Annotated in this window: 92 protein-coding genes and 1 tRNA gene; 51 read left to right on the forward strand and 42 right to left on the reverse strand. The window is 73.5% G+C overall.

Annotation, left to right across the window (positions count from 1 at the left end):
- Positions 1-104: 104 nt before the first annotated feature.
- The 3 genes from V6U88_RS24435 to V6U88_RS24445 are packed head-to-tail and all read left to right on the forward strand — an operon-like array spanning position 105 to position 1526.
- On the forward strand, positions 105-464 hold the full coding sequence (locus V6U88_RS24435; protein WP_334456489.1) for a hypothetical protein: 360 nt from the start codon (positions 105-107) through the stop codon (positions 462-464).
- Positions 465-517: 53 nt separating this feature from the next.
- Positions 518-955: a GNAT family N-acetyltransferase gene (locus V6U88_RS24440; protein WP_334456491.1), complete on the forward strand. Its 438-nt coding sequence runs from the start codon at positions 518-520 to the stop codon at positions 953-955.
- A 58-nt stretch (positions 956-1013) separates the two neighbouring features.
- Positions 1014-1526, forward strand: a complete 513-nt coding sequence (locus V6U88_RS24445; protein WP_334456621.1) for a DUF1877 family protein — start codon at positions 1014-1016, stop codon at positions 1524-1526.
- A 161-nt stretch (positions 1527-1687) separates the two neighbouring features.
- Here V6U88_RS24445 and V6U88_RS24450 read toward each other — a convergent pair whose 3' ends face one another.
- Complete coding sequence (locus V6U88_RS24450) at positions 1688-2632, reverse strand: aminoglycoside phosphotransferase family protein (RefSeq protein WP_334456493.1); 945 nt, start codon at positions 2630-2632, stop codon at positions 1688-1690.
- Positions 2633-2769: 137 nt separating this feature from the next.
- On the opposite strand from V6U88_RS24450, the gene V6U88_RS24455 reads away from it, so the two are divergent.
- Both V6U88_RS24455 and V6U88_RS24460 read left to right on the forward strand, forming a co-directional pair.
- The gene (locus tag V6U88_RS24455) at positions 2770-2913 is read left to right on the forward strand and encodes a hypothetical protein (protein WP_334456495.1); all 144 of its coding nucleotides are present in this window, start codon (positions 2770-2772) and stop codon (positions 2911-2913) included.
- A gap of 405 nt (positions 2914-3318) precedes the next feature.
- The gene (locus tag V6U88_RS24460) at positions 3319-4011 is read left to right on the forward strand and encodes a TMEM175 family protein (protein ID WP_334456496.1); all 693 of its coding nucleotides are present in this window, start codon (positions 3319-3321) and stop codon (positions 4009-4011) included.
- A gap of 31 nt (positions 4012-4042) precedes the next feature.
- Here the strand turns inward: V6U88_RS24460 and V6U88_RS24465 are convergent, their stop codons facing one another.
- The 3 genes from V6U88_RS24465 to V6U88_RS24475 all read right to left on the reverse strand — a co-directional run bounded on the left by V6U88_RS24465 (position 4043) and on the right by V6U88_RS24475 (position 6613).
- Complete coding sequence (locus V6U88_RS24465; RefSeq protein ID WP_334456498.1) at positions 4043-4702, reverse strand: transposase domain-containing protein; 660 nt, start codon at positions 4700-4702, stop codon at positions 4043-4045.
- Between the two features lie 194 nt (positions 4703-4896).
- Entirely contained in the window at positions 4897-5592 is a 696-nt protein-coding gene (locus tag V6U88_RS24470) for a class I SAM-dependent methyltransferase (RefSeq protein ID WP_334456500.1), read from the reverse strand.
- Positions 5593-5851: 259 nt separating this feature from the next.
- Complete coding sequence (locus V6U88_RS24475) at positions 5852-6613, reverse strand: FadR/GntR family transcriptional regulator (RefSeq protein WP_334456501.1); 762 nt, start codon at positions 6611-6613, stop codon at positions 5852-5854.
- 187 nt (positions 6614-6800) lie between these two features.
- Here V6U88_RS24475 and V6U88_RS24480 point away from each other — a divergent pair, with 187 nt between their 5' ends.
- The 14 genes from V6U88_RS24480 to V6U88_RS24545 all read left to right on the forward strand — a co-directional run bounded on the left by V6U88_RS24480 (position 6801) and on the right by V6U88_RS24545 (position 20590).
- Positions 6801-8039, forward strand: a complete 1239-nt coding sequence (locus tag V6U88_RS24480) for an ABC transporter substrate-binding protein (protein WP_334456503.1) — start codon at positions 6801-6803, stop codon at positions 8037-8039.
- A 77-nt stretch (positions 8040-8116) separates the two neighbouring features.
- Entirely contained in the window at positions 8117-9061 is a 945-nt protein-coding gene (locus V6U88_RS24485) for a carbohydrate ABC transporter permease (protein ID WP_334456504.1), read from the forward strand.
- Positions 9058-9873 carry a carbohydrate ABC transporter permease gene (locus V6U88_RS24490; protein ID WP_210774651.1) on the forward strand — a complete coding sequence of 272 codons (816 nt, stop codon included), beginning with the start codon at positions 9058-9060 and terminating at the stop codon, positions 9871-9873. Before V6U88_RS24485 ends, V6U88_RS24490 begins: the two co-directional genes overlap by 4 nt.
- A gap of 7 nt (positions 9874-9880) precedes the next feature.
- Positions 9881-11029: a galactonate dehydratase gene (gene dgoD / locus V6U88_RS24495; protein ID WP_334456505.1), complete on the forward strand. Its 1149-nt coding sequence runs from the start codon at positions 9881-9883 to the stop codon at positions 11027-11029.
- Positions 11030-11031: 2 nt separating this feature from the next.
- Positions 11032-11670 (forward strand): bifunctional 4-hydroxy-2-oxoglutarate aldolase/2-dehydro-3-deoxy-phosphogluconate aldolase, encoded by a 639-nt coding sequence (locus tag V6U88_RS24500; protein WP_334456506.1) that lies wholly within the window; start codon positions 11032-11034, stop codon positions 11668-11670.
- On the forward strand, positions 11667-12620 hold the full coding sequence (locus V6U88_RS24505) for a sugar kinase (RefSeq protein ID WP_334456507.1): 954 nt from the start codon (positions 11667-11669) through the stop codon (positions 12618-12620). Before V6U88_RS24500 ends, V6U88_RS24505 begins: the two co-directional genes overlap by 4 nt.
- A 23-nt stretch (positions 12621-12643) precedes the next feature.
- On the forward strand, positions 12644-13873 hold the full coding sequence (manD, locus tag V6U88_RS24510) for a D-mannonate dehydratase ManD (protein ID WP_334456508.1): 1230 nt from the start codon (positions 12644-12646) through the stop codon (positions 13871-13873).
- Entirely contained in the window at positions 13863-14435 is a 573-nt protein-coding gene (locus V6U88_RS24515) for a gluconokinase (RefSeq protein ID WP_334456509.1), read from the forward strand. Before manD ends, V6U88_RS24515 begins: the two co-directional genes overlap by 11 nt.
- Positions 14436-14595: 160 nt before the next feature.
- The gene (locus tag V6U88_RS24520) at positions 14596-15528 is read left to right on the forward strand and encodes an STM4015 family protein (protein WP_334456510.1); all 933 of its coding nucleotides are present in this window, start codon (positions 14596-14598) and stop codon (positions 15526-15528) included.
- A 6-nt stretch (positions 15529-15534) separates the two neighbouring features.
- Positions 15535-16482, forward strand: coding sequence for an STM4015 family protein (locus tag V6U88_RS24525; RefSeq protein WP_334456511.1), 948 nt, complete (start codon positions 15535-15537; stop codon positions 16480-16482).
- Position 16483: 1 nt separating this feature from the next.
- Entirely contained in the window at positions 16484-17584 is a 1101-nt protein-coding gene (locus tag V6U88_RS24530) for an STM4014 family protein (protein ID WP_334456512.1), read from the forward strand.
- Positions 17572-18375 (forward strand): STM4013/SEN3800 family hydrolase, encoded by an 804-nt coding sequence (locus tag V6U88_RS24535; protein WP_334456513.1) that lies wholly within the window; start codon positions 17572-17574, stop codon positions 18373-18375. The genes V6U88_RS24530 and V6U88_RS24535 overlap by 13 nt, the downstream gene beginning before the upstream one ends.
- Positions 18372-19697, forward strand: coding sequence for an STM4012 family radical SAM protein (locus V6U88_RS24540; RefSeq protein WP_334456514.1), 1326 nt, complete (start codon positions 18372-18374; stop codon positions 19695-19697). Before V6U88_RS24535 ends, V6U88_RS24540 begins: the two co-directional genes overlap by 4 nt.
- Positions 19694-20590 (forward strand): STM4011 family radical SAM protein, encoded by an 897-nt coding sequence (locus V6U88_RS24545; RefSeq protein WP_334456515.1) that lies wholly within the window; start codon positions 19694-19696, stop codon positions 20588-20590. Before V6U88_RS24540 ends, V6U88_RS24545 begins: the two co-directional genes overlap by 4 nt.
- An 87-nt stretch (positions 20591-20677) precedes the next feature.
- On the opposite strand, the gene V6U88_RS24550 is transcribed toward V6U88_RS24545, so the two are convergent.
- The 9 genes from V6U88_RS24550 to V6U88_RS24590 form a co-directional block, all read right to left on the reverse strand.
- Entirely contained in the window at positions 20678-23428 is a 2751-nt protein-coding gene (locus V6U88_RS24550) for a helix-turn-helix transcriptional regulator (RefSeq protein ID WP_334456516.1), read from the reverse strand.
- 161 nt (positions 23429-23589) lie between these two features.
- A complete protein-coding gene (locus V6U88_RS24555) occupies positions 23590-24516 on the reverse strand; it encodes an alpha/beta hydrolase family protein (protein WP_442934687.1) in 927 nt (308 codons plus the stop codon).
- 191 nt (positions 24517-24707) lie between these two features.
- Positions 24708-25424, reverse strand: a complete 717-nt coding sequence (locus V6U88_RS24560; protein WP_334456518.1) for a class I SAM-dependent methyltransferase — start codon at positions 25422-25424, stop codon at positions 24708-24710.
- Positions 25421-26086, reverse strand: a complete 666-nt coding sequence (locus tag V6U88_RS24565) for a DUF2238 domain-containing protein (RefSeq protein ID WP_334456519.1) — start codon at positions 26084-26086, stop codon at positions 25421-25423. Before V6U88_RS24565 ends, V6U88_RS24560 begins: the two co-directional genes overlap by 4 nt.
- Positions 26087-26182: 96 nt before the next feature.
- Positions 26183-27214, reverse strand: coding sequence for a LacI family DNA-binding transcriptional regulator (locus V6U88_RS24570; RefSeq protein WP_334456520.1), 1032 nt, complete (start codon positions 27212-27214; stop codon positions 26183-26185).
- 34 nt (positions 27215-27248) lie between these two features.
- Positions 27249-28271, reverse strand: coding sequence for an ABC transporter permease (locus V6U88_RS24575; RefSeq protein WP_334456521.1), 1023 nt, complete (start codon positions 28269-28271; stop codon positions 27249-27251).
- Complete coding sequence (locus V6U88_RS24580) at positions 28268-29242, reverse strand: ABC transporter permease (RefSeq protein ID WP_334456522.1); 975 nt, start codon at positions 29240-29242, stop codon at positions 28268-28270. Before V6U88_RS24580 ends, V6U88_RS24575 begins: the two co-directional genes overlap by 4 nt.
- Positions 29229-30773 carry a sugar ABC transporter ATP-binding protein gene (locus V6U88_RS24585; protein ID WP_334456524.1) on the reverse strand — a complete coding sequence of 515 codons (1545 nt, stop codon included), beginning with the start codon at positions 30771-30773 and terminating at the stop codon, positions 29229-29231. The genes V6U88_RS24580 and V6U88_RS24585 overlap by 14 nt, the downstream gene beginning before the upstream one ends.
- An 80-nt stretch (positions 30774-30853) precedes the next feature.
- Entirely contained in the window at positions 30854-31930 is a 1077-nt protein-coding gene (locus tag V6U88_RS24590; RefSeq protein ID WP_334456525.1) for an ABC transporter substrate-binding protein, read from the reverse strand.
- Positions 31931-32210: 280 nt separating this feature from the next.
- Between V6U88_RS24590 and V6U88_RS24595 the strand changes: the two genes are divergently transcribed.
- A complete protein-coding gene (locus V6U88_RS24595; protein WP_334456526.1) occupies positions 32211-34568 on the forward strand; it encodes an AbfB domain-containing protein in 2358 nt (785 codons plus the stop codon).
- A gap of 110 nt (positions 34569-34678) precedes the next feature.
- Here V6U88_RS24595 and V6U88_RS24600 read toward each other — a convergent pair whose 3' ends face one another.
- Together V6U88_RS24600 and V6U88_RS24605 are read right to left on the reverse strand one after the other, a co-directional pair.
- The gene (locus tag V6U88_RS24600; RefSeq protein WP_334456527.1) at positions 34679-36271 is read right to left on the reverse strand and encodes an MFS transporter; all 1593 of its coding nucleotides are present in this window, start codon (positions 36269-36271) and stop codon (positions 34679-34681) included.
- Positions 36272-36353: 82 nt separating this feature from the next.
- Positions 36354-37052: an SDR family oxidoreductase gene (locus tag V6U88_RS24605; protein WP_334456529.1), complete on the reverse strand. Its 699-nt coding sequence runs from the start codon at positions 37050-37052 to the stop codon at positions 36354-36356.
- A 117-nt stretch (positions 37053-37169) separates the two neighbouring features.
- Here V6U88_RS24605 and V6U88_RS24610 point away from each other — a divergent pair, with 117 nt between their 5' ends.
- Complete coding sequence (locus V6U88_RS24610; protein ID WP_334456531.1) at positions 37170-37649, forward strand: winged helix-turn-helix transcriptional regulator; 480 nt, start codon at positions 37170-37172, stop codon at positions 37647-37649.
- A gap of 51 nt (positions 37650-37700) precedes the next feature.
- Here the strand turns inward: V6U88_RS24610 and V6U88_RS24615 are convergent, their stop codons facing one another.
- Positions 37701-40694, reverse strand: a complete 2994-nt coding sequence (locus tag V6U88_RS24615; protein ID WP_334456533.1) for an ATP-binding protein — start codon at positions 40692-40694, stop codon at positions 37701-37703.
- Between the two features lie 387 nt (positions 40695-41081).
- Between V6U88_RS24615 and V6U88_RS24620 the strand changes: the two genes are divergently transcribed.
- Together V6U88_RS24620 and V6U88_RS24625 are read left to right on the forward strand one after the other, a co-directional pair.
- The gene (locus tag V6U88_RS24620; RefSeq protein ID WP_334456535.1) at positions 41082-41285 is read left to right on the forward strand and encodes a hypothetical protein; all 204 of its coding nucleotides are present in this window, start codon (positions 41082-41084) and stop codon (positions 41283-41285) included.
- 68 nt (positions 41286-41353) lie between these two features.
- Complete coding sequence (locus V6U88_RS24625; RefSeq protein WP_334456537.1) at positions 41354-41809, forward strand: VOC family protein; 456 nt, start codon at positions 41354-41356, stop codon at positions 41807-41809.
- Positions 41810-41855: 46 nt separating this feature from the next.
- Here V6U88_RS24625 and V6U88_RS24630 read toward each other — a convergent pair whose 3' ends face one another.
- Positions 41856-42410 carry an alpha-ketoglutarate-dependent dioxygenase AlkB gene (locus V6U88_RS24630; RefSeq protein WP_334456622.1) on the reverse strand — a complete coding sequence of 185 codons (555 nt, stop codon included), beginning with the start codon at positions 42408-42410 and terminating at the stop codon, positions 41856-41858.
- 68 nt (positions 42411-42478) lie between these two features.
- On the opposite strand from V6U88_RS24630, the gene V6U88_RS24635 reads away from it, so the two are divergent.
- The 3 genes from V6U88_RS24635 (at position 42479) to V6U88_RS24645 (ending at position 46276) form a co-directional block, all read left to right on the forward strand.
- Positions 42479-42576 (forward strand) — tRNA-Gly (locus V6U88_RS24635).
- Positions 42577-43170: 594 nt separating this feature from the next.
- The gene (locus V6U88_RS24640) at positions 43171-44712 is read left to right on the forward strand and encodes a TROVE domain-containing protein (RefSeq protein WP_334456539.1); all 1542 of its coding nucleotides are present in this window, start codon (positions 43171-43173) and stop codon (positions 44710-44712) included.
- Positions 44713-45142: 430 nt separating this feature from the next.
- Positions 45143-46276 (forward strand): carboxylate-amine ligase, encoded by a 1134-nt coding sequence (locus V6U88_RS24645; protein WP_334456541.1) that lies wholly within the window; start codon positions 45143-45145, stop codon positions 46274-46276.
- Between the two features lie 24 nt (positions 46277-46300).
- Here V6U88_RS24645 and V6U88_RS24650 read toward each other — a convergent pair whose 3' ends face one another.
- From V6U88_RS24650 to V6U88_RS24670, 5 genes are all read right to left on the reverse strand, one after another.
- The gene (locus V6U88_RS24650) at positions 46301-46561 is read right to left on the reverse strand and encodes a hypothetical protein (protein WP_334456543.1); all 261 of its coding nucleotides are present in this window, start codon (positions 46559-46561) and stop codon (positions 46301-46303) included.
- A 53-nt stretch (positions 46562-46614) separates the two neighbouring features.
- Complete coding sequence (locus V6U88_RS24655; protein ID WP_334456545.1) at positions 46615-47205, reverse strand: hypothetical protein; 591 nt, start codon at positions 47203-47205, stop codon at positions 46615-46617.
- A 146-nt stretch (positions 47206-47351) separates the two neighbouring features.
- Complete coding sequence (locus V6U88_RS24660; RefSeq protein ID WP_334456547.1) at positions 47352-49136, reverse strand: N-acetylglutaminylglutamine amidotransferase; 1785 nt, start codon at positions 49134-49136, stop codon at positions 47352-47354.
- Between the two features lie 155 nt (positions 49137-49291).
- Positions 49292-50443, reverse strand: a complete 1152-nt coding sequence (hflX, locus tag V6U88_RS24665; RefSeq protein ID WP_334456549.1) for a GTPase HflX — start codon at positions 50441-50443, stop codon at positions 49292-49294.
- A 247-nt stretch (positions 50444-50690) separates the two neighbouring features.
- Positions 50691-51569 carry an alpha/beta fold hydrolase gene (locus V6U88_RS24670; protein ID WP_334456551.1) on the reverse strand — a complete coding sequence of 293 codons (879 nt, stop codon included), beginning with the start codon at positions 51567-51569 and terminating at the stop codon, positions 50691-50693.
- A 162-nt stretch (positions 51570-51731) separates the two neighbouring features.
- Between V6U88_RS24670 and V6U88_RS24675 the strand changes: the two genes are divergently transcribed.
- The 5 genes from V6U88_RS24675 (at position 51732) to V6U88_RS24695 (ending at position 58372) form a co-directional block, all read left to right on the forward strand.
- A complete protein-coding gene (locus V6U88_RS24675) occupies positions 51732-55064 on the forward strand; it encodes a BTAD domain-containing putative transcriptional regulator (protein ID WP_334456553.1) in 3333 nt (1110 codons plus the stop codon).
- Positions 55065-55157: 93 nt separating this feature from the next.
- Entirely contained in the window at positions 55158-55478 is a 321-nt protein-coding gene (locus tag V6U88_RS24680) for a hypothetical protein (RefSeq protein WP_334456555.1), read from the forward strand.
- The gene (locus V6U88_RS24685) at positions 55472-55762 is read left to right on the forward strand and encodes a hypothetical protein (protein WP_334456557.1); all 291 of its coding nucleotides are present in this window, start codon (positions 55472-55474) and stop codon (positions 55760-55762) included. The genes V6U88_RS24680 and V6U88_RS24685 overlap by 7 nt, the downstream gene beginning before the upstream one ends.
- Positions 55763-56196: 434 nt before the next feature.
- Positions 56197-57183: an SRPBCC family protein gene (locus tag V6U88_RS24690; protein WP_334456559.1), complete on the forward strand. Its 987-nt coding sequence runs from the start codon at positions 56197-56199 to the stop codon at positions 57181-57183.
- 13 nt (positions 57184-57196) lie between these two features.
- On the forward strand, positions 57197-58372 hold the full coding sequence (locus tag V6U88_RS24695; protein ID WP_334456561.1) for a zinc-dependent alcohol dehydrogenase: 1176 nt from the start codon (positions 57197-57199) through the stop codon (positions 58370-58372).
- A gap of 75 nt (positions 58373-58447) precedes the next feature.
- On the opposite strand, the gene V6U88_RS24700 is transcribed toward V6U88_RS24695, so the two are convergent.
- Positions 58448-60670, reverse strand: coding sequence for a molybdopterin-dependent oxidoreductase (locus V6U88_RS24700; RefSeq protein WP_334456562.1), 2223 nt, complete (start codon positions 60668-60670; stop codon positions 58448-58450).
- A gap of 322 nt (positions 60671-60992) precedes the next feature.
- On the opposite strand from V6U88_RS24700, the gene V6U88_RS24705 reads away from it, so the two are divergent.
- The 4 genes from V6U88_RS24705 (at position 60993) to V6U88_RS24720 (ending at position 66797) form a co-directional block, all read left to right on the forward strand.
- Positions 60993-62009, forward strand: a complete 1017-nt coding sequence (locus tag V6U88_RS24705; RefSeq protein ID WP_334456564.1) for a GGDEF domain-containing protein — start codon at positions 60993-60995, stop codon at positions 62007-62009.
- Between the two features lie 159 nt (positions 62010-62168).
- Positions 62169-63707, forward strand: a complete 1539-nt coding sequence (locus V6U88_RS24710; RefSeq protein ID WP_334456566.1) for a ricin-type beta-trefoil lectin domain protein — start codon at positions 62169-62171, stop codon at positions 63705-63707.
- An 83-nt stretch (positions 63708-63790) separates the two neighbouring features.
- Positions 63791-65050, forward strand: coding sequence for a family 16 glycosylhydrolase (locus V6U88_RS24715; protein WP_334456568.1), 1260 nt, complete (start codon positions 63791-63793; stop codon positions 65048-65050).
- A 100-nt stretch (positions 65051-65150) separates the two neighbouring features.
- Positions 65151-66797: a beta-1,3-glucanase family protein gene (locus V6U88_RS24720; protein ID WP_334456570.1), complete on the forward strand. Its 1647-nt coding sequence runs from the start codon at positions 65151-65153 to the stop codon at positions 66795-66797.
- Between the two features lie 109 nt (positions 66798-66906).
- On the opposite strand, the gene V6U88_RS24725 is transcribed toward V6U88_RS24720, so the two are convergent.
- Together V6U88_RS24725 and V6U88_RS24730 are read right to left on the reverse strand one after the other, a co-directional pair.
- Positions 66907-67389, reverse strand: a complete 483-nt coding sequence (locus V6U88_RS24725) for an SRPBCC family protein (protein ID WP_334456572.1) — start codon at positions 67387-67389, stop codon at positions 66907-66909.
- Entirely contained in the window at positions 67386-67748 is a 363-nt protein-coding gene (locus V6U88_RS24730) for an ArsR/SmtB family transcription factor (RefSeq protein WP_334456574.1), read from the reverse strand. Before V6U88_RS24730 ends, V6U88_RS24725 begins: the two co-directional genes overlap by 4 nt.
- A 275-nt stretch (positions 67749-68023) precedes the next feature.
- Here V6U88_RS24730 and V6U88_RS24735 point away from each other — a divergent pair, with 275 nt between their 5' ends.
- The gene (locus tag V6U88_RS24735; RefSeq protein WP_334456576.1) at positions 68024-69361 is read left to right on the forward strand and encodes a serine hydrolase domain-containing protein; all 1338 of its coding nucleotides are present in this window, start codon (positions 68024-68026) and stop codon (positions 69359-69361) included.
- Positions 69362-69412: 51 nt separating this feature from the next.
- On the opposite strand, the gene V6U88_RS24740 is transcribed toward V6U88_RS24735, so the two are convergent.
- The gene (locus tag V6U88_RS24740) at positions 69413-70156 is read right to left on the reverse strand and encodes a YqjF family protein (RefSeq protein ID WP_334456577.1); all 744 of its coding nucleotides are present in this window, start codon (positions 70154-70156) and stop codon (positions 69413-69415) included.
- A gap of 156 nt (positions 70157-70312) precedes the next feature.
- Here V6U88_RS24740 and V6U88_RS24745 point away from each other — a divergent pair, with 156 nt between their 5' ends.
- The 4 genes from V6U88_RS24745 to V6U88_RS24760 are packed head-to-tail and all read left to right on the forward strand — an operon-like array spanning position 70313 to position 73582.
- Entirely contained in the window at positions 70313-71242 is a 930-nt protein-coding gene (locus V6U88_RS24745) for a hypothetical protein (RefSeq protein WP_334456578.1), read from the forward strand.
- Entirely contained in the window at positions 71239-71694 is a 456-nt protein-coding gene (locus tag V6U88_RS24750) for an ABA4-like family protein (protein ID WP_334456579.1), read from the forward strand. The genes V6U88_RS24745 and V6U88_RS24750 overlap by 4 nt, the downstream gene beginning before the upstream one ends.
- Before the next feature lie 5 nt (positions 71695-71699).
- Positions 71700-72959, forward strand: coding sequence for a sensor histidine kinase (locus V6U88_RS24755; protein WP_334456581.1), 1260 nt, complete (start codon positions 71700-71702; stop codon positions 72957-72959).
- Complete coding sequence (locus tag V6U88_RS24760; protein WP_334456583.1) at positions 72956-73582, forward strand: response regulator transcription factor; 627 nt, start codon at positions 72956-72958, stop codon at positions 73580-73582. Before V6U88_RS24755 ends, V6U88_RS24760 begins: the two co-directional genes overlap by 4 nt.
- Before the next feature lie 18 nt (positions 73583-73600).
- Here V6U88_RS24760 and V6U88_RS24765 read toward each other — a convergent pair whose 3' ends face one another.
- From V6U88_RS24765 to V6U88_RS24820, 12 genes are all read right to left on the reverse strand, one after another.
- Positions 73601-73837: a preprotein translocase YidC gene (locus tag V6U88_RS24765; RefSeq protein WP_334456585.1), complete on the reverse strand. Its 237-nt coding sequence runs from the start codon at positions 73835-73837 to the stop codon at positions 73601-73603.
- Positions 73838-73946: 109 nt separating this feature from the next.
- The gene (locus V6U88_RS24770; protein ID WP_334456587.1) at positions 73947-74474 is read right to left on the reverse strand and encodes a hypothetical protein; all 528 of its coding nucleotides are present in this window, start codon (positions 74472-74474) and stop codon (positions 73947-73949) included.
- A gap of 14 nt (positions 74475-74488) precedes the next feature.
- Positions 74489-75283 (reverse strand): hypothetical protein, encoded by a 795-nt coding sequence (locus V6U88_RS24775; RefSeq protein WP_334456588.1) that lies wholly within the window; start codon positions 75281-75283, stop codon positions 74489-74491.
- Positions 75280-76536, reverse strand: coding sequence for an MCE family protein (locus V6U88_RS24780; protein ID WP_334456589.1), 1257 nt, complete (start codon positions 76534-76536; stop codon positions 75280-75282). Before V6U88_RS24780 ends, V6U88_RS24775 begins: the two co-directional genes overlap by 4 nt.
- Entirely contained in the window at positions 76533-77945 is a 1413-nt protein-coding gene (locus tag V6U88_RS24785) for an MCE family protein (RefSeq protein WP_334456590.1), read from the reverse strand. Before V6U88_RS24785 ends, V6U88_RS24780 begins: the two co-directional genes overlap by 4 nt.
- Entirely contained in the window at positions 77942-79189 is a 1248-nt protein-coding gene (locus V6U88_RS24790) for an MCE family protein (protein ID WP_334456592.1), read from the reverse strand. Before V6U88_RS24790 ends, V6U88_RS24785 begins: the two co-directional genes overlap by 4 nt.
- On the reverse strand, positions 79189-80172 hold the full coding sequence (locus V6U88_RS24795) for an MCE family protein (protein ID WP_334456593.1): 984 nt from the start codon (positions 80170-80172) through the stop codon (positions 79189-79191). The genes V6U88_RS24790 and V6U88_RS24795 overlap by 1 nt, the downstream gene beginning before the upstream one ends.
- The gene (locus tag V6U88_RS24800; protein WP_334456595.1) at positions 80169-81203 is read right to left on the reverse strand and encodes an MCE family protein; all 1035 of its coding nucleotides are present in this window, start codon (positions 81201-81203) and stop codon (positions 80169-80171) included. Before V6U88_RS24800 ends, V6U88_RS24795 begins: the two co-directional genes overlap by 4 nt.
- On the reverse strand, positions 81200-82483 hold the full coding sequence (locus V6U88_RS24805; RefSeq protein WP_334456597.1) for an MCE family protein: 1284 nt from the start codon (positions 82481-82483) through the stop codon (positions 81200-81202). The genes V6U88_RS24800 and V6U88_RS24805 overlap by 4 nt, the downstream gene beginning before the upstream one ends.
- A 2-nt stretch (positions 82484-82485) precedes the next feature.
- Entirely contained in the window at positions 82486-83289 is an 804-nt protein-coding gene (locus V6U88_RS24810) for an MlaE family ABC transporter permease (RefSeq protein WP_334456598.1), read from the reverse strand.
- Between the two features lies 1 nt (position 83290).
- A complete protein-coding gene (locus tag V6U88_RS24815) occupies positions 83291-84061 on the reverse strand; it encodes an MlaE family ABC transporter permease (protein ID WP_334456600.1) in 771 nt (256 codons plus the stop codon).
- Positions 84058-85074 carry an ABC transporter ATP-binding protein gene (locus V6U88_RS24820; protein WP_334456601.1) on the reverse strand — a complete coding sequence of 339 codons (1017 nt, stop codon included), beginning with the start codon at positions 85072-85074 and terminating at the stop codon, positions 84058-84060. Before V6U88_RS24820 ends, V6U88_RS24815 begins: the two co-directional genes overlap by 4 nt.
- 161 nt (positions 85075-85235) lie before the next feature.
- Between V6U88_RS24820 and shbA the strand changes: the two genes are divergently transcribed.
- From shbA to V6U88_RS24855, 7 genes are all read left to right on the forward strand, one after another.
- Positions 85236-85814, forward strand: a complete 579-nt coding sequence (gene shbA / locus V6U88_RS24825) for an RNA polymerase sigma factor ShbA (RefSeq protein ID WP_334456603.1) — start codon at positions 85236-85238, stop codon at positions 85812-85814.
- Positions 85811-86689, forward strand: a complete 879-nt coding sequence (locus V6U88_RS24830) for a hypothetical protein (RefSeq protein ID WP_334456604.1) — start codon at positions 85811-85813, stop codon at positions 86687-86689. Before shbA ends, V6U88_RS24830 begins: the two co-directional genes overlap by 4 nt.
- A 440-nt stretch (positions 86690-87129) precedes the next feature.
- Positions 87130-88308, forward strand: coding sequence for a sensor histidine kinase (locus tag V6U88_RS24835; RefSeq protein ID WP_334456605.1), 1179 nt, complete (start codon positions 87130-87132; stop codon positions 88306-88308).
- The gene (locus V6U88_RS24840; RefSeq protein ID WP_334456607.1) at positions 88308-88769 is read left to right on the forward strand and encodes a roadblock/LC7 domain-containing protein; all 462 of its coding nucleotides are present in this window, start codon (positions 88308-88310) and stop codon (positions 88767-88769) included. Before V6U88_RS24835 ends, V6U88_RS24840 begins: the two co-directional genes overlap by 1 nt.
- A 27-nt stretch (positions 88770-88796) precedes the next feature.
- Positions 88797-89141 (forward strand): DUF742 domain-containing protein, encoded by a 345-nt coding sequence (locus V6U88_RS24845; protein WP_238452096.1) that lies wholly within the window; start codon positions 88797-88799, stop codon positions 89139-89141.
- Positions 89119-89706, forward strand: a complete 588-nt coding sequence (locus V6U88_RS24850) for a GTP-binding protein (RefSeq protein ID WP_334456609.1) — start codon at positions 89119-89121, stop codon at positions 89704-89706. Before V6U88_RS24845 ends, V6U88_RS24850 begins: the two co-directional genes overlap by 23 nt.
- Positions 89707-89731: 25 nt before the next feature.
- On the forward strand, positions 89732-90973 hold the full coding sequence (locus V6U88_RS24855; RefSeq protein ID WP_334456611.1) for a styrene monooxygenase/indole monooxygenase family protein: 1242 nt from the start codon (positions 89732-89734) through the stop codon (positions 90971-90973).
- A 120-nt stretch (positions 90974-91093) separates the two neighbouring features.
- On the opposite strand, the gene V6U88_RS24860 is transcribed toward V6U88_RS24855, so the two are convergent.
- Positions 91094-91480 carry a DUF2267 domain-containing protein gene (locus V6U88_RS24860; RefSeq protein WP_334456612.1) on the reverse strand — a complete coding sequence of 129 codons (387 nt, stop codon included), beginning with the start codon at positions 91478-91480 and terminating at the stop codon, positions 91094-91096.
- A 429-nt stretch (positions 91481-91909) separates the two neighbouring features.
- Between V6U88_RS24860 and V6U88_RS24865 the strand changes: the two genes are divergently transcribed.
- Positions 91910-92350 (forward strand): hypothetical protein, encoded by a 441-nt coding sequence (locus V6U88_RS24865; protein ID WP_334456623.1) that lies wholly within the window; start codon positions 91910-91912, stop codon positions 92348-92350.
- Positions 92347-92781: a hypothetical protein gene (locus V6U88_RS24870; RefSeq protein ID WP_334456614.1), complete on the forward strand. Its 435-nt coding sequence runs from the start codon at positions 92347-92349 to the stop codon at positions 92779-92781. Before V6U88_RS24865 ends, V6U88_RS24870 begins: the two co-directional genes overlap by 4 nt.
- A 30-nt stretch (positions 92782-92811) precedes the next feature.
- Here the strand turns inward: V6U88_RS24870 and V6U88_RS24875 are convergent, their stop codons facing one another.
- The gene (locus V6U88_RS24875) at positions 92812-93318 is read right to left on the reverse strand and encodes an ATP-binding protein (protein ID WP_334456615.1); all 507 of its coding nucleotides are present in this window, start codon (positions 93316-93318) and stop codon (positions 92812-92814) included.
- Positions 93319-93387: 69 nt separating this feature from the next.
- Positions 93388-94143, reverse strand: a complete 756-nt coding sequence (locus V6U88_RS24880; protein ID WP_334456616.1) for an alpha/beta fold hydrolase — start codon at positions 94141-94143, stop codon at positions 93388-93390.
- A gap of 68 nt (positions 94144-94211) precedes the next feature.
- Here V6U88_RS24880 and V6U88_RS24885 point away from each other — a divergent pair, with 68 nt between their 5' ends.
- The gene (locus V6U88_RS24885) at positions 94212-97292 is read left to right on the forward strand and encodes a BTAD domain-containing putative transcriptional regulator (RefSeq protein WP_334456617.1); all 3081 of its coding nucleotides are present in this window, start codon (positions 94212-94214) and stop codon (positions 97290-97292) included.
- Here V6U88_RS24885 and V6U88_RS24890 read toward each other — a convergent pair.
- On the reverse strand, positions 97258-97860 hold the full coding sequence (locus tag V6U88_RS24890) for a dihydrofolate reductase family protein (RefSeq protein ID WP_334456618.1): 603 nt from the start codon (positions 97858-97860) through the stop codon (positions 97258-97260). The two genes, V6U88_RS24885 and V6U88_RS24890, sit on opposite strands and share 35 nt — an antisense overlap.
- 129 nt (positions 97861-97989) lie before the next feature.
- On the opposite strand from V6U88_RS24890, the gene V6U88_RS24895 reads away from it, so the two are divergent.
- Entirely contained in the window at positions 97990-98706 is a 717-nt protein-coding gene (locus tag V6U88_RS24895) for an alpha/beta hydrolase (protein ID WP_334456619.1), read from the forward strand.
- Positions 98707-98817: the final 111 nt, after the last annotated feature.

Below are 98817 nucleotides of genomic sequence, written 5' to 3' on the forward strand. Positions count from 1 at the left end.
CCTCCCAGCGCGGGCCTTCACCCCCGCCCTGAAGGGCGGAGCACTGGCCCGCATCCCGGTAGCGCGGCCTTTCCGCGCGGCCGCCGCTCGGGCATCCTGGGGTGATGGGAGAGGTGCTACCGATGCCCGGCTTCGGTGACCTGTTCACCGATCTGCGGGGTGACGAGCGGACGATGCGGGTCAGCTACCACCCGGAGCGCGGAGCGGTGGTGCTGTCCCTGTGGAGCGGGGCGGTCTGCCGGGGCTCCTTCCGGCTGGCCACCGACGAGGTGTGCCGGCTGCGGGCCCTGCTCGCCGCGATCGACGCGGACGCGGCGCCCCCGGCCGCCGGGTCGGGCGGCGCGACGGCCGCCGTCGAGGGCGAGGCCGCGGCGGAGGCCACCGAGGTCATCCAGACCGGCGACATCTCGGGTACGACCCAGCGCGCGGCGCTGCCGGTCGTGCCCGCGCCGAGGGTCGCCTAGGTGCGCGTTGACGTACCGGATCCGCCGGTGACTCGACCGGCTCAGGGGGCGAAGTGACCGCAGGTCGTGCGTTGCTGCACATCCGCCAGTTCCGCTGGCGCGACTACGACGACGTCGCCGCGCTGTGGGCCGCGGCGGGGCGGGACGTGCTGCCGCGTGCGGAACTGACGGCCAAGCTCACCCGGGACCCGCAGCTGTTCCTGGTCGCGGAGACCGGCCAGGCGGTGGCGGGCGTGGTGCTGGGCACCTACGACGGGCGCCGCGGGTGGATCCTGCGCCTGGCCGTCGACCCTGCCCACCGCCGGCGGGGCATCGCCACCCTGCTGGTCGGTGAGCTCGAGAAGCGGTTCGCCGCGCTGGGGTGTCCGCGGGTCAACCTCCTGGTCATGCCGGAGAACCTGGCCGGGCTCCGGTTCTGGCAGGCACTCGGGTACCTACCCCAGCCCGACGTGCTGTGTACCAAGCCGATGGGCGACACCGCGAATTCGTAGCCGGCTCGGTGAGGTCCCACCGATGTCGGACCCCGTGCCTACGCTGCCGCCCGTGAGCATGAACGGGAACTGGCTGCGGGTGACCCCGGCCGAGCTGGCGCGCGCGAAGGACGACCTGACCTGGGCCTACGACTTCGCCCAGGCGGCCATGGACGACGAGAGCGAGCGCGTCGGCGGCACCGACAAGGCGTGGCACGCCCTCGATTTCCTGCTCGACCGGCACGGCGTCGAGCTGCCGATCGTGTACGGGGCCGAGGCGTTCGTCGAGACGCCGGACGCGGAGTCCGAGGACGACCTCACGGAGGATCCGGCGCACGACTGGGGTTACGGGCCGCCCCGCTACCTCACCCCACCGCAGGTGGCCGAGGCCGCCGCGACGCTCGGTCACCTCACCGAGGACGACCTGAGCGGCGACGTCGACCAGGGCGAGCTGGCGCGGGCCCGCATCTACCCCGAGGTCTGGGACCGGCCCGACCAGCTGTCGTGGGTGACGCACCACCTGCCGTACGCGCAGCGGTTCTTCGCGGCGGCGGCGCGCGAGGGGGACGCCGTCATCTGCTGGCTCGACTAGGTGTTCTGTCGATCATGTGAGCCAGGCCAGTTCGCCTCTGCGGGCATAGGTCCGGACGGCCGTGGGAGCATATCCCCTGGTCTGCCCGGGGTTTCCTTCTAGTACTCCAGCCGGGGATCGTGATCATGGCTGGACGAGGACGTGCCTCGGTGTAACAACTGTCATGGGCGAGGCTTAGTGATAGCGCTGCCCGTGTATTCAGAGAAGATCTCGCCGAGTACGCGCTGCGCGTTTGCGAATTCTTCCGCGTCCTCGGGATCTTCGAATGTGTAGGAGCAGGTAGCGAGCGTTTTCCAGAGGGCCCAGCCACGCCCGCGTGCCCACGTCGCATCATCCACCGACAGCTGCTTGCGGAATGCCTGCCGGCCGTCAGCGGTCAGCAACGTCCAGGCAATCGCCAGATCGCAGGCCGGGTCACCGACGCCGCATGTCCCGAAGTCGATGACGGCCGCCAGCTGGCCGTCAGCAAGTAGAAGGTTTCCCTGGGCGATGTCCCCATGGAACCAGCGGTCTACACCGTCCCAGCGGGCGTCGAGTGCACTCGCCCAGATCTCGCGAACCAGCTCGGCATCGACGTGGCCGCCCAACTCCGCGAGCGCACCCTCGACTTTCTTGTCGTAGGTGCGCAGGGCGCCGCCCCGGAACCAGTTGTGGATACCCGGCTGCGGACCATCAGCGGCGTCGACGCTCCGCAAGGCCGCCAGGAACTCGGCCAGGTCGAGCGCGAATCGCACCGGGTCGGCGATGCGGTCCACGCTCGCAGGCTCGCCGTCGAGCCACCGGTAGATCGACCACGGATAGGGGTAGCCCGCACCTGGCTTGCCTTTCGCCAGTGGGGCTGGGATGGGCAGCGGCAGCCGAGCGGCGAGGGCCGGGAGCCACCGATGTTCCTTGTCGACCGCCAAGGCGTACTCGGCAGCGCTGGGCAGACGCACCAGCCTCTCGGGGCCGAGGTGGAAGGTCCAGTTGTCCCAGCCGCCGTTGGCTACCGGCTCAACCGGGAGGTCGGCCAACTGCGGGAACTGGCCGGCGACGAGCCGATGCACCTGTTCCGCGTCGACGGTGATGCGCTGCGGCCGGGGACCGAGATCCGGGATATCACTCACTGAGCCGTCCTCGTCTGACCATCGAGGTTGAGCGCGATGTGGTGCACGGGCGGAGGCAGCCCACGTCGATCATGGACGGTTGTGTGGACTGACCATGACGCAGTGGTGGCTGCCGGATACAGGGCAGACGCCCAGCGATGGCGGGCCACCTGTTCAACAAGCTGATCATCGAACCCGCCCGCCGGCACACCGACCCCCTGCTCTGGTCGATCCGCCGACGCCGACACCAAGCCCGCGCCATGAACAGCGACTACGCCCGAAAAGCACTCATCGAGCTGTGATCACAATGCCCGGCTGGAGTACTAGGCGCAACGCCGTTCAGTTAGGGCGGCGGCCGGCGTGTCAACGGTTGTCTGAGACGTAAAGCAGCGGAGTTCCGAGGGTGATCACTCTAAGACGCCCTGACACCTGGAGCTCCGCTGGCAGATCAGATTGCCATATCCCGGTCGGTGACGGTAGCCGCAGGGGTGTTCGCGCCGGGCCATCTGGGCGAGCTGACCCGGCTGGTGCCGTTCGAGATGGTCGATGATGTCCTGACCGCGACCGGGCGTACGCAGTCACGAGGGCTGGTGGGCAGGTCGGAGCGTTGGCAGTTGGCCAACCGGTGCTCACTGACCAAGCGCCATGACCGCAAACTTCAGGGTGTTGGATGACACGCCGCTCGGCGCCGCGCCCAGCGACGGTTCGTGTCCCAGTATGGGGCGGTGGCAGAACCTGCTCGTGGATTAGCAAGGTCAACGACGTTCGGTGCGGAACGCAATCCCGCGCGGCTCGTCGCCTTCAGCGATGCGGTCTTCGCCATCTCCATCACCCTGCTCGTTCTGGAGATCAGCCCGCCGGAGGACACCCGGCACCTGGCCCACGGCCTCGCCACGCTGTGGCCGTCCTACCTGGCGTACGCCCTCACCTTCCTTCTCATCGGGCAGGTGTGGGCCAACCACCACGTCATGTTCGATCACCTTCGCGGCACCGACTGGGTGGTGCTGTTGCTCAACACCCTGCTGCTGATGACCATCGCGTTCCTGCCATTCGCCGCTTCCGTTCTGGCCGCCGCGTTCCGGGACGGACACGGGCAGCGGACTGCCGTGGTCTTCTACGGGTTCGCGCTCGGGCTGGCAGCCTCTCTGTTCAACGCGATCTGGGGGTACGCGAGCCGTCGTTGCCGGCTGCTCAGCACCACCGTCGATCCCGCCGCTGCGCGAGCCATCGGCCGTCGCTTTCGGCTCGCTCCCCTCTGGATCGCCGCCGGAATCCTGCTGGGCGCCCTGCTCCCCGTCCTCGGCGTGGCCGTGATCACCGCGTTGATCCCCTTCTACTGGCTCCCGATCCGGGGCGAGATCGCCAGGGCGAAGCGTCCGCGCGGCGGCGGTCGGGAGTGACCCCCGAGGAAGCGTGCCGGCGGGGCCCTGGTCAGTGTTGCCGCCAGCGGAAGCCGGGAAGACCATCACCCGACTCGGCCGGAGCAGTAGACCGGTAGCTCGACGGGTGCCCCTCGGCAGCCGTTGACCAAGGCACCAGGTCGGCCAGGATCGCGCCGACGACACGGCTCAGGGCGGGCGCCCTCAGTCCGAGTCCTCGGCGGATGCGTGGTCCGGGTCGCGCGAGATGGGCTGGTCGGTCGGGTAGAGGGCACTCAACCGCATCTGGGGGTAGCCGGAACTTCCGTTGGTGCAGCGGTGTTTGGTGTATCTGCTGGTGTTGTCCGGCGAGTCCGCCACGACCAGGGTGGTGCCGTCGACCACGGGTCAGCAGCAGCCCTCGCCACCGCACCTGCGCAGCGGCCGTGGCGGCCGGCCCGCGCAGCAGGTCGAACATCGCCCGCATCGGTTGCGGCCCGAGTCGTTGCCGGGCCTGGCGTAACGCGCTGCCGCTGGGCGAGGCGACCGGCATACCGTGCAGGCCGCTGGTCAGCTTCGACCACGCCTGCCGATACCGGACCTCGGTGAACAGACACGCCGCCAGCAGCAGGTACATCACGACCCGCGCCGGCAGCAGCCGTATCCGCGACTGGGTACGCCCGGTCGCGGCCAGGACTTCATCGACCATCTCGAACGGCACCAGACGGGTCAACTCACCAACGTGTCCCGGCGCGAACACCCCCGCGGCTACCGTCACCGTCTGAGTTATGGCAATCTGAGCAGCCAGCGGAGCTCCCGTATCGAGGACGTCTTAGACTGGCCAACCTCTATACCAGAGCTCCGCTGCTTCATGTCCCAGGCACGCCTTGACAGCCCAACCAACCGCCTAGCTGAACGGCGTTGGTACTAGGCGGACTCGAGGACGAAGAAGAGGAAACACATGAAGGACCCGGATTCCAGGTCGGGTGGAAGCAACTCCGCAGGAGTGTCCGGAGAAGGGGGCGGTTCGCTGATCGTCACGATGCGGAACCCAGCAGCAGCAAAAGCATCTGCCATGGCGTGCAGCGGCCGGTGCCAGAAGGTCAGCCACACAGTCTGGCCGTCCAGGATGTAGTCCTCGGAGTACTTCGTAAGCGCAAAGTAGTCGGCCTTGGGATACTCGATCGCATAGGCGGCGGGGTGGTTGACCGAGACCATCAGGCGACCGCCTGGCTTCAGCACGCGACGCAGCTCGGCGAGGGGGCCGGACCAGTCCTCCAGGTAGTGCAGGACCAGGGATGCGACGACGTCATCGAACTCGGCGTCCGCGAACGGCAGCGGCGCGCTCAGGTCCGCCACGTGCAAGTCGGCGTCTTCACCCAGCCTCTGGCGGGCCAGGCCGACCATGGCCGCACTCACGTCGAAGCCGGTGACCACGGCTCCCTTGGCGCGCAGCGCAGCTGACAACGGGCCTGAACCGCACCCCACGTCGAGGATCCGGCGGCCCGAGACGTTGCCGGCGAGGCGAAGCATCGCGGGTCGCTCGTAGTAGGCGTTGAAGAGGCCGGACTCGTTCTCCGCCGAGTAGGCGTTCGCGAAGTTGTCGTAGTCGGTGGTTGTCACCGTTACCCCATTCCCACGGGAAGCGAGGGTGCATCCCTACCAAAGCCGCGTGGGTGCGACAAACAAGCACCCGGCTCGTGCGCGTGGGCCAGGATCCGATCCCACGTCCCGTCCACCGCCGCAACCGTTCATGGCAGGTTTCCACGGCGATAGCGTTCGGGCAAGTCCCGTCACGGCGCCCCGGTCCGGAGCTTCCACAAAATTCCGTCCTATTCGCTGGGTCATAGCCCGGCGATACGGACGCCACGGCTCAGCGGAGTCAGCCCTGGCCGGGCTCGCCGGTCTGCTCCCACATCGACTTCATCTCGTCGAACGCCTGCTCCATGATTCGCACCATGGCGTCCCGTGCCCGCTCGCCGTCCCGTCGCTGGATCGCCTGGGCGACGTCGGCGTGCAGTTGCAGAGCCTGCTCGTCCGGGTGGTGCGGCATCAGGTGGTAGTGGTGCCGGCCGGTGAGCACCTCGGCGACCAGTTCCTGGAGTTTCACGAACATCTCGTTGCCGGAGGCGACCAGCACCCGCCGGTGGAACTCGATGTCCAGGCTGAGAAAGCGCTCCTCGTCACCGGCCTTCCCGGCGGCCCACATCTTGGCGGCGAGCCCGACCAGTTCGCTCGCCTCGTCGTGGTCGACGCGGCCGGCGGCCAGCCATGCGGCATGCGGCTCGACAGCGGTCCGCAGTTCGGTGATCGAGCGCATCTGCGCCATGCGGCCGGCCGAGGCGAGCCGCCAGCGGATGACCTGCGGATCGAAGACGTTCCAGGCTTCCGCCGGGCGGATCATCACCCCGACCCGGCGGCGGGTCTCGACGAATCCCATGGACGCGAGCACCCGCAGGACCTCGCGGATCACTGAGCGGGAGACCGCGTACCGCTCGACCAGGTCGTCGATGTTGAGGACGGATCCGGCGGCCACCTCGCCACCGCAGATGGCGGTGCCGAGGTGGTCGAGAACGCGGGCGTGCAGCCCAGCCTCGGCAGGGGCGGGCGGGATGGGTGCGACCCCTGGGGAGGACTGATCCACGGTTTGGAGCATATCAGTTGGAGATCACCTCTTGAATAAGTCAGCTTTTTGGGCCTAGCATCCCGTCGTTAAGCGGACGTTACAACGATGTGGCGCTCCTCCCCCGGGCGGCGGCCACCACACAGAAGGAGAGATGGACGTGCGGCGTCGATCGATAATCGGAACTTCTCTGGCCGTGGTTGCCGCCATGGGCCTGAGCGCGTGCGGCGGCGGTGAGGACAGCGGCGCCACCAAGACGGTCCGGGTGACCCTGGCCAACCACGTGTGGACGGAGAACATCAAGAAGGCCCTGCCCGAGTTCGAGAAGCAGACCGGGCTCAAGGTCGAGCTCACCCAGCTCGGCGAGGACCAGCTCTCCGACCAGTACAACGTCAAGCTGAACGCCGGCTCCAGCGACATCGACGTGATGATGTACCGCCCCCTGCAGGAGGGGAAGCTGTTCGCCAAGAACAAGTACCTCGCCGACCTGTCCGACGAGGTCAAGTCCAACAAGGACTGGGACTTCAGCGACTTCCAGGCCGGCCCGGTGCAGGCCACCTCGTACGAGGGCAAGCCGGTCGGAGTTCCGATCATCACCGAGCAGGAGGTCCTGTACTACCGCAAGGACCTGCTGGCCAAGGCCGGCCTGACCGCCCCGCCGAAGACGCTCGACGAACTCAAGGCGGCGGCCACGAAGATCAAGGCGGCCGATCCGAGCGTCGCCGGCTTCGTCGCCCGTACCGGCAAGTCGCCGGCGGTCACCCAGTTCTCCAGCTTCCTCTACAGCTTCGGCGGTGACTTCGTCGACAGCAGCGGCAAGGCCTCCGTCAACACCGAGCAGGCCAAGCAGGCATACGCGTACTACGGCGGGCTCATCAAGGAACAAGGCCCGGCGAACGTCAGCACCGACATGAGCTGGCCGGAGGCGATGGCCATCTTCACCCAGGGCAAGGCCGCCTTCTACACCGAGGCCAACTCGCTCTACAAGAACGCCACCGACCCGGCCAAGTCGAAGGTCGCCGACACCGTCGGCTTCGCGCCGTTCCCGGCCGGCCCCGCCGGGTCGAAGCCCTACAACATCCCCTCCTGGGCGCTGGGCGTCAGCGACGGCTCGAAGAACCAGAGCAACGCCTGGAAGTTCGTCGAGTGGGCGACCGGCAAGGAGCAGACGCTCGCGCAGCAGAAGGCCGGCGTGCCGAGCGCGCGTACCTCGGTGTGGGCCAACCCGGAGGGCACCGCGTCCTACCCGAAGGACCTCGTCGAGGCCATCGCGGCCAGCACCAAGGACGGCGTCGGTCACGACCGCCCGCTGGTCAACAAGGTCGCCCAGGCCCGGGAGATCGTCGGCCAGCCGATCGTCGACGCCATCGCCGGCAAGGACGCGGCGGCCGCGGCCGAGACCGCCAACACGGCGTTCCAGAAGTTCCTGGACGACGAGGCCAAGTAAGCCGAGCGCGGGGTGGCGGCGCCGTCCGGCTCCGCCACCCCACTCCCCCCGCCCGGCCCGCCCACCCCGGAGATCTCATGGCAACAGTCACCACCCGCACCAGACCCCACGACGCCTCCGCCACGCCCGACACGCCCGGCTGGGCCCGCTGGGCCAACGACCATCGCAAGTGGCTCTTCGCGGCGCCCGCCATGGTGTTCGTCGCCGCGCTGATCATCTTCCCGCTGGCCTGGACCGGCTATCTGAGCCTGACCGACGCCGAGGGCTCGGTGCGGGCCGAGTCGGAGTTCGTGGGCTTCCAGAACTACGTCGAGGTGCTCTCGGACACCGACCGGTTCTGGCCCGCCGTCGGGCGTACCGCCGCGTTCACCGTCGTCGCGCTGCTGTTCGAGGTCGTCCTCGGCATGGCTGTCGCGCTGCTGCTGTGGCGGCCGTTCCGGGGCCAGAAGTGGGTCCGGGTCGCCATCCTGATGCCGTTGGTCGCCACCCCGGTCGCGGTCGGCATGATGTGGCGGCTCATCTTCGACCCGAACATCGGTATGGCCAACCAGGTGCTCGGCTGGTTCGGCATCGGACCCCAGCCGTGGCTCGCCGGCCAGCACTCGGCGCTGCCCACGACGATCTTCATCGACGTGTGGCAGTGGACGCCGATGGTCGTGCTGATCCTGCTCGCGGGCCTGACCTCGCTCTCCGACGAGCCCCAGGAGGCCGCGCGCATCGACGGCGCCAGCAGCTGGCAGCGGTTCCGGCACGTCACCCTGCCGCTGGTGATGCCCACCGTGATCGTCGCGATCCTGCTGCGCGGCATCGACGCGCTGAAGACCTTCGACATCCTCTACGCCACCAAGGGCCGCGGCGGCGGCTCGTTCCACGAGGTCGAGACGCTCAACGTGTACGCCTACGGCCTGAGCTTCGACTACAACGAGTACGGCATCTCATCGACGGTCCTCATCATCTTCTTCCTGATCATCATCGGGTCGATGTGGGCCCTGACGTCCCGCAGGAAGGAGGCGCAGCGATGAAGGCCCGCTCCGCCTACCGGATCTTCCGCTTCGTGGCGCTCGCCGTCGTGGTGATCGCGCTGCTCGCACCGCTGTTCTGGATGATCGCCGCGTCGTTCAAGACCAACGTCGACATCTACGACACGGGCAAGGCGGTCGTCTTCTCGCCCACCGTGGACAACTACGCCAACGTCCTGAAGCAGGCGAACTACGTCCAGTTCATCGGCAACAGCCTCTGGGTGGCCTTCGCGGCCACCGCGCTCTCCCTGCTGCTCGGCGTGCCGGCGGCCTACTCGATGAGCCGCTTCAACATGCGCAAGTCGGCGCTGGTGGTGCTCATGGCGCGGGTCATCCCCGGTGTCTCGCTGCTGGTGCCCTGGTACTACGTCTTCTCCAACCTGCAGATGGTCGGCGGGTTCGGCGTGCTCGTCCTCAGCCACATGTTCGTGTCGCTGCCGCTGGTGGTCTACATCATGATGGGCTACTTCGACGGCCTCCCCCTCGAACTCGAGGAGGCGGCGCTCGTGGACGGGCTGACCCACATCGGCGCGTTCCGCCGGATCACGCTGCCGCTCTCGGTGCCGGGCGTGGCCACCGCCGGCATCCTGTCCTTCATCTTCTCCTGGAACAACTTCATGTTCGCCCTGGTGCTCTCCGGCGCCGACACCAAGACCCTGCCCGTCGCGATCTTCGACTTCGTCGGCTACGCCAGCATCGACTGGGGCGGCCTGATGGCGGCGGCCACCGTCGTCACCCTGCCGATCATGCTGATCGCCCTGTTCGTGCAGAAGTACGTCGTCTCCGGGCTCACCGCCGGCGCGACGAAGGGCTGAGGACACCATGACGACAATCGCCCGCATCGAGACGTTCCTCGTCGCCCCCCGCTGGCTCTTCGTCCGCGTCGAGACCGAATCCGGGATCGTCGGCTGGGGCGAGGCGACCTGCGAGGGGCGCTCCGAAACCGTCCGGGCCGCCGTCGAGCAGCTCGGTGAACTCCTGATCGGCCGGGACGCGCTGCGGATCGAGGACCACTGGCAGGTCATGACCAAGGGCTCGTTCTACCGGGGCGGCCCGATCCTGGCCAGCGCCGTGGCCGGCCTCGACCAGGCGCTCTGGGACATCGCCGGCAAGCGGTACGGGGCACCGGTGCACCAACTGCTCGGTGGGCCCGTCCGCGACCGGATCCGGGTCTACGGCTGGGTCGGCGGCGACGAGCCGAACGAGGTCCGCGACCACATCGCCGCGCAGGTGGCGGCGGGCCTGACCGCCGTCAAGATGAACGCCTCCGGGCGGATGAGCCCCATCGCGTCGGTCGCCGAACTGGACGCGGTCGTCCAGCGGGTGGCCGCCGCCCGCGAGGTGCTCGGCGACGAGCGCGACGTCGCCGTCGACTTCCACGGCCGGTTCACCCTCGCCAACGCCCGCCGCGTCGCACCGCTGCTGGAGCCGTACCGGCCGCTGTTCCTCGAGGAGCCGGTCGTGCCGGAGAACTCCCACCTCATCGGCGACTTCGTCCGGTCCACCACCACCCCGGTGTCGACCGGCGAACGGCTCTACAGCCGGCAGGAGTTCCTGCCCGTCTTCCAGGCCGGCATCGCGGTCGCCCAACCGGACCTCTCGCACGCCGGCGGCATCACCGAGGTACGCAAGATCGCCGCGCTCGCCGAGGTCTACGACGTGCAGCTCGCCCCGCACTGCCCGCTCGGGCCGATCGCCCTGGCGGCCTGCCTGCAGGTCGGCTTCGCCACGCCCAACTTCCTGATCCAGGAACAGAGCATCGGCATCCACTACAACCTCGGCGCCGAGGTGCTCGACTACTGCCTGGACAAGACGCCGCTGACCTTCGTCGACGGACACGTCGAGCGGCTCACCGCGCCGGGGCTGGGCATCGAGATCGACGAGCAGGCGGTACGCGCGGCCGACAAGCGCGGCCACGCCTGGCGCAGCCCGATGTGGCGGCACCGCGACGGCTCCTACGCGGAATGGTGACCATGACCCTCGACCTGACCACCGAACTCGCCGCGGCCCGCGTCCTGGCGGTCATCCGCGGCACCGACACCGCCGCCGCGGTCGCCACCGGCCTCGCACTGCTGGAAGAGGGCGTCCGCGTCGTCGAGGTGGCCCTCACGACGCCGGACGCGCCGCACGCGATCGAGGCCATCCGCTCGGCCGCGCCCGCCGAAGCGCTGGTCGGCGCGGGAACGGTGCTGACCGCCGCCGACGTCGCCGACGTGATCGCCGCCGGCGCGCAGTTCATCGTCACCCCGGCCGTCGTCGAGTCGATCCCCGAGGCGGTGCGCCGCGGACTACCGGTCGCCGCCGGGGCGCTCACCCCGACCGAGGCGTACACGGCCGCGCGGATGGGGGCGTCCGCCGTCAAGCTCTTCCCGGCGTCCCTCGGCGGCCCGGCGTACCTGAAGGCGTTGCGCGACCCGTTCCCGGACATCGCGTTCGTCGCGGTCGGCGGGGTGGGCCTGGCCGAGATGCCCGCCTATCTGAGCGCCGGGGCGATCGCCGTCGGCGTCGGCGGCCCGCTGGTCGGGGACGCCGCCTCCGGCGGCGACCTCGACGGGCTGCGCCACCGGGCGCGGGCCTACCTGGCGGCGGCCGCCCGCCAGCCGGCCTCATGACCGCGGTCGACCTACTCACCTTCGGCGAGGCGCTGGTGTCGCTGCGGGCGCCCGGCCCGCTGGCCGCCGGGGGTGCGCTGACCATGCACCTGGCCGGGGCGGAGTCCAACGTCGCGATCGGTCTGGCCCGGCTCGGGCACCGGGTCGCCTGGGTGGGCCGGGTCAGCGACGACGAGCTGGGCGAGTACGTGCTGCGGCAGTTGCGCGCCGAGGGCGTCGGCGTGGACGACGTGACCAGGGATCCCGACCGGCCCGCCGGTCTGCTGTTCCTGGAACGGCGCACCGCCGACCTGACCCGGGTGCGATACCACCGGACGGGCTCGGCCGGATCGGCCCTGCGCGTGGCAGACCTGCGCAGGCCGATCGGCGACGGTGCCCGGGTCCTGCACCTGACCGGGATCACCCCGGCACTGTCCGACAGCGCCCGCGAGGCCACCCGGTGGGCGGCCGAGACCGGCTCCCGGTCCGGGATGCTCGTCAGCCTCGACGTCAACCACCGGAGCCGGCTCTGGACGCGGGAAGCCGCCCGTGCCGTGCTGGCCCCGTTGGCCGCCCACGCGTCGGTCGTCATCGCCTCCGCCGACGAGCTGGACCTCGTCGGCGAACCGGGGTGGGACGAGTCCGCGGTGGTGGCGGGCCTGCTGGCGCGCGGAGTGGAGACCGTACTGGTCAAGCTGGGCGCCGACGGCGCCCGGGCGTACACCCGCGACGGCGTGCGGCAGGTCGCGGCCGTACGCGTGACCGCGGTGGACACCGTCGGCGCGGGCGACGCGTTCACCGCCGGCTACCTCTCCGGGCACCTCGACGGACTCGACCTGGCCGGCCGCCTGCGGCGCGCGGTGACCCTCGGCGCCTTCGCCGTCGCCGGTCACGGCGACTGGGAGGGGCTGCCCCGCCGCGACGAACTGTCCCTTCTCGACGGCCACGAGACCGGAAACACCCTTCGCTGAGCACCACCTGAGAAAGGCACCCCGTGAAGATTGTCGCAGCGGACGTCATCGTCACCAGCCCCGACCGCAACTTCGTCACCCTGAAGATCACCACAGACGACGGGCTCACCGGCCTGGGCGACGGCACCCTCAACGGGCGGGAACTGGCGGTCGCCTCGTACCTGGCCGACCACGTCGTCCCGCTGCTGATCGGGCGGGACCCGCACCGCATCGAGGACACCTGGCAGTTCCTGTACCGCTCGGCGTACTGGCGGCGCGGACCGGTGACCATGGCGGCGATCGCGGCCGTCGACGTCGCGCTCTGGGACATCAAGGCGAAGGCCGCCGGAATGCCCCTCTACCAGTTGCTCGGTGGCGCGTCGCGGACCGGCGTCATGGCGTACGGGCACGCCTCCGGGCGGGACATCCCCGAGCTGTTCGACTCGATCCGCAACCACCTCGAGCTCGGCTACCGGTCGATCCGGGTGCAGACCTCCGTGCCGGGGATCAACGCCGTCTACGGGGTCGCCGCGCAGCCCAGCCCGGACGGCAAGCGGTACGACTACGAACCGGCGCAGCGCACCCCGCTGCCGGCCGAGGAGGACTGGGACACCCGGTCCTACCTGCGCCACCTCCCCGGCGTCTTCGAGGCGGTACGCAACGAGTTCGGCCCGGAACTGCCGCTGCTGCACGACGGCCATCACCGGATGACCCCGATCCAGGCCGCCCGGCTCGGCAAGGACCTCGAACCGTACGACCTGTTCTGGCTGGAGGACTGCACCCCGGCGGAGAACCAGGAGGCGCTGCGGCTGGTCCGCCAGCACACCACCACGCCGCTGGCCATCGGCGAGGTCTTCAACACGGTCTGGGACTACCAGACGCTCATCCGGGAACAGCTCATCGACTACGTACGGTCCGCCGTCACCCACACCGGGGGCATCACGGCCATGCGCAAGCTCCTCGACTTCGCCGCGCAGTACCAGATCAAGTCCGGTATCCACGGTCCGACGGACATCTCACCGGTCGGCATGGCGGCCGCGCTCCACCTCGACCTCGCCATCCACAACTTCGGCATCCAGGAGTACATGCCGCACGGGCCCCTGACCAACGAGGTGTTCCGGCAGTCGTTCAGCTTCGCCGACGGCTACCTGCACCCCGGGGAGCAGCCGGGTCTCGGCGTGGAGTTCGACGAGCAGGCCGCCGCACGGTTCCCGTACACACCGGCCTACCTGCCGTTCAACCGGCTCAAGGACGGCACCGTCCATGACTGGTGACCGGCGTCCCGCCCACGGCAACCCGCGGCCGACCCGGCACGTCGTCGTGATGGGCGTGTCCGGTGCCGGCAAGACGACCGTGGCCAGGGGAATCAGCGAGCTGACCGGGCTGACGTTCGCCGAGGCGGACGAGTTCCACTCCGAGGCCAACGTGGCGCGGATGCGCTCCGGCGTACCGCTGGACGACGCGGCCCGCTGGCCCTGGCTGCGCGACCTCGCCGCGTGGATGGCCGCCCGCCATGCCGAAGGAGTGTCGACGGTGCTGGCCTGCTCCGCGCTGAAGCGGTCCTACCGGGACCTGCTGCGGCAGGGGCCGCCGGACCTGGACTTCGTCCACCTCGACGGGCCGGCGCAGGTGATCCGGGAGCGGATGTCCCGGCGCGCGGGGCACTACATGCCGGCGAGCCTGCTGGACTCCCAGATGGCGATCCTGGAGCCGCTGCGCCCGGACGAGTCCGGCGTGGTCCTCGACGTCTCGCTGCCTCCGGACGAGCTCGTCACGGCGGCGGTCGCCCGGCTCGGCTTCGCCAGCACCGGAGCGCCTGTCCCGCAGCTCGGGTAGGTGGGTCGGGCGCCGCGCCGGTAGCGGAGCAGGGCGAGGCCGGTCCGTCCACACCGGATCTGTGGGGGTAGCGCGCGCCGATCCGCCCGGTGCTGATCATCGTGTCGGTCGGGCCTGTTACGGTCGCGCCGCCGTTGCCGCAGTCGGACCGGAGGTTGGTGTGATCCACTCCCACGCGTCGTCGTTCGCCGGGTTGCCGGTGGTGCCGTTCACCCCGGGGATGACCCTGCCGGAGGATCCGTCGGCGGTGGCGTGGCGGCTGCAGGTCGAGGACTTCGAGGCGGAACCCGAGGAGTTCGCCGACCTGGTCCGGGCCCTGCGCGACGAGGTGCCGGCCGAGGCGGTCCGGGCCCTGGTGATCGGTGAGTGGGGTACGGCGTACGAGCGCGCGCTCCCGGTCGACCTGCTGGTCGAGGCGGCCGCGCAGTGGACCGGGCTGCGGGCGGTCTTCCTCGCCGACCTGGTCAGCGAGGAGTGTGAGATCTCCTGGCTGACCCACGGCGACATCACCCCGCTGCTGGCGGCGTACCCGTCGCTGGAGGTGCTGCGGGTGCGCGGCGCGCAGGGGCTGCGGCTGGACCCGATCCGGCACACCGGGCTGCGGGAGCTGGTCGTCGAGTCCGGCGGGCTGCCCGGGGCGGCGTCCCGGGCGGTCGGCGGGTGCGAGCTGCCGGCGCTGGCTCGGCTGGACCTGTGGCTCGGCCGCGCGGATTACGGCGGCGACTCGACCGTCGAGGACCTGACGCCGGTGCTGGCCGGCGACAACCTGCCGGGGCTGCGGCACCTGGCGCTCTGCAACGCCGAGATCGCCGATCCGGTGGCCGCGGCGCTCGCCACCGCGCCGGTCGTGCCGCGGCTGGAGGTGCTCGACCTGTCGATGGGGGTGCTCACCGACGAGGGCGCCGAGGCGTTGCTGACCGGCCGGCCCCTGACCCACCTGCGCCGCCTGGACCTGCACCACCACTACCTGTCCGAGCAGTGCCGGGAGCGTGTCGTCGCGGCCCTGCCCGGCGTCCGGGTCGACGTCTCCGACCCGCAGACCGTCGAGGAGTACCGCGGCCGGCACTACCGCTACACCGCGGTCGGAGAGTGAGCGAGGATGACCTTCAGTTCCCACGCGCGTACGTTCGCCGGCCGTCCGGTCGTCGACGTCCCCGCCGACGGCCCACTGCCCGAGGTGCCGGGCCCGGTGTCGTGGCGGTTCTCGTACTGGCACTTCGACGAGACGGCGGAGTACAAGCTCTCCGAGGAGTTCCGGGCGGCCTTCGACCGGTTCGTCGCCCAGGCCGGGCCGTCCGTGGAGTCGCTGGTCATCGGCGCGTGGGGCTACGCGGCGTTCAACCACGCCCCCGTCGCGCAGCTCTGTGAGCTGGCGTCGCGCCTGCCCGCGCTGCGGGCCCTGTTCCTCGGCGACATGACCAGTGAGGAGTGTGAGGTCTCCTGGATGAAGGTGGGTGACGTCAGCCCCCTGCTGGCGGCCTACCCGGCGCTGGAGGTGCTGCGGGTGCGCGGCGGCGACGACATCGACTTCTCCCCCGTCCGGCACGGGCGGCTGCGGGAGCTGGCGGTGGAGAGCGGCGGCCTGCCCCGGAAGTTCGTCGCCGCGGTGCTCGACTCCGACCTGCCCGCCCTCACCGACCTGGAACTGTGGCTCGGCACCCCGGACTACGGCGGCGACACGAGCGTGGCGGACCTGGAGCCGCTGCTGGCCGGCGAGCGGTTCCCGCGGCTGCGCCGGCTGGGGCTGCGCAACGCGGAGATCGCCGACGACCTGGCGGCGGCGCTGGCGGCGGCGCCGGTGCTGGCGCGGCTGGAACGCCTCGACCTGTCCCTGGGCACGCTCGGCGACGCCGGGGCCGCGGCGCTGCTCGCCGGCGGGTCACTGGCCCATCTGGCGGAGCTGGACCTGCACCACCACTACCTCTCCGACGAGACGGCCGCGTCGGTGGCCGCCGCGCTGCCGGGCGTCCGGGTGGACACCTCCGAGGCGCAGGAGCCCGACGAGTACGACGGCGAGAGCTACCAGTACACGGCGGTGTCGGAGTGACATGCGACTGACCGTGGTGGGCAACCCCGACAACCGACGGGTCGCCCTGTTCACCGGGGCGCTGCTCGCCGCCGGCCTGCCGCGACCCACGGTGCTGCCCTGGGTCGACGTGCTGACCGGGGCGGCGCCCCCGGCGGCGGGCACCCTGGTGCGGGTGGACTCGCCCGGCGAGGACCCGGAGGTGGACCGGCTGCTGCGCGGCGCCGCCGTCCCGGCCCGGCACGGCGAGCTGATCGGCCTCGCCGACACGTACGCCGGGCTGGTGGACGCCCTGGGCCGGGTGGCGGCGGGCGGCGCCACCCTGCTCAACCCGCCGCAGGACGTCGCGGTGCTCTGCGACAAGCGGCGCTGCCACGCCCTGCTCTCGGCCGCCGGCGTCCCCGTGCCGGCCGCGCTGCCCCCGGTGCACGGATACGCGGGGCTGCGGGCGGCGATGACGGCCGCCGGCTGGAGCCGGGTGTTCGTCAAGCCCGCGCACGGCTCGTCCGCCGCCGGGGTGATCGCCCTCGCCGTCGGCCCTCGGGGCGTACAGGCGGTCACCACCGTCGAGGCGACGCCCGACGGGCTGTTCAACTCGCTGCGCCTGCGCCACTACCGCGACGAGGCGGAGATCGCCGGGATCGTCGACCGGCTCGCCCCGGACGGGCTGCACGTGGAGCGGTGGCTGCCCAAGGCCGGGCTGCGCGACCGGGTGGTCGACCTGCGGGTGGTGGTGGTCGCCGGGCGGCCCACCCACGCCGTGGTCCGCGCCGCCCGGGGACCGCTGACCAACCTGCACCTGGGCAACGCGCGCGGTGACCTGGGCGAGCTGCGGGCGGCGGCCGGGGCGGCGGCGTGGTCGGCGGCGATGGAGACCTGCGAGCGGGTCGCCGCGTGCTTCCCCGCCTCGCTGCACGTCGGCGTGGACCTGATGTTCCTGGTCGGCTGGCGCCGGCACGCCGTCGCCGAGGTCAACGCGTTCGGGGACCTGCTGCCCGGGGTGCTGGCCGGCGGGCGGGACACCTACGCCGAGCAGGTGCACGCGCTGACCGGCGGCCGGTGGGACCGGTGGCGGGCGGCAGCCGGCCCGGTGGCGCGGGAGGTGGCCCGGTGCGGGGTCTGATCGGCAGGCACGACCTGCTCCTGGTCACCCTCGACACGCTGCGCCACGACGTGGCCGCCGAGCTGGCGGCGACGGGGCGTACCCCGACCCTCGCCCGGGTGTTGCCGGGGGGACGGTGGGAACGGCGGCACTCCCCCGCCAGCTTCACCTACGCCGCGCACCACGCCTTCTTCGCCGGGTTCCTGCCCACGCCGACCGGCCCGGGCCGGCACGAGCGGCTGTACGCGGCGGCGTTCCCCGGCAGCGAGACCGCCGGCGCCGACACCTGGGTGTTCGACGCCCCCGACCTGCCGACCGCCCTCGCCGACGTCGGCTACCACACGCTCTGCCTCGGCGGAGTGGGGTTCTTCAACCGGCGCAGCCCGCTCGGCGCGGTGCTGCCCGGCCTGTTCGCCGAGGCGCACTGGGAGCCGGAGTTCGGGGTCACCTCCCCGACCTGCCTGGACGCCCAGCTCGACCGGCTGGCCGAGGTGCTGCCCGGTGTGCCGGCGCGGCAGCCGTTGTTCACCTTCCTCAACGTCGCCGCGCTGCACCAGCCCAACCGCCATCACCTGCCCGGCGCCGAGGCCGACGACCTGGCCAGCCACGCCGCCGCCCTGGAGTACGTCGACGGGCGGATCGGACGGCTGTTCGCCCTGCTCACCGGGCGGGGCCGGCCGGTGTTCACGATCATCTGCTCCGATCACGGCACCGCCTACGGCGAGGACGGCCACACCGGCCACCGGATCGGCCACGACGTGGTGTGGACCGTCCCGTACGCCCACTTCACCCTGCACCCGGGAGAATGGTGACCAGCACCGATGCGAGCCTCGACGGCTCGCCGTACCAGCAGTACCTGTACGCGTACCCGCACAAGACGTCCTACCGGGCGCTGCGGCCCCGGCCGTTGCTGGCCGACGTGTGGCGGGCCGAGCCGCGCGACGCGCTCTTCCTCTACCTGCACGTGCCGTTCTGCGAGATGCGTTGCGGCTTCTGCAACCTGTTCACCCGCGCCAACGCCCCGGAGGAACAGGTCAGCGCCTACCTGCGGCAGCTGCGCCGGCAGGCCGAGCAGGTCGCCGACGCGCTCGGCGACGACGCCGGGTACGCCCGGGCGGCGTTCGGCGGTGGCACCCCCACGTACCTCACCGCCGACGAGCTGACCGAGCTGTTCGACATCGCCACCGGCACGGTGGGTGCCCGGCTGCCCGGCGTACCCCTGTCGGTGGAGACCTCGCCGGCCACCGCGACCCCGGACCGGCTCGCGGTGCTGGCCGCGCACGGCGCCACCCGGGTGAGCATCGGGGTGCAGAGTTTCCTCGACGCGGAGGCCCGCGCCGCCGGCCGCCCGCAGCGCCGCACGGAGGTGGAGACCGCACTCGCCGCGATCCGGGACGCCCGGATCCCGGTGCTCAACATCGACCTGATCTACGGCATCGACGGGCAGACCGCCGACACCTGGCGGACCAGCCTCGACGCGGCGCTGGCCTGGCGGCCCGAGGAGCTCTACCTCTACCCGCTGTACGTCCGGCCGCTCACCGGGCTGGGACGCCGGGCGCACGGGCGCGCCGACTGGGACGCCCAGCGGCTCGCCCTCTACGAACAGGCGGTGCAGACGCTCGGCGCGGCCGGGTACCGGCAGGAGTCCATGCGGCAGTTCCGCCGCGCCGACGCGCCGGTCCCCGACGGCCCGGACTACTGCTGCCAGGACGACGGCATGGTCGGCCTGGGCTGCGGCGCCCGCTCCTACACCACCTCGCTGCACTACTCCTTCGACTACGCGGTCAGCGTGTCGCAGGTGCGCGCGGTGCTCGACGACTACCTGGCCCGGCCGGCCGAGGACTTCCGGCACGCGGAGTTCGGGTACCGCCTCGACGACACCGAGCAGCGCCGGCGGTGGCTGCTCAAGTCGCTGCTGCGCGCCGACGGCGTCGACCCGGTCGCCTACCGGGCGCGCTTCGGCCGCCCACCCGTCGACGACTTCCCTCAGCTGGGGATGCTCGTCGAGCGCGGCTGGGCCGACGGCGGCGGGTCACGGCTCACGCCGGCCGGCCTGGCCCGCTCCGACGCCGTCGGCCCCTGGCTGAGCTCCGCCGAGGTCCGCGCGGCGATGACCGGGTACGTGCCCCGGTGAACCTGGAGATCCTCTACCGCGGGCCCCTGGCCAGCTGCAACTACGACTGCCCGTACTGCCCGTTCGCCAAGCGGCACGACCCGCCGGAGCTGCTCCGGGAGGACCGGGCCGCGCTGGCGCGGTTCACCGACTGGGTGACGTCGACCCGCGACCTGCGGCTGTCGGTACTGTTCACGCCCTGGGGCGAGGGGCTGACCCGCCGCTGGTACCGGGAGACGATGGTGGCGCTGTCCCACCTGCCGCACGTGGACCGGGTGGTCATCCAGACCAACCTCGCCACCCGCGTCGACTGGCTGGCCGACGCCGACGCCCGCTCCGCCGCGCTCTGGACGACGTACCACCCGGGGCAGGTGACCCGGGAGCGGTTCCTGGCCCGCTGCGCCCGCCTGTCGGAGCTGGGCATCCGGTACTCGGTCGGGGTGGTCGGCCTGCCGGAACACCTCGACGAGGCGCGGGCGCTGCGCGCCGCCCTCCCCGCCGAGGTCTACCTGTGGGTGAACGCCGCCGAGGGACGGCGATACCCCGCCGCCGAGGAGGCGACCTGGACGGAGCTGGACCCGCACTTCGGGTACAGCGTCCGGCCGCATCTGTCGCTGGGCCGGCCCTGCCACGCCGGCGAGTCGGCCATCTCCGTGCTCGGCGACGGCACGGTACGCCGCTGCCACTTCGTCCCCGCCCCGATCGGCAACCTGTACGACGGGTCGTGGCGGGCCGCCCTGCGGCCCCGGCCGTGCGTCAACGCGATCTGCGACTGCCACATCGGGTACGTCCACCTGAAGCCGCTCGGGCTGCGCGACGTCTTCGCCGGCGGACTGCTGGAACGCATCCCGGCCGCCTGGCCACCGGTACGCCCACCCGCGCCGACCGCCGTTGTGTCGCCACCTCCGGCCTGACCGGACGCGCGCGTGATCGGCGTGGACGTCTGGCGTCGGTGACAGCACCGGCCGTCGGGGTGCCGCCACGCCCACCGGCCGGCGGGGTCACGAGAGGGCGCGGGCCAGCTCGGTCCGGGAGCGGATGCCGAGCCGGTGGAAGATGTTGCGCAGGTGGTGGTCGACCGTCCGGGTGGAGAGGAACATCCGGGCGGCGATCTCCCGGTTGGTGGCCCCCTCGGCGACCAGTTGGGCGATCCGTAGCTGCTGTCCGGTCAGCAGTCGCGCCGCCGACCGGTCCGGCGCGCCGACCGACTCCCCGGCCGCCCGCAGCTCGGCGGCCGCCTGCTCCGCCCAGGTGGTCGCGCCGATCAGGGTGAACGTCTCCCGGGCCTCGTGCAGGTACTCCCGGGCGGCGCGGGGCCGGCGGCTGCGGCGCAGCTCCCGGCCGAGCAGCAACCCGGTGCGAGCCCGTTCGAAGGCGCCGGCGTCCGCCGGGTGCAGCCGCAGGGCGGCCCGGAACTCCCGCTCGGCCTCGGCGCTGCCCCGGGGCGCGAGCAGCGCGTGGCAGCGCGCGGAGAGGGCGCGGCGCGACGGGCTCGCCGTGCTGCTGGCCCAGCGGTCGAAGACGGCGAGCGCGGCGCAGGCCGCCGGCCGGTCCGCGCCGCCGGCGGCGGCCTCGACCAGGTACGGGGTGGCCATCACCTGCACCAGCACCTGCCCCCGGCCGGTGCCCGGGCGGGCCAACGCGGTCAGCCGCGCCGCCGCGGCGGCGTGCCGGCCGTCGGCCAGGTCGAGTACGGCCAGCGCCCACTGGGCGAGGGCGCGCGGCCGGCTGTGCCCGCCCGGATCCTCGCCGATCTCGCGGATCCGTCGCAGGCTGGTGTCCCGGTCGGCGCGGACCGCGGCCAGCACCGCGAGCATGCCCAGGTGCACCCCGGCCCAGTTGTGCTGGCCTGTGTCCCGGGCGACCCGTAGTCCCTCCCGTGAGGTGTCGGCCGCCGTGTCGTGCCGACCCAGCCAGTACTCGGCGGCCGCCCGCAGCTCCAGCGCGCGCGGCAGGGCGCACCGCTCGTCCCGATCGTGGGCCAGCTCGACGGCGCGCTGGGCGAGCCGGTGCGCCGCGCCGTCCACCGCCACCAGCAGGCCGGCCGCCGCCGCGCAGCTCAGGGCCGCCGGGGTGAGCGCCGGGCCGGCGAGTTGTCCACCGAGGACGACCGCGCGGCGCAGCGCCGGGCCGGCCCGCTCGTGATCGCCCCGCAGGGTCGCCCCGACTCCGGTGACGTAGGCGCTGAGCAGCTCGGTCGCCGGCGGGTCGTCGGGGCGGCGCAGCGGCTCCGCCCGCCGGGCCACCTCGGCGTAGCGGTACTGGTCGCCGGAGTAGCAGACCGCCTCGCCGGCCCGGACCAGCGCGCCGAGGGCGAGCGTGCGGTCGGTGTCCGCCAGGGTGTCCGCGGCGGCCAGCAGCGCGGTCAGCGCGGACCGGGCCGGACCGGCGCGCAGGTCCAGCTCCCCCCGCAGCAGCTCGGCCGGGCCGGTCACGGTGGGCGCGACGACGGCGGGCAGGCTGCCCAGCAGTACGCGGGCCCGATGCGACCGGCCTGCCGACCAGGCGTACCGCGCGGCGGTCACCAGTCGGGCCGCGGCGCGGGTCGGGTCGTCGCTGAGTTCGGCGGCGCGTTGCAGCGCCGCGGAGGCGGCGTCCCCGCTCCCGCCGTCGATGGCGGCCTGTTCCAGCTCCGCCGCCAGGACCGGGTCGGGGCCCTCGGCGGCGGCGGCGAGGTGCGCGGCCCGGCGCAGCCGCTGCCCGGGACGGTCGAGCACCCCGGCGAGCAGCAGGTGCGCGGCGCGCCGCTCGGCCAGCGGGGCGGCGCCGCGCACCATGGCGCGGGCCAGCGGCTGCGGGAAGGTGACCCGGGGCCCCTCGACGCGGAGCAGGCCGGCGAGTTCGGCCGGCGCGAGGGCCTCGACGGTGGCACCGGCGGCCCGCGCCGCCCGGACCAGGGTGCCCGGCTCCCCCTCCTCGTCGAGCGCGGCGAGCAGCAGAACCCGCCGGGCCGCGGCCGGCAACCGCTCCAGCCGGGCCCGGTAGGCACGGCCCAGTCCGCCGTCGGCCGGAGGCGCCGTGGGCGCCGGCTCCTCGCCCCGGCACTGGCCGGGGGTGAGCACCCCGGCGAGGTCGACCAGGGCCTGCGGGTTGCCCCCGGCGACCGCGCCGAGCACCGCCGCCACCGACGGCGCGACCGGCTGCCCGGGCAGCCGGTCGGCGAGCAGCGCGGCACCGTCGCGGTCGTCGAGTGGGCGGAGCCGGTGGTGGGGTACGCCACCGACCGGGGCGTCCGCCGCCGTGGTGAGCAGGACCGCGACCCGCAGGGGGCGCAGGCGCCGGGCGACGAACGCCAGCACCTCGGTGGTCGCCTGGTCACCCCGGTCGACGTCGTCCATGGTGCACAGCACGGGGCGGTCCCGGGCCGCGGCGGCGAGCAGCCCCAGCACGGCCATGGACAGGGCCAGCCGCCGGTGGGCGGGGCAGCCCCCGCCGGCCAACGCGTGCCGCAGCACCCGCCGGTGCTGGGCGGGGAGGACCCGGGCCCGGTCCAGCACCGGCTCCAGCAGGCGTTGCAGTCCCGCGTACGGCAGCGCCGCCTCCTCCGCCAGCCCCGTCGCCGCCAGGAGGGTGCACCCCTCGGCGTGCCGGTGCGCGTACTCGATCAGGGCGGTGCGGCCGGAGCCGGGCTCGCCCTGCAGCAGCAGCGCTCCCCCGCCGCCGGGCAGGTCGTCCAGCAGGCGCCGGATGGCGGCGCATTCGTCGTCCCGGCCCCGCAGCACGGTTATTTGCACTGGTGATGCAGTAACCATCCATCGAGTGTCACGTATCGGCAACCCGTTGGAAAGAGTCGGCGGCTCCACGCCCTTCCGGCCGGGTTTGTCGACAGTGGTAGTGCGCCTTCCGAGACCGGGCGGTCGGACGGGCCGGACGGGCGGGGCGGCCGCCGAGGTGGCGGCCGCCCCGAGGAGCGTCAGGCGCTCGGGCAGGTGTTGCGGTACTCCTCGATCGCCAGGCCGCTCGGGCCAGGGCAGAGGAACTGCTCGTAGCGGGTGTCGTTGTCGACGAACCGCTTCAACCAGGCCACCATCTGCCGCGCGGTGGGCGTGTTCACCGACTGCGGGAAGAAGTGGCTCGCCCCGTTGAGCTCCAGGTACGCCTTCTCCGACGAGGCCGGGATGCTGCTGTAGAACGGCTCCGAGTGCGACGAGACCGGCGCGACGGTGTCGCTCTCGCCGCCGACGATCAGCGTCGGCACCCGTACATCGGACCAGGTCTTGTCCGTATTCCACGGTGCCAGCGGCACCGCGGCCTGAAGCGACGGCCGGGCGACGGCGGCTTCGAGGCTGCCCCCGCCGCCCATCGAGTGCCCCGAGACGGCGAGCCGGGTGCCGTCGATCCGGCCCCGCACCGAACTGCGCTGCACCAGATAGTCGAGCGCGGCGAGCAGTTGCCGGCCGCGGCTGTCCGGCTGGTCGAAGCGGCTGTTGGTCTCGATGCCGATCACCACGAACCCGTGCGAGGCGATCCGGGGGCCCAGCCAGCTGATGCTGGACCAGGCGGCGGTGTAGCCGGGCGAGATGGCGACGGCCCCGAAGGTGCCCTCGCTGGTGCTGGTCGGGTAGTAGATGACTCCCCCACCGAAGCCGGTCACGCTGAACGACGAGACGCTCTGCGACGCGGTGGCGAAGGGACCGCGGCTGGCCTCCAGGAGCGCAACGGTCGGGACGGGACCACGCTCGTACGGGTTCTCGGCGGCCTGGGCGGCCGGCGACGCGGCCAGGCCACCGACCGTGGCCAGGACGGCCGCGACGGCCAGGGCGGCGGCGCGGACGGCGGAACGGGGACGGGTGGTGTTGGTTGGTGATGACACGTCGGGCACTCCCTGCGGTCGGGGCATATCGACGTGGATCAGTGTTCGGCGGCGTGGGCGGCCCCCGCATCGGTGAAATCACCAGTCCCCCGGGCGGCGGTGACGCCGGCCCCACTGGACGGTCGTGCCCGTGCGGCGTCATCGGCAGCGGCGCGTCGAGCGCCTCGGCGGCGGCGTGCCCGCTTCGGTCGCTTGTCGCCCGCCGGACGACGACGCGGTCAGCGCTCCTCGGCGTAGTGGGAGTGGACCGCCGGTTGGCCGGTGTAGTTGGGGCCCGCGCGGTCGTCGGCGCCAAGGAAACGGTACGGGAGGCGGACCTCGCGGCGACCGGTGCGGCTGATCCGGCGGCGGCGGGAATCGTAGGTGAAGCCGGCGGCGACCAGCAGCGTGGTGAGGCGTCGCCCGGCGGGGCGCCCGTCGGCGAGCCGGATGCTGGACAGGTCCAGGTCGGCCACGAACCGGCCCTCGGGCGTCAACCAGTCGGCGGCGCGGGCCAGGACGGCGAGCTTGTCCCCGACGTAGTGCAGTCCGTGCAGGCAGGTGACCAGGTCGAACGGCCGGTCCGGCGCCCAGGTGGCGACGGAGGCGCAGACCAGCCGCAGGTTCGCCGGCGGTGTCGGCACCGGGTCGAACGCGTCCACGAGGTCGACCCCGACGAGGGCGGTACGCCCGGCCACCCCCATCCCACGCAGCTGCCCGGCCGCCTGGATCAGGGCCCGGCCCGTACCGCAGCAGAGGTCCAGCCAGCCGGCGGTGGCGGCGCCGGCGAGCCGGTCGGTGAGCACGTCGACGGGGTTGAAGCCCAGCTCACGGGCGTAGCTGTTGACCCCGGCGAGCTGCCGTTCGCGGTTCATGGCGTTGTTGGCCACCACCGCCGAGCGTTCCAGCGCCGCGGTGCTCAGCAGTGCGACGCCCGGCCGGCGATCGATCCTCACGCGCTCATCCTGGGCTGGTCGGGCCCCACCGACGAGCGCCGGGGATCGACGGGCGGCGGCGGGAGCTGTCGGTCGTGCAGGCGGCTCAGCAGGGCCAGGGCGGTGACCGCGCCGAGCAGCGCCAGGAACATGTCCCACTGGGTGTCCCAGACGTCGCCCTGGGTGGCGAGGAAGTCGTCGGCGGCCGCGCCCGCGGCGAGCGCCGACCACCACTCGAACATCTCGAACAGGGCGCTGAAGGCCAGGCAGGCGCAGACCACGAGCGGTGCCAGCCACCGGCTGCCCCGCAGCGGCGACCGGCGGACGAGGATCTCCCGGACCAGGATGGCCGGTACGAAGCCCTGCGCGAAGTGGCCGAGCCGGTCGTACGGGTTGCGGGACAGGTCGAACACGTCCCGCGCCCAGTTGCCCACCGGGGTACGCGCGTAGGTGTGGTGGCCGCCGACGATGAGGATCGTCGCGTGCACCGCGAGCAGGCAGCACAGCAGGGTGGTGAGCGGGAAGCGACGCCAGGTGAGCAGCAGCACGGGGATGGCGACGATCACCCACACCGTCTCCAGCAGCCAGGTCAGCCGGTCGTACGGTCGGATGCCGGAGAGGACCAGCGCGACGAGGACGAGGCCCAGCAGTGCCGGCGGGAGGAGGGCACGGGCTCGGGTCACCGGCGTCCGCCTGTTCGTGAAAGGGCGGCCGGTCGCCGTCCGGGACGCCGACGATAGCAGCGCCCTCGTCGACCCCGGGTCGCGCTGACCGGTGCGTCAGCCGGCGTCGGTGTCGTCGCGCGTCCCACCGGTGCTCTCCCTGACCGCGAGCCGGAACGGCAGGTGCAGGTCCGCCGGGGGTGCCAGCGGCGCCCCCTCGATCAGCGCGACCAGCCGCTGGACGGCGAACCGTCCGATGTGCTCCTTGTCCGGGGCGATGGTGGTCAGGGTGGGCGTGCTGAAGCGACCCTCCTCGATGTCGTCGATGCCCGCCACCGCGATGTCCACCGGCACCCGGCGGCCCGCCTCACCGATGGCCCGGATGGCGCCGATCGCGACGAGGTCGTTGTAGCCGAAGACGGCGTCCGGGGGCGGGTCGAGGGCGAGCAGGTGGCGCATGGCGAGCAGTCCGTCCCGGCGGCCGAACTGCTCGGTGGCCACCACCAGCCGCGCGTCGACCGGCAGCCCGGCCGCCGTCAGCGCCTCCTGGTAGCCGCGCAGCCGCAGGTGTGCCGACTGCCGGTCCTGCCCGTCCCCGGCGCCGATGAAGGCGATCCGGCGCCGGCCGAGAGCGAGCAGGTGCTCGACCACGGCGCGGCTGGCGGCGACGTTGTCGATCGCGATGTGGTCGTGGGGCACGTCGTAGACGCCCTCGCCGATCAGCACGAGCGGGACGGTGCCGGTACGGGCGAGCACGTCGTCGCGGGTGATGCGGACCGGGCTGAAGATCAGGCCGTCGATGATGTGGCGGCGGGAGCCGTCCAGCAGCATCAGCTCCAGGTCGCGGTCCGCGCCGCTGCTCTCCATCACCAGCGTGTAGCCGAGGCCGGCCGCCTCCCGGATCGCCGCGTCGGCCAGTTCGGCGAAGTACGGGTTGTTCAGCTCCGGGATGGCCAGGGCGATGATGCCGGTACGCCCGCGGCGCAGGTGGCGGGCGCTGAGGTTGGGGGTGTAGCCCAGCTCGTCGATCGCCTGCTGCACCCGGCGCCGGGTCTGTTCGCCGACCGGCCGGTAGCCGTTGACGACGTTGGAGACGGTGGCCAGGGACACCCCGGCCCGCTGGGCGATGTCCTTCAGGCTGACGCCCACGTACCACCTGCCTCGGCCGGACGGGTCACGGCCGTCACCGTAGCCGTCGCACCTTGCTGAGGTACGTCTGGGTGACCACCACGACCAGCAGGAACACCCCGCTCACCACGGACTGGATCGACGAGGTGAGGTTGCCGATCTGGTTGATCACGTTCTGGATCACGCCGAGCAGCAGCACCCCGCACAGCGTCCCACTGACGCTGCCGGCGCCACCGATGAGCAGCGTTCCCCCGATGACGACCGCGGCGATCGCGTCCAGTTCCATGCCGACGCCGAGGATGGTGACCCCGGACCCGAGCCGGGCGGCGTTGAGGACCCCGGCGAATCCGGCCAGAAGCGCGCTGAGCACGTAGGTCAGCGTCTTCAGCCGGGCGACCGGCAGCCCCATCAGCCCGGCGGCCTCCTCGTTGCCGCCGAGGGCGAAGACGGCCTGGCCGTACCGGCTGCGTTGCAGCAGCACGGCCGCGGCGACGCAGAGCAGCACGGCCAGGTACACCGGCCAGCCGATGCCGAAGAGGGTGCCCCGGCCGACGTCGAGCAGCACGGAGTCGCGGGGCACCAGGTACGTCCGGGCGCCCTCGTCGGTCACGGCGAGGAGCAGGCCACGGGCGCCCAACAGGCTGGCCAGCGTGACGATGAAGGGGGCCAGCCCGGCCCGGGCGATGACCAGCCCGTTGAGCAGGCCGATGGCGCCGCAGACGGCGAGCGGCAGCAGGACCGCCGGCAGCGCGCCCCACTGGCTGGCCCAGGCGGCGAGCACCCCGCCGAGGGCGAAGACCGATCCCACGGAGAGGTCGATCCCACCGCCGATGATCACGAAGGTCATGCCGAGCGCGACGATGGCCAGCGTCGACGACTGGATGGCGATGCCGGCGAGGTTGCCGGCGGTGGCGAACGACTCGAAGAGCAGCGCCGCGACGGCGCTGGCGAGCAGCAGCACGGCCAGGGCGCCGTGCCGCTGCGCCAGCGCGGCGATCCGCTCGGTCCCGGCGACCCGGGAGGTGGGCAGCTGCGCCGTGTCGCCGGTCGCGACGTGGGCCGTGGTGCCGGTGGTCATCGCGTCCTCCGTTGCTGGGCGACGTAGACGGCGATCAGGATGATGACGGCCTGCACCATCTGCGCCGTGGAGTCGGGCAGGTCGTGCTTGATCAGGGTGGCCCGGAGCAGCTGCATGAGCAGCGCGCCGGCGACCGTGCCGAGCACCCGGACCCGGCCGCCGGAGAGCGGCGTACCCCCGACGACGACCGCGGTGATCGCGGACAGCTCGATCAGGTTGCCGATGGCCGACGGGTCGCTGGCGGTGAGTCGGGCGGTGGCGAGGACCCCGGCCAGGGCGGCGAAGACCCCGCTGAGCACGTAGGTGACGACGAGGACCCGGCGGACCGGCAGCCCGGCCAGCTGGGCGGCGGCCCGGTTGCCGCCGATGGCGACGAGCTGCCGGCCGTACGTGGTGCGGTGCACGGTGAATCCGATCAGGACGGCCAGCACGACGGCGACCCAGGCGACCACGGGCAGCCCGAGGAGTTCGTCGGTGCCGAGGGCGAGCAGGTCCGGGTTGCGGATCTGCTTGAGCTGGCCGTCGGCGATGACCAGGGCCAGGCCCCGCCCGGCGACCAGCAGGGCGAGCGTGGCGACGATCGGTTGCAGGCCGACCACGGCGACGAGGGTGCCGTTGAGCACGCCGGCCGCCGCCCCGGCCAGCAGGGCCATGGCGACCGCGGGCCACAGCCCGAAGCCGAGGTACAGCGGCAGGACGGCGGCGGCCAGGGCCATCACCGAGCCGACCGACAGGTCGATGCCCTCGCTGCCGATGACCAGGGCGATGCCGAGCGCCACGATCACCACCGGGGCCACCTGCACCAGTTGCGTGCGGAGGTTGGCCAGCTCCAGGAAGTTGTCGGTGAAGACGGCGTTGAACAGCAGCAGCGCGCCGACGGCGACGTACACCCCGACGTCGCGGACCCGGCGGGTGAGCGCGGCCCGGTCGGGCGCGGTACGCGCGGCGACGCTGCGTTCAGCGGTGCTCATCGGCGGCCTCCTCCGGCGCGGCCAGGGTGGCCAGGATGGCCGGTTCGGAGACCTCGTCACCGGCCAGCTCGCCGACCACGGCGCCGGCCCGCAGCACCACCACCCGGTCGGCGCCCTCCACGAGTTCCTCCAGGTCGGAGGAGATGAGGACGACGCCCAGGCCGTCGCGGGCCAGCTCACCGACGAGCCGCTGCACCTCCGCCTTGGCGCCGACATCGATGCCCCGGGTGGGTTCGTCGAGCAGCAGCAGGCGGGGGTTGAGGCACAGCCAGCGCGCCAGCAGCACCTTCTGCTGGTTGCCGCCGGAGAGGTCACCGACCCGCTGCTCCGGGCTGGCCGCCCGGATGCGCAGCCGGGTCATGAACGTCTCGACGATCCGGTCCTGTCGGGCCCGGGAGACCACCCCGGCGCGGGCCAGCCGCGGCATGGCGGCCAGCACGATGTTCTCGCGTACGGACAGCTCGGGGATGATGCCCTCGGCCTTGCGGTCCTCGGGCAGCAGCGCCACGCCGGCGCGCAGCGCGCGCCGGGGGGTGGGCCGGCGCAGCCGCCGTCCGGCGACGGTCACCGTGCCCGCGTCCAGCGGCAGCGCCCCGACGATCGCCTTGGCGGTCTCGGAGCGGCCGGAGCCGAGCAGTCCACCGAGGCCGGTGACCTCGCCGGGCCGGACGGTGAAGGAGACGTCGTGCAGCAGGTGCCGCTTGCGCAGCCCCGCCACGCGCAGCACCGGTTCGCCGTCGCGGGCGGCGTGGTCGCCGGTGAAGCCCGTCACGCCGTCGCGGCGGACCTCGGCCAGGTCCCGGCCCAGCATGGCCGAGACGAGCCGGAGGCGGTCGAGGCCGGCCAGCGCCCCGGTGTGCACGACCCGGCCGTCGCGCAGCACGGTCACCCGATCGCAGAGCTGGTAGAGCTCGTCGAGACGGTGACTGACGTAGACCACCGCGATGCCCCGGGCGCTGAGCCGGCGGACCAGCCCGAACAGCGTCTGCACCTCGCGCGGCTCCAGCGAGGAGGTCGGCTCGTCCATGACGAGCACCTTCGCGTCGACGGCGACGGCGCGGGCGAGGGCGACCATCTGCTGCGCGCCCAGGCTCATCGACCGCAGCGGCCGGGTCACGTCGACGTCGACGCCGTACCGGGCGAGCACCTCGGTCGCCTCCCGGTTCATCCGGCCGACGTCGAGGAGGCCGAACCGGCGGGGCTCCCGCCCCAGGAAGAGGTTGCGGGCGATGCTCAGCAGCGGGATGAGGTTGACCTCCTGGTAGATGGTCGAGATGCCGGCGCGCTGGGCGTCCAGCGGCCGACCGAAGGTGACCGGCCCGCCCCGGTAGCGGATCTCGCCGGAGTCGGCCTGGTAGACGCCGGTGATCACCTTGATCAGGGTGGACTTGCCGGCGCCGTTCTCGCCGACCAGGGCGTGCACCTCGCCGGGCGCGACGCTCAGGCTCACGCCGTCCAGGGCGCGGACGCCGCGGAAGTGTTTGCTGACGTCGCGCACCTCGAGCACGGGTGCGGCGTCGGTCTCGGTCATGTCGGTGGCCCCTCTGCGACGGTGACGGAGCGGGTGCCGGCGCTCCGGCGCGTGGGCGCGCCGGAGCGCCGGTCGGTGCGTCAGTACGCGCCGGCCAACGACTCCCGGGCGTTGGCGGAGTCGTACTCGCGGTCGGAGATGATGACGTTCTCGGGAATCGCGGTGCCGGCGTAGAAGTCCTGGGCGGTCTTGAAGGCCAGCGGACCGAAGCGCGGGTTGGACTCGATGACGGCGTTGATCGTGCCGTCGACGATCGCCTGGACGGCGTTGCGGGTCCCGTCGATCGAGACGATCTTGACGTCCTTGCCGGGGTTCTTGCCGGCCGACCGCAGGGCGGTCACCGCGCCGAGCGCCATCTCGTCGTTCTCGGCGTAGACCGCGGTGATGTCGGGGTTGCTGGAGATGAGCTGCTCCATGACGGCCTGGCCCTTGTCACGGGCGAACTCGCCGGTCTGCTGGGCGGCGATCTGCAGCCCGGGCGCCTTCGCCTTCACCTGCTCGACGAAGCCGTTGGTCCGGTCGGTGGTGACGTTGTTGCCGGACGAGCCGAGCAGGATGGCCACCTTGCCGGTCCCGCCGGTCACCTTGATCATCGCGTCGGCCGCCCGCTTGCCCTGCTCGACGAAGTTGGAGCCGAGGAAGGCCAGGTAGTCCTTGCAGGGCGCGGCGTTGATCTTGCGGTCGATGGTGAGCACCGGGACCTTCTTCGCCGCGGCCGCCTGCAACGCGGGCTCCAACCCGTCGGAGTTCAGCGGCGCGACGATGAGGAACTGCGCGCCCTGCGCCAGCATGTCCTGGATGTCGCTGATCTGCTTGGACAGTTGCGACTGGGCGTTGGTGACCAGCAGCTTTTTCACGCCGATCTTCGCGGCCTCGTCCCGGATGGACTGCGTCTCGGCGATCCGGAACGGGTTCGCCTCCTTTTCGGACTGGGAGAAGCCGACGACCGCGTCGGCCAGGTCGAGCTTGCCGGCGCCGTACTGCTGCAGGGTGCAGCCGGCGCCACCCGGGGTGCTGCTGGCCACGACCTGCTGGCCCTCGCTGCCGGCCGGGGCCGGGGCGTCCTCGCTCTCGCTCTTCGTGCAGCCGGTGAGCACTGCGGCGCCGGCGATCAGGGCGACGGTCGCGTTCGCCAGAACGCGGATCCTGATGGTCATCCGTTGCTCCTCGTACGCGGTGGGGTGGGGGGTCGGACGGTGCCGACGGGCGTATCCGTGCAGGCGAATCCCGCCCGCGGAGCGGCCCTTTCCGCGCTGGTGAACGCGCCCAGGACATTGATGAACAGGCATTGACCGACCGTCCACGGGAGGCCTATAACGTTATACATACGTTCACGGATGTCAATAAGATCCTCCGTCAGCGCCGTCGATGGGTCCCCACCGGCATCCGCCCCGCCCGGCACCCGTCCGCCGTCCCCCCACCGAAGACGGAGACGCCATGAGACAACGCGTCCACCCCCGCCCGCCCTGGATCCGATCGCTGCTGGCCGTGGCCACACTGGTCGCTGGTCTGCTGGTCGCGGCCCCGGCCGCCCAGGCGGTCCCCGCGAAGACCCCGCCCCTGACCACGCCCTGGACCGCCCAGGCGCTCTCCGGCACGCCGCTGCCGGAGTACCCGCGCCCCCAGATGACCCGCCCCGACTGGCAGAACCTCAACGGCGAGTGGCAACTGCGGCAGTCCGCGACCGACGACCCGCCCCAGTTCGGCACCACCCTGCCCGAACGGGTCAACGTCCCCTTCCCGGTGGAGTCGGCGCTGTCCGGGGTGCGCCGCTCCCCCGGCGACGACCGCAGCTGGCTGTACTACCGGCGCCTGTTCACCGTCCCGGCGGGCTGGGCCGGCCGACAGGTGCAGCTGCACTTCGGTGCCGTCGACTGGCAGACCACCGTCTGGGTCAACGGCGTGCAGGTCGGCAGCCACACCGGGGGCTACGACGCGTTCACCTTCGACGTCACCGCCCGCCTCAACGGCGGCAGCAACGAACTCGTCGTCAAGGTCTTCGACCCCAGCGACAGCCGGCAGAACGGCACCCTGCCCCCGATCGGCAAGCAGACCAGGACCCCCGGCGGCATCTTCTACACCCCCAGCTCCGGCATCTGGCAGACCGTCTGGCTGGAGCCCACCCCTGCCGCCTCGATCAGCAGCGTCGACCTCTACCCGAGCCTCGCCGACAACCGGTTGCGGGTGCGGGTCTTCACCCGCGGGAACGTCAGCGGACACAGCGTCCTGGCCGAGGCCCTCGACGGCAGCACCGTCGTCGGCTCGGCCACCGGCGGCTTCACTGAGTTCTCGGTGCCGGTGCCGAACGCGCGCCGCTGGTCCCCCGACGACCCGTTCCTGTACCACCTGCGGGTCACCCTGCGCGGCAGCGGCGGGGCGACCGTGGACCGGACGACCCACTACTTCGGCATGCGGGAGATCACCACCGGCCTGGTCAACGGGGTGCTGCGGCCGAAGCTCAACGGCCAGTTCGTGTTCCAGGTCGGCACCCTGGACCAGGGGTACTGGCCCGACGGGATCTACACCGCGCCCACCGACGCGGCGCTCGCCTTCGACCTGCAGAAGCACAAGGACCTCGGCTTCAACATGGTCCGCAAGCACATCAAGGTGGAGCCGCAGCGCTGGTTCTACCACGCCGACCGCCTCGGCCTGCTGGTCTGGCAGGACGTCCCCTCGCTCACCGCGCAGGACGTCAACCCCACCGACGCCCAGCAGGCCCAGTTCGAGGCGGAGGCCCGCGAGATCGTCGACGAGCATCGCAGCTCACCGGCGGTGGTCGCGTACACGGTCTACAACGAGGGCTGGGGCGAGCGCGCGCTGGCCGACACCCGGCGGGTGGGCCAGGCGGTCAAGGACCAGGACCCGACCCGGCTGGTCAACACGCACAGCGGGTACAACTGCTGCCAGTCCCTCGGCAACCCCGGCAACGGCGACATCGACGACTGGCACGTCTACGTCGGCCCGGACTCGCCGCAGCCCTCGGGCAGCCGGATCGCCGTGCTCGGCGAGTTCGGCGGGCTGGGACTGCGTACCCCGAGGCACGAGTACAGCCCCAACGGCAACTTCCTGGCCTACGAGTGGCAGCCCGACTCGACGGCGCTGACCAACCGGTACGTCGGCCTGGTGCAGGGCAGCCGCAACCTGATGATCGGCCGGGGCCTGAGCGCGTCGGTGTACACCGAGATCACCGACGTGGAGGGCGAACTCAACGGCTTCCTCACCTACGACCGCCAGGTCGTCAAGATGGACCAGGCCCGGGTCCGGCAGGCGAACCAGGAGTTGATCGCCGCCTCGAAGGCGCTCGGCAACTCCACGCCGGTCGCCCTGCCGGTGGGGCAGCGCCGCTCGTTGCGGGTGACCACGCCCGGCTACACCGACCGCTACCTGCGGCACCGCGACAGCCTGGCCTACACCGAGGTGGTGACCGCCGCCAGCCCGGCGCTGCTCAAGGCCGACGCGACGTACACGATCCGGGCGGGGCTGGCCGACGCCACCTGCTACTCGTTCGAGTCGGTGAACTACCCCGGGCAGTACCTGCGCCACGCCTACTCCCGGGTGCGCAACTCGCCCGACGACGGCTCGGCCCTGATGCGCGCCGACGCGACCTGGTGCGCGCGCACCGGGTTGACCGGCAGCGGGGTCTCGCTGGAGTCGTACAACTTCCGGGGCTCGTACCTGCGCCACTACGACTCGCAGGTGTGGCTGAGCAACGGGGCGGGCGGCGACGCCTGGAACACCCCGACCATGTGGACGGCGGACAGCACCTGGACCGTCGCCGAGCCGTGGGCGCCCTGACCCCGGTCGGGCGGTGACCCGCTCCGCCGGTCGGCTCGCTCGTCGGAGCCGGCCGGTGGAGCGGGCGCGCCCTCGCCGGGGAACCGTCGGGGCTACCTTCCGGTGCGGGGTCAGGTGCGGTCGGCTGCCGGCGGCTGGTGCCGGTGCGGCCGGTTGCGCACGACGGCGAGCGCGAGGACGGCGGCGGCGAGGAAGACGACGGCGTTGACCCGCAGGCCGGCCTGCACACCGGCGGTGAGGGACTCGGCGAGCGCCTGCCGCACCGGCCCGGGCGGCGTCTCGGTGCCGGTGGCGCCGGCCGTCACGGCCGCCTGCACCGCGGTGCGGGTGGCTTCGGGTACGCCGTGGGCGGCGAGCCGGCCCGGCAGGTCGGCGATCAGCGTGGTGCTGAGCAGGGTGCCCAGCAGCGACGCGCCCGTCACGGCGCCGAGCTGGCGGGCGGTGTTGACCGCCGCGGAGGCCATACCGGCCTGGGCGGGAGCGACGCTGGCCAGTGCCGCCGCGGTGGCCGGCGCGACGACCAGGGCGCAGGCCGCGCCGAAGAGCGCGAGCAGGGGCCAGCTGTGGCTGAACGGGGTGCTCGGCGTGTGGGTGGAGAGGCCGAGGCTGGCCAGGCCGCCGAGGAGCAGGCCGAGGGTGAGCGGCGCCTTGAAGCCGGTACGGCGGATCGCCCGACCGGCGACGAAGGCGGTGAGCGCGTAGAGGCCGAACACCGCCAGCATCCGCCAGCCGGTGTCCAGCGGGCTGAGCGCCTGGGCGCGCTCGTGGAAGAGCACGAGCAGGATCGACACGCCGGTGAAGCCGAACAGCGACACGGCGGCGACGACCATGACGGCGCTGAAGGAGGCCGACCGGAACAGCCGCACGTCGAGCATCGGCGCGGCGGTGCGCAGCTCGACCAGGACGAAGGCGACGAGTCCGGCGACCGCGGTCAGCCACGCGGCCGCCACCGTCGGGCTGGTCCAGCCGTGCCGACCGCCCTCGATCAGGGCGTAGACGACGGCGGCGACGGTGAGCGTGCCCAGCAGCAGGCCGGGCAGGTCGAGACGGCTGGCCGGCTGCCGCGACTCGGCCACCCAGAAGGTGGTGACGGCGAGGGTGACCACGCCCAGCACCACCGTGGACAGGAAGACGCTGTGCCAGTGGAAGTGCGCCAGCAGCGTCCCGGCGATCACCGGGCCCACCGCCAGGCCGACGCCGGACGCCGCCGCCCAGGCGGTGATCACTTCGGTACGGCGGTGCGGGTCGGTGAAGGTCACCCCGAGGATCGCCAGGCTGTTCGCCAGGATCAGCGCACCGCCCGCACCGGCCACGAGCTGCCCGGCGATGACCCAGCCGGGGGCGGTGGCCAGGGCGACCAGCGCAGCCCCGGCCATCATGGCCGCGACGCCGGCGCTGAACATCCGCTTGCGCCCGTACCGGTTGCCGAGCGTGGCGGCGGAGAGCACGAGGCTGGCCAGCACCAGGGTGTAGGCGCTGGGGATCCAGACCAGGGTCGTCGGATCGACCCGCAGGTCCCGCTGGATCGTGGTGAGCGTGGAGACGGTGGCGGTGAGCTGGAGGAAGGTGACCAACGAGCCCAGGCACATGGCGACGAGGGTCGCCGGGTGTGAGCCCCGTACGGGGGCCTTGCGCGCCGGCGCTGCGGCGGCGGCCGCGGTCGGCTCCCGCCACGCGGTGGTGGCGGTCCGCTCTTCGGGCACAGGTACTCCTTGCAGGAATGACGGGTGGGGGCGTGGGCCGGACGGGGCCGCCCGCGCGGAAGCGGGTCGGGGCCGGATGCGGTTACGGCAGCTGCGGGTAGAGGGCCGCCACGCCGCCGGCGAGCTTGGCGCGCACGTCCCGGCTGAGGTCGTCGGCGAGGATCTCGTACGCGTCCGCCGCGAGCTGGTCGATCGTGTACGCCGCGACGGCCGCGGGGTCGGCCTTGGGGGCGGTGACCGCCCGGGTCATGTCGGTGTCCATGTAGCCCACGTGCAGTCCCGCGACGCGGATCTTCGCCGGGGCGAGCTGCAGTCGCAGAGCGTTGGTGAGGCTCCACTCGGCCGCCTTCGCCGCCCCGTACGCACCGTCGCTGGGCAGGGCGAACCAGGAGAGCACGGACAGCACGTTGAGGACGGTGCCGCCGCCGTTGCGCTCGATGACGGGCGCGAACGCCCGCGTCACCGAGAGGGTGCCGAGGTAGTGGGTCTCCATCTCCAGCCGGATCTGGTCCAGGTCGCCGGTGAGCAGGTCCGCCCCGGTCGCCGTGCCGGCGTTGTTGACCAGCAGGGTGACGTCGCCGGCGGCGGCCGCTGCCGCCGCCACGGAGGCCGGGTCGGTGATGTCCAGCTCCAGCGGCCGGGCGCCCGGGAGGTCGATCTGGGCGGGGTTACGGGCGGCGGCGTACACCGTGGCGCCCCGGGCGAGCAGTTCGGCGGCCAGGGCGCGGCCGAAGCCCCGGTTCGCGCCGGTCACCAGCGCGGTCATGGTCGAGATGTCCATGCTTCATCCTGTCTGCGGAGTTGCCGGATTCGGGTCTGGCTTCTGTTTCAAAAAGCCAGCTCGGCCAGTGAAGCACTCTGACTAGCGTTGGCGCAAGTCAGCCCGTACGCTGAGGGCATGCAGGATCTGCGGGAGGACCGGGAGGCGTGGTCGATGACCAACTGCTCGATCGCCCGCGCCATGGACATCGTCGGCAGCAGGTCGGCGATGCTCATCATGCGCGAGGCGCTGCTCGGCACCCGCCGCTTCGACGACTTCGTCCGGCGGGTGGGCATCGGTGAGCCGGCGATGGCGGCCCGCCTGCGGGAACTGGTCGGCGCCGGGCTGCTCGAACGGACCCCCTACCGCGAGCAGGGCCAGCGCACCCGGTACGAGTACCAGCTCACCCGCAAGGGGCAGGAGCTGCTGCCGGTGGTCACCGCCCTGCGCCACTGGGGGGACACCTGGGCCGCCGACGAGGCCGGTCCGCCCGTGCTGGCCACCCACCGCGACTGCGGCTGCCCGGTTCGCACCGTGCTCCGCTGCGAGGAGGGCCACGAGATCAACGCGGGCGACATCACCCTCGTCGCCGGCCCCGGCCTGATCGCCCGGGACTAGGCGGGCGGGTCACCGCGCGGCCGGCGGCGAAGACGCCCGGCCCGCCCGCGGTCAGCCCTGGTCGTCGGTCAGGCGACGCTCGATGGTCACCATGGTGCCGGAGGCGGTCGACACCAGCCGCACGTCGCCGTAGGCGTTCATCAGCGTGGCACCCCGGCCGCGGTCCATCGCCGGCTGCCGGTCCCGCCACGTGCCGAAGTCACGCACGGTGACCCGGGCGGTGCCGGCGACGAGCTGGAGCCGCACCTGCACCTCGGGCCGGGTCGGCCGCTGCGCGTGCTCGACCGCGTTGTTGAACGCCTCGGACGCGGCCACCAACAGCTCCTGCACCACGTCGGGGTGCACGTGCAGCGACTCCAGCCAGCCGCGCACGTCGCGCCGCATCGCCGAGGCGGAGGTGGCCTGCGCGGGGTAGTTCCACCCGGTCTCCACCGGGGGCACCGGCTCCCGGCCGTTCGGGACCCGCGCCCCGGCGGACGGCCCGGTCGGGGCCGGCGGCGTCGTCCGGACGCCGACTGCCGAGCGGTCGGCGGCGGTCGGGGCGGGCGTCGGGTGGCCGGTCGGGGCCGGACCGGTGGTGCGGGCCGACGACGGCGCGGCGTCCGGGGCCGCCCCGGCGGCGGGCCGATCGACCGTGCGGTCAGCCGATGACCCGGCATCCGGGGCCGCCCCGGCGGGGATACGGATCACCGGTGGCGCGGCGTCCGGGGCCGCTCCGGCGGCGGTACGGACAGCCGGTGGCGCAACATCTGGGGCCGCCCCGGCGGTAGGCCTCGCCGGGTCGGCTCGGTGGTTCTCGGCGTGCGGCGTCCACCCGCGCCGTCGCGCCCCGTCGAGGGTGGCCCGTACCCGGGCGACGAGGTCGGCGGCGGTGAAGGGCTTGACCACGTAGTCGTCGGCGCCCAGGTCGAGGCCCTCGACGGCGGCGTCCGCGCCGGCGCGCGCGGAGAGCACCACCGCCGGCAGCGCCCGGGTCTCCGGCCGTCCGCGCAGGGTGCGCACGAGGGTGAAGCCGTCGACCTCGGGCATCATCACGTCGGTCAGCAACAGGTCCGGCGGGTCACGCCGGATCGCGTCGAGGGCCTGCCGGCCGGTGCCGACCGTCTCGACCCGCCAGCCCTGTCCGGTCAGCAGCCGGACCAGGTACGCGCGCATGTCGGCGTTGTCGTCGGCCACCAGGATCCGGACTCCGCGCCCGGTGGCGGGCGGCGTCTCCGACGGCCCCGGTCCGGCCGGCTCGGGCCGGAGGGGGTCGACCAGCCAGCCGCTCGCCTCCTGCGCCACGGCGCGGGCGGTGTCCCCCAACTCGCCCGCCACCACGCCGGCGTCCGCGCTGCGGCGCAGCGCCGTCCAGGGCAGCGCGACGGTGAAGGTGGTGCCGCGCCCGACCTGGCTGTCGACCCGTACGTCGCCGCCTTCGAGCCGGGTCAGCTCGCGGACCAGGGCGAGCCCGATGCCGGTGCCCTCGTGGCTGCGGGAGGGTGCCCCCTCCACCCGGTGGAAGCGCTCGAAGAGCCGGGGCAGCTCCTCCTCGGCGATGCCGATGCCGGTGTCGGCGACGGTCAGCCGCAGCTCCGTGGGGTGGGCGTGCAGCCCGACCGTGATCCGCCCGACGAAGGTGTGCTTCAGCGCGTTGGAGAGCAGGTTGGTGACGATGCGCTCCCAGTTGAGCGGGTCCAGCACCACCGGCCGGGGCAGCGGCGGACAGTCCACCTCCAGGCGCAGCCCGGCGCGCTCGACCGCGGACCGGAACACGCCGGCGAACTCGGCGGTCAGCTCCGGCAGCTCCACCTGCCGCGCCCGGCTCTGGGCCCGCCCGGCCTCCAGGCTGGAGAAGGTCAGCAGGCTGTTGACGAGGGTGAGCAGCCGGTCGGCGCTGCGCCGGGCGGTCTCCACCCGCTCCCGCTGCTCTGGCGGCAGCGGATGCCGGTCGTCGGCGAGCGCGTCGGACAGCGGGCCGAGCATCAAGGTCAGTGGCGTGCGGAACTCGTGGCTGACGTTGGTGAAGAAGCTGGTCTTGACGCGGTCGAGCTCGGCCAGGGCCTCGGCCCGGCGCCGCTCCTCCTCGTACGCGCGGGAGTTGCGCACCGCGACGGCCACCTGCTGCGCCAGCAGCTGGAAGAACGACCGGTAAGCCTCGTTGAGGGCGCGGCTGGGGCTGACCCCGGCCACCAGCGCCCCGAGGGGCTGGTCGGCCTCGGCGGAGGGCAGCGGCAGCGGCAGCACCATCGCGCTGGCTACCGGCTCGTCGAACGCCCCGGCCGGCAGGGTGAACCGCTGGGCGACCCCGTGGACCTCGGTGGCCGCTCCCCTGCTCGCCGCCCACAGCTCCCAGGCCGGGTCGCCGTTGAGCACCACGTCGGGCAGCGCCTCCGCCGCCGGGGCGTCGTCGGTGCAGGCCACCCGGCGCAGGGCGGCGCCCTCCCGCAGGTAGATCGCGGCGAACGGGACGTCCAGCCGGTGCCCGCCGATCGCCTCGACCAGCCGGGCGCAGGTGCTGGCGACGTCGACCGTGCGCCCGTCGCCGCGGACCGACAGGTCCCGCAGCAGACCCAGCCGCCGTTCCCCGACCACCTGCTCGGTGACCTCACTGCACACGGTGAAGATGCCGACCGTGCGGCCGTCGTCGTCGCGCGCCGGGGCGTGGGAGACGCTGAAGTAGGCCTCCTCCCGGTAACCGGACCGGTCGAGGAGCAGTCGGAGCGCGGGCACCCAGCTGGCCACCCCCGTCGCCATCGCCTCCTGGATCAGCGGCGCGAGCACGTCCCAGCCCTCGGCCAGGGTGGTCCGGACGTCGTCCCCGAGCGCACCCGGGTGCTTGTCGCCGATCAGGGCCGAGTACGCGTCGTTGTACAGCTGGGTGAACCGCTCGCCCCAGAGCAGCAGCATCGGGTACCGGGAGGACAGGACGATCCGCACGGCCGCGCGCAGGCTCTGCGGCCAGGACTCGACGGGGCCGAGTGGCGTCGCCGGCCAGTCGAGCCGGGCCATCAACTGCCCGGTCGCGCTGCCGCCACCGAACAGCTCCTCGGTGGGGCTGCTCACTTCCGAATGCACCTCATCGGCGTGCCCGTACCCCGTCGCACGGTCGACGGAACCTGGTGGTGGGGAGCGACACTCACCGGCTGGGCCCGGGCGCGGCGAGGACGCTCCGACGAGGCACCGCCCGGCCGTCCGCGGTCGACCGCTCGCCGCCCCGCTCCGGCACGCCCGCCCCCTCGATCACCCGACCCTGATGCCACCGTCCGAGAAGTGGAACCCCGAGCCGGAGGAGCCCCAGGTTACCGCCGCCCCGGGTCCCCGGCGAACGGGCGAGCTGGTGTCGCGGCGGGCGCCCGCCCGGGGTGGCACGGTTCGGGTGACCGGGTGACGAAGGACACTCCGGGTCGTGATCGACTCGGTACGTCGTGTGACGCGTTCGCCACCGTGACGGTGCGCTGTACACCCCGGGCGACGTGCTTCCGGATCCGCCTCAACCGCTACACCCTCACCACCGGCACCTGGTCGGGATGGACGTCCCTGCCGGCCCCGCGGGGTGCGCGGGAGACGCCGACAGCCGTGGGACACGGGGGCGAGCTGCGCCTCTTCGTCAGCGGCGCACGGCAGCGGGTCTACCAGCACCAGCTCGGGCGCTGACCCTCGGCGGGCCGCAGGTCGAGGCCGCAGCCGCGGCGCCTGTCGTACCCGGCTGCGATGCTCCGGCGGTGGAGCTGACGTTGCAGGTGACGATCGACTGCGCCGACCCGCGCCGGATGGTCGCGTTCTGGTCCGAGGCGCTGGGTTACGTGCCGGAGCCGCCGCCGGGCGGGCACCGCACCTGGCGGGCGTACTGGGCGGCGACGGGCGTGCCGGCGGAGGAGCTGCCGGAGGGCGTGGGTGAGACGCCGGAGTCGGTCGTCGACCCGGCCGGCCGGGGGCCCCGGATCTGGTTCCAGCAGGTACCCGAGCCCAAGGTGGTCAAGAACCGGATCCACTTCGACCTCAAGGTGGGCGGTGGCCGGACGGTCGATCTGAAGCTGCGCACCGAGCGGGTTGACGCGACGGTCGAGCGGATCGTCCGGGCCGGCGCCACCGTCGTCCGGGCCACGGACGAGCCCGAGATGGACCACTACGCCGTCCTGCTGCGGGATCCCGAGGGCAACGAGTTCTGCGTCGTCTGACGGCTGTCGCGGCGGTCCGCGTGCCGGGTTCGGCGGGCCTCGCGGGTCACCGCCGGCGGAGCTGGCGGAAGGTGACGGAATACCGCAGCTCCGCAACCGGTGGGATGCTGTGCTGCCAACTCGACCGCGCGGCACCGGCCAGCACGTACGCGGAGCGGGGCGCCAGCTCCACCTCGTACACCCGTCGCTCCCCGGCCGCGTCCCGCCGGAAGCGCAACAGGCAGGCGGCGGCGAGGGAGACACCGGCCACGGTCGGACCGAACGCGGGCGCGTCCCGGTGCCATCCGATCACGGCGCCCGGCGGATAGCGGGTGACGAGGGCCTGCGCGAAGCTGGTCTCCGCGACGCCGGCGAGATCGGCGCACCGCCGGCGGACCTCGTGCAGCTCCACCGGCAGCGCCTCGGCCTCGGTGAGCTGGAAGGAGCCGTAGTCGTAGTCGAAGCCGTAGTGTCGGACGGTGCGCCGGGCCACCTGGCCGTGCATGCGGATCTCGGTGAGGTCGATCGCGGCGAGCACGGTCAGCAGCAACCGCTCCTCGTCGGGGCTGACCAGCTCGGGCTGGTACGTCAGCCCCGCCGGTCGCTCCTGGACGCCGCGCATCCGTCCCACGCGTCGACCGTAGCGCCGACGCCCGGCCGTCGTTCCCGGATCTGGCTTGCCGGGTGGCCGGCGGGTGGCCTACCGTCGGCAGGCACCTCCCGGTGCGCAGGCAACGGCTACTTCCGCTTCCAACGGGGAGACGCGGGTTCGAATCCCGCCGCCGCCACACCCCGGCGGTGTCGACCAGCGGCCCAGGTCGCCTTGGCCCGCAAGGGCCGGTCGCCGTCGCCGCTTCGATCTCGGGAGGTGTTTTCACGCCGCGTGCCGGTGCGCAGAGGGCGGATACTTCTCATCCACGGGTCGGGGGTTCGAGTCCCCTCCGGCGTCGCCGCCGGTAGCTCAGTCGGCAGAGCAATGGCCTTCCGCCGTCGTCGATCGTCGATCTCGGCACGCGGCGTGCATCCCCACCCTCCTCCATGATCACGAGACGGCAAACTCCGTTGTCCGGCGACCGTCCCACCACTAGCGTCATGCCCGCACTTCCCGGTGCGCTGGTGACGGTTACATCTGGAGGGGTTCGCACCCCGGTGAAGGGCCCGACCGTCGCCGACACCGATCTCGGGAGGCGCACCACACGCGTACCCGGTGCGCAGGCAACGGCTACTTCCGGATCCGCAGGTTGGAGGTTCGAGTCCTCCGCTCACCCTCGGGTGGCTGGCTCAACTGGACAGAGCAGCGGACATTGTTCCGTCGCCGACTCCGGTCTCGGGTACGCGTCGTGGTGGCGTCCTCCTCCCGCTCGACCGTCATGAGGGACGCGATGGCCAAGTTCAATCTCAAGCTGCGCCGCAACCAGCGCGAGGCGGACGACGGGTACGCCACCGCCGAGGGCGCGCCGGGCTTCCTCCGTGCGGCGCGCGCCGAGTTGTTCCTGCTGGGCGTGTCGAACATGGTCGGTGAGGACACCTTCTACGAGGGCGCTGCCGATCGCGACGCGCGGTTCCGGGAGCTGGTCGCCGCCGTCGCGGTCGCCGACCGCGACTGGTTCGCCCGCTTCGTGGCGTGGCTGCGTACCGGCGCGATGCTGCGCTCGGCGTCCGTCGTGGCCGCCCTGGAGGGCGCCCGCGCGCAGGTCGCCGCGGGCATCCCGGGTTCCCGGGCGATCGTGGACGCCGCGTTGCAGCGGGCGGACGAGCCGGGTGAGGCGCTGGCGTACTGGCTGGGCCGCTACGGCCGATCGCTGCCGAAGCCGGTCAAGCGGGGCGTCGCCGACGCGGCGGTGCGGCTCTACCACGAGCGGAGCCTGCTCAAGTACGACTCCGACGGCACCGCGGTGCGCTTCGGGGACGTCATCGACCTGACCCACCCGTCCGCCCGGGACGCGCGGCAGGGCGACCTGTTTCGGCACGCGCTGGACCGGCGGCACCGGCGGGACAACCCGCTGCCCGCGTCGCTGACGGTGCTGGCGGCGCGCGCCGAGCTCATGGCGATGCCCGTCGAGCGGCGCCGCGAGGTCACCGACCCGGCGGTGCTGGGCGCGGCGGGGATGACGTGGGAGGCGCTCGCCGGCTGGCGGCAGGGCGCCATGGACGCCACGGCCTGGGAGACGATCATCCCGACCATGGGGTACCTGGCGTTGCTGCGCAACCTGCGCAACTTCGACCGGGCCGGGGTCGGCGACGCGGTGGCCGAGACCGTGGCGGCCCGACTCTCCGATCCCGGTGAGGTCGCCCGGTCCCGCGTGCTGCCGATGCGTTTCCTGTCGGCGTACAACGCCGCGCCGAGCCTGCGGTGGGCGTACCCGCTGGAGAAGGCGTTGCAGCACGCGCTGGCGAACGTGCCGGCGCTGGACGGGCGGACCCTGATCCTGATCGACACGTCGGGGTCGATGAACAGCCCCTTCAGCAGGGACGGCACGCTGCGCTGCTGGGACGCGGCCACCGTGTTCGGCCTCGCGCTCGCCGCCCGCGCCAGGGAGGCGACGGTGGTCTCGTTCTCCGACGACAGCACGGTGTTTCCGGCGGTGGCCGGCGAGTCGGTGCTGGCGGCGGTACGCCGGTTCAAGGACGGTGGCTGGTTCCACGGCCGCGGGACGGAGACCGAGAAGGCGGTGCGGACGCACTACGACCGGCACGACCGGGTCGTCATCCTCACCGACGAGCAGGCCCACTGGCACCGGTCGGCGGACGTCACGGCCGCGGTGCCCGCAACGGTTCCGGTGTACACCTGGAACCTGGCCGGCTACCGGGTGGGGCACGCGCCGACGGCCGGGAACCGGCACACGTTCGGCGGTCTCTCCGACGCCGCGTTCACGATGATCCCGCTCCTCGAGGCCGGTTCCCGCGAGCAGTGGCCCTTCTGACCCGGGGTGCGGTGCCGGCCGGTACCGCACCCCGGGTCCGCGCGGGCGGCGGTACCCGCCGCCCGCGTCCGGCCCGTCGGGCCGGTCAGCGGACTGGGGGCGGGCTGGCGGGTGGTGGCGTTGAGCCGGTTGAAGAGGTTGCTGTGGTGGCCGCGCCGACGCTGCTGGCCGCGCTCGACCTCGTCGCCGAGCCGGCGGAGTCGCGCTGAACGCGGCGACCGGGCCGGGCACCCGGGGTCAGGTAGGGGTGGCCACACCCCGCGGATGAGCGCGGCCGGCCCCGCCCGTCCGAGGTCGTGGACGCCGGTCGGGGCGGGCGGGCCCGCCACCGCCGCAACCGGGGCCCGGGTCGTTTGCCGTCTCACCGCTCGGGAAGCCGTCACCCGGCAGCCCGATGCCCACGCTCCGACCGACGAAACGGACGACCCCGATGACCCAGCGTCCGACCGTGTCCGCCCGGCCCGATGTGGCCACGCTGACCCTCGGTGTGGAGGAGGAGTTCCTGCTCCTCGACCCGACCACCGGGCGGAGCCTGCCGGTCGGGGAGCGGGTGCTCGACACGTTCTCCGGCGCCGCGCTCGAGCAGAGCCGGCAGGAGTTCCGGCACAGCATGGTGGAGATGGTGACGCCGGTGTCGTCGAGCCTGGCCGAGCTGCGAGAGCACCTGGTGGGGCTGCGGCGCTGGGCCGCCGACGCGGCCGAGGCCGCGGGTGCCCGACTCGTCGCGGTGGGCGCGACGCCGGTGCACGAGCGGTACCGGACGGTGCCGGACGAACCTCGCTACCACGCCATGTCGCGGCGGTTCGGGCCGGTCGCGCACGATCCGGCGGTCTGCGGCTGTCACGTGCACGTCGGCGTGCCCGACCGGGAGCTCGCCGTGCAGATCTGCAACCACCTGCGGCCCTGGTTGCCCGTCGTGCAGGCGCTCACCACCAACTCGCCCCTGCACGACGGCCGGGACACCGGCCATGCCAGCTGGCGGTCGATGCAGCTGGAGCGGTGGCCGAGCCTCGGCCCCACCCCGCACTTCGACTCCGTCGCCGACTACGACCGGACGGTGGACGAGCTGATCGCCGCCGGGATCATGCTCGACACCGCGATGGTCTACTGGTACGCCCGCCCCTCGGCCACCCACCCCACGGTGGAGGTCCGGGTGGGTGACGTCTGCCCGACCGTGGACGACACGGTGCTGGTGAGCGGGCTGGTCCGGGCGCTGGTCGCCACGATCGCCGACGAGGTTCGGGCCGGGGTGCCGGCCCCACGGCTGCGGGACTGTCTGGTCTCGGCCGCGCACTGGCGGGCGGCCCACGAGGGCCTCGACGGCGACCTCGTGGACCTGCGCCGGGGCGGTGCCCGCCCGGCCTGGGACCTGGTCGACGAGCTGTTCGCCACCGTGTCGCCCGCGCTGGCCCGCCACGGCGACGTCGAGTACGTGCGCCGTCAGCTCGACCGGGTCCGGGCCGAGGGGACCGGCGCGACCCGGCAACGGCGGATCATGGCGCGCACCGGCAACGACGTGCAAGCCGTCCTGGACCACCTGGCCGCCCAGACCACCGCGACCTGAGCGCCGGCGCGGCCGGCGTACGCGTCAGTCCCGGCGGTCCTCGTCGCCGGGGCCGACCACCTGGCGTTGCTCCAGGGCGTCGGCCGCGGTGGCGTCCTCCGGCAGGGAGACCGCCGGCAGGTCGTGCTCCCCCGGCACGGAGGCACCCTGCTCGACCAGGTCGGCCACGGTGGCGTCCGCCGACTGCGGCTCCGGCGGGACGTCGGGTTGCCCCTCGTCGACCAGCGGCTGGCGCTGCTCAATCGCGTCGGCCTCCGGCGGCACGTCGAACGGTCCATCGGTCATGCCGACGCTCCTCTCCCGCCGGCCCCCTTCACGGGGCCGGCCTCGACGGCGGCTCAGTCCGGCAGCAGCCGCCGGAGCAGCCCCTTCCCGGTGGCGCCCAGACGGTAGGACTGGACGAGGTACGAGCCGCAGACGATGTTCGCCCCGGCGAGCGCCGGCACCGCGAACTGGGCGAGCCGCTGCCGCCGCTGCCAAGTCGCGATGTCGGCCGGCGTTCCCTCGGTCGGGATGGTGGCGTCGCGTACCTCCAGGTGCTCGCCCCGCCGGTGCGCCTCCTCCGCCAGCCGGCCGATACGGTTGCCGCAGTACGCCGCGTAGGCGGTGGCCGCGGCACCGGCGATGGTGATGCCGGCCTTCAGCGCGCCCACGCTGCCGAACCCCTTCTGCAACGCGATGCGCCGGCCACCCACCTGGGTCAGCCGCAGCCCGGCGAGCATGGTCGCGCCGATACCCAGCCACTGCACCGGGCTGAACCGGCCCCAGGCGGACTCGGCGACCCGGATCCGGTCGATGCCCTGCTGGAGGTCGCTGCCGGACTTGTTGACGCCGGCGACCCCCATCACGGTGCCGCCGAACCACAGCGCCGAGCCCACGTCGTGGACGGCCTGCGCGACGGCGTGGTTGTCGGTCGCGGTCATCTGCATCCGCTCTCCTCCAGTCGATCAGACGCCATACCCTTCATCCCGATTCAAGCACTTTTGCCGGGCAGCGCACGCGCGTTCCGACCGACCGGCTCGGCGGGCGGACGCGCCCGCGATCCCGGCCGGTTCTCCGTGGGCATCCGGGCCGGTCAGCGGACGTCGTGCGACTGGAGCCAGATCTCCAGCAGGCCGAGCTGCCACAGCTTGTTGCTGCCGGCCGCCGCCTGCGCCTGTCCGGGGTCGTCGAGCAGCCCCGCGACGTACTCCGCGTCGAACAACCCGCGCTCCCGCGCGGCCGGCGCGCGCAGCGCCTCCACCACCAGATCGCGGATCGCGCCGTCCACGTTGCGCAGGGCGGGGACCGGGAAGTACCCCTTGGGCCGGTCGACCACCTCGGCCGGCAGCACCTCCCGGGCGATCTCCTTGAGCACCCCCTTGCCGCCCGACGCCACCTTGTGCTCGGGCGGGCAGGCCGCCGCCAGCGTCACCAGGTCCTGGTCGAGGAAGGGGGTACGCACCTCCAGCCCCCACGCCATGCTCATGTTGTCCACCCGCTTGACCGGGTCGTCCGGCAGCATCAGGTGGGTGTCCAGCCGCAACGCCGCGTCCAGCGCGGTCTCTGCGCCGGGCGCGGCCAGGTCGGCGGCGAACAGTTCCCGGCTGGCGTCCCGATCGATGGCGTACGCCCGGGCCACCACCCGGTTGAGCTCGGCGTGGTCCCGGTCGAAGAAGGCGGCCGCGAACGCCTCCGCGATGTCGCCGCGCGACAGGTCGGTGAAGGGTTGGTGATAGCCGTAGCCGGCGAACACCTCGTCGGCGCCCTGGCCGGACTGGGCGACCCGGACGTGCGCGGCGACCTGCTCGGAGAGCAGGTGGAAGGCGACCACGTCGTGGCTGCCCATCGGCTCGCTCATGGCGTGCACCGCCGCGCGTACCGCCGGGACGAGGTCGTCGTCGGCGAGCCGCAGGCGCCGGTGGTCGGTGCCGTAGTGGCGGGCCACCAGGTCGGAGTAGTGGAACTCGTCGCCCGCCTCGCCGCCCCGGCTGTCGAAGCCGATGCTGAACGTCCGCAGGTGCTGCTGCCCCGCCTCGGCCAGCAGCGCCACGATCATGCTGGAGTCCAACCCACCGGAGAGCAGCACGCCGACCGGTACGTCGGCGACCAGGCGGCGCCGTACGGCGGTGCGCAGCGCGTCGCCGATCGCCACCTGCCAGTCCCGGGCGTCCATGCCCGCCCGCGCCGGGTCCCGGACGTAGTCGGGACGCCAGTAGACGCGCTCGCGGCTGCGCCCGTCCGCCTCCACCACCCGCATCGTGGCCGGGGGCAGCTTGCGTACGCCGCGCAGGATGGTCCGGGGTGCCGGCACGATGGAGTGCCAGGAGAGGTAGTGGTGCAGCGCCACCGGGTCGATGCCGGTGTCCACGCCCCCGCCGCGCAGCAGCGCGGGCAGGGTGGAGGCGAACCGCAGCGCGCCGGGGCTCTCGGCGAGGTAGAGCGGCTTGATGCCGAGCCGGTCCCGGACCAGCACGAGCCGCCGCCGTCGCCGGTCCACCAGCACCGCGGCGAACATGCCGACCAGGTGGTCGACGAAGTCCTCGCCCCAGTGCGCGTACGCCACCAGGACCACCTCGGTGTCGCCCGTGGAGTGGAAGGTGTGCCCGGCGGCCCGCAGTTCCTCGCGCAGCTCCGGGTAGTTGTAGATGCAGCCGTTGAAGATCAGCGCCAGGCCCAGGTCCTCGCGCACCATGGGCTGCCCGCTCGCCTCTGAGAGGTCGATCACGGTGAGCCGGCGGTGCCCGAGGGCGACCCAGCCGTCGCTCCACGCCCCCTCGCCGTCGGGACCCCGGGACTGCATCGCCGCGGTCATCCGGGCCACCGCGTCGGCGTCGGCGGGCCTGCCGTCGAACCGGGCCTCGCCGCTGATCCCGCACATGGCCGGCCGTCACCCGCTTCCGAGGTCCAGCAGCATGGCCATCTCCCCTGCCAGCCCCTGGTGGTCGACGGCCCGGCCGCTCCGGGCAGCCGCGACGGGCCTTTGCCCCGGCCGCCCGCCCACGGGCGGGGACGGGCCGCGGCGCACTCGTGGGGTCACCGCTCACCCAGGCGGTGGGCCAGGGCCCGGCGCAGCTCGTCGATGCCGGCACCGGTCAGGGCGGACACCGGCACCGCGTCCGGGTACGCGCGGCACAGCGCGTCGACCCACTCCGGCGGCGCCATGTCGATCTTGTTGAGCACCAGCAGTTCCGGCACCTGGCCGGCGCCGATCTCGTGCAGCACCCCGTGCACCGTGGTGATCTGCCCGAGCGCGTCGGGCGCGGAGGCGTCCACCACGTGCAGCGCCAGGTCGCTGCTGGTGACCTCGTCCAGGGTCGACCGGAACGCGTCGACCAGCTGGTGCGGCAGGTGCCGGACGAAGCCCACCGTGTCGGTCAGGGTGTAGGTCAGCTCGCCGGTGCTGATCCGCCGTACCGTCGGGTCGAGGGTGGCGAAGAGGACGTCCTGCACCTGGGCGTCCGCGCCGGTGAGGCGGTTGAGCAGGGCAGACTTCCCGGCATTGGTGTACCCGGTGATCGACACCGAGGGGACCTGGTTGCGGGCCCGCCGACTGCGGGTACGTTCCCGGCGACGGGCCAGCTCGGCGGCGTTGCGCCGCAGCCGGGTGGCCCGCTGGCGCAGCGTCCGCCGCTGGGTCTCCAGCCGCATCTCACCGGGTCCACGCACACCGATGCCGGCGCCGCCGGCGACCCGGCCGCCACCGACGCGGGACATCACCCGGCCGTCGCCGCGCAGCCGGGGCAACTGGTACGCGATCTGCGCCAGCTCCACCTGCACCCGACCCTCGCTGGTACGGGCGTGCTCGGCGAAGATGTCCAGGATCAGCGCGGTCCGGTCCACCACGCGTACCCCGACCCGTTCCTCCAGGTTGCGCACCTGGCCGGGGGTCAGCTCGCCGTCGGCGATCACCACCTCGGCCCCGACGCGTTCCGCGGCGGCGGCCAGCTCGTCGACCTTGCCGGAGCCGAGGTAGGTCGCCGGGTCCGGCTTCGGACGGTTCTGCACCACCGCCTCGGCGACGCTGAGGCCGTCGGTGTCGGCGAGCCGTCGCAGCTCCTCCAGCGACACCTCGCTGCCGGGGCCGTTGCCACCCGCACCGCCGTCCTCGTGCACCGCGACCAGCACGGCCGTCGGCCGCTGCCGGGAGGTTTCGGCTCCCGCACCGAGCAACCAGGTACCCGCCATCGTCCACCCCATCTCGCCGCTGCCGGACTGCCGCCTACCCTGACCGCCCCCGACCATGCCGCCGAGATCGCCCGCCCTGCCGGCGAATCCCGCCCCGGGATCGGACATCAGGCCGCACGACGGTGTGGCTGACCCCGGGGTCACGCCCCGGTCGGGGCGGCTCGGACCGCCCGATCCGGGGGCAGCGACGACACCTCGCCCGGCGCACCGGCTCCGGGGCCGGCCCGGCCCCGGAGCCCGCCGCCGGTCACCGGGCCAGCAGCGCCCGGAGCGCCTTGACGACCTCGGCGGGCGCCTCCTCGGCCATGAAGTGGCCGCAGGAAACGGTGCGGTGGTCCACCTCCGGCGCCCAGGCGCGCCACAGGGCGGCGGCGTCGAAGCCCAGGGCGGCGCCCCAGTCCTGCTGGAGCACGCTCACCGGCATCCGCAGCTGGTTCCCGGCGGCGCGGTCGGCGGCGTCGTGCTCCACGTCGATGCCGGCGGACGCGCGGTAGTCGGCGACGATGGACGGGATCGCCTCCCGGCAGGCCGTCAGGTAGGCCGCCCGGACCTCGGCGGGAATCGCGTCGGGGTCCCGGGTCCAGATGTCGAGGAAGTGGCCGAAGAAGGCGTCGGGGCTGCCGGCGATGAGCTGCTCGGGCAGGCCGGGCGGCTGGGCCATCAGGTACAGGTGGAAGCCGACGGCGGCGGAGACGCCCCGCATGACGTTCCACATGTCCTCCGTCGGCAGGACGTCGAGCGAGGCCAGGTGGGTGATCGCCTGCGGGTGGTCGAGCCCGGCGCGGACGGCGACCAGGGCGCCCCGGTCGTGCCCGGCCAGGGCGAAGCGGTCGTGGCCCAGGGCACGGGCCAGCGCCACGATGTCGGCGGCCATGGTGCGCTTGGAATAGACCTCCGGGCCGGTCGCTGCGGGCTTGTCACTGTCGCCGTAGCCGCGCAGGTCGGGGCAGATGACGGTGTGGTCGGCGGCGAGGTCGGCGGCGACGTGCCGCCACATGAGGTGGGTCTGCGGGAAGCCGTGCAGCAGCACGATGGGGCGGCCCGAGCCGCCGACCGCGGCGTGCAGGCTCACCCCGTCGGCGACGGTGACGCGCTGGTAATCGAATCCGTTGATCACGGGGTGCATCGGGGATCCTCTCGGGTGTCCGTCGACCGGCCGGGGGCGGCGCCCCCGTCGACCGGTCGTCCGGGATCGAGCCTGCCCGGGGGCGATGAGCAGCGGATCAGCAGCGGATGAGTGACCGGCCGCCGACCGGGGCGCCGCGCGGCGGTGCATAGAGTGGGCGCCATGAGCTGGCGGGCGGGGGCACCAGCGGTGACCTTCGGTGTGCTGGGTCCGGTGGAGGCGATCGGCGAGGCCGGTCCGGTTCCGCTGCGCGGTCCGCGGCACCGGGCGGTGCTGGCCCGCCTGCTGGTCGCCCGGGGTCGGGTCGTGTCCGTGGACCGGCTCGTCGGGGACCTGTGGGAGACGCCGTCGGACGGCTCGGTGGCGGCGATCCGTACCTTCGTCGCGGACCTGCGCCGGGCCCTGGAGCCGGAGCGTCCGCCCCGTGAGCCGGCCCGGCTGCTGGTGACCGCGCCCCCCGGTTACGCGCTGCGGGCCGCGCCCGAGGCGGTGGACGCGTGGCGGTTCGAGACGGCGGTCGGCGAGGCGGGTCAACTGCTCGCCGACGGGGACCCCGGGCCGGCGCTGGCCCGCCTCACCGAGGCGCTCGGCTGGTGGCGTGGCCCGGCGTACGCGGAGTTCGCCGACCAGGGCTGGGCGCGCGCCGAGGCCACCCGGCTGGACGAGTTGCGGATGCTGGCGGTCCAGCGGCGGGGCGAGGCGCTGCTGGCGCTGGGACGGGCCGCCGAGGCCGCCGTCGAGCTGGAGCAGCACGCCGCCGCGCAGCCGCTGCGCGAGGAGGCCTGGCGGCTGTGGGCCACCGCGCTGTACCGGTCGGGTCGGCAGGGCGAGGCGCTGGGCGCGCTGCGCCGGGCCCGGGAGACCCTGGTGGCGGAACTCGGCCTGGACCCCGGCCCCCGGCTGCGTCGCCTGGAGGCCGACATCCTGGCCCAGGCGCCACAACTGGATCCGACGGCGCCCGGCGAGGCCGCCGTGCCGCACCCCGGGGCCGACCGCCCCGCCGGGGCCCCTGCGCCGGCCGGCGTGCCGGCGGACGACGAATCCGCGGTGCGAGCCGCAGCGGCGGAGCCGCGTACGTTCGTCGGTCGGCACGCGGAGCTGGACCGGCTGACGGCCGCGGCCGGGGCGGCGGCCGGCCACCGCCGACCGGCACTGGCCCTGGTCTCGGGCGGCGCCGGGTCGGGCAAGACGGCGCTGGCCGAGGCGCTCACCCGGCGGCTGTCCGCCGACGGCTGGACCACGGCCTGGGGCCGCAGCCCCGAGTACGAGGGCGCGCCGGTGGCCTGGCCGTGGACCCAGATCACCCGGGCGCTGGCCGCCGGGGACCAGGCACCGGCGGCCGGCGGCCCGACGGCCTCGGAGGACCCGGCGGTGTCCCGGTTCCGCCGGCACCGCAGCGCCGTGGCCCTGCTCAGCGCGGTCGCCGGTGCAGGACCGGTACTGCTGGTCCTCGACGACCTGCACCGGGCGGACGAGGACACCCTCGACCTGCTCGCCGCCCTGCTCACGGAACCGGAGCCGGTCACCGGTGCCGTGTTCGTGGTCGGTCTCTTCCGGTCCACCGCGATCGGTCCCGAACTCACGGCCGCCCTGGCCCGCCTCGCCCGGACCGAACCGGTCCGGGTCTACCTCGACGGTCTGGACGAACCGGCCACCGGCGAACTCGCCCGCGCCGTCGCCGGTGCCGAGCTGGACCCGCCGACCATCGGTCTGATCCACTGCCGCAGCGGCGGCAACCCGTTCTACGTCCGCGAGCTGGCGCGGCTGCTCGCGACGGAGGGCCGGGCGGCGCTGGAGACCGTGCCGGCCGGGGTACGCGACGTCATCCGCCACCGGCTGGCCCAGCTCCCCGAACCGGCCCGGACGGTGGTGCAGCAGGCGGCGGTCCTCGGCCGCGACGTCGACCCGGACACCCTGGCGGCGATGGCCGGCGACGAGGCGGGCGTCCTCGACGCGCTGGACGCCGCCGCGGCCGCCGGTTTCCTGGCCGAGCACGGCCCGGCGGCGCGGCTGCGGTTCGCGCACATCCTGGTCCGGGACACCGTGTACGAGGACCTGTCGGCGCCGCGGCGGGCCCGCTGGCACACCGCCGCCGGTGACGCCCTCGAACGGCTGCACCCCGACGACGTCCCGGCGCTGGCCCACCACTTCACCCGCGCGGGGACGCGCGCCGCCGCGCCCCGCGCCGCCCGCTACGCCACCGCCGCCGCCGAGCAGGCCGAACGCCGCTCCCTGCCGCACCTGGCCGCCCGGCTGTGGCAGCAGGCGGTCGACGCCCACGAACGGATCGCGGACGACCCGCACGGCCGGCTGCGGGCACTGATGGGACTGGGTCGCGCGCTCGCCGTCACCGGACACCTGGACCGGGCCCGACGGCACCGCGGCGAGGCGCTCGACGCCGCCGAACGGCTGGACGACGCGCGGGTGACCGCGGACGTCCTCGCGGCCTTCGAGGTCCCCGCCATCTGGACGCGCAACGACGACGAACGCCTCTCCCACCGGATCGTCGGGGCCGCCGAGCGCACCCTGGCCGCTCTGGGCGGGGAGGGGGCGGCGGACCGCAGCCGCCTGTTGAGCACGCTCGCGCTGGAACTGCGCGGAGCCGTCACCGACCGGGGACACCGGGCCGCCGTGGAGGCGGAGGCCATCGCCCGGCGGCTGGCGGACCCGGCGCTGCTGGCGTTCGCCCTCAACGCCCGCTTCATGCACACCTTCGACCGCACCGGCCTGGCCCCGCAGCGGGCGCGCATCGGGGCGGAACTGGTCGAGCTGGCCCGCGCCCACGACCTGGTGACCTTCGAGGTGCTCGGCCACCTGGTGCTGCTCCAGGCGCGCTGCGCGCTCGCCGACCTGGCCGCCGCCGACGCGCACGCCGCGGCCGCCGACCGGCTCGCGCACCGCTACGAGCTGCCGCTGGTGGGCGTCTTCACCCGCTGGTACGCGGCGCTGCGCCTGGCCGTCGGCGGGCGGCTCGCCGAGGCCGAGGCCGCGTACCGGGCCGCCCACGTCCGGCTGCTCCCCGCCGGGATGCCCGGCCTGGAGGGCGGCCTGCTCCCCCTCGCACTGCTGTCGCTGCGGCTGCGGGAACCGGCTCCGGAGGGCCGGCCGGGTCACGGGGACGGGTGGCAGCGGCAGGCCTGGGGGCCGTACGAGCCGTGGGTCCGGCCGCTGCTCCTGCTCGCCGACGGCCACCCTGCGGAGGCCGCCGCGGCGCTGCGGGCCCTTCCGGAGTCGCCGCACGACCTGCTCCGCGAGGCGCGGCTCTGCCTCGCCGCCCGTGCCGCGCTCACCCTCGACGAGCGCAGCACCATCCGGCACGCGTACACGGAGCTGCTGCCCGCCGCCGACGAACTGGCCGGGGCGGGCAGCGGGATCCTCACCCTCGGGCCGGTGGCCGGGTACCTCGCCGATCTCGCCGCCGCGCTGGGCCGGCACGACGACGCCGCCGCGCACCGCCGGCAGGCGGCCGAGGTGGCCGCCCGCGCCGACCGCTGAGGTCCCGGGCGCGGGAACGTTCCGCGCATCGACAGATATCGACGCTCTTGATACCGTCACTGGCAATTGTCTTCACCGTGACGGGAGGTCGGCATGCCTCGACGGATCCTGCAGGGGGTCGCCGCGGTGGCCATCGGCACCTCGGTGGCCACGCTCGGCGTCACCCCGGCCCAGGCCGATCCGGTGGTGCCCCGGCACGCCGTGGTCATCTGCCAGAGCGCCAGCTTCTACGACAACTACGACTCGGCGCGCGGCCCGTACGGCCTCAAGCGGACGCTGCCCTACGGCAACAAGATCGGCCACACGCCCGGGGCGCATCCCGTCTACAACGGCTGGGCGGCGACCTTCGACTTCGGCCCCAACGACTGGGGCTACCTGCGCATCGAGTGCATCGGAGGGTACGACTCATGGTGAGCCGATCCGTCGCCCGGGCGGCGGCGACCCTGCTGGCGGGCACGATCGCGCTCGTCGCCGCGCCGGTCGTCGCGCACGCCGACACCGGCACTATCGGCCAGCGCGAGACGGTCTGCGCGGCCGACCTGTTCGTCCGCACCGACCCCAACGGCGCCTGGATGGGCACCCTGTACCGGGGTCAGACCTTCCTCGTCGAGGGGCCGCGCAGCGGCGGCTACGTCTACGGGTTCGCCTACGGGCACATCAACCGTCGCGGCTGGGTCCAGGACGGCTGGTTCTGCTGACACCGGCGTTGCCGCCGGCTCCGTGAGCCTGGCCGGGTGCGACGACGCGGTCGAGCTGCCGGCCGCGTCGCGCGCCACCGCGCAGGTCGACTCCGCGCCTGCGTGAGCCACGTCGCCACGAACTTCTCCCCCGCCCGGATGGCGGCGGGGTACGAGGCCGTCCACCGGGTCCGACTCTGACCGGGGACCAGGAGTTCCACGTCCTCCGAAGCGGCAGGTGTGCGGGCGGGATTTCCGGGAATGGCAGGCCGCGGCCGACGGCCGTTCGGGCACTCGTGCACCGACGCCGGAGCCGGTCCGCTGCTGCCGTCCCGGAGGGGAAGCCGCCACGCCGCACCCGACCGGCGCGTCCGGTCCACGTTCTCCGCCGCCCGCGCAGCAGCGCGGTCCGGAGAACTCCGACGGTGACCTACTCAGCTACGGGGTGACGGAAGATGGCAGGAAACACGAGCACCACCATGGGGCTCCGTTCGGTGACGGAAGGCCTCGGCATCGAACGGGCGGCGCAGGACGGCCGATCGGAGGGGCTGGCCCGCGTCCTGGGCTGGTTCAGCCTGGGTCTCGGCATCACCACCCTCGCGGCGACGCCCCGGGTGAGCCGGCTGTGCGGCGTCGACGACTCGCGCACGGCGCAGATCGTGCTGCGCGCCGCCGGGATCCGGGAGCTGGGCCACGCGGCGGCGCTGCTGGTGCCCCGGCACGCCGGGCCGGCGGCGTGGACCCGGGTCGCCGGCGACGTCATGGACCTCGCCGCCGCCGGGCGGGCGATGCGCAACCGCCGTGACGTCCGGCGCCGCCGCCTGACGTACACCGTGGCGGCCCTCGCCGGGATCACCGCGATCGACCTGTACGCCTCGCTGCGCGCGACGCGGGGCCGCCGGATGACCGGCGCCAACCGGGCGTACGGCTCCATCACGGTCAACCGCCGTCCGGAGGAGGCGTACCAGTTCTGGCACGACTTCGAGAACCTGCCGCGGTTCATGTACCACCTGCAGGCGGTGCGGGTCACCGGCGACCGGCGCTCGGTGTGGACCGCGAAGGCTCCCGCCGGCCGGAGCGTGCAGTGGGAGGCGGAGATCGTCGAGGACCGGCCGAACCAGTTGATCAGCTGGCGTTCCGTCGACGGCGCGAAGGTGCCGAACTGCGGCCGGGTGCGCTTCATGCCGGCCCCCGCCAACCAGGGTACGGAGATCCGCGTCGAGCTGGAGTACTCGGTGCCGGGCCGGATCCTGGGCAACGCGGTGGCCCGGGCGTTCGGCGAGAACCCGCAACAGCAGATCTGCGACGACCTGCGGCGGTTCAAGCAGGTCATCGAGACCGGCGAGATCACCCGCTCGGACGGCACCCCGGAGGGCACGAGCGTGCACGCACAGACCCACCAGCGTCCGGCGCGGCCGCTGGCAACGACCCGGACCGCGTGAGGGAGAGACACCGATGAAGGCCAACTGCTGGGTCGCCCCGAACAAATTGGCGGTCGAGGACGTACCGGATCCGCAGATCCTCAACCCCCGCGACGCCGTGGTCCGGGTGACCTCGTCGGCGATCTGCGGCTCCGACCTGCACCTGCTCGACGGCTTCATCCCGGCGATGAAGCGGGGGGACATCCTCGGCCACGAGTTCATGGGCGAGATCGTGGAACTGGGCCAGGGAGCGCGCGACGGACTGCGCGTGGGTGACCGGGTCGTCGTCGGCTTCCCCATCGCCTGCGGCGACTGCTTCTCCTGCCAACGGGGGCTCTACTCGGCCTGCGAGAACTCCAACCCGAACGCGGCGATCGCGGAGGTGGCGATGGGGCACTCCCCCGGGGGCATCTTCGGCTACTCGCACCTGTTGGGCGGGTACGCGGGCGGGCAGGCGGAGTACGTGCGGGTGCCCTACGTCGACGTCGGGGCCGTCAAGATCGAGGACGATCTCCCGGACGAGAAGGTGCTGTTCCTCGGCGACGTGCTGCCGACCGGGTACATGGCCGCGGAGCTGTGCGAGATCAAGCCGGGTGACGTCGTCGCCATCTGGGGCGCCGGGCCGGTGGGGCAGTTCGCCGCGGTCAGCGCCTACCTGCTCGGCGCGGGACAGGTGATCGTCATCGACCGGTACCCGTACCGGCTGCGGATGGCTCGGGACAAGGTGGGCGCGGAGACCATCAACTACGAGGAGAGCGACGTCCTGGACACGCTGCGGGAGATGACCGCCGGGCGGGGCCCGGACGCCTGCATCGACGCCGTGGGCATGGAGGGCCACCACGCCTCGGCGGCCCTGCAGGCCTACGACCGGGCGAAGCAGGCGATGAAGGCGGAGAGCGACCGGCCCCACGCGCTGCGCGAGGCGATCCTGAGCTGCCGTAACGGCGGCACCATCTCGGCGGTCGGCTCGTACGGCGGGTTCATCGACAAGTTCCCGATGGGCTCGTTGATGAACCGGTCGCTGACCATGCGCTCGGGGCAGGCCCACGTGCAGCGCTTCATGCGGCCGCTGCTGGAACGCATCCGCAAGGGGGAGATCGACCCGAGCTTCATCATCACCCACACCATGGGCATCGACGACGCCCCCCTGGGGTACGACATCTTCAAGAACAAGCAGGACGAGTGCATGAAGGTGGTCCTGAAGGCGTAGCCGGGCGGGCCGTGCGCGACCCGGCCGCCGGACGGTGCCGGCGGCCGGTGCGCCGGGTACGCGACGTGCGGCCGGTCAGGCGGGCTGGACGCGCACCGGGATGCCGTTGAGCACGACGTTGCCGGAGAGCGGGTCGACGGCCGTCTCGTCGGTCAGCACGTTGCTGTTGACGCCGGGGTGGGCGCGGGCCACCGACTGCCGGGTGCCGGGCACGTCGTGGCCCCACCCGTGCGGCAGGCTGACCACGCCCGGCATGGTGTCGGCGGTGACCTCCACGGGTACGACCACCGCCCCGACCCGGGAGGAGACGCGGGCGTCGTCGCCGGCGGCCAGCCCGAGTTTCGCCGCGTCCTCCGGGTGCACCTGCAGCGTGCAGCGGTCCCGGCCCTTCACCAGCGCCGGCACGTTGTGCATCCAGCTGTTGTTGGACCGCAGGTGCCGGCGTCCGACCAGGACGAAGCCCTCCGGCGGCGCGTCCCGGGCCGCCCGCAGCCGGGCGACGTCGGCGGCGATCGGCGGCGGGCACAGCTCGACGGTGCCGCTCGGCGTGCGCAGCGCCTCCGGCAGCCGCGGTCGCAGCGCCCCGAGGTCGACGCCGTGCGGCTGGTCGAGCAGCCGGCTCAGGGTCAGCCCGTCCGGTCGCTGCCCGAACCCGTCGCCGTACGCGCCGAGCCGCAGCCGCGCGTCGAGCAGGCGTTCGGCCGGCCGGTCCCCGGCGACGAGCGTGCGCAGCTCGTCCGCCGGCCGGCCGAGCACGTCGGCGGCGTCGGCGAGCACCTCGCCCAGCAGGTGCTCGTGCAGGCCCGCCGGGTCGGCGCCGGCGCCCTGCCCGGCGGCGATCAGCGTGAGCCGGGCCAGGATGTCGCACTCGTCGAGGCCGTCGGGCTCCATCGGCAGGACCGGCGGCGAGTAGCTCGCCACGTTGCGCACGGCCAGGGTGAGGAACGCGAAGTCGTAGTGCCCGGCGCGGGCGGGGTCCGGTGGCGGCAGCACCACGTCGGCGTGCCGGGTGGTCTCGTTCAGGTACGGGTCGACACTGACCATGAAGTCGAGCGAGGCGAGCGCGCGGTCCAGCCGGGCACTGTTCGCGGTGGACAGGACCGGGTTGCCGGCGACGGTGATCAGCGCCCGGACCTGCCCCTCCCCCGGGGTGTCGATCTCGTCGGCCAGGGTGGCGACCGGCAGCTCGCCCTTGACCTCCGGCAGGCCCCGTACCCGGCTGGCCCAGCGTCCGGTGCGGAATCCCCGGCCCGGGCCGGCGGCCCGGGTGCGCTGGTGGGCGGCGAGGGGGAACATCGCCCCGCCGGGCCGGTCCAGGTTGCCGGTCAGCACGTTGACCACGTCGACCAGCCAACTGGTCAGCGTGCCGAAGGCGACCGTGCAGGTGCCGATGCGCCCGTACACGGCGGCGGTGGGGGCGGCGGCGAGTTCGCGGGCGAGCTGGCGGATGCGCGGCGCGGGCACTGCGCACCGGTCGGCCACCCGCTCGGGGGCGAACGCCAGGGCCAGGTCGCGGACGTCGTCCAGCCCGGTGACGTGCTCGGCCAGCCGGCCGAGGCGTACCAGGTTCTCGTCGAAGAGGGTGTGCACGACGGCGAAGAGCAGCAGCGCGTCGGTGCCGGGCCGGATGGGCAGGTGCTCGTCGGCGGCGGCGGCCGTACGGGTGCGGCGCGGGTCGACGACCAGGAACCGTCCGCCGCGCGCCTGCAACGCCCGCAGCCGGCCGGGGAAGTCGGGCGCGGTGCAGAGGCTGCCGTTGGACTCCCACGGGTTGGCGCCGAGCAGCACGAGCAGGTCGGTGTGGTCGAGGTCGGGCACCGGGATGGCGTTGGGGTCGCCGTACAGGTAGCCGGAGGAGACGTGCTTGGGCATCTGGTCGACGGTGCTGGCCGAGAAGACGTTGCGGGTGCCGAGTGCGCGCAGCAGGGGGCCGACGTAGAGCCCGCCGGCCATCGTGTGCACGTTGGGGTTGCCGAGATAGGCGGCGACCGCGTCGGGGCCGCCGGCCTGGCGGGCGGCGGTCAGGCCGGCCTCGACGGCGGCGAACGCCTCGTCCCAGCCGACCTCGCGCAGCGCTCCGTCGATGCGCAGCAGCGGTCGGCGCAGGCGGTCCGGGTCGGCCAGGAGTTGCGGGAAGGCGGCCCCCTTGGGGCAGACGAAGCCGTGGCTGAAGACGTGCTCGCGGTCGCCACGGGCGTGCGTCACCCGGTCGTCGGCGATGGTCAGGGTCAGCCCGCAGGTCGCCTCGCACAGTGGACAGGTGCGGTACGCGGTACGCGTCGCGGTCGTTCCCGGCATCGCGGGCCCCTTCCGGTGGAATACCGACTGGTCGGTATGGTGGCACGCCACCGGAGCGCTGTCATCCCCCGGCGAGCGGCCGGCGCGGGGCGCAGTGGGCCGACCACGGAACGTGCAATTGCCCGGCGGATCGGGGCACCCGCGCCTTGGCCAGGGCGGATACACCCATTCGGGTATTGACTGTGATGTAACCCACAACATTGAATGTCCGCGTGGCAGGGCCCGTCCAGGCAGTGGCCTCGACGCGTACCACCGACATGGCCACTCCGACCGATCGTGCTGCTGCGCCCCCAGGAGCCGTCGTCAGGGTGCGGTGGACGGGGTGAATGAGCGCCGGCGTCGGATGCTGCTCACCGCGGCGTTGCACGTGGTCTCGCACGGCATCGCCGTCCTCTACTGCCTGATGACGCTGGGCGAACCGCACCGCGACCTCATGCTCGTGGCGTACAGCTGCGGGATGGCGGCCGGCGCCGTCGGCGTCTGGGCGGCGCGGACGGTGACCACCAAGGCCTCGGGGTACCGCGTCTCGTTCACCATCCTGCTGGTGACGATCGTCGTGGCGGCGCTCGGCGCGTACTGGGACGGCGGGGCCGCCTCGCCGGCCGCCCTGGGCTTCGTGACCACCACCGTCTTCGTGGCCAGCTACACGCCCCACCTGCGGCTGATGATGGCGCTGGAGGCGCTTCTGCTCGGGGCGTATCTCGCCGTCGCCGTCCTCGGGCGGCCGTCGCCGCCCGGTCACGTCTTCCTCTACGTGGCGGACATGGTGGTGCTGATCTCGGTCTGCGGCACGCAGACCCGGAAGCTGGCGCGGCAGCGGTCCCAGCTGCGCGCGCTCGCGGCGCTGGACCCGCTCACCGGCGCCCTGAACCGGCGCGGCCTGGCGGACTTCGCCCAGCACCTGTTTCGCCGCTGCGGTCGCGCCGGCCCCTCAATGCTCTGCCTGGACCTCGACGACTTCAAGAGCGTCAACGACCGGTACGGGCACGCCGCCGGCGACGAGCTGCTGAAGCGGACGGTGGCGGCGGCGCGGGAGGTGCTCCGCGCCGAGGACGCCATCGCCCGGGTGGGCGGTGACGAGTTCGTGGTCGTCCTCAGCGAGGCCGACGAGGCGACCGTGCGGACGGTGGTGACCCGGATCGACGCGGCGGTGCGCCGGCACACCGGCGTCAGCATCGGCGCGGCCACCGCGCCCGGCGACGGCGACACCCTGGAGACCCTGTTGCACGTGGCCGACCAGCGCCTCTACCGGGTGAAGCAGCAACGCCGCACCGGCGACCGGCCGCGCGAGGGCCACGGCCTGGTGTCGAGCGGATCGGACCCGGGCGGCGCGCCCTGACCGGGTGAGGCGGTCGGCGGGCGGCCAGGGGCCGGTGGCCTGACGGTACGGGGCCGTTCACAATAGGCAACCTTCTTGACAGATTTGTTAAGCATCGACAAACTTCATCGTGAGAGCGCTCTCTCGGCCTACCCGCCCCCGCTCACCGGGAGGAACCGCATGTCCCGACACCTGCGCGCGCTCGGCTCGATCACCGCCGCCCTACTGCTCGTCGGCGCGGCCCCGGCCGCGGGCTCCGCTGCCCCGCCACCCACCCCGACCCACCGCGTCGCCCCCGCCACGGACCCCGCCGCGAGCCTGGTCGACGCGCTGCGCCGCGACCTGGGCCTCACCGCCGCACAGGCCGGCCACCGGCTACGGACCGAGGCCGCCGCACCGGCCGTCGAGCAGCGGCTGCGCGCGAAGCTCGGTGCCGCGTTCGCCGGCGCGTGGCTGCCCGCGCACGCCAACCGCCTCACCGTCGCCGTCACGGATCCCGCGCTCGCCCCGGTGGTCCGCGCCGAGGGCGCCGAGGTCACGGTCGCCGGCCGCAGCGAGGCCGTGCTCGACGACATCAAGCGGGCCCTCGACCGGCGACGCGCCCAGGCCGACCCCCGGGACATCCACGGCTGGCACGTCGACGTCGCCGGCAACCGCGTCGTGGTCACGGCCCGACCGGGCGCCACCGCCGCGGCCACCGCGTTCGCCGCCGACAACGGGGTACCCGCCGAGGCCGTCCGGGTGGTCACGTCCCCGGCCGCACCGCGCCCGCTGTACGACATCCGGGGCGGCGACCAGTACGTCATCAACGGCAACACCCTCTGCTCGGTGGGCTTCGCCGTCGTCGGCGGCTTCGTCACCGCGGGCCACTGCGGGCGCGCCGGCAGCCCGACCCTCGGCTACAACAACGTCGCGCAGGGCACCTTCGCCGGGTCCTCGTTCCCCGGCGACGACTACGCCTGGGTCCGCACCAACAGTTCCTGGACACCGCAGCCGTGGGTCAACACCTACTCCGGCACCGCGACGGTGGCCGGTTCGCAGGAGGCCGCCATCGGCAGCTCGATCTGCCGCTCCGGGCGCACCACCGGATGGCGCTGCGGCACCCTCCTCGGCCGCAACGAGACCGTCAACTACCCGCAGGGTGCCGTGTCCGGCCTCAGCCGCAGCAACGCCTGCGCCGAGGGCGGCGACTCGGGCGGAGCGTGGATCTCGGGCAACCAGGCCCAGGGCGTCACCTCCGGCGGCTCCGGCAACTGCTCCACCGGCGGCACGACCTGGTTCCAACCGGTCAACGAGATCCTCGGCGCGTACGGGCTGTCGCTCGTCACCACCGGCGGCGGGCAGCGGATCATCAGCAACTGGAACAACCGGTGCATCGACGTGCCGAACTCCAACTTCTCCGACGGCGTGCCCCTGCAGACCTGGACCTGCAACGGGACCAGCGCGCAGGCGTGGACCTTCACCGGCGGGACGCTGCGGAGCCAGAACAACAAGTGCATGGACGTGGCCTGGGGATCCACCGCCAACGGCGCGACCATCCAGATCGCCAACTGCAGCGGCAACCCCGCCCAGCAGTTCGTCCTCTCCGCCGCCGGCGACCTGGTCAACCCTCAGGCCAACAAGTGCGTCGACATCACCGGCTGGAACAACTCCGACGGCGCCCGGCTCCAACTGTGGGACTGCGCCGGCACCGCCAACCAGAAGTGGCGCCGCGGCTGACCGCCGCTCCCGCCGCCACGGCACCACCGCTCCGCCCGGCCCGGCGACCGACCCGTCGCGCCCGTCCCCGCCAAGGAGGTCCCATGTTCCCCATCCGCACCCGCTCCCGGGTACGCGCTCTCGCCGTCGCCGCGACCGCGCTGATCGCCGCCACGGTGGCCCTCGCCGTACCGGTCCAGCCCCGCCCCGCCGAGGCGGCGATCGGCGGGATCACCTGGCAGGACGAGTTCAACGCGCCGGCCGGCGCCCCGGTGGACCAGAACCGGTGGCGCTTCGACATCGGCGGCGGCGGCTGGGGCAACAACGAACGGCAGTACTACACCAGCAGCACGAACAACGCGGTGCACGACGGACAGGGCAACCTGGTCATCACCGCGCGCCGGGAGAACCCGGCCAACTACCAGTGCCACTACGGGCGGTGCGAGTACACCTCCGCCCGCCTGCTCACCGCCGCGACGTTCACCCAGGCGTACGGCCGCTTCGAGGCCCGCATCAAGATCCCGCGAGGCCAGGGCATCTGGCCGGCGTTCTGGATGCTCGGCAACGACATGGGCAGCGTCGGCTGGCCGAACGCCGGCGAGATCGACATCATGGAGAACATCGGCCGGGAGCCGAACACCGTCTACGGCACCATCCACGGCCCGGGCTACTCGGGCGCGGGCGGGATCACCGGCAGCCGGACCGTCGGAGCGCCGCTCGCCGACGCCTTCCACACCTACCGGGTGGACTGGGAGCCGAACTCCATCGTCTGGTACCTCGACGGCGTCGAGTACCACCGCGTCGACCCGGGCCGGCTCGGCGGCAACCGCTGGGTGTTCGACCACCCCTTCTTCATGATCCTGAACGTCGCGGTCGGCGGTAACTGGCCGGGCTACCCGGACGCCTCCACCCAGTTCCCGCAGCAGATGCTGGTGGACTACGTACGCGTCTCCGGCTACACCTCCGGCGAGCCGTCGCCCGGGACCACCCGGATCAAGGGCGCGGCGAGCGGCCGGTGCATCGACATCCCCGGCGCCAACCCGGTCGACGGGGCCAAGCTGCAGATCTGGGACTGCAACACCACTGCCGCGCAGGCCTGGACCTTCGCCGCCGACGGCACCCTGCGGGCCATGGGCAAGTGCATGGACCCGGCCTGGGCCGGCACGGCCAACGGCACCGAGGTCAACCTGGTGAGCTGCAACGGCAACCCGGCGCAACGCTTCACCCTCACCGCCGCCGGTGACCTGGTCAACCTCAGCGCCAACCGGTGCGTCGACGTGCGGGACCGGGTCACCGGCAACGGCGGCCGGCTCCAGCTGTGGGACTGCACCGGCGGCAGCAACCAGAAGTGGTCCCGCGCCTGACGAGCGCCCACCCGCCTCCCGTACGCCACCCCCACGCCCTTCGTCGAGCAGCCCCGGCTCGACGAGATGGTGCCCGTCCCCACCATCGAGGAGATTCCCGATGACCAACAGACGCCCGTTCCGGGCCCGACTCGCCGCCGCCCTCGGCGGGCTCGCGGCACTCGTCCTCGCCGTACCCGTGGCCCTCACCGCCACCGAGGACCGCGCGCTCGCCGTCGGCCCCGACCTGCTCCCCGTCACCGTCACCAACAACTCCGGCCGCGGCGAGGCGGTCCACCTCTACATCCTCGGCACCGACATCCGGCCCGGCGGGGGCCTCGGCTATGTCAACGCGGCCGGTGCCTTCACCCGCTGGCCCGCCGGCGGCCTCCCGCCGACCCCGGCACCGGACGTGTCGATCGCCGGCCCCGCCAACGGCGGCAGCGTCACCGTCCGGATCCCGCGCTTCATCTCCGGGCGGATGTACTTCTCGTTCGGCCGCAAGCTCGACTTCCGGCTGACCCCGGACGGGCTCGTGCAGCCCGCGCCGTGGGCCGCCGGCGACCCGAACCGGGACATCCTGTTCGACTGGTCGGAGTTCACCTACAACGACGCCGGACTGTGGTTGAACAGCACCCAGGTGGACCAGCTCGCCGTTCCGCACGCCGTCTCCGTGACCAGCGGCAACGGCGTCACCACCAAGACCGGCGAGCTGCTGAACAACGGCCGGAACAACGTGATCGACGCCGTCCGCGCCCAGCCGGCCTTCGCCCGCTCGGTCATCACCCGCGCCGACGGCACGGTGCTACGCGTGCTCGCGCCGGGCAAGGCCATGGACGCCGGTCTCATGGATCCCGGCTACCTCGACTCGTACATCACCTCGGCGTGGAACGCGTACACCAGCCGTACCCTCACGGTCGTGCCGCGCACCGCCGAGCCGAACCGCCGGTTCTTCGGCCGCACGGTCGGCAGCACCATGGTCTTCACCGACTCGTCCGGCGCCCAGGTGGCGACGGTCGCCAAGCCCACCACCAGCAACGTGTGGGGCTGCGACGGCGTCTTCAACGCCCCGAACACGCCGCCGTTCATCGAGCCGGAGATCAAGCGCACCCTCTGCACCGCGCTCAACCGCGGCACCCTCGGCCAGTTCGACACCGAGCCCCGGCTGGACGCCGCCTCCTTCTACAAGAACAGCGCACCGAACCACTACTCCCGCATCATCCACGCCAACATGGCCGACGGTAAGGCCTACGGCTTCGCCTACGACGACGTCGGCGGCTTCGAGTCGCTCGTGCACAGCGGCGATCCCCGCTCGGCCGCCGTCACCCTGACGCCGTTCGGCGCCGGCGGCCCGACCGGCCCGCCGCCGACCACCCCGCCGGCCACCGGCGACATGGTCGTCAGCAACTGGCACCAGAAGTGCGTCGACGTGCCCAACTGGAACTTCGCCGACGGCCAGCGGCTCATCGTCTGGGACTGCCACGGCGGCACCAACCAGCGCTGGGAGTTCGTCAACGGCACCCTGCGCACCCTGAACAACAAGTGCATGGACGTCGCCTGGGGATCCACCGCCAACGGCGCCGCCATCCAAATCGCGACCTGCTCCGGCAACCCTGCCCAGCAGTTCGTGCTCAGCGCGGCGGGCGACCTGGTCAACCCGCAGGCGAACAAGTGCGTGGACATCGCCGGCTGGAACCCGAACAACGACGCGGTGCTCCAGCTCTGGGAGTGCACCGGCGGCGCGAACCAGAAGTGGCGGCGCGGCTGAAAGGCGACAGCCCTGACGCGCACGCGGCGGCGACCAGCTCTGGCCGCCGCCGCGTGCGCGCCACCGTCTCGTCCCACGGCGGCGACGGCCGGGTGCGCCCGGTCGCCCGTCAGAGGGACTTGGCCACGTCCACCAGCTGGTCCAGGGCCGCGCCCCAGCCCTCGACGAAGCCCATCTCCTCGTGCTGCTTCTTCGCCGAGGCGTCGGCGTGCATGGCCGTGGCGGTGTACCGCGTGCCGGTGCCGTCGGGCTCGATGCTGATCACCGCGGTGAACGGGAAACCGCCCTCGGTGACCTGCGGGCGGAATCCCGGCCCCAGGCCGGAGGTGAACACCAGCGTCGAACCCTGCTCGACCAGCAGGATGCAGCCGCTGCTCGGGAACTCCTCACCCTCCGGCGAGCGCATGACGGTGTCGAAGCGCCCACCGGGCCGCAGGTCGATCTCGCAGGAGGAGGTGGACCAGGGCTTCGGGGCGAACCAGCGCACCAGCAGTTCGGGCGTGGTCCAGGCCTTCCAGACCAGCTCGGGGGCGACGTCGACGGTGCGCTGCAGGACGAGGTCGAGCTCCGGGTTCACGGGGTAGGCGGTCATGTCTGCTGCTCCTTCAGGTCGTAGAGAAGCGCATCGAGTTGATCGAGGCGTCGGGTCCACATGGCACGCTGCGCGTCGAGCCAGGTGTCGACGCGCTCGAGCGGCTCAGGCGCGAGGCGATAGGTCCGCACCCGTCCCTTCTTTTCCGACGTCACCAGGCCCGAGCGTTCGAGAACACCCAGGTGCTGGAGGAACGACGGCAGTGCCATGTCGAACGGACGCGCCAGGTCGCTGGTGGTGGCCGGGCCCTGGCCGAGGCGCTCGACCACGCGGCGGCGGGTGGGATCCGACAGCGCGTGGAACACGCCGTCCAGCGACGCGTCGGGCGCCCCGCCCCCACCACTCGCGCGCTTAGGCATGTGCCTAAGTATGCAGGCGAGCGATAGTTAGGTCAATCCCTCAGTGATGGCGGGGTCGCGGAGGACGACGTATGGGTGGTGAGCGATATACCTCGGAGGCATAAATATGACTCTCAGGTATATCGCTCACCAGCATGTCCGGGAGGTGGGCACTACCCTCGGTGGCCAATCTGGATACGCCCGCCTGCGGCCCGCGGGCGCCGTAGCGTCGATCGGATGGACGCGCCAGGTGGACGGCCCTGTCTCCGCGTCGCCGGGGATGGAATGATCCCAGCGTGCCGATCAATCGTCGCTCGCTGCTCGGGCTCGGGCTCTCCGCCGCCACCGCGGCACTCGCCGGCTGCCGGGGGGAGCCCTCGGCAGGCCAGGCCGGCGCCTGGCGCACGCCCGGCACGCCCGCACCCGGCCAGGGTGCCGCCGCCGCCACCGGCTCCGTCGTGCGCACGTCTCCGGTCAGCCGCCGGCTGACCACCGTGCTCGGCGGCTACCTGAAGCCGACCAGCCAGAACCCGGCCCACCCGATGTACGCCGGGGCGGTCGCGGTGGCGCTGCACGGCGGGCAGACGTACGCGCAGGTGGCCGTCGGCGAGGCCCTGCGCTTCGGCGCCGGGCCGGTGCTCCTGCCCGCCGCCGACCGGGTCCGGATGCGCACCGACTCGATCTTCGACCTCGCCTCGATCACCAAGGTCTACACCTCGATCCTCGCCCTGCAGCAGGTGGACCGGGGCCGGATCGACCTCGACGCGCCGGTGGTGAGCTACCTGCCGGAGTTCACCGGGGCCGGCAAGTCGGCCGTCACCGTGGCGATGTTGCTGACCCACACCAGCGGGCTCCCCGTCGGCGCCACCGTGACCGGCTACGCCACCCTGGCCGAGAAATGGCGCGCGGTCCTGGCCACGCCGCTGGTCAGCGGCGCGGTCCCCGGCCGGGTGTTCCGCTACTCGAGCGTCGGGCTCATGGTCCTGGGCAAGCTGGTGGAGAAGGTGACCGGCCAGCGGCTCGACCAGGCGCTGAAGACCGGGCTGACCGACCCGCTCGGCCTGCGCTGGACCGGCTTCAACCCGAACACCTGGCTCAGCGCCACCGACCGGGCCACCCGGCTGGTCGCCACCGACGCGAGGTCCTCCCGGGGCCTGCTGCGCGGCGTCGTGCACGACGACGTGGCCAACCACCTGGGCGGCATCGCCGGGCACGCCGGGATCTTCAGCACGGCGCAGGAGGTGGCCGTCATCGGCCAGCTGCTGCTCGACGGCGGCACCTACGGCGGGCAGCGGATCCTGGCCGAGAGCACCGTCCGGCGGATGCTGACCAACGCCAACGCCGGACTGCCCGCCGTGGACCCGGAACGACCGAGCCGGACCGCCGACCACGGGCTCGGCGTGGTGCTGCACCAACCCTGGTTCATGGGTCAGCTCAGCCGGCCCACCACCTTCGGGCACACCGGCTTCACCGGCACGTCCCTGCTGGTCAGCCCCGCCCGCAGCACGGTGTTCGTGCTGCTCACCAACCGGGCCCACCCGAACTGGAGCTGGGCGAACCCCGATCCCGTGCGGGTGGCGACCGCCAACGTCCTGGCCCGCCTGCCCGTCCTCTCGGCCACCAGCACGAGATGACGGCCGCGCCGCCGCAGGTCGGCACGGCACGCTTCACTGCCGGCCCGGCGGTCACCCCGATTCGGGCAGCCGGACCGGTGGACCGAACCGGACCGGGACGCCCGGGGAGAAGAGCACGCTGGCCGGCGGACCGGCCGGCGGTGGCAGTCCCGCGGCGGTGACCAGCTCGTCGTCCAGGTGCCGCAGCTCGGCCCGGTGCAGCGGCCAGCGGGGATGCCAGTTCGGCAGGTGCAGCGTGCGCCCGTACGCCCGGGTGTGCAGGCCCCAGCGGGCGGTGACGAAGTGCTCCAGCGCGGTCGGCTCGGCGATCGGTTCGCCCACCCGGACGACCATCCGGCTCGTCGTACCGGCCGGGCCGGGCCAGCGACGCCGGCACCGGTAGGTGAAGCGGTCACCGTCGCGCTCCAGCCGCATCGTCGACCAGAGGTACGGCAGGCGCAGCGTCGCCCGGGCCACCAGCACCGGCACCAGCCGGGACGCGTCCAGTGAGCGGAACACCACCGCGCGCCGACCGGTGTGGTCGACCGAGTAGAGCCGGACGTTCGTCTCGTAGAAGCTGCCGAAGTACGGCACCCCCGGCCCCGCGCCGAGGCCGAGCCCCACCATCCGGAAGCCGATCAGGCCGACGTAGCTGACCCCGTCCAGGGTGTCCGGACGGGTGCCGACGGGCAGCAGGGGCGCGACCAGCTCCGGCGCGACCGCCCAGTGCAGGAAGGTGAGGTTCTCCCACCGCTGCCCCAGGATCGCCCGCCGGAACCTCTGCCCCGGCGCGAAGTCGACCGGTTCGATGTCCATCTGGCCATCCTGCCCCGGCCGAGGTGGACGGAGCCTCGTTCCCCGGTCCGACGTGGCGCCTCCTCCCCCGGGAGGAGGCGGCGCTCCGACCGCCGGCCGCGACCGGGGCCTCGGGTCGGGCGCTATCGGCGAGCCCGTTCACCAGCATCTACAGGCATGACTACCGCGTTGCGCCGGGCGGCACACTGGCACCGCCCCATGATGGTCTTCGTCGCGGCGATGGCGGTGCTCGCCGTCGTCTCCGCGATCGGCGTCGTCGCCGACCCGCGCGTCCTCACCGGCGTGCCGATCTGGCTCAAGCCGCTCAAGTTCTCGGTGTCCTTCGTGCTGTACGGCACCACCCTCGCCTGGATGCTCTCCCTGCTGCCCCGCCGCAGCCGGCTCGCGGAACGGGCGGGCACCGTCATCGTCGCCATGTCGGTGGTCGAGATGGCGGTGATCGTCGGGCAGGTGCTGCGCGGCACGACCAGCCACTTCAACGGGACCACCCCGCTGAACGCCGCCCTGTTCACGGTGATGGGCGCGTCGATCGGCGTGCTGTTCGCCGCGCACTTCGTCATCGGGGTCGTGGTGGTGCAACGGCGGATCGCGGACCGGGCCGCCACGTACGCGGTCGGGCTGGGGATCGGCCTGTCCCTGCTGGGCATGCTGGCGGCGGTGCCGATGGTGCTGCCCGCCCAGGAGCCGGGGATCGAGGGGATCAGCGGGGCGCACAGCGTGGGTGTCCTGGACGGCGGGCCCGGGCTGCCGCTGGTCGGCTGGAGCACCACCGGCGGCGACCTGCGGATCGGGCACTTCGTGGGCCTGCACGCCCTGCAGGCGTTGCCCATCCTGGCGATCCTGCTGAGCCGGTTCCTCGGCACCCGGCTGGACGAGCGCACCCGGGTCCGGCTGCTGGTCGTCGCGGGCGCCGCCTACGGCGTACTCACGGTGCTGTTGACCTGGCAGGCCCTGCGCGGGCAGCCGCTGCTGCGCCCGGACGCCCTCACGCTGGCCGCCGTGGTGGCCCTGGTCCTGGCGACCGCGACCGCCGCCGGCGTGGTCGTGGCCCGCCGGCGCCGCCCGGAACTGGCGCTGGCGGCATGACCGGGACGCTGTTCACGCTGACCTTCGCCCTGGTCGCGCCGTTCTGGGCGCTGATGATCCTGCTGCCGCGCTGGTCCGGCACCGTGCGGATCATCAGCTTGCCGCTGATCGTGCTGCCGGTCCTGGTGATCTACGCGATGGTGGTGGTGCCGGCGCTCGGCGAGGTGCTGCCGGTGGTGACGTCGCCGACCCTGGACGGCGTGCGCGACCTGCTCGGCAGCGCCGACGGCGCGGCCGCGGCCTGGGCGCACATGGTGGCGTTCGACCTGTTCGCCGGCCGCTGGGCGTGGCTCGACAGCCGGGAACGGGGGGTGCCCGCGCTGGTGATGGCCCCGGTGCTGCTGCTGACGATCCTGCTCGGACCGGTCGGCCTGGCCGCCTACCTCGGGCTCCGGATCGGCTGGGCCCGGCCGGCGGCGGCCGCTGCCGGCGAGCGGCAACCCCTAGGCTGAGCGGCGTGCGGTGGGTGGGCCGGCTGTTCGACGCGCGCGACACGCTCGCGCGGATGCTGCTGCTCGACCTCAGTGGCGTCGGCTACCTGGTCTTCGGCGCCAACGCCGGGCGTTCGCCGACGGCCACCCAGTGGTTCCTCGCGGTGGTCGCGTTCGCCGTCGCACTGGCGTTGCACCGCCGGCCGCTGGTCAACCTGGTGGCGCAGGCCGCGCTGCTGGCCGTCGCGATCGTGCTCGTCGACGACACCACGATCAACCAGGTCGGGGCCAGCTGGGCCCTGCTGGAGCTGGCCATGCGGGCGGAGCGGCCGCGGATCATCTGGCTGGCCGCCGGGCTGCTGGCCGCCGTCGCCCTGACCGATTCGATCGGCGATCCGCTCCCCCGCGTCCTCTCCGGCGTCTTCGGGCTGACCGTGGAGGTCGGCCTGCCGCTGCTGCTCGGCCTGGTCATCCGGACCACCCGGGAGCTGGGCCGGCAGGCCGAGGAGCGGGCGGCGGAGGAGCAGCGCCGGCGCGAGTCGGAGAGCCGCGCCGCCCGCGCCGACGAACGCAGCGCCATCGCCCGCGAGCTGCACGACGTGGTCGCGCACCACGTGGCGTCGATGGTGCTGCGGGTCGGCGTGGCCCGGCACGTGCTGACCGAGCTGGACCCCCGGGTGGGCGAGGTCTTCGACGACGTGCACGGCACCGGGACCGCCGCCCTGGCGGATCTGCGCCGACTGGTCGCGGTCCTGCGCCACCCCGACGGGGTACGCGGTGACGCGGCGCTGACCGCGATCGAGCCGGCGGCGCTCCCGGCGGCGCTCGGCGCGGCGGTGGACCGGGCCCGCCAGGCCGGCGTCACGGTGGAGGCCGACGTCGACCCGGCGGTCGGTTCGCTCGACGCGGTCCGGGGCCTGGCGGTGCTGCGACTGACCCAGGAGGCGCTGACCAACGTGGCCAAGCACGCCGGCACGTCCGCGCGGGCGCGCCTGTCGGTATCCGTGGTCGACGCGGCCGTGCACTGGGAGGTCTCCGACGACGGGCGCGGACGGGTCCCGGCGGCGGTGCCGCCCGGCGGCGGCCACGGCATCACCGGCATGCGCGAGCGCGTCGAGGTGCTCGGAGGACGGTTGGAGGCGGGACCTGTCGGCGCGGGCTGGCGGGTGCGTACCGTCCTCCCGGCCGTCGCCTCCGCGCCGGCCCCACCCCCCGCGCCGGCCGGCACACCGGCGCCCCGCCGCGGCGACGCGCCGGCCGCACCGCACGAGACGGAGAGCTCATGATCCGCGTCCTGCTGGTCGACGACCAGCACCTCATCCGCGCCGGCCTGCGCATGCTCTGCGACGCCCAGCCCGACATCGAGGTCGTCGGCGAAGCCGACAACGGCCGCGACGCGATCACCCTCGCCGCCCGGCTGGTGCCCGACGTCGTCGTGATGGACCTGCGCATGCCCGGCGTCGACGGGATCACCGCCACCAGCCGCATCCTCGCCGACCGCCCCGCCACCCGCGTGCTGGTGCTGACCACCTTCGGCGACGACGACCACCTCTACCCGGCCCTGACCGCCGGCGCCTGCGGGTTCCTGCTCAAGGACGCACCCCCGGCCGACCTGCTCGACGGCGTCCGCCGGGCCGCCGCGGGCGACAGCCCGTTCAGCCAGGACGTGCTGCGACGCCTGGTCCAGCGGGCGGTGCACGCCCGCGTCGGAACGCCGCAGCCGGCCCAGGGACTGACCGCGCGCGAACAGGACGTGCTGGACCTGGTCGCCGAGGGGTTGTCGAACACGGAGATCGCCGAGCGGCTGCACATCGGCGTGACCACGGTCAAGACCCACATCACCAGCCTGATGACCAAGACCAACAGCCCGAACCGGGTACGGCTGGCCCTGTTCGCCCGCGGCGGCTGAGCGGCGCCGGTCGACGGGTCAGCGGGCGGCGTCCGGGTGCCCCGGCATACCGGAGCCGCCGCCGCTGCCGCCGGACGCGCCACCGGCCACGCCCGACCCGTCGTCCTGGGTGACCAGGTCCGGACGGGTGTCGGTGTCGTCCGGGGCGGGGACCTCGGTGTCCGCCTCCACCTGCACGAGCCGGGCCTGGCCGGCCTCGTCCTCGGCGTGCTCCGGGTCGACCGGCAGCTCACCGTCACGCGCCTGGTACCCCACGGTCGTCTCCCGTCGGTGGCCTGTCTGTCCGGCGACGGCTACCCGCCACCGACGACGGGAAACCTGCGCCGCGGCCCCTCGACCGGCGGTGCTGCCCGGCCGCGTTCCCTCAGACGGCCGTGGCCCGGGCGACCTTCCAGTCACCGTCGACCGGGACCAGGGTGAGCACCACCCGGTTCTGGTCTACCTTCTCCCCCGCCGTGGTCACGTTGCGTCGGTACTGGTTGAGGTACACCAGCAACTCGACCCGGTCGGCGGTCGCGGTCACCACGCCCGTCGAGGACACCTCGGCCGCCACGACCGCCTGCTGCTTGGTGGCGGTCTGCTTCAGCGCCGCGGTGGTCTGGGCGTACTCCTGGGCGAAGGAGCCGGTGGCGAAGGTGCGGCCGTTGGCCACGCTGTCGTCGAAGGCCCGGTAGTCGTAGGAGAAGATCGCCTTGGCGGCGGCGGGGGCGGTGGCCAGCGCCTGGCGTACCGCGGTGTCCCGCTGCGCGGCCCGGTGGTTGCCCCACCAGGCGAGGCCGGCGACCACGGTGGCCAGCACGATCGCGACGACCAGCGCCGGGACCAGCCCGAACCGGGCCGGACGCCACCGGAAGGCAGGCCGCCGTCGCACGAATTCGACCAGCTTACCCACGGGTCCTCCCTCTCTCAGCCGACGAACTGCAGGCGGGCGACGAGCCACCGGTCGCTGTCCCGGTCGTGGACCATGTCCAGCTGGATGCGGTAGTGCGACAGCCGGCCCTGCGGCGCCTTGACGTTCTTGACGGTGGCGTCGACGGCCACCAGTACGACCGCGCGACGGCGGTCCCCGGAGACCAAACCGGCCCGCAGCACCGAGCCGCTGGACTCGACCTTGTTCTCCACCACCGCGGTGCGGACCTGCGACTGCCCCCGGACGAACTCCTCCTTGAAGTCGCCGGTGGCCCCGTCCGTGATCCGTTGGGTGTCCCGGTCGACGCTCGCCGCGCTGACCGAGACGAAGTTGACGCTGGCCTGCTTGGCGGCGGCGACGGCCTGCTGCCGGGCCTGGTCCGTCGCCCGGTCGACGTACCACTGGTGGCCGGTGGTACCGGCCGCGGCGAGCGCCGCGGCGAGCAGGACCACGAGCAGCCCGACCAGCGCTCGCCGGCGTCCCGCCGGCCCGTCCCCGGTCCGCTTCCCGGCGCCGGGACCGCCCTCGTCCTTCCGCGGCGGGCCGTCGGCGTCCGCCGGGTCGTCCCCGCCGGCCGGGTCCTGGACCGCGGCCGGGTCCTCGTCCTCGACCGGCTCCCGGTCGAGCCGTTCCAGGAGGTCCTCGATCGGCGACGCGGACCCGGACACCTGGCGCGGGACGACCCGGCGCCGCGGGGCGCGGCCGGGCACGTTGGGCTTCGCCCCCTTGATCACTTTCAGCGTGTGGTCCCTGCGGGCCTGCATCGCCACCTCCTCCTTCGCGCCGGTCACGGGGTCACCCCGGCGAGCAGCAGCTGCTTCCACGACTGGTCCCCGGCCATCCGGGCCTGACCGCCGGTCCCGCCGAACTGCAACGGTCGGCCGTCGGCGCCGAGCACCAGACCGGTCGCCGGGTCGTACCCGGCGGTCCCGGTCGGCCCGGCGGGCGCGGCGCCGGACGGGGCGGGCGCCGGGGCGCGCTCGCGACCGCCGGGGCGGGGGGCGTTGCCTGCGCCGCGGACACTTGCGCCGGCTGCCCGCTCCGCCGGGCCGCACGTCCGGCCGCCGCCGCCGTAGGTGCAGGGCGGCGGGTCGTTGGCGTTGACGACCAGGCCGAAGTGGGCGGTGCCGTCGCCCGGGGCGACCGTGAACCCGCCGGCGACGGCGAGCGGGTACACCACCAGCAACTGCTCGATGCCCGGCAGCCGCCGGGCCGCGATGCCGTTGACGGTCACCAGGTTGCCCAGCAGCGTGCCGACCGCCGGTTCCAGCCCGCGCAGCAGGGCGACCAGTTCGGCCCCGGCGGGCGGTCCGGCGGCCAGCAGCCGGCGCAGGTCCGGGTCGGCCGCGCGGACGGTCGCCGCGAGCTGCGCCAGGCCCGCCGCCCAGCGGCGCAGCGCCTCCGCCGACTCCGCCTGGGTGGTGAGCACGGTCCGGCCGTCCTCGATGAGCGTGAGCGTCTCCGGCAGCCGGGCGGTCGCCTCATTCAGCAGCAGGTCGCCGGCGTCGAGGATCCGTTCCAGCGCCTGCTCGTTGCCCTCGAAGGCGGTGCCGAGCTCGGTGATCAGCACGGTGAGGTCGTCGGGGTCCAGCGAGCGGACCAGGGCGTCGAGGTTGGTCAGCAGCGTCTCCGGGGCCAGCGGGACCCCGGTGCGGTCCGCCGGGATCACCGAGCCGCCGGCGAGGTACGGGCCGCTGTCCCGCTCCGGGCGCAGGTCGACGTACTGCTCGCCGACGGCGGAGCGTTGCGCCACCACGGCGCGCAGGTCGTCGGGCACCCGGACGTCGCGGCGCAGCCGCAGGTCGGCGCGGACCCCGCCGTCGCGCAGGTTCACCGCGGTGACCCGACCGATCGGGACCCCCCGGTAGGTGACCGGGGCGTTGCTGAAGATGCCGCCGGCGCGGGCGAGGTCCAGGTGGACCACGTAGCTCCCGCCGAAGAGCCGGTCACCGAGCCCGACGTACCGGATTCCCACGTAGCCGACGCCGAGCACGCTCACCAGCAGGAAGGCCAGGACCTGCACCTTCGCCGTACGTCCGATCATGGCCGCAGTCCCCCTCCGAGCAGGTCCGGCAGGTCGCCGATCTGTCCGGTCACCGCGCCGGTGACCGGCAGCACGCACGGTGCCGACAGGACGGTGCCGGCAGGCAGTTCGGTGCCGGCGGGAAATGCCGTCCCCGGCGGCACGAGGCCCTTGGGCAGGATCAGGCCGCCGACGGGCACCATCGAGCCGGGCTTGAGCAGGACGCAGCCCTCGGGCAGCAGGCAGTCCTTCGGTGGTGTCCAGGTCGCCGGGAAATCGTCCGGGTCGGGCAGGCACCGGGTCAGGGGCAGCTCGGGCAGCGGGCCGGAGCCGGGACCGGGTCGCGGCCCGGTGTTCGGGCCACCGGCCGTGGGCGGTCCGGTCGTGCCGGGTGCCGTCGGCGGGGCGACCGGACGGGCCGGCGGCGGCGCGGCGGCGACCAGGTTCGACAGGATCGAGGCCGAGTCGAGGTCGGCGGTCACGGAGAGGTTGACGAAGTCGCCGACGATCGCGCCGGTGACGTTCGGCGGGAACGGGTACGACAGCATGAAGTCCAGCGACTTCGGCAGGTCGTCGCCGGCGCGTACCAGCTGCTCCAGGATCGGTTGCAGCGCCCGGAGGTCGGCGAGCGTGTCGTCGCGGCTGCGGTTGACCACCCGGGTGCCGACCTCGCCGAGTTCGCCGAGGGCGGTCAGCGCCTCGGTCAGTTGGGCGCGTTGTTGGGCCAGCACGGTGACGCCGGGGGCGAGGGAGTCCACCGCCTCGCCGAGCACCTGCTTCTGCCGGGCGAGCCGGCCGGTCAGCCGGTCGAGGGCGTCGAGCGCGCGGACCAGGTCCGCCTTCTGCTTGTCCAGCCCGCCGATGAACTCCTCGAGCTGGCCCAGCGCGTCCCGGACGGCGGGTTCGCGCCCCTCCAGCGCGGCGCCGAGTTCCTGGTTGATGGTCCGTAGCTGCGCCAGGCCGCCACCGTTGAGCAGCAGGCCGAGGGCGGCGAGGACCTCCTCGACCTCGGCGCCGCGGGCGGTGCGGGACAGCGGGATGACGTCGCCGTCGGCGAGTCGGGCGCTGGCCGGGGCGGTGGGCGGGGCGGCGAGCGTCACGTACTTCTCGCCCAGCAGGCTGCTCTGCCGCACCGCTGCGGTCGCGTTGGCGGGCAGCCGCACGTCGGCGCCGACCCGCAGGGTGACCCGGGCGGTCCAACCGGCGAGGGAGATCTTCTCGACGCTGCCGACGGTCACGTCGTCGACCTTGACGGCGGCCTGCGGCACCAGGTCCAGCACGTCGCTGAACTCGGCGGTGACGGCGTACCCGTCGCCGGTCGGGGCGCCGCCGGGCAGCGGCACGTCGGCGAGGTCGGGCAGGCCGCACCCGGCCGGGAGCAGCGCCACCAGGAGCGCCCCGGCCAGGGCGCGCAGCACCCGGGCGGTCACGACACACCCCGCAGGATGCCGCCGAGGGTGGGGTCGCTGCTGATGGAGGAGCCGCCCGGCGCCTGGTCGGTGATCGGCGCACCGGGGGAGCTGACAGGAGGTCCCGGTGAGGACCCGCCGATCGCCGGGGCGCCGGGCGGCAGCTTGAGCAGCTTTCGCAGCTGATCGGTCATCGGCAGCCCACGCGAGTGCAGGGTCTGCGCGAGGGCCAGGCACTTCGCGGGCACCTCGGCGGCGGGGAGCTGGTCGACCATCAGCGAGCAGGCGAAGCCGGCCGGGTCGTACGGGCCCATCGCGTTGTTGCGGGTGTCCAGGGTGCCGGAGCGGGCGTTGTAGGCGAGGTGGAGGTTGTTCACGGCGAGCGGGGCCACGTCGAGGATCTCGATGACCGCCTGCTGCTGGCGGACCAGCACGCCGGTGATCTCCGTCAACGCGGTGACGTTGGAGGTCAACGCGGTGCGGTTCTGCTTCACGAACGCGGTGACGTCGTCCAGCGCGGTGGCGAGGTTGCGCAGCGCGGCGGCCAGTTCCTCGCGCTCGCCGGCGAGCTGTTCGGCGACGTCGGCCAGCTGCCGGTTGAAGGCGCGCACCTGCTGGTCGCTGCGGGCCAGCGCGGTGGTGAAGCGTTGCAGGTTGGCGACCGAGCCGAACAGGTCCTGCCGGCCGTCGGCGAGGGTGGTCAGCGCCCGGGACAGGCCGTCGAGGGTGTCGTGCAGCTCCTGCCCGTTGCCCTCCAGGTTGGCGCGGCCGGTGGCGACCAGGTCGGACAGTGCCCCGTCCCGGTTGGCGCCCCCGGGGCCGAGCGTGCGGTTGAACTCGTCGAGCGCCTGGTAGATGTCGTCGATCTCCATCGGCACGGCGGTGCGCTCCAGCGGAATCTCCGCCTTGTCGGGGAGCGCGGCGCCACCGGCGTAGGCGGGGGTGAGCTGCACGTACCGGTCGCTGACCACGCTGGGCGGGACGATGAGCGCCTGCGCGTCGGCGGGTACGGAAACCTCGGCGTCGTAGCGCATGGTGACCTTGACCGCGCGGCCCTGCGGGGTCACCGCGACCACCTCGCCCACCCGGACGCCCAGCACCCGCACGTCGGAGCCGGGATAGACCCCGACGGCCTTGGTGAACCAGGCGACCACCTGCCGTGGCGGGTTGTCGTCACGCAGGACGACCACGCCGGCGGCGACGGCGACCAGCAGGGCGGTGGCGACGGCGAGCGGTCGTCGCCAGCGCTGGACGGGGCCCGGCATCAGCGACCTCCCGTGGTGGGCTGGTACGGCTGGAGCAGCCCGGAGACGTACGAGTCGAACCAGCGGCCGTTGCCGACCACGTTGGCGAACGCGGTGACGAACGGGCCCATCCGTTGGATGGTCTGTTCGAGGTCGTCCCGGTTGCGTTGCAGGATGGCGACCACCTCGCGCAGCTTCTTCAGCGCCGGGGCGAGCTGGGTGCGGTTGTCGGCGACGAGTCCGGAGAGCTGGGTGGCGAGGTCGTCGGTGCCGACGAGCAGCTTGTGGATGGCGTCGCGCCGCTTGCTCACCTCGGCCAGCAGCGCCTCGCCGTCCGTGACGAGCTTGCGGAACTCCTCGTCGCGGGTGGCGAGCACGCCGGTGACCTTCCGGGCCCGGGTGAGCAGCGTCCGCAGTTCGGCGTCGCGGTCGGCCACGGTCCGGGACAGCCGGGACAGGCCGGTCAGGGAGGCGTTGACGCTGCCGGGGGTCTCGGCGAAGGTCTGCGACAGGGTGGTGAAGGCCGCGGCGAGCTGCTCGGTGTCGACCTTGTCGAGGGTGTCGGCGAGTCCGGTGACCGCCTGCACCACGTCGAACGGCGCCGCGGTGCGGGACAGCGGGATCTGTGCGCCCTCACGCAGCCGCCCCGGTCCGGCCGGCGACAGTGCCAGGTACTTCTGCCCGAGCACCGTCTTGATCCGGATGGTGGCGCCGGTGTCGGTGCCGAGGCGGACGCCGTCGTCGTCCATGCGGAAGCTGACCCGGACGTAGGACGCGCCGTCGCGGGCGAGTTCCACGGCGGTCACCTTGCCGACCCGGACCCCGGCGACCCGCACCTCGCTGCCGGCGGTGAGGCCGCTGGCGTCGTGGAAGGCCGCCTGGTACGCGCGTCCGGTGAGGGTGGCCAGCCGATCGAGCTGGAAGGCGCCCAGCAGCGCGGCGACGATCAGAGTCAACCCGATCGATCCGACGACGACGGGGTTGCGTTCACGGAACGGTGTCATCGGCTGCCTCCCGTGGAACAGCGAGCGGCCGAGGCGCTGAAGGCAGGCAGGTCGAGCGGTGCCCGGCCGGCCACCGCCACGTTGCCGTCGAAGTCGCAGAGGTAGAAGTTGAACCACGAGCCGTAGGAGGCGACGCGGGTCAGTGCCTCGTAGCGCTCGGGCAACCGACCGAGGGTGCCGTCGATGACGGCGGCGTTGCGGTTGAGGTTGCCGGCGAGCTGGTCCAGGGCGCGGACGTCCGCGGCGAGCGGGGGGCGTGCCTGTTCGATCAGGCTGGACGTGGCGGTGGTGAGTTCACCGATGCTGACCAGCGACTCGCCGATGGCCTTGCGGTCGCCGGAGAGGCCGGAGACGAACTCCTGCAACTGGGCGATGCTGCGGTCGAGGTCGCGGTCCCGCTCGGCGAGGGTGCCCAGGACGCTGTTGAGGTTGGTGATGACCCGGCCGATGACGGCGTCCCGGTCGGCCAGGGTGTGGGTCAGTGAGGCGGTCCGTTGCAGCAGGCTGGTCACCGTGCCGCCCTCGCCCTGGAGCACCTGGATGATCTCGTAGGCGAGCTTGTTGACGTCCTCGGGGCTCAGCGCGGTGAACAGCGGCCGGAACCCGTTGAACAGCACGGTGAGGTCCAGCGCCGGCGTGGTCTGGCCGAGCGGGATGAGCCCGTCGGCGCGCAGTGGCCGCCCCTCCCCCGGCCCCTCGCTCAGCGCGACGTACCGCTGGCCCACCAGGTTGCGGTAGCGGATCTTGGCGCGGACGCTGGTGGCCACCGGGACGTCGGGGGTGACGGTGAAGGAAACCTCGGCGACGGTGTCGTCGACCACCCTGATGTCGCGGACCCGGCCGACCTTCACCCCGGCGACGCGGACGTCGTCGCCGGGCAGCAGCCCGGTGACGTCGGTGAACCGGGCGCGGTAGGTGACGCCGCCGGGCGGGAAGGCGCCGAGGGTCTGCGCCAGCAGCGCGGTCAGCGTCAGCGTCACCACGGCGAAGACCACCAGCTTCAGCAGGGGCGAGATCGTCCGGCCGCTCATCGGGCGTTCACCACCCCGCCGCGCAGCAGCGGACCCCAGAGCAGGACCGCGATGTCGGGGACCTCCGCCGGTGGGGTGCCGGTGACGGCGCCGACGAGGGGTTTGACCAGGGCGCTCTCCTCGCCGGTGCCGGCCCGGCCCATCGCCGGGGACCCGGCCGCGGGCGGGGTCGCGGCCGTGCCGACGTGCAGGGGGGTACGCGGGCGGGCGCCGGAGTGGTCGTACCCGTCGGCGACCCGCACCTCGGGCGCCGGCTGCGCCGGTCGGGGCAGACCGTGGCAGGCGGGGCCGTTCTTGGCGCCGTAGACCGGCTCGTCGCGCCCCCGCTCGTACTTGCCGCCGTCGCGGGTGACCTCGAGGGTGATGTTCATCCGCCCACCGGCGAAGACCTCCTCGACGCGCGGTTGCAGGGCGACCAGCCCGCTCACCAGGCAGGGGTACTCGGGGGCGTAGGTGGCGAGCAGTTCCAGCACCGGTCGGCTGACCTCGCCGAGAGCGATGAGCTGGTCGCCGTGCCGGTCGAGGAAGCCTCGGGTGACGTCGGCGGTCAGGGTGGCGTCGGCGAGGAACGCGGCCAGTTGGTCGCGCTGGTCGGCGACGGTGCGGGCGGTGACGGTCACGTCGCGCAGCAGGGCGAGCAGGTCGGGCAGCGCGACGTCGTAGCTGTCCAGCACGACCGCCAGCTTCCGGACGTCCTCGGCGATGACCGGCATGGCCGGGTTCAGCTCCCGCAGGTAGGCCTCGAGCCGGACGATGTTCTCGCCGAGCCGCTCGCCGCGCCCCTCCAGCGCGGTCGACAGGGCGCCCAGCGTCGCCGCGAGCTGGTCGGGCCGGATCGCCTGCAGCAGCGGCAGCGCCTCGTCGAGGACCCGTTCCAGTTCCACCGCGGTACGGCTGCGGTCCTGGCCGATGACGGCGCCGTCGCGGATCGGCGGCGCGGTGCCACCGGCGGGCGGGACGAGTTCGACGTACCGCTCGCCGAAGAGGGTCTTCGGCAACAGTCGCGCGGTCACGTCGGCGGGGATCCGCGCCGTGGTGGCCGGGTCCAGCGCCAGCCGGACGGTGGCGCCGGAGCCGGCGCTGGCGACCGCGCGCACCTCGCCGACGACGACCCCGCGCACCTTGACGTCGGCGCCCTGGTTGAGCTGGAGTCCCGTCCGGCCGGCGTGCAGCGTGACCCAGGCGACCGGGGTGAACGCCTTGCGGTACTGCAGCACCGAGCCGGTCAGCGCCGCGGTCAGCACGGCGACGAAGACGATGCCGAGAATGCGATGTCTCATGTTCACCCCGCGATCCGGACGGTGGTGGTCGCGCCCCAGATGGCCAGCGACAGGAAGAAGTCGACGATGTTGACCGCGACGATCGAGAGCCGGACGGCCCGGCCGACCGCGACGCCGACGGCGGCGGGCCCGCCCTTGGCGGTGTAGCCGTAGTAGCAGTGCACCAGCACCACGATCACGCTGAAGACCAGCACCTTGCCGAACGACCAGAGCACGTCCACCGGCGGCAGGAAGAGGTGGAAGTAGTAGTCGTAGGTGCCGGCGGACTGTCCGTAGTAGCCGACCGCGATGGTGCGGGTGGCGAGGTAGCTGCTGAGCAGGCCGACCACGTACAGCGGGATCACCGCGACGAAGCCGGCGATCATGCGGGTGGTGACCAGGAACGGCAGGGAGGGCACGCCCATCACCTCCAGGGCGTCCACCTCCTCGGAGATCCGCATCGCGCCGAGCTGGGCGGTGAAGCCGCAGCCGACGGTGGCCGACAACGCCAGCGCCGCCACCAGCGGCGAGATCTCCCGGGTGTTGAAGTACGCGGAGACGAAGCCGGTGAACGCGCTGCTGCCGATCTGGTTGAGCGCCTGGTAGCCCTGCAGGCCGACCTCGGTGCCGGTGAAGAAGGTCAGGAAGCAGATGACGCCGACGGTGCCGCCGAGCACGGCCAGTGCGCCGGAGCCGAAGCTGACCTCGGCCAGCAGCCGGATCACCTCGCGCTTGTACCGGCGGACCGTCCGGGGCGCCCACGCGATGGCACGCAGGTAGAAGGCGAGCTGACCGCCCAGGTCGTCGAGGTGTCGCAGCACCGTCACGTCAGCTTCCCTTCTGCGGTACGACCTGGAAGTACACGGCCGTGACGAGGAAGTTCAGCGCGAACAGCAGCATGAAGGTGATCACCACGCTCTGGTTGACCGCGTCGCCGACCCCCTTGGGGCCGCCCTTGGCGGTCATCCCCTTGTAGCAGGCGACCAGCGCGGCGGCGGCGCCGAAGAGCAGCGCCTTGACCTCGCCCACCACCAGGTCCGGCAGTTGCCCGAGGGCCTGGAAGCTGGCCAGGTACGCGCCGGGCGTGCCGCCCTGCAGGACCACGTTGAACAGGTAGCCGCCGGTCACCCCGACCACGCTGACCAGGCCGTTGAGCAGGACGGCGACCAGCATCGAGGCGAGCACGCGCGGCACCACCAGGCGCTGGATCGGGTCGATGCCGAGCACCTGCATCGCGTCGAGTTCCTCCCGGATCTTGCGGGCGCCGAGATCGGCGCAGATGGCCGAGCCGCCCGCGCCGGCGATGATCAGCGCGGTGACGATCGGCCCTGCCTCGCGGACCACCGCGAGCACCGACGCGGCCCCGGTGAACGACTGCGCGCCGAGCTGCCGGACCAGCGATCCGAGCTGCAACGCGATGACCGCGCCGAAGGGGATGGAGACCAGCGCGGCCGGCAGGATGGACACCGAGCTGATGAACCAGGCCTGCTGCACGAACTCCCGGACCTGCACCGGCCGGCGGCCCAGGCTGCGCAGGGTGTCCAGGCAGAACGCGAAGAACTCGCCGGTGGCGCGGACGGCGGCGACGGGGGCGCTCATCCGGCCACCTCCCGGTGGTGCCGCCCGTCGGCGGCGAGCTCCCGGCCCAGCTCGATGGTCGGCTGCGCGGTGTCGCGGCGGCCCTCGAAGGAGCCGGGTGGCGGGGTGACGCCGTTGTCCCGGCACCACTGCCCCGGCGGGCGCTCCGCGGCCCGGGGCAGCCCGTCCGAGGGCGGCAGCTGCAGCGGGATGGGCGGCAGCGGGGGCAGCTCCACCCCGGCGTCGGCCTCGGCCTGCAGCTCCTCGGCGTCCTTCTCCTCGGCCATCCCGATCGGGCCGACCCGCTGGGCGTTGAGGAACTGCCGCACCACCGGCTCGGTGCTGGACAGCAGCATCTCCCGGGGTCCGAACATGGCGAGGTGCCCGTGGTAGATCAGGCCGATGTTGTCGGGCACCGTACGCGCGGTGTTGATGTCGTGCGTGACGATCAGGAACGTCGCCCCGGTCCGCTGGTTGAGGTCGATGATGAGCTGGTTCAGGTACGCGGTGCGCACCGGGTCCAGCCCGGAGTCGGGCTCGTCGAACAGGACGATGCGGGGGTCGAGCACGAGCGCGCGGGCCAGTCCGGCCCGCTTGCGCATGCCGCCGGATATCTCACCCGGGAGCTTCTTCTCGGCGCCGACCAGGCCGACCATGTCGAGCTTCTCGTTGACCACGTCGCGGATCTGCGACTCGGACTTGCGGGTGTGCTCACGCAGCGGGAAGGCCACGTTGTCGTAGATGGTCATCGAGCCGAACAACGCGCCGTCCTGGAACAGCACCCCGAACAGCTTGCGCACCTCGTACAGCGCGCGTTCGGAGAGCCGCGGCAGGTCCTTGCCCTCGATCCAGATCGAACCGGCGTCGGGCCGCAGCAGCCCCACCAGGGTCTTGAGGAACACCGACTTGCCGGTGCCGGACGGACCCAGCAGCACCGAGATCTCACCCGCCGGCAGGGTCAGGCTGATGTCCGACCAGACCGGCTGCCCACCGAAGGACTTGGTCAGTCCCTGCACGGCCACTTCGACACCCATGCGCCCTCCCTCCGTCGACACCAGGGACATCGCGGCGGCGGGACGGAACGCAACACACTTCTTTGCGCACGGCGGCAGCCACAGAGGGTGACCTATGCAAAGTGGCCTTCCTCTCGATAGCGTGCCGTTAACCCGCCGGTAATGAAGGTGCCTCGCAATCAATGACCACAGCGATCGAGCCAGAGCTCGTCCGTCGGGCCGCCGGTGGTGACCCGGCGGCCCTGTCGGCCCTGCTCACCGACGTACGGCCGGGGCTCGTCCGGTACTGCCGGGCGCGGCTGGGCCGCGTCGGCGGGGCGTACACCACGGCCGACGACGTCGCCCAGGAGGTCTGCCTGGCGGTGCTGAAGGCCCTGCCCCGCTACCGCGAGCAGGGCAAGCCCTTCTCGGCGTTCGTCTTCGCCGTCGCCGCGCACAAGGTCGCCGACGCCCAGCGGGCGGCGGTACGCGACTCCGCCGTCACCATGACCGACACCCCACTGGAGCGGCCGGACGCGGCACCCGGTCCGGAGCAGCAGGCCGTGGCCACCGACCTGGCCCGCCGGCTGTCGGTGCTGTTGCAGCGGCTCCCCGACGTGCAGCGGGAGATCATCACGCTCCGGGTGGCGGTCGGCCTGACCGCCGAGGAGGTGGGCACCATCCTCGGGATGTCGGCCGCGGCCGTACGGGTGGCCCAGTCCCGGGCCCTCGCCCGGCTCCGTACGCTTGCCGGCAGCGGACTTGACGAGGTGGCGGCATGAGCAGGCACGAGCCGGACGGCGGTGAGGAGCTCGACCTCACCACGGCCACTCGCGACGACCTGCTCCTCGACGCGCTCGGGCGGGGCGAGGAGGGGGCCGACGGTGACGACCTGGCGGTGTTGCTCGCCGCTTGGCGGGCCGACATCATCGCCGACGCCGACGACACGGCGGCCGGCGCCCCGCTGCTCGCCGTCGGGGCCGACGCCGGCCGGCGGGTCGGGCGGATCGGGGCCGACCTCCGCTCCGGGCGGGACGGCGTTGCGGCCGGCCGCGTCCGACCGCGACGGCCCCGGCCGTGGGGCCTGCGGCTGGCCGCCGCCGTGGCCGCCGTCCTCGTGCTGGCGACCGGGCTGGGGGTGGGCAGCAGGAACGCCGGGCCGACGAGTCCGCTGTGGTCGCTGACCAAGGTCCTGCATCCCGAGCAGGCCGCGGTGCGCACCGTCGAGCAGAGCATCGCCCGGGCCCGCGACGCCGTCGCCGCCGGCCGGCTCGACGAGGCCCGACAGTGGATCGACCAGGCTCGACAGGACCTGGCCTGGGTCGCCGACCCCGCCGAGGCGGACCGGCTGCGCGCCGAGATCGACGCCCTCCTGCGCGACCTGGCGGCGCCGCCCTGCCCCGGCGGGCCCGGCTGCGCCCCGCCTCCGGCGCCCGCGCCGGCCGCCTCGACGGCCGGCAGCTCCCCCAGGGCGCCGGCCCCGGCTGCGCCCCGGACTGCCCCGGCGTCGCCGTCGGCACGGCCCACGCCGCGACCCAGCTCCGGGTCCGGACTCCTGCCGTCGCTGCCGAGGCTTCCCCTGTCGCCGGCGCCGAGCCCGTCGCTGCTGCCGCCCCTGCCCGGGCTGCCGCTGCCCACCGGGAACCTGCTCGACTGAATTCCTCCGCGTGACGTCCGCGCCGGACACCGCTCCTCCGGGGTTCGGCGCGGACGGTGGGCGGCACGCACCGGCCACGCGCGGTAATCGCCCAGAAAATGATGTTGCGTTCCGAACGCCGGGTGCGATGTACAGACATGGCTTCCACGCGACCGGTCCCGGACCGGCACGACAGGCAGGCGGCGGCGCGACCACCCGCTGATCGACCCCGGCCGACCCGTACGCCCGGTGGTGTCGTCGCCGGGTGACCCCCTTTCGCGCAAGCGCCGGAGACGGCGCCGGCCCGGTGCGGAAAGCCTCAGTTCGACCGTTCGGTGTTGCCAGCACCACCCAACGGTGGTTGACTGCTGCACCGTGTCAGAACCCCTGATTACCGATAGGTCTGCTATTTCGTGAAACACGACGAGATGTCCACAGTGACGGCACCGCATCGTCGACGCATGACGTGGCGGCAGCGGGCGGCCCGGTGGCTGGATCCCGCGATCGAGCAGACGGACGCCGCCGCGGCGAGCCCACCCCCGCCCGAGAACCACGCGGAAAACCTCTGGCCGGCGATCTGCGACCAGTTCGCGTTGCGCATCCTCGCCTCGGCGTACCAGATGGGCAGCCACCTCGAAGCGGTGGAGACCGACGAGCAGGACCCGGAACGGCTCGAACGGCTCTACCGCATCGACCACGCGAACACCCGCATCCGCCGCCACGCGGAGAACCTCCAGGTGCTGCTGGGCCGCCGGGTCGAGGACGCCAGCCCGCAGACCGTCACCCTGGTCGACGTGGTCCGGGCCGCCTCCTCGGCCATCGAGCACTACCCCCGGGTCCGGGTCGGACACGTCGTGGACCTGGGCGTCGTCGAGTTCGCCGCCGACGACGTCATCCGGGTGCTCACCGAACTGCTCGACAACGCGACCCGCTTCTCCCCGCCCACCTCGCCGGTGGTCGTCTCCGCCTACGTCACCGAGGACGGCAGCGTGCTGCTCCGGGCCGAGGACGCCGGCGTCGGCATCGACCCCCACCAGCTACCGCAGCTCAACGCCATGCTGGCCGGCACCGCGCCGGCACCGGTCGCCGGCAATCCCGCGGCCCACCTGGGCCTGCTCGTCGTCGCGCACCTGTCGCGCGCTCACCAGCTGCGGGTCAGCCTCACCGCCCGGCCCTCGGGCGGCACGACCGCGACCGTGCTGGTCCCCGGAGCCCTGCTCTGCGAGGTGGCGCCCGCCGCCCGGCCGGGGCCGACCGGCCCCGCCCCGATGCCGGGGGGCGGCCGACCGCCCACCTGGGCCGGAACCCCGCAGGGGAGCGCACAGATGTCCACCTCGAACGACACCAGGCGCACTCCGACGCTGCGGCTGGCCACCCTCGATGGCGCGCCGGCCGGCGACGGCCCGGCTCCGGACACCCGCCCGCCGGAGCTGCCCGGCGGCCTGCCCCGCCGGGTCCGCGAGAGCGTGCGCGGGCAGACCCCCTCGCCCGGGGCGCACCGCCCGCCGCCGCCACCGGTCACGGCACCGCGGCCCCCGGCCCCACCGTCCGGTGGGTCTGCCTGGCCGGACGAGACGGCGGCCTTCGCCGCCGGGGTCGGCGACGCCCGACCAGCCAATCTCGACGAAGGACACCCCTGATGACCCCACCGCTTGACGCACGCCACCAGCCGACCGTCGGCCAGAGCCCGCCGGACTGCGCCTGGCTGATCCGCCAGTTCGCCGACGACGTGCCCGGCGTGACCCACGCGGTGCTCGTCTCCCTCGACGGGCTCCAGCTCGCCGCGTCCGGTCGGGTGCCCCGCGACCTCGGCGACCAGCTCGCCGCCCTGACCTCCGGGCTGCTCAGCATCGCCGACCGCAGCGCCGCCCTGCTCGACCTCGGCGCGTCGGAGTACCTGACGGTCCGGCTGCCCCACGGGCACCTGCTGTTCATGCGGGTGGGCGAGTCGGCGGGCCTGGCCGTGGCCGCCACGGCCGGCTGCGACCTGCGCGTCGTCGCCTACCGGATGACGCAGTTCGTCGGCGCCGTCCGGCACGCGCTCACCCCGCAGGTCCGTAGCGAGTTGCACCGCCACACCGCCGGCCAGCCGGCCCGCTGACCGCCCCGGAGCCAAGGAGTCTCCACCATGCCCACCCCGTACTGGAAGGTGCGGCCCTACGTCCTCACCGGAGGGCGCACCCGCACCAGGCAGCATCTGCTGGTGCACACCCTGGTGTCGGTGCCGTACTACGACGCCGTGTTCGCCTCGGGCCTGCTGCCGGAGCCGCGGTCGCTCTACGAGCACGCGCGCACGACCCGCTCGGTCGCCGAACTGTCCGCGGTCTGCGGCATGTCGCTGGGGGTGACCCGGGTGGTCGTCGACGACCTCGCCGCGACCGACCGACTGCGCATCCACGGCGACACCGCCGCCTCCCCGTTCGACCACCGCCTTCTGGAGAGACTCCGCGATGGCCTCCGTCAGCTCGCCTGACCACCCCCTGCCCACCTCCGCGAAGATCGTCATTGCCGGCGGCTTCGGGGTCGGCAAGACGACGTGCGTGCAGTCCATCTCGGAGATTCCGCCGATCAACACCGAGGCGTGGATGACGGCGGCCAGCGAGACGGTGGACCGGCTCGATCCGGGGATCGACAAGACGACCACCACCGTGGCGATGGACTTCGGCCGGTTGACGATCGGCGGGGACCTGGTGCTGTATCTGTTCGGCACGCCCGGGCAGCCCCGGTTCTGGCCGATGTGGGACGACCTGTGCCGCGGCGCGGTGGGTGCCCTCGTCCTGGCCGACACCCGACGCCTGGAGGCGTCCTTCCCCGCGGTCAACTACTTCGAGCAGGACACCGACCTGCCGTTCGTGGTCTGCGTCAACCTGTTCGACGGCGTACTGACCCACCGCCTGGACGACGTCCGGGCGGCCCTCGGACTGTCCCCCCACGTTCCCCTGATCGCGTGCGACGTCCGGGACCCCTCGTCGGTCGCGCGGGCGCTGGTGACGGTCGTGGAGCACACCATGGCCAGCACCGCCGGCGCGGTCCGGTAGCTCACCCACCTGGAGGTACAGATAGATGCGCAGAATCCTGATCGTCGGGGCCGGCCAGTCCGGGCTGCAGCTCGGACTCGGCCTGCTCGCCGAGGGCTACGACGTGACCATCATGTCGGCCCGCACGCCCGACGAGATCCGCCGTGGCTGGGTGATGAGCACGCAGGCCATGTTCGCCGCCGCCCTGCACACCGAACGCCGGTACGGCCTGGACCTCTGGGCGGAGCAGTCGCCGCAGATCCAGGGGCTGCACGTGTCGCTGTCGGCGCCGCCCGGCGAGCGGGCGCTGCGCATCCCCTGCCCGCTGGACGAGCCCGCGCAGAGCACCGACCAGCGGCTGAAGATGGCCGCCTGGCTGGAGCTGTTCGAGCAGCGCGGCGGCACCGTGCACTACCAGGGCGTGACCACGGCCGACCTGGACGGGCTGACCCGGCTCGGCCGCTACGACCTGACCGTCGTGGCGGCCGGCAAGGGTGATCTGGTGGGTGTCTTCGACCGCGACCCGCAGCGGTCGGTGTACGCCACGCCGCAGCGCGGGTTGGCCGTCGCGTACGTGCACGGCATGACGCCGGACCCGCTCTGGCCCGAGCCGCACGTCAGCTTCAACGCGGTGCCCGGGCTCGGGGAACTCTTCGTCATTCCCGCGCTCACCCTGTCCGGACCGTGCGACATCCTGTTCTGGGAGGCGGTGCCGGACGGGCCGCTGGACCTGTGGCAGGAGCGGCGGGACCCGGCCGAGCACCTCAAGCTGACCCTGGAGCTGACCCGGCGGTACACGCCGTGGATTTACGAGCGGTGTGCCGGGGTGGAGCTGACCGACGGGCGGGCCACCCTCTCCGGCCGGTACACCCCCACGGTCCGCCGCCCGGTCGGCGAACTCCCCTCGGGCGGCGCCGTCTTCGGCATGGCCGACGTGGTGATCGCCAACGACCCGATCACCGGTCAGGGCAGCAACACCGCCGCGAAGTGCGCCGACGCGTACCTGCGGTCGATCCTGGAGCGCGCCGACCAGCCCTTCGACCGGGAGTGGATGGAGCGGACGTTCGAGCGGTTCTGGGCCGACACCGGCCAGGCGGTCACCAACTGGACCAACGCCATGCTCCAGCCGTTGCCGCCGCACGTGCAGCAGATCCTCGGCACCGCCGCGTCCAGTCCCACGATCGCCCGCCGGTTCGCCAACGGCTTCTGCGACCCGAACGACCTGGAGGACTGGTTCATGGCGCCGGACCGCGCGGAGCGCTACCTGGCCGCGGTGGCCGCCGGCTGACCCGCCCGCGCCCGGCGGGCGAACCTCGGCGCGACGGGCCGGCGCAGGCCCGTCGCGCCGGGCCGCCACCCCGGCGACCCCCGCCGGCAGCTCTGGATACGACTCGGCGCCCGCGTGGCGTCAGGGCGCGCGCGGCAGGGGCTCGGCCAGGGCCCGCAGGTCCGCCGGCAGTTGCGCCATGGCGTCCTCGAACTCCCGGTGTCCGACCACCCGGTGCAGGGTCTGCAGGACGGCCCGCACGCCCCGCTCGGCGACGCCCCGGTCCACCCCGGCGCCGTCCGCCACCCGGCGCACGAACTCGTCGTAGCCGAACACCTCCGGGTCCTCCGCGCCCTTGACCAGCAGCGGGCTCAGCTCGGCGGCGACATGGTCGGCCAGGGCCGCCGCCTCGCCACCGCTGATCCGCTGCGTGAGGGTGCTCAGGGTGGCCTCGGTCAGGGACCGCGCCGTCTCCGGCGGTACGCCCGCCCGTGCGGCGACCTTGTCGACGAACTTCAGCTCGCCCATGCGATGTCCTTCCCGTGGCGGAGGCAGCGTGGCTACCCGCGGCCACCGCCGGCAAACGCCGGGGGGACGAGGCGGGGGTGGGCGACCGTCACCGAGGACGGCGCCACCACCATCGCCGTGCCGGCCGCCCTGGCCCCCGACGGTCAGCCCCAGCCCGATCCTGCCCGGGACCCCCTTCGGCGTCGCCCGGGCCACGCGTTCGAGGTCGCTCGCACCGCTCTGACCAGCGCATATGTCGGATCCCATCAGTTGGGGCGACGGGCTACGGGTGGTATGACTAGAGGTGTCGACCACCGATGACGCTCGTCGTCACGCCCCGTCACAGCGGCGGGTGCCGCCCCGTGCGGGCAGTCTGGTCGTACGCCTCCGGCAACCGCAGCGTCTCCCGACGGGGTACCGCATCGACCTCAGGGAGTTGCCGTGCGCAGCATGCGGATCTGGCGTAACCGGCGACCGTTCGAGAACGCCATCCTGCTCACCGCGCCCGTGTGCGGGCTCCTGCTCATCACCCTGAACGTGCGCCCACCCTCGGTGGAGATGGCGATGCCGGGACCGGTCCGGGTCGGCTGGGAACTGGGGCTCATCGCCGTCGGCCTCGGCGGCCTGCTCGGGCTGCTCTGGCCGGGACGGTTCTCCACCGGCCTCGGCATCGAGCTGGCATCGATGCTCCTGCTGGGCACCCTCGCCGGGATGTACGCCGTCACCCTGACGGTGATGTCCGGCCGGATGGCGGTGGCGGCCACCTCGTTCATCGCCGCCGTCGCCATCGGTTCGTGGTGGCGTGCCGTGGAGATCCTGCTCGACCTCCGGCGGCTGATCCGCCACATCGACCGGAACGGGGCCGACGTACTGACCGGCGGCCGGCGATGACACCTCCGACCGGCGCCTCCGCAGCCCCTGAGTGGGTACAGGTCGTGCTGTCGGTACTGGGGGTGCTCGGCGGCGCCAGCGGCCTGGCGGCCATCGCGGCCGTCGTGGCCCAGCGCGGCAAGTTCAAGGCGGAGGCGGCGGACGTGCTCACCGACGCGGCGCTGACCCTCGTCGAGCCGATGCGGGTGCGGGTGTCGGAACTGGAGGCGGAGGCACAAGCGGCCCGGGAACAGTTGCGGGCGTCCCGGGAGCAGACGCAGCGGGCGACCGCGACGCTCGCCGACCTGCACGCCATGCTCGACCGCTGGTACGTCCTGATCTTCGCGCCCGATGCCACCCTGCGATCCATCCGCAGCGCGGTGCGGGAGGACCTCCGCAAGCGCGGCGAGCAGTGGGAACGCCGCACCGACACGACGCCGCGCCGGCCCTGACCGCGCCGGAGGACGGCCTGCCGGCGGGCGTCAGGTCGGGTCGCCGTCCGCCGTCCGGCCGGGCTCGGGCGTCGCGCCGCCGGCGACGGGCGGCCTGTCGTCCCGGTCCAGGCAGGCGGTCACGGTGGCGGTGACGCCGTCGACTCCCCCGACGAGCAGCAGGCCCTCGGTCAGCCGGTGGGCCAGCCACAGCCCGCGTCCGCCGGCGACATCCACGGCCGGCGGCCGCACCGGCAGCGTCGCGCCGGCCGCGCCGTGGTCGCTGACCTCGCAGATCAGCACGTCGTCCTGGCGGCGGAGGTCGAGGTGCCCCCGGCCGCCGCCGTGGCGCACCGCGTTGGTGGCCAGTTCGTGCACGGCGAGGACGAAGTCGTAGCCCACGTCGCCGAGGAGGCCCGCGCCGCTCACCGCCGCCTGCAACCGGTGCCGCAGGGCCGTCACCGAGTCGGCGGTGAAATCCTCCGACAGGAGGGCGGACCCGGCGGCCGGCCCGGGGGTCACCAGCCCCGGGTCGGTCGTCCCCGCGTCGTCGTCCACGCCCGCAGGTTACCCACGTTGGAAGTTTCCGCGACCGTTGCGGCAGGACAACCATCGTTTCCCGGGCCGTCAGCCCTCGTCCAGGAACTCGTCGACCATCGGGGCCAGCCAGTCGGCGCGGTGCGGGACGGTGGTGTGCGTGGTACCGGGCAGGATGGCCAGCCGGCAGGCGGGCAGGCCGGCCAGATCACCGGCCACCGCGCCGCCGAGCAGCCGGAACATCCGCACGGCGTGCTCGGGCCGGACGATGTCCGAGTCGGCCAGCACGATCATGGTGGGTGCGGCCAGCGCCCGGATCTGCTCGGGCGTCCACCGCGGCAGGTTCGCGTCCAACACCTTCATCTTGGTGACCAGGACGGGCCAGCCGGCCGGGTCCGGCGCGGTCCGCAGGTACTCCTCGTGGAACTCCGAGCCGTGCAGGTGTTCCGGTTGCAGGTCCTGGATGCCGTCCAGCAGCCCGGGGTGCAGGCCGGTGTCGTCGAAGCTCACCGAGGCGAGCACCAGCCGCCCGACCCGCTCGGCGTGGTCGGTGCCGAGGCGCAGCGCGACCGCCGCGCCCATGCTCCAGCCGAACAGGTCCGCCCGCTCGACGCCGAGGCGGTCGAGCAGCTCGACCACGTCGGCGGCGAAGTGCTCCACGGTCAGCGGCCGGTCGATGTCCGGGGTACGACCGTGTGCCTGCAACTCGACGGCGATCACCCGCCGCGTCTTGGACAGCAGCGGCAGGATCCTGCCGAACGAGGTGCCGATGCCGGAGAGCGCGCCGTGGATCAGCACGAGCGGCCGCCCCTCGGCGGTGCCGTGTTCTTCGTGGTGGATGTCCATGTGCCGAGGATGGGCCGGGGCGCTTACGGTCCCCTTCAGGTCGGCTTAGCGTCGCTAGGATTGCGGCCGTGCAGTTCGGGGTGCTCGGGCCGCTCGCCGTCACCACCGACACCGGCGAGCCGGTCGTCGTACCCGGTGCGAAGGTGCGGGTGCTGCTGGCGGATCTGCTGGCCAACCGCAACCAGGTGGTCTCGGCGGACCGGCTCGTCGACGACCTGTGGGGTGACGACGCCCCGGCCAATCCGGCCGGCGCCCTGCAGGTGCGGGTGTCGCAGCTGCGCAAGGCGCTCAACGACGCCGAACCGGGCGCGCGCGACCTGGTCGAGTCGAGGCCGCCCGGTTACCTGCTGCGTACCGGCGCGGTGGACGCCGACCGGTTCGCCGAGCTGGCCACCTCGACCGACGTCGACCGGCTGACCGCGGCCCTCGCGCTCTGGCGCGGCGACGCGTACGCCGACGTGGCCGACGCCGAGTTCGCCCGCGCGGAGGCGACCCGCCTGGCCGAGCAGCGCCTGGTGGTGCACGAACGGCTCGCCGACGCCCGGATGGCCCGCGGCGAGCACGACCTGGTCGCCGCCGACCTCGCCGAGCTGGTCGCCCAGCATCCGTTGCGCGAGGGCCTGCGCGCGTTGCAGATGCGCGCCCTGTACGCCGCGGGCCGCCAGTCCGAGGCCCTGGACAGCTACGCCGACCTGCGCGACCGCCTCGGCGACGAGCTGGGGCTCGACCCGGGGCCGGAGCTGGTCGCCCTGCACCGCCGGATCCTCGAACAGGACGCCGGCCTGAGCGCCCCACCGAAGGCCGCGATCATCCGGAACAGCCTGCCGGCCCGGCTCGACGAGCTGGTCGGGCGGGCCGAGGCGCTGACCGAGCTGCGTGCCCTGCTCCCGCGGCAGCGGCTGGTCACGCTGATCGGGCCGGGCGGTGTCGGCAAGACGCGGTTGGCCACCGAGGCCGCCCGCGAACGGTCCCTCCCCGACGGCGTCCACCTGGTGGAGCTGGCCCCGCTGCCGGCCGGCGACCCGGGCGTGGCCGAGCAGGTGCTCGGCGCCCTGGACCTGCGGGAGGCCGCCGGCGCCAGCGTCTCCGCCGTCGACCGGCTGTCCGCCGGGCTCCGGCACCGGCAACTGCTGCTCGTGCTGGACAACTGCGAGCACGTCATCGAGCCGGTCGCCGCGCTGGTCGGCCGGTTGCTGCGCGACGCCCCCGGGGTCACGGTGCTGGCCACCAGCCGGGAACCGCTCGGCCTCACCGGCGAGGTGCTCTGGGAGGTGCCGCCGCTGGCCGTACCCGGGCACGACCGCGACCTCGACGCGGTCCGGCGCTCGGCCGCGGCCCGGCTGTTCGCCGCCCGGGCCGGCGCGCACCAGCGCGGCTTCCGCCTCGACGAGCGGACCGGGCCCGCGGTGGCCCAGCTCTGCCGCCGGTTGGACGGCCTGCCGCTGGCCCTCGAACTGGCCGCGACCCGGGTGCGGGCGCTCGGCGTGCAGGGCGTGGTGGACCGGCTGGACGACCGCTTCCGGCTGCTCACCACCGCGCAGCGGGACACCCCGCCGCGGCAGCGCACGCTGACCGCGGTGATCGGCTGGAGCTGGGACCTGCTGGACGAGGCCGACCGCCGGGTGCTGGCCCGGCTGGCGGTGTTCAGCGACGGCTGCACCCCGGAGGCGGCCGAGCAGGTGTGCCGAACGGACCTCGACGCGCTGGCCCGGCTGGTGGACCGGTCGCTGGTGGTGGTGGACGACTCCGGCGCGAGCCCCCGCTACCGGCTGCTCGAGTCGGTCGCCGCGTTCTGCCTGGAACGCCTGCCCGACGCCGACGAGGTCCGCGCCCGGCACGCGGCCTACTACACCGACCTGGCCGAACGCGCCGACCCGGAGCTGCACGGCCCCGACCAGCGCCAGTGGCTGGCGCGGCTCGACGCGGAGACGGCGAACCTGCGCGCGGCGCTGGCGCACGGCGGCGGGCTGCGCCTGGCCACCGCCCTGAGCTGGTACTGGTTCCTGCGCGGCCGGCTCACCGAGGCGCGGCGGGCGCTGGCGGTGCCCGGCGATCCGGCCGAGGAGGCGCGCGCCGCGCCGTGGCGGGCCGGGTTCGCGCTGTTGCAGGGTGACCCGCTCGTGCCGGGTGACCTGCGCGCCGCCGTGGCCGGCGCCGGCGACGGCCGGGCCGCGTGGTTCGTCGCGAACGCGGTGATCGACCGCAGCGATCTGGCGCTGGCGGACGAACTGCTGCCCAGCGCCGTCGACGACCCGTGGACGGAGGCCGCGGTGCTCAGCTCGCGGGCCAAGGTGGCGCACGCCACCGGCGACCTGGCCGCGCTGGAGCGCGCCGGGACCCGCAGCGCCGCGTTGTTCGCCGGGATCGGCGACCGCTGGGGGCGGCTCCAGGCCACCGACTGGGTGGGCGGCCTGGCCGAGATGCAGGGCGACCACGAGCGCGCCGCCGCCCTGCAGCGGGAGGGACTGCGCTGGGCCGAGGAGCTGTCGCTGTGGCCGGAGGTGAGCAGCAAGCTGTCCTGGCTGGCCTGGCTGGCGGTGCAGACCCGCGACTACGCGCAGGGCCGGGAGCTGGCCGAACGCGCGTACCGGCTGGCGGTGGAGCAGGACGCGCCGAACGCGACGATCTTCGCCGAGGTGAGCCTCGGCCTGGCCGCCCGTCGCGAGGGCAAGCTCGACGTGGCCGTCACGCACCTGACGCGCATTGCGGAGCAGGGTCGCCGGGAGACCCGGCCCGCGCTGTACCTGCCGATGGTTCTGGTGGAGCTGGGCTACGCGGCCGAGCAGGACGGCGACCCGGCCGCCGGGCTGGCCCTGCACGTCGAGGCGTTCGACGCCGCGCAGGCGATGGAGTCACCGCGCGACGCCGTCAATGCGCTGGAGGGGATGGCCTCGGCGGTGCGTTCGCCCGAGGTCGCGGCCCGTCTGCTGGGCGCCGCGGCCGCCGCGCGGGAGGCCGCCCGGGCCCCGGCGGCGCCGGCGGAGCGCGACGAGACCGACCGGGTGACAGTACGGCTGGTCGCCGCCCTCGGCCGGGAACGCTTCGACGCGCTGGTCACCGAGGGCGGCAAGCTGGGCCCGGGCGAGGCCCGGGCCCAGCTGGAGAGCGCGTCCGTCAGCGGGCCGCCTTCGGCCGGTACGAGGCGATGATCACGCCGCTGCGATGCACCTTCGTGTCGACCAGCTCGAACGACGCCTTGAAGTCCTTCAGCGGCGCGGTCACGCTGTCGCCGCCCTCCAGCACCGGGTGGATCCAGAACCGGACCTCGTCCAGCAGGCCGGCCGCGATCAGCTGGGTGGTGACCGAGCCGAAGCCGTACTGGAGGATGGCCTTGCCCTCCTGCGCCTTGAGCCGGGTCACCTCCTCGATCAGGTCGCCCTGGAGCACCTCGCTGTTCTTCCAGGTCGGGTCGGTCAGGGTGGTCGAGGCGACGTACTTCTTGACGTTGTTGAAGTAGGCGGCGCCGGTGCTCGGGTCGCTCTCGTCCCGGGTCGGCCAGGCGGCGGACATGCCGTCGTAGGTGATGCGCCCCATCAGCAGGGCGTCGGCCTCGTTCGTCTGCGCGCCGGCGAAGGCGGCGGCCTCCTCGTCGAAGTACGGCATGGTCCACATGGGGTTCTCGATGACGCCGTCGAGGGTGATGTAGGTCGAGTTGATGAGCTTGCGCATCGGGATCTCCTGGCTGTCGGTGGTGCTCTCCGGTGACACCCAGAACATTGCCGGATCCCGCTTACGATTCGCTTCAGGCGCCCTTACGCGCGCCGGACCACTTCCCCCGCCAGGGCGGGATTGCTTCGCGCCGAACCGGGTAGCCCGCCGGACAGTCCCGCCGAAGCGGAGGCACCCATGCCGATCACCCCGGAGACCGCCCGACCGCATGAGCAGCCGGAGGAGAATTCCCGGCACGGCCGGCTGAGCGTGCGACCGGGTCCACCGGTCGCCGCCACGGGCCGCACCGGCCTGGTGTCGTTCGACGCACCGGACGGTGAGCTGGTCGCCCAGGCCTGGGTGCCGGAGCCGGCGGACGGCGGCCCGTACCGGCTGGCCCTGCTGCTGCACGGCGCCGGCGGCTCACCCCGGCAGGCCCTGGAGCTGATGCTGCCGGTCGCCGACGAGCAGCGCCTGCTGCTCGTCGCGCCGCAGTCCGTCGCGGCGACCTGGGACATGATCGGGGTCGGCTTCGGCCCCGACGTGCGGCGCATCGACCGGGTGCTGCAGGAGATCGTCACCGGCCACCCGATCGCCGGCATGCTGATCGGCGGGTTCTCCGACGGCGCGTCGTACGCGCTGTCGATCGGCCTGATCAACGGTGACGTCTTCGACGCCGTCCTGGCCTTCTCCCCCGGCTTCGCCGCCCCGCTGCTCACCCACGGCACGCCCCGGGTGTTCGTCTCCCACGGCACCGCCGACCGGGTGCTGCCCGTCGACCGGTGCAGCAGGACGCTGGTGCCGCGCCTGCAGACCCTCGGCTACGACGTCACCTACGACGAGTTCGACGGCGGGCACGAGGTTCCGGAGGACACCGTGCGTCGCGCGGTGGCCTGGTTGCGCCCGGCCGGCTGACCGGCCGGTGGCCGCTGGGAAGGCCGGATGCTCCTATGGATGTCAAGTGGTGTTGAGGGCGGCGAAGTCGGCCATGAGTGCGGCGTGGATTTCACGGACGATGTAGCGCTT

Origin of the sequence: Micromonospora sp. CPCC 205739 (genome assembly GCF_036906795.1) — a bacterium.
Taxonomy (GTDB): Bacteria; Actinomycetota; Actinomycetes; order Mycobacteriales; family Micromonosporaceae; genus Micromonospora.

What these genes read in the sequence shown, in the direction of transcription:
- V6U88_RS24630 (WP_334456622.1), bottom strand. Translation starts at nt 42,410, where the DNA reads ATGCGCGGCGTCCAGGAGCGACCGGCGGGGCTGACGTACCAGCCCGAG.
- V6U88_RS24530 (WP_334456512.1), top strand. Translation starts at nt 16,484, where the DNA reads ATGCGACTGACCGTGGTGGGCAACCCCGACAACCGACGGGTCGCCCTG.
- V6U88_RS24805 (WP_334456597.1), bottom strand. Translation starts at nt 82,483, where the DNA reads ATGAGACATCGCATTCTCGGCATCGTCTTCGTCGCCGTGCTGACCGCG.
- V6U88_RS24845 (WP_238452096.1), top strand. Translation starts at nt 88,797, where the DNA reads ATGCCCACCCCGTACTGGAAGGTGCGGCCCTACGTCCTCACCGGAGGG.
- V6U88_RS24795 (WP_334456593.1), bottom strand. Translation starts at nt 80,172, where the DNA reads ATGACACCGTTCCGTGAACGCAACCCCGTCGTCGTCGGATCGATCGGG.
- V6U88_RS24590 (WP_334456525.1), bottom strand. Translation starts at nt 31,930, where the DNA reads ATGACCATCAGGATCCGCGTTCTGGCGAACGCGACCGTCGCCCTGATC.
- V6U88_RS24455 (WP_334456495.1), top strand. Translation starts at nt 2,770, where the DNA reads ATGGCGGGCCACCTGTTCAACAAGCTGATCATCGAACCCGCCCGCCGG.
- V6U88_RS24575 (WP_334456521.1), bottom strand. Translation starts at nt 28,271, where the DNA reads ATGACCACCGGCACCACGGCCCACGTCGCGACCGGCGACACGGCGCAG.
- V6U88_RS24710 (WP_334456566.1), top strand. Translation starts at nt 62,169, where the DNA reads ATGTCCCGACACCTGCGCGCGCTCGGCTCGATCACCGCCGCCCTACTG.
- V6U88_RS24435 (WP_334456489.1), top strand. Translation starts at nt 105, where the DNA reads ATGGGAGAGGTGCTACCGATGCCCGGCTTCGGTGACCTGTTCACCGAT.
- V6U88_RS24525 (WP_334456511.1), top strand. Translation starts at nt 15,535, where the DNA reads ATGACCTTCAGTTCCCACGCGCGTACGTTCGCCGGCCGTCCGGTCGTC.
- V6U88_RS24655 (WP_334456545.1), bottom strand. Translation starts at nt 47,205, where the DNA reads ATGCAGATGACCGCGACCGACAACCACGCCGTCGCGCAGGCCGTCCAC.
- V6U88_RS24890 (WP_334456618.1), bottom strand. Translation starts at nt 97,860, where the DNA reads ATGTTCTGGGTGTCACCGGAGAGCACCACCGACAGCCAGGAGATCCCG.
- V6U88_RS24780 (WP_334456589.1), bottom strand. Translation starts at nt 76,536, where the DNA reads ATGATCGGACGTACGGCGAAGGTGCAGGTCCTGGCCTTCCTGCTGGTG.
- V6U88_RS24610 (WP_334456531.1), top strand. Translation starts at nt 37,170, where the DNA reads ATGCAGGATCTGCGGGAGGACCGGGAGGCGTGGTCGATGACCAACTGC.
- V6U88_RS24730 (WP_334456574.1), bottom strand. Translation starts at nt 67,748, where the DNA reads ATGCCTAAGCGCGCGAGTGGTGGGGGCGGGGCGCCCGACGCGTCGCTG.
- V6U88_RS24850 (WP_334456609.1), top strand. Translation starts at nt 89,119, where the DNA reads ATGGCCTCCGTCAGCTCGCCTGACCACCCCCTGCCCACCTCCGCGAAG.
- V6U88_RS24550 (WP_334456516.1), bottom strand. Translation starts at nt 23,428, where the DNA reads ATGGTTACTGCATCACCAGTGCAAATAACCGTGCTGCGGGGCCGGGAC.
- shbA (WP_334456603.1), top strand. Translation starts at nt 85,236, where the DNA reads ATGACCACAGCGATCGAGCCAGAGCTCGTCCGTCGGGCCGCCGGTGGT.
- V6U88_RS24580 (WP_334456522.1), bottom strand. Translation starts at nt 29,242, where the DNA reads ATGAGCACCGCTGAACGCAGCGTCGCCGCGCGTACCGCGCCCGACCGG.
- V6U88_RS24685 (WP_334456557.1), top strand. Translation starts at nt 55,472, where the DNA reads ATGGTGAGCCGATCCGTCGCCCGGGCGGCGGCGACCCTGCTGGCGGGC.
- V6U88_RS24660 (WP_334456547.1), bottom strand. Translation starts at nt 49,136, where the DNA reads ATGTGCGGGATCAGCGGCGAGGCCCGGTTCGACGGCAGGCCCGCCGAC.
- V6U88_RS24690 (WP_334456559.1), top strand. Translation starts at nt 56,197, where the DNA reads ATGGCAGGAAACACGAGCACCACCATGGGGCTCCGTTCGGTGACGGAA.
- V6U88_RS24670 (WP_334456551.1), bottom strand. Translation starts at nt 51,569, where the DNA reads ATGCACCCCGTGATCAACGGATTCGATTACCAGCGCGTCACCGTCGCC.
- V6U88_RS24725 (WP_334456572.1), bottom strand. Translation starts at nt 67,389, where the DNA reads ATGACCGCCTACCCCGTGAACCCGGAGCTCGACCTCGTCCTGCAGCGC.
- V6U88_RS24830 (WP_334456604.1), top strand. Translation starts at nt 85,811, where the DNA reads ATGAGCAGGCACGAGCCGGACGGCGGTGAGGAGCTCGACCTCACCACG.
- V6U88_RS24760 (WP_334456583.1), top strand. Translation starts at nt 72,956, where the DNA reads ATGATCCGCGTCCTGCTGGTCGACGACCAGCACCTCATCCGCGCCGGC.
- V6U88_RS24555 (WP_442934687.1), bottom strand. Translation starts at nt 24,516, where the DNA reads ATGCCCCGACCGCAGGGAGTGCCCGACGTGTCATCACCAACCAACACC.
- V6U88_RS24720 (WP_334456570.1), top strand. Translation starts at nt 65,151, where the DNA reads ATGACCAACAGACGCCCGTTCCGGGCCCGACTCGCCGCCGCCCTCGGC.
- V6U88_RS24860 (WP_334456612.1), bottom strand. Translation starts at nt 91,480, where the DNA reads ATGGGCGAGCTGAAGTTCGTCGACAAGGTCGCCGCACGGGCGGGCGTA.
- V6U88_RS24865 (WP_334456623.1), top strand. Translation starts at nt 91,910, where the DNA reads ATGCGGATCTGGCGTAACCGGCGACCGTTCGAGAACGCCATCCTGCTC.
- V6U88_RS24750 (WP_334456579.1), top strand. Translation starts at nt 71,239, where the DNA reads ATGACCGGGACGCTGTTCACGCTGACCTTCGCCCTGGTCGCGCCGTTC.
- dgoD (WP_334456505.1), top strand. Translation starts at nt 9,881, where the DNA reads ATGACGACAATCGCCCGCATCGAGACGTTCCTCGTCGCCCCCCGCTGG.
- V6U88_RS24645 (WP_334456541.1), top strand. Translation starts at nt 45,143, where the DNA reads ATGACCCAGCGTCCGACCGTGTCCGCCCGGCCCGATGTGGCCACGCTG.
- V6U88_RS24745 (WP_334456578.1), top strand. Translation starts at nt 70,313, where the DNA reads ATGACTACCGCGTTGCGCCGGGCGGCACACTGGCACCGCCCCATGATG.
- V6U88_RS24585 (WP_334456524.1), bottom strand. Translation starts at nt 30,773, where the DNA reads ATGACCGAGACCGACGCCGCACCCGTGCTCGAGGTGCGCGACGTCAGC.
- V6U88_RS24880 (WP_334456616.1), bottom strand. Translation starts at nt 94,143, where the DNA reads ATGGACATCCACCACGAAGAACACGGCACCGCCGAGGGGCGGCCGCTC.
- V6U88_RS24515 (WP_334456509.1), top strand. Translation starts at nt 13,863, where the DNA reads ATGACTGGTGACCGGCGTCCCGCCCACGGCAACCCGCGGCCGACCCGG.
- V6U88_RS24695 (WP_334456561.1), top strand. Translation starts at nt 57,197, where the DNA reads ATGAAGGCCAACTGCTGGGTCGCCCCGAACAAATTGGCGGTCGAGGAC.
- V6U88_RS24640 (WP_334456539.1), top strand. Translation starts at nt 43,171, where the DNA reads ATGGCCAAGTTCAATCTCAAGCTGCGCCGCAACCAGCGCGAGGCGGAC.
- V6U88_RS24840 (WP_334456607.1), top strand. Translation starts at nt 88,308, where the DNA reads ATGACCCCACCGCTTGACGCACGCCACCAGCCGACCGTCGGCCAGAGC.
- V6U88_RS24485 (WP_334456504.1), top strand. Translation starts at nt 8,117, where the DNA reads ATGGCAACAGTCACCACCCGCACCAGACCCCACGACGCCTCCGCCACG.
- V6U88_RS24800 (WP_334456595.1), bottom strand. Translation starts at nt 81,203, where the DNA reads ATGAGCGGCCGGACGATCTCGCCCCTGCTGAAGCTGGTGGTCTTCGCC.
- V6U88_RS24490 (WP_210774651.1), top strand. Translation starts at nt 9,058, where the DNA reads ATGAAGGCCCGCTCCGCCTACCGGATCTTCCGCTTCGTGGCGCTCGCC.
- V6U88_RS24650 (WP_334456543.1), bottom strand. Translation starts at nt 46,561, where the DNA reads ATGACCGATGGACCGTTCGACGTGCCGCCGGAGGCCGACGCGATTGAG.
- V6U88_RS24680 (WP_334456555.1), top strand. Translation starts at nt 55,158, where the DNA reads ATGCCTCGACGGATCCTGCAGGGGGTCGCCGCGGTGGCCATCGGCACC.
- V6U88_RS24675 (WP_334456553.1), top strand. Translation starts at nt 51,732, where the DNA reads ATGAGCTGGCGGGCGGGGGCACCAGCGGTGACCTTCGGTGTGCTGGGT.
- V6U88_RS24790 (WP_334456592.1), bottom strand. Translation starts at nt 79,189, where the DNA reads ATGCCGGGCCCCGTCCAGCGCTGGCGACGACCGCTCGCCGTCGCCACC.
- V6U88_RS24835 (WP_334456605.1), top strand. Translation starts at nt 87,130, where the DNA reads ATGACGTGGCGGCAGCGGGCGGCCCGGTGGCTGGATCCCGCGATCGAG.
- V6U88_RS24500 (WP_334456506.1), top strand. Translation starts at nt 11,032, where the DNA reads ATGACCCTCGACCTGACCACCGAACTCGCCGCGGCCCGCGTCCTGGCG.
- V6U88_RS24740 (WP_334456577.1), bottom strand. Translation starts at nt 70,156, where the DNA reads ATGGACATCGAACCGGTCGACTTCGCGCCGGGGCAGAGGTTCCGGCGG.
- V6U88_RS24700 (WP_334456562.1), bottom strand. Translation starts at nt 60,670, where the DNA reads ATGCCGGGAACGACCGCGACGCGTACCGCGTACCGCACCTGTCCACTG.
- V6U88_RS24820 (WP_334456601.1), bottom strand. Translation starts at nt 85,074, where the DNA reads ATGGGTGTCGAAGTGGCCGTGCAGGGACTGACCAAGTCCTTCGGTGGG.
- V6U88_RS24715 (WP_334456568.1), top strand. Translation starts at nt 63,791, where the DNA reads ATGTTCCCCATCCGCACCCGCTCCCGGGTACGCGCTCTCGCCGTCGCC.
- V6U88_RS24445 (WP_334456621.1), top strand. Translation starts at nt 1,014, where the DNA reads ATGAACGGGAACTGGCTGCGGGTGACCCCGGCCGAGCTGGCGCGCGCG.
- V6U88_RS24870 (WP_334456614.1), top strand. Translation starts at nt 92,347, where the DNA reads ATGACACCTCCGACCGGCGCCTCCGCAGCCCCTGAGTGGGTACAGGTC.
- V6U88_RS24895 (WP_334456619.1), top strand. Translation starts at nt 97,990, where the DNA reads ATGCCGATCACCCCGGAGACCGCCCGACCGCATGAGCAGCCGGAGGAG.
- V6U88_RS24595 (WP_334456526.1), top strand. Translation starts at nt 32,211, where the DNA reads ATGAGACAACGCGTCCACCCCCGCCCGCCCTGGATCCGATCGCTGCTG.
- V6U88_RS24605 (WP_334456529.1), bottom strand. Translation starts at nt 37,052, where the DNA reads ATGGACATCTCGACCATGACCGCGCTGGTGACCGGCGCGAACCGGGGC.
- hflX (WP_334456549.1), bottom strand. Translation starts at nt 50,443, where the DNA reads ATGGCGGGTACCTGGTTGCTCGGTGCGGGAGCCGAAACCTCCCGGCAG.
- V6U88_RS24855 (WP_334456611.1), top strand. Translation starts at nt 89,732, where the DNA reads ATGCGCAGAATCCTGATCGTCGGGGCCGGCCAGTCCGGGCTGCAGCTC.
- V6U88_RS24480 (WP_334456503.1), top strand. Translation starts at nt 6,801, where the DNA reads ATGGGCCTGAGCGCGTGCGGCGGCGGTGAGGACAGCGGCGCCACCAAG.
- V6U88_RS24505 (WP_334456507.1), top strand. Translation starts at nt 11,667, where the DNA reads ATGACCGCGGTCGACCTACTCACCTTCGGCGAGGCGCTGGTGTCGCTG.
- V6U88_RS24815 (WP_334456600.1), bottom strand. Translation starts at nt 84,061, where the DNA reads ATGAGCGCCCCCGTCGCCGCCGTCCGCGCCACCGGCGAGTTCTTCGCG.